The sequence below is a fragment of the Candidatus Aquiluna sp. UB-MaderosW2red genome (assembly GCF_900100865.1).
Classification (GTDB): domain Bacteria; phylum Actinomycetota; class Actinomycetes; order Actinomycetales; family Microbacteriaceae; genus Aquiluna.
This window is the reverse complement of sequence record NZ_LT627734.1, coordinates 282,479-397,821: the sequence shown is the minus strand read 5'-3', so window position 1 is coordinate 397,821 and position 115,343 is coordinate 282,479. Positions and strand designations below refer to the sequence as shown.

The 115,343-nt window shown below is 52.5% G+C and carries 96 protein-coding genes, 4 tRNA genes, 1 pseudogene and 1 riboswitch (2 of these 102 running past the window's edge); of the genes and pseudogenes, 50 read left to right on the top strand and 51 right to left on the bottom strand.

What is annotated here, in order from left to right; genetic code table 11:
* Positions 1 to 3,547: the 5' portion of a carboxypeptidase-like regulatory domain-containing protein gene (locus BLP47_RS02055; protein WP_157671384.1), read on the bottom strand. The gene continues 2,519 nt to the left of window position 1, outside the view; 3,547 of the gene's 6,066 nt are visible here — the first part of the coding sequence; the start codon lies at positions 3,545 to 3,547; its stop codon lies beyond the left edge, outside the window.
* Positions 3,548 to 4,917: 1,370 nt separating this feature from the next.
* A complete protein-coding gene (locus BLP47_RS02045) occupies positions 4,918 to 7,893 on the bottom strand; it encodes an Ig-like domain-containing protein (protein ID WP_091849885.1) in 2,976 nt (991 codons plus the stop codon).
* Positions 7,894 to 8,000: 107 nt separating this feature from the next.
* Here BLP47_RS02045 and BLP47_RS02040 point away from each other — a divergent pair, with 107 nt between their 5' ends.
* The gene (locus tag BLP47_RS02040; protein WP_157671382.1) at positions 8,001 to 8,765 is read left to right on the top strand and encodes a LuxR C-terminal-related transcriptional regulator; all 765 of its coding nucleotides are present in this window, start codon (positions 8,001 to 8,003) and stop codon (positions 8,763 to 8,765) included.
* Between the two features lie 79 nt (positions 8,766 to 8,844).
* Here BLP47_RS02040 and BLP47_RS02035 read toward each other — a convergent pair whose 3' ends face one another.
* The gene (locus BLP47_RS02035) at positions 8,845 to 9,945 is read right to left on the bottom strand and encodes an NAD(P)-dependent alcohol dehydrogenase (RefSeq protein ID WP_091849881.1); all 1,101 of its coding nucleotides are present in this window, start codon (positions 9,943 to 9,945) and stop codon (positions 8,845 to 8,847) included.
* A gap of 468 nt (positions 9,946 to 10,413) precedes the next feature.
* On the opposite strand from BLP47_RS02035, the gene BLP47_RS02030 reads away from it, so the two are divergent.
* From BLP47_RS02030 to BLP47_RS02015, 4 genes are all read left to right on the top strand, one after another.
* Complete coding sequence (locus BLP47_RS02030) at positions 10,414 to 10,893, top strand: hypothetical protein (RefSeq protein ID WP_157671380.1); 480 nt, start codon at positions 10,414 to 10,416, stop codon at positions 10,891 to 10,893.
* Positions 10,894 to 11,225: 332 nt separating this feature from the next.
* Entirely contained in the window at positions 11,226 to 13,082 is a 1,857-nt protein-coding gene (locus tag BLP47_RS02025) for a BCCT family transporter (protein WP_249883380.1), read from the top strand.
* A gap of 267 nt (positions 13,083 to 13,349) precedes the next feature.
* A complete protein-coding gene (locus BLP47_RS02020) occupies positions 13,350 to 13,751 on the top strand; it encodes a type IV toxin-antitoxin system AbiEi family antitoxin domain-containing protein (protein WP_091849876.1) in 402 nt (133 codons plus the stop codon).
* Positions 13,735 to 14,667: a nucleotidyl transferase AbiEii/AbiGii toxin family protein gene (locus BLP47_RS02015; protein WP_091849874.1), complete on the top strand. Its 933-nt coding sequence runs from the start codon at positions 13,735 to 13,737 to the stop codon at positions 14,665 to 14,667. The genes BLP47_RS02020 and BLP47_RS02015 overlap by 17 nt, the downstream gene beginning before the upstream one ends.
* 80 nt (positions 14,668 to 14,747) lie before the next feature.
* Here BLP47_RS02015 and BLP47_RS02010 read toward each other — a convergent pair whose 3' ends face one another.
* The 3 genes from BLP47_RS02010 to BLP47_RS02005 all read right to left on the bottom strand — a co-directional run bounded on the left by BLP47_RS02010 (position 14,748) and on the right by BLP47_RS02005 (position 23,814).
* Positions 14,748 to 16,307, bottom strand: a complete 1,560-nt coding sequence (locus tag BLP47_RS02010) for a hypothetical protein (RefSeq protein ID WP_091849872.1) — start codon at positions 16,305 to 16,307, stop codon at positions 14,748 to 14,750.
* 274 nt (positions 16,308 to 16,581) lie between these two features.
* Positions 16,582 to 16,728, bottom strand: coding sequence for a hypothetical protein (locus BLP47_RS08420; RefSeq protein ID WP_157671378.1), 147 nt, complete (start codon positions 16,726 to 16,728; stop codon positions 16,582 to 16,584).
* Between the two features lie 276 nt (positions 16,729 to 17,004).
* Positions 17,005 to 23,814 carry an InlB B-repeat-containing protein gene (locus BLP47_RS02005; protein ID WP_091849870.1) on the bottom strand — a complete coding sequence of 2,270 codons (6,810 nt, stop codon included), beginning with the start codon at positions 23,812 to 23,814 and terminating at the stop codon, positions 17,005 to 17,007.
* A gap of 328 nt (positions 23,815 to 24,142) precedes the next feature.
* On the opposite strand from BLP47_RS02005, the gene BLP47_RS02000 reads away from it, so the two are divergent.
* Complete coding sequence (locus tag BLP47_RS02000; protein WP_091849868.1) at positions 24,143 to 25,981, top strand: ABC transporter ATP-binding protein; 1,839 nt, start codon at positions 24,143 to 24,145, stop codon at positions 25,979 to 25,981.
* A 15-nt stretch (positions 25,982 to 25,996) separates the two neighbouring features.
* Here the strand turns inward: BLP47_RS02000 and pdxH are convergent, their stop codons facing one another.
* Positions 25,997 to 26,767, bottom strand: coding sequence for a pyridoxamine 5'-phosphate oxidase (gene pdxH, locus BLP47_RS01995; RefSeq protein WP_249883378.1), 771 nt, complete (start codon positions 26,765 to 26,767; stop codon positions 25,997 to 25,999).
* A gap of 179 nt (positions 26,768 to 26,946) precedes the next feature.
* On the opposite strand from pdxH, the gene BLP47_RS01990 reads away from it, so the two are divergent.
* Together BLP47_RS01990 and BLP47_RS01985 are read left to right on the top strand one after the other, a co-directional pair.
* The gene (locus BLP47_RS01990) at positions 26,947 to 27,360 is read left to right on the top strand and encodes a hypothetical protein (RefSeq protein WP_157671376.1); all 414 of its coding nucleotides are present in this window, start codon (positions 26,947 to 26,949) and stop codon (positions 27,358 to 27,360) included.
* Positions 27,361 to 27,596: 236 nt separating this feature from the next.
* A complete protein-coding gene (locus BLP47_RS01985) occupies positions 27,597 to 28,208 on the top strand; it encodes a hypothetical protein (protein ID WP_091849864.1) in 612 nt (203 codons plus the stop codon).
* A gap of 43 nt (positions 28,209 to 28,251) precedes the next feature.
* Here BLP47_RS01985 and mazF read toward each other — a convergent pair whose 3' ends face one another.
* A complete protein-coding gene (gene mazF, locus BLP47_RS01980; protein ID WP_091849862.1) occupies positions 28,252 to 28,596 on the bottom strand; it encodes an endoribonuclease MazF in 345 nt (114 codons plus the stop codon).
* The gene (locus tag BLP47_RS01975; protein ID WP_091849860.1) at positions 28,596 to 28,841 is read right to left on the bottom strand and encodes an AbrB/MazE/SpoVT family DNA-binding domain-containing protein; all 246 of its coding nucleotides are present in this window, start codon (positions 28,839 to 28,841) and stop codon (positions 28,596 to 28,598) included. The genes mazF and BLP47_RS01975 overlap by 1 nt, the downstream gene beginning before the upstream one ends.
* A gap of 152 nt (positions 28,842 to 28,993) precedes the next feature.
* On the opposite strand from BLP47_RS01975, the gene BLP47_RS01970 reads away from it, so the two are divergent.
* The gene (locus BLP47_RS01970) at positions 28,994 to 30,178 is read left to right on the top strand and encodes an FAD-binding domain-containing protein (protein WP_091849858.1); all 1,185 of its coding nucleotides are present in this window, start codon (positions 28,994 to 28,996) and stop codon (positions 30,176 to 30,178) included.
* A gap of 126 nt (positions 30,179 to 30,304) precedes the next feature.
* On the opposite strand, the gene BLP47_RS01965 is transcribed toward BLP47_RS01970, so the two are convergent.
* A complete protein-coding gene (locus BLP47_RS01965; protein WP_091849856.1) occupies positions 30,305 to 30,733 on the bottom strand; it encodes a hypothetical protein in 429 nt (142 codons plus the stop codon).
* Between the two features lie 516 nt (positions 30,734 to 31,249).
* Between BLP47_RS01965 and BLP47_RS01960 the strand changes: the two genes are divergently transcribed.
* Together BLP47_RS01960 and BLP47_RS01955 are read left to right on the top strand one after the other, a co-directional pair.
* Positions 31,250 to 31,594 carry a helix-turn-helix domain-containing protein gene (locus BLP47_RS01960; RefSeq protein ID WP_157671373.1) on the top strand — a complete coding sequence of 115 codons (345 nt, stop codon included), beginning with the start codon at positions 31,250 to 31,252 and terminating at the stop codon, positions 31,592 to 31,594.
* Complete coding sequence (locus BLP47_RS01955; protein ID WP_091849852.1) at positions 31,584 to 32,864, top strand: type II toxin-antitoxin system HipA family toxin; 1,281 nt, start codon at positions 31,584 to 31,586, stop codon at positions 32,862 to 32,864. The genes BLP47_RS01960 and BLP47_RS01955 overlap by 11 nt, the downstream gene beginning before the upstream one ends.
* A 130-nt stretch (positions 32,865 to 32,994) precedes the next feature.
* Here BLP47_RS01955 and BLP47_RS08415 read toward each other — a convergent pair whose 3' ends face one another.
* A complete protein-coding gene (locus tag BLP47_RS08415; protein WP_157671370.1) occupies positions 32,995 to 33,132 on the bottom strand; it encodes a hypothetical protein in 138 nt (45 codons plus the stop codon).
* A 942-nt stretch (positions 33,133 to 34,074) separates the two neighbouring features.
* On the opposite strand from BLP47_RS08415, the gene BLP47_RS01945 reads away from it, so the two are divergent.
* A complete protein-coding gene (locus BLP47_RS01945; RefSeq protein WP_091849848.1) occupies positions 34,075 to 34,629 on the top strand; it encodes a type IV toxin-antitoxin system AbiEi family antitoxin domain-containing protein in 555 nt (184 codons plus the stop codon).
* Positions 34,622 to 35,569, top strand: coding sequence for a nucleotidyl transferase AbiEii/AbiGii toxin family protein (locus BLP47_RS01940; RefSeq protein WP_157671367.1), 948 nt, complete (start codon positions 34,622 to 34,624; stop codon positions 35,567 to 35,569). Before BLP47_RS01945 ends, BLP47_RS01940 begins: the two co-directional genes overlap by 8 nt.
* 912 nt (positions 35,570 to 36,481) lie before the next feature.
* On the opposite strand, the gene BLP47_RS01935 is transcribed toward BLP47_RS01940, so the two are convergent.
* A tRNA-Arg gene (locus BLP47_RS01935) sits at positions 36,482 to 36,554 on the bottom strand.
* Positions 36,555 to 36,678: 124 nt separating this feature from the next.
* On the opposite strand from BLP47_RS01935, the gene BLP47_RS01930 reads away from it, so the two are divergent.
* Positions 36,679 to 37,269: a cytochrome b5-like heme/steroid binding domain-containing protein gene (locus BLP47_RS01930; protein WP_091849846.1), complete on the top strand. Its 591-nt coding sequence runs from the start codon at positions 36,679 to 36,681 to the stop codon at positions 37,267 to 37,269.
* Between the two features lie 95 nt (positions 37,270 to 37,364).
* Here the strand turns inward: BLP47_RS01930 and prpB are convergent, their stop codons facing one another.
* Genes prpB through BLP47_RS01900 form a run of 6 tightly spaced genes read right to left on the bottom strand, consistent with a single transcriptional unit; the run spans position 37,365 to position 44,191 of the window.
* Positions 37,365 to 38,270 (bottom strand): methylisocitrate lyase, encoded by a 906-nt coding sequence (prpB, locus tag BLP47_RS01925; RefSeq protein WP_091849844.1) that lies wholly within the window; start codon positions 38,268 to 38,270, stop codon positions 37,365 to 37,367.
* Entirely contained in the window at positions 38,270 to 39,796 is a 1,527-nt protein-coding gene (locus tag BLP47_RS01920; RefSeq protein ID WP_157671616.1) for an MmgE/PrpD family protein, read from the bottom strand. Before BLP47_RS01920 ends, prpB begins: the two co-directional genes overlap by 1 nt.
* A complete protein-coding gene (locus tag BLP47_RS01915) occupies positions 39,793 to 40,968 on the bottom strand; it encodes an MFS transporter (RefSeq protein ID WP_371325798.1) in 1,176 nt (391 codons plus the stop codon). The genes BLP47_RS01920 and BLP47_RS01915 overlap by 4 nt, the downstream gene beginning before the upstream one ends.
* A 45-nt stretch (positions 40,969 to 41,013) precedes the next feature.
* Positions 41,014 to 42,516 (bottom strand): tripartite tricarboxylate transporter permease, encoded by a 1,503-nt coding sequence (locus BLP47_RS01910; RefSeq protein ID WP_091849838.1) that lies wholly within the window; start codon positions 42,514 to 42,516, stop codon positions 41,014 to 41,016.
* Positions 42,517 to 42,518: 2 nt separating this feature from the next.
* Entirely contained in the window at positions 42,519 to 43,079 is a 561-nt protein-coding gene (locus BLP47_RS01905) for a tripartite tricarboxylate transporter TctB family protein (RefSeq protein ID WP_091849836.1), read from the bottom strand.
* Complete coding sequence (locus BLP47_RS01900) at positions 43,076 to 44,191, bottom strand: tripartite tricarboxylate transporter substrate binding protein (protein ID WP_091849834.1); 1,116 nt, start codon at positions 44,189 to 44,191, stop codon at positions 43,076 to 43,078. Before BLP47_RS01900 ends, BLP47_RS01905 begins: the two co-directional genes overlap by 4 nt.
* 394 nt (positions 44,192 to 44,585) lie before the next feature.
* On the opposite strand from BLP47_RS01900, the gene BLP47_RS01895 reads away from it, so the two are divergent.
* The gene (locus tag BLP47_RS01895) at positions 44,586 to 44,873 is read left to right on the top strand and encodes a LysR substrate-binding domain-containing protein (protein ID WP_157671361.1); all 288 of its coding nucleotides are present in this window, start codon (positions 44,586 to 44,588) and stop codon (positions 44,871 to 44,873) included.
* 175 nt (positions 44,874 to 45,048) lie between these two features.
* Here the strand turns inward: BLP47_RS01895 and BLP47_RS01890 are convergent, their stop codons facing one another.
* Together BLP47_RS01890 and BLP47_RS01885 are read right to left on the bottom strand one after the other, a co-directional pair.
* Entirely contained in the window at positions 45,049 to 46,461 is a 1,413-nt protein-coding gene (locus tag BLP47_RS01890) for an ice-binding family protein (protein ID WP_091849830.1), read from the bottom strand.
* 405 nt (positions 46,462 to 46,866) lie between these two features.
* Positions 46,867 to 46,960 (bottom strand) — tRNA-Ser (locus BLP47_RS01885).
* Between the two features lie 83 nt (positions 46,961 to 47,043).
* Between BLP47_RS01885 and BLP47_RS01880 the strand changes: the two genes are divergently transcribed.
* Positions 47,044 to 48,114 carry a Gfo/Idh/MocA family protein gene (locus BLP47_RS01880; RefSeq protein WP_091849828.1) on the top strand — a complete coding sequence of 357 codons (1,071 nt, stop codon included), beginning with the start codon at positions 47,044 to 47,046 and terminating at the stop codon, positions 48,112 to 48,114.
* A 35-nt stretch (positions 48,115 to 48,149) separates the two neighbouring features.
* On the top strand, positions 48,150 to 49,529 hold the full coding sequence (locus BLP47_RS01875; protein ID WP_091849826.1) for a GH1 family beta-glucosidase: 1,380 nt from the start codon (positions 48,150 to 48,152) through the stop codon (positions 49,527 to 49,529).
* Positions 49,530 to 49,546: 17 nt separating this feature from the next.
* Here the strand turns inward: BLP47_RS01875 and BLP47_RS01870 are convergent, their stop codons facing one another.
* From BLP47_RS01870 to BLP47_RS01830, 9 genes are all read right to left on the bottom strand, one after another.
* Entirely contained in the window at positions 49,547 to 50,512 is a 966-nt protein-coding gene (locus BLP47_RS01870) for a carbohydrate ABC transporter permease (RefSeq protein WP_091849824.1), read from the bottom strand.
* Complete coding sequence (locus BLP47_RS01865) at positions 50,512 to 51,522, bottom strand: carbohydrate ABC transporter permease (protein WP_091849822.1); 1,011 nt, start codon at positions 51,520 to 51,522, stop codon at positions 50,512 to 50,514. The genes BLP47_RS01870 and BLP47_RS01865 overlap by 1 nt, the downstream gene beginning before the upstream one ends.
* Positions 51,523 to 51,591: 69 nt before the next feature.
* A complete protein-coding gene (locus BLP47_RS01860; protein ID WP_091852816.1) occupies positions 51,592 to 52,953 on the bottom strand; it encodes an ABC transporter substrate-binding protein in 1,362 nt (453 codons plus the stop codon).
* Between the two features lie 238 nt (positions 52,954 to 53,191).
* Positions 53,192 to 54,454: an LCP family protein gene (locus tag BLP47_RS01855; RefSeq protein ID WP_091849820.1), complete on the bottom strand. Its 1,263-nt coding sequence runs from the start codon at positions 54,452 to 54,454 to the stop codon at positions 53,192 to 53,194.
* 158 nt (positions 54,455 to 54,612) lie between these two features.
* Positions 54,613 to 57,600, bottom strand: coding sequence for a glycoside hydrolase family 2 TIM barrel-domain containing protein (locus BLP47_RS01850; RefSeq protein WP_091849817.1), 2,988 nt, complete (start codon positions 57,598 to 57,600; stop codon positions 54,613 to 54,615).
* 871 nt (positions 57,601 to 58,471) lie between these two features.
* The gene (locus BLP47_RS01845) at positions 58,472 to 59,341 is read right to left on the bottom strand and encodes a cyclase family protein (protein WP_091849815.1); all 870 of its coding nucleotides are present in this window, start codon (positions 59,339 to 59,341) and stop codon (positions 58,472 to 58,474) included.
* Between the two features lie 601 nt (positions 59,342 to 59,942).
* Complete coding sequence (locus tag BLP47_RS01840; RefSeq protein WP_091849813.1) at positions 59,943 to 60,857, bottom strand: hydroxymethylglutaryl-CoA lyase; 915 nt, start codon at positions 60,855 to 60,857, stop codon at positions 59,943 to 59,945.
* Positions 60,854 to 61,309 carry a hypothetical protein gene (locus tag BLP47_RS01835; RefSeq protein ID WP_091849811.1) on the bottom strand — a complete coding sequence of 152 codons (456 nt, stop codon included), beginning with the start codon at positions 61,307 to 61,309 and terminating at the stop codon, positions 60,854 to 60,856. Before BLP47_RS01835 ends, BLP47_RS01840 begins: the two co-directional genes overlap by 4 nt.
* Complete coding sequence (locus tag BLP47_RS01830) at positions 61,299 to 62,888, bottom strand: GMC family oxidoreductase (RefSeq protein ID WP_157671358.1); 1,590 nt, start codon at positions 62,886 to 62,888, stop codon at positions 61,299 to 61,301. The genes BLP47_RS01835 and BLP47_RS01830 overlap by 11 nt, the downstream gene beginning before the upstream one ends.
* A 212-nt stretch (positions 62,889 to 63,100) precedes the next feature.
* Between BLP47_RS01830 and BLP47_RS01825 the strand changes: the two genes are divergently transcribed.
* Entirely contained in the window at positions 63,101 to 64,303 is a 1,203-nt protein-coding gene (locus tag BLP47_RS01825) for a CaiB/BaiF CoA-transferase family protein (protein ID WP_091852813.1), read from the top strand.
* A gap of 35 nt (positions 64,304 to 64,338) precedes the next feature.
* Here the strand turns inward: BLP47_RS01825 and BLP47_RS01820 are convergent, their stop codons facing one another.
* The 5 genes from BLP47_RS01820 to BLP47_RS01800 form a co-directional block, all read right to left on the bottom strand.
* Positions 64,339 to 64,995: a GntR family transcriptional regulator gene (locus BLP47_RS01820; RefSeq protein ID WP_091849807.1), complete on the bottom strand. Its 657-nt coding sequence runs from the start codon at positions 64,993 to 64,995 to the stop codon at positions 64,339 to 64,341.
* 121 nt (positions 64,996 to 65,116) lie between these two features.
* Positions 65,117 to 65,974 (bottom strand): SMP-30/gluconolactonase/LRE family protein, encoded by an 858-nt coding sequence (locus tag BLP47_RS01815; RefSeq protein ID WP_091849805.1) that lies wholly within the window; start codon positions 65,972 to 65,974, stop codon positions 65,117 to 65,119.
* 52 nt (positions 65,975 to 66,026) lie between these two features.
* Positions 66,027 to 67,520, bottom strand: coding sequence for a sugar ABC transporter ATP-binding protein (locus tag BLP47_RS01810; protein WP_172807166.1), 1,494 nt, complete (start codon positions 67,518 to 67,520; stop codon positions 66,027 to 66,029).
* Position 67,521: 1 nt separating this feature from the next.
* Positions 67,522 to 68,370: an ABC transporter permease gene (locus BLP47_RS01805; RefSeq protein WP_157671352.1), complete on the bottom strand. Its 849-nt coding sequence runs from the start codon at positions 68,368 to 68,370 to the stop codon at positions 67,522 to 67,524.
* Positions 68,371 to 68,562: 192 nt separating this feature from the next.
* On the bottom strand, positions 68,563 to 69,726 hold the full coding sequence (locus BLP47_RS01800; RefSeq protein ID WP_091849799.1) for a sugar ABC transporter substrate-binding protein: 1,164 nt from the start codon (positions 69,724 to 69,726) through the stop codon (positions 68,563 to 68,565).
* A 303-nt stretch (positions 69,727 to 70,029) separates the two neighbouring features.
* On the opposite strand from BLP47_RS01800, the pseudogene BLP47_RS08630 reads away from it, so the two are divergent.
* The 5 genes and pseudogenes from BLP47_RS08630 to BLP47_RS01780 form a co-directional block, all read left to right on the top strand.
* Positions 70,030 to 70,380 (top strand): annotated as a pseudogene (locus BLP47_RS08630) (alcohol dehydrogenase catalytic domain-containing protein); the annotation flags it as partial.
* 60 nt (positions 70,381 to 70,440) lie between these two features.
* Positions 70,441 to 71,040 carry a zinc-binding dehydrogenase gene (locus tag BLP47_RS08540; RefSeq protein WP_249883374.1) on the top strand — a complete coding sequence of 200 codons (600 nt, stop codon included), beginning with the start codon at positions 70,441 to 70,443 and terminating at the stop codon, positions 71,038 to 71,040.
* Between the two features lie 24 nt (positions 71,041 to 71,064).
* Positions 71,065 to 72,492 (top strand): aldehyde dehydrogenase family protein, encoded by a 1,428-nt coding sequence (locus BLP47_RS01790; RefSeq protein ID WP_091849795.1) that lies wholly within the window; start codon positions 71,065 to 71,067, stop codon positions 72,490 to 72,492.
* 2 nt (positions 72,493 to 72,494) lie between these two features.
* Positions 72,495 to 73,325, top strand: a complete 831-nt coding sequence (locus tag BLP47_RS01785) for a CoA ester lyase (RefSeq protein ID WP_157671349.1) — start codon at positions 72,495 to 72,497, stop codon at positions 73,323 to 73,325.
* Complete coding sequence (locus BLP47_RS01780; protein ID WP_091849791.1) at positions 73,325 to 74,464, top strand: CaiB/BaiF CoA-transferase family protein; 1,140 nt, start codon at positions 73,325 to 73,327, stop codon at positions 74,462 to 74,464. Before BLP47_RS01785 ends, BLP47_RS01780 begins: the two co-directional genes overlap by 1 nt.
* Positions 74,465 to 75,328: 864 nt before the next feature.
* On the opposite strand, the gene BLP47_RS01775 is transcribed toward BLP47_RS01780, so the two are convergent.
* Positions 75,329 to 75,556 (bottom strand): hypothetical protein, encoded by a 228-nt coding sequence (locus BLP47_RS01775; protein ID WP_091849789.1) that lies wholly within the window; start codon positions 75,554 to 75,556, stop codon positions 75,329 to 75,331.
* A gap of 304 nt (positions 75,557 to 75,860) precedes the next feature.
* Here BLP47_RS01775 and BLP47_RS08600 point away from each other — a divergent pair, with 304 nt between their 5' ends.
* Positions 75,861 to 75,989, top strand: coding sequence for a hypothetical protein (locus tag BLP47_RS08600; RefSeq protein ID WP_256381062.1), 129 nt, complete (start codon positions 75,861 to 75,863; stop codon positions 75,987 to 75,989).
* Between the two features lie 74 nt (positions 75,990 to 76,063).
* Here the strand turns inward: BLP47_RS08600 and BLP47_RS08410 are convergent, their stop codons facing one another.
* On the bottom strand, positions 76,064 to 76,387 hold the full coding sequence (locus tag BLP47_RS08410) for a hypothetical protein (protein WP_157671346.1): 324 nt from the start codon (positions 76,385 to 76,387) through the stop codon (positions 76,064 to 76,066).
* 29 nt (positions 76,388 to 76,416) lie between these two features.
* Here BLP47_RS08410 and BLP47_RS08625 point away from each other — a divergent pair, with 29 nt between their 5' ends.
* From BLP47_RS08625 to BLP47_RS01725, 8 genes are all read left to right on the top strand, one after another.
* Positions 76,417 to 76,761: a helix-turn-helix domain-containing protein gene (locus BLP47_RS08625; RefSeq protein WP_091849785.1), complete on the top strand. Its 345-nt coding sequence runs from the start codon at positions 76,417 to 76,419 to the stop codon at positions 76,759 to 76,761.
* Complete coding sequence (locus BLP47_RS01760; protein ID WP_197672384.1) at positions 76,652 to 78,031, top strand: type II toxin-antitoxin system HipA family toxin; 1,380 nt, start codon at positions 76,652 to 76,654, stop codon at positions 78,029 to 78,031. The genes BLP47_RS08625 and BLP47_RS01760 overlap by 110 nt, the downstream gene beginning before the upstream one ends.
* A gap of 329 nt (positions 78,032 to 78,360) precedes the next feature.
* Positions 78,361 to 78,972 carry a helix-turn-helix domain-containing protein gene (locus BLP47_RS01755; RefSeq protein ID WP_091849781.1) on the top strand — a complete coding sequence of 204 codons (612 nt, stop codon included), beginning with the start codon at positions 78,361 to 78,363 and terminating at the stop codon, positions 78,970 to 78,972.
* Complete coding sequence (locus BLP47_RS01750) at positions 78,965 to 79,654, top strand: hypothetical protein (protein WP_091849780.1); 690 nt, start codon at positions 78,965 to 78,967, stop codon at positions 79,652 to 79,654. The genes BLP47_RS01755 and BLP47_RS01750 overlap by 8 nt, the downstream gene beginning before the upstream one ends.
* Before the next feature lie 577 nt (positions 79,655 to 80,231).
* A complete protein-coding gene (locus tag BLP47_RS01745) occupies positions 80,232 to 80,504 on the top strand; it encodes a GNAT family N-acetyltransferase (RefSeq protein WP_091849779.1) in 273 nt (90 codons plus the stop codon).
* A gap of 51 nt (positions 80,505 to 80,555) precedes the next feature.
* Entirely contained in the window at positions 80,556 to 80,825 is a 270-nt protein-coding gene (locus tag BLP47_RS01740; RefSeq protein ID WP_091849777.1) for a DUF1778 domain-containing protein, read from the top strand.
* A 790-nt stretch (positions 80,826 to 81,615) separates the two neighbouring features.
* Positions 81,616 to 82,779: an IS481 family transposase gene (locus tag BLP47_RS01730; RefSeq protein ID WP_091849773.1), complete on the top strand. Its 1,164-nt coding sequence runs from the start codon at positions 81,616 to 81,618 to the stop codon at positions 82,777 to 82,779.
* Between the two features lie 202 nt (positions 82,780 to 82,981).
* Complete coding sequence (locus BLP47_RS01725; protein WP_091849771.1) at positions 82,982 to 83,965, top strand: IS481 family transposase; 984 nt, start codon at positions 82,982 to 82,984, stop codon at positions 83,963 to 83,965.
* A 238-nt stretch (positions 83,966 to 84,203) separates the two neighbouring features.
* On the opposite strand, the gene BLP47_RS01720 is transcribed toward BLP47_RS01725, so the two are convergent.
* The 3 genes from BLP47_RS01720 to serS all read right to left on the bottom strand — a co-directional run bounded on the left by BLP47_RS01720 (position 84,204) and on the right by serS (position 86,407).
* Positions 84,204 to 84,291: transfer RNA gene (locus tag BLP47_RS01720), tRNA-Ser, on the bottom strand.
* A 17-nt stretch (positions 84,292 to 84,308) separates the two neighbouring features.
* Entirely contained in the window at positions 84,309 to 85,139 is an 831-nt protein-coding gene (locus BLP47_RS01715; RefSeq protein WP_157671343.1) for an HAD family hydrolase, read from the bottom strand.
* Positions 85,139 to 86,407: a serine--tRNA ligase gene (serS, locus tag BLP47_RS01710; RefSeq protein ID WP_091852810.1), complete on the bottom strand. Its 1,269-nt coding sequence runs from the start codon at positions 86,405 to 86,407 to the stop codon at positions 85,139 to 85,141. Before serS ends, BLP47_RS01715 begins: the two co-directional genes overlap by 1 nt.
* Before the next feature lie 41 nt (positions 86,408 to 86,448).
* Between serS and BLP47_RS01705 the strand changes: the two genes are divergently transcribed.
* Entirely contained in the window at positions 86,449 to 87,390 is a 942-nt protein-coding gene (locus tag BLP47_RS01705) for a diacylglycerol kinase family protein (RefSeq protein WP_091849767.1), read from the top strand.
* Here BLP47_RS01705 and pheA read toward each other — a convergent pair.
* A complete protein-coding gene (pheA, locus tag BLP47_RS01700) occupies positions 87,387 to 88,310 on the bottom strand; it encodes a prephenate dehydratase (protein ID WP_091849765.1) in 924 nt (307 codons plus the stop codon). The two genes, BLP47_RS01705 and pheA, sit on opposite strands and share 4 nt — an antisense overlap.
* Positions 88,311 to 88,360: 50 nt before the next feature.
* Between pheA and BLP47_RS01695 the strand changes: the two genes are divergently transcribed.
* Positions 88,361 to 88,756: a hypothetical protein gene (locus BLP47_RS01695; protein ID WP_091849763.1), complete on the top strand. Its 396-nt coding sequence runs from the start codon at positions 88,361 to 88,363 to the stop codon at positions 88,754 to 88,756.
* Positions 88,753 to 90,381, top strand: a complete 1,629-nt coding sequence (pgm, locus tag BLP47_RS01690; protein ID WP_091849761.1) for a phosphoglucomutase (alpha-D-glucose-1,6-bisphosphate-dependent) — start codon at positions 88,753 to 88,755, stop codon at positions 90,379 to 90,381. The genes BLP47_RS01695 and pgm overlap by 4 nt, the downstream gene beginning before the upstream one ends.
* Here pgm and BLP47_RS01685 read toward each other — a convergent pair.
* On the bottom strand, positions 90,345 to 91,163 hold the full coding sequence (locus tag BLP47_RS01685; protein ID WP_091849759.1) for a D-alanyl-D-alanine carboxypeptidase family protein: 819 nt from the start codon (positions 91,161 to 91,163) through the stop codon (positions 90,345 to 90,347). The two genes, pgm and BLP47_RS01685, sit on opposite strands and share 37 nt — an antisense overlap.
* Positions 91,164 to 91,262: 99 nt before the next feature.
* On the opposite strand from BLP47_RS01685, the gene BLP47_RS01680 reads away from it, so the two are divergent.
* The 3 genes from BLP47_RS01680 to BLP47_RS01670 all read left to right on the top strand — a co-directional run bounded on the left by BLP47_RS01680 (position 91,263) and on the right by BLP47_RS01670 (position 95,396).
* Positions 91,263 to 92,894, top strand: coding sequence for an MDR family MFS transporter (locus BLP47_RS01680; protein ID WP_213083578.1), 1,632 nt, complete (start codon positions 91,263 to 91,265; stop codon positions 92,892 to 92,894).
* Between the two features lie 16 nt (positions 92,895 to 92,910).
* Positions 92,911 to 93,022: riboswitch (TPP riboswitch) on the top strand.
* A 33-nt stretch (positions 93,023 to 93,055) separates the two neighbouring features.
* Entirely contained in the window at positions 93,056 to 94,012 is a 957-nt protein-coding gene (locus BLP47_RS01675; protein WP_091849755.1) for a thiamine ABC transporter substrate binding subunit, read from the top strand.
* On the top strand, positions 94,002 to 95,396 hold the full coding sequence (locus tag BLP47_RS01670; protein ID WP_157671340.1) for an iron ABC transporter permease: 1,395 nt from the start codon (positions 94,002 to 94,004) through the stop codon (positions 95,394 to 95,396). The genes BLP47_RS01675 and BLP47_RS01670 overlap by 11 nt, the downstream gene beginning before the upstream one ends.
* Here the strand turns inward: BLP47_RS01670 and BLP47_RS01665 are convergent.
* Positions 95,374 to 96,210: a site-specific DNA-methyltransferase gene (locus BLP47_RS01665; protein WP_091849750.1), complete on the bottom strand. Its 837-nt coding sequence runs from the start codon at positions 96,208 to 96,210 to the stop codon at positions 95,374 to 95,376. The two genes, BLP47_RS01670 and BLP47_RS01665, sit on opposite strands and share 23 nt — an antisense overlap.
* Positions 96,211 to 96,227: 17 nt before the next feature.
* Here BLP47_RS01665 and BLP47_RS01660 point away from each other — a divergent pair, with 17 nt between their 5' ends.
* The gene (locus tag BLP47_RS01660) at positions 96,228 to 96,554 is read left to right on the top strand and encodes a GNAT family N-acetyltransferase (RefSeq protein ID WP_091849748.1); all 327 of its coding nucleotides are present in this window, start codon (positions 96,228 to 96,230) and stop codon (positions 96,552 to 96,554) included.
* Positions 96,555 to 96,571: 17 nt separating this feature from the next.
* On the opposite strand, the gene BLP47_RS01655 is transcribed toward BLP47_RS01660, so the two are convergent.
* Positions 96,572 to 97,123 carry a thioesterase family protein gene (locus BLP47_RS01655; protein WP_249883372.1) on the bottom strand — a complete coding sequence of 184 codons (552 nt, stop codon included), beginning with the start codon at positions 97,121 to 97,123 and terminating at the stop codon, positions 96,572 to 96,574.
* Positions 97,120 to 99,084, bottom strand: coding sequence for a M13 family metallopeptidase (locus BLP47_RS01650; RefSeq protein ID WP_249883370.1), 1,965 nt, complete (start codon positions 99,082 to 99,084; stop codon positions 97,120 to 97,122). The genes BLP47_RS01655 and BLP47_RS01650 overlap by 4 nt, the downstream gene beginning before the upstream one ends.
* Positions 99,085 to 99,126: 42 nt before the next feature.
* Here BLP47_RS01650 and BLP47_RS01645 point away from each other — a divergent pair, with 42 nt between their 5' ends.
* Positions 99,127 to 100,035: a rhodanese-related sulfurtransferase gene (locus tag BLP47_RS01645; protein WP_091849746.1), complete on the top strand. Its 909-nt coding sequence runs from the start codon at positions 99,127 to 99,129 to the stop codon at positions 100,033 to 100,035.
* A 205-nt stretch (positions 100,036 to 100,240) separates the two neighbouring features.
* On the opposite strand, the gene BLP47_RS01640 is transcribed toward BLP47_RS01645, so the two are convergent.
* Both BLP47_RS01640 and BLP47_RS01635 read right to left on the bottom strand, forming a co-directional pair.
* A complete protein-coding gene (locus BLP47_RS01640) occupies positions 100,241 to 100,867 on the bottom strand; it encodes a trimeric intracellular cation channel family protein (RefSeq protein WP_091849744.1) in 627 nt (208 codons plus the stop codon).
* 150 nt (positions 100,868 to 101,017) lie between these two features.
* A tRNA-Leu gene (locus BLP47_RS01635) sits at positions 101,018 to 101,100 on the bottom strand.
* Between the two features lie 119 nt (positions 101,101 to 101,219).
* Here BLP47_RS01635 and BLP47_RS01630 point away from each other — a divergent pair.
* The 7 genes from BLP47_RS01630 to pknB all read left to right on the top strand — a co-directional run bounded on the left by BLP47_RS01630 (position 101,220) and on the right by pknB (position 109,752).
* A complete protein-coding gene (locus BLP47_RS01630) occupies positions 101,220 to 101,882 on the top strand; it encodes an FhaA domain-containing protein (protein ID WP_091849742.1) in 663 nt (220 codons plus the stop codon).
* On the top strand, positions 101,882 to 102,367 hold the full coding sequence (locus tag BLP47_RS01625; RefSeq protein ID WP_091849740.1) for an FHA domain-containing protein: 486 nt from the start codon (positions 101,882 to 101,884) through the stop codon (positions 102,365 to 102,367). The genes BLP47_RS01630 and BLP47_RS01625 overlap by 1 nt, the downstream gene beginning before the upstream one ends.
* Before the next feature lie 3 nt (positions 102,368 to 102,370).
* Positions 102,371 to 103,624 carry a PP2C family serine/threonine-protein phosphatase gene (locus BLP47_RS01620; RefSeq protein WP_091849738.1) on the top strand — a complete coding sequence of 418 codons (1,254 nt, stop codon included), beginning with the start codon at positions 102,371 to 102,373 and terminating at the stop codon, positions 103,622 to 103,624.
* Positions 103,617 to 104,981, top strand: a complete 1,365-nt coding sequence (locus BLP47_RS01615; RefSeq protein ID WP_091849736.1) for an FtsW/RodA/SpoVE family cell cycle protein — start codon at positions 103,617 to 103,619, stop codon at positions 104,979 to 104,981. The genes BLP47_RS01620 and BLP47_RS01615 overlap by 8 nt, the downstream gene beginning before the upstream one ends.
* Positions 104,978 to 106,429: a penicillin-binding protein 2 gene (locus BLP47_RS01610; RefSeq protein ID WP_091849734.1), complete on the top strand. Its 1,452-nt coding sequence runs from the start codon at positions 104,978 to 104,980 to the stop codon at positions 106,427 to 106,429. The genes BLP47_RS01615 and BLP47_RS01610 overlap by 4 nt, the downstream gene beginning before the upstream one ends.
* A complete protein-coding gene (locus BLP47_RS01605) occupies positions 106,426 to 107,856 on the top strand; it encodes a serine/threonine-protein kinase (RefSeq protein ID WP_091849732.1) in 1,431 nt (476 codons plus the stop codon). The genes BLP47_RS01610 and BLP47_RS01605 overlap by 4 nt, the downstream gene beginning before the upstream one ends.
* 72 nt (positions 107,857 to 107,928) lie before the next feature.
* Complete coding sequence (gene pknB, locus BLP47_RS01600; RefSeq protein ID WP_091849730.1) at positions 107,929 to 109,752, top strand: Stk1 family PASTA domain-containing Ser/Thr kinase; 1,824 nt, start codon at positions 107,929 to 107,931, stop codon at positions 109,750 to 109,752.
* Between the two features lie 16 nt (positions 109,753 to 109,768).
* On the opposite strand, the gene BLP47_RS01595 is transcribed toward pknB, so the two are convergent.
* Complete coding sequence (locus BLP47_RS01595; protein ID WP_091849728.1) at positions 109,769 to 110,407, bottom strand: aminodeoxychorismate/anthranilate synthase component II; 639 nt, start codon at positions 110,405 to 110,407, stop codon at positions 109,769 to 109,771.
* 56 nt (positions 110,408 to 110,463) lie between these two features.
* Here BLP47_RS01595 and BLP47_RS01590 point away from each other — a divergent pair, with 56 nt between their 5' ends.
* The gene (locus BLP47_RS01590) at positions 110,464 to 110,736 is read left to right on the top strand and encodes a cell division protein CrgA (protein WP_091849726.1); all 273 of its coding nucleotides are present in this window, start codon (positions 110,464 to 110,466) and stop codon (positions 110,734 to 110,736) included.
* On the opposite strand, the gene BLP47_RS01585 is transcribed toward BLP47_RS01590, so the two are convergent.
* Positions 110,737 to 111,387 carry a rhomboid family intramembrane serine protease gene (locus BLP47_RS01585; protein WP_091849724.1) on the bottom strand — a complete coding sequence of 217 codons (651 nt, stop codon included), beginning with the start codon at positions 111,385 to 111,387 and terminating at the stop codon, positions 110,737 to 110,739. It abuts the gene before it with no gap.
* Positions 111,388 to 111,918 carry a peptidylprolyl isomerase gene (locus tag BLP47_RS01580; protein ID WP_091852801.1) on the bottom strand — a complete coding sequence of 177 codons (531 nt, stop codon included), beginning with the start codon at positions 111,916 to 111,918 and terminating at the stop codon, positions 111,388 to 111,390.
* A 139-nt stretch (positions 111,919 to 112,057) separates the two neighbouring features.
* On the opposite strand from BLP47_RS01580, the gene BLP47_RS01575 reads away from it, so the two are divergent.
* Both BLP47_RS01575 and BLP47_RS01570 read left to right on the top strand, forming a co-directional pair.
* Positions 112,058 to 112,768 (top strand): ABC transporter ATP-binding protein, encoded by a 711-nt coding sequence (locus tag BLP47_RS01575; protein WP_249883369.1) that lies wholly within the window; start codon positions 112,058 to 112,060, stop codon positions 112,766 to 112,768.
* Positions 112,768 to 113,544 (top strand): ABC transporter permease, encoded by a 777-nt coding sequence (locus BLP47_RS01570; RefSeq protein ID WP_091849720.1) that lies wholly within the window; start codon positions 112,768 to 112,770, stop codon positions 113,542 to 113,544. The genes BLP47_RS01575 and BLP47_RS01570 overlap by 1 nt, the downstream gene beginning before the upstream one ends.
* 58 nt (positions 113,545 to 113,602) lie before the next feature.
* Here the strand turns inward: BLP47_RS01570 and BLP47_RS01565 are convergent, their stop codons facing one another.
* Together BLP47_RS01565 and BLP47_RS01560 are read right to left on the bottom strand one after the other, a co-directional pair.
* A complete protein-coding gene (locus tag BLP47_RS01565) occupies positions 113,603 to 114,364 on the bottom strand; it encodes an ABC transporter permease (RefSeq protein WP_249883367.1) in 762 nt (253 codons plus the stop codon).
* Between the two features lie 3 nt (positions 114,365 to 114,367).
* On the bottom strand, positions 114,368 to 115,343 hold the 3' portion of the coding sequence (locus tag BLP47_RS01560; protein ID WP_249883365.1) for an ABC transporter ATP-binding protein. 149 nt of this gene lie beyond the right edge of the window; 976 of the gene's 1,125 nt are visible here — the last part of the coding sequence; its start codon lies beyond the right edge, outside the window; the stop codon is at positions 114,368 to 114,370.

Genomic DNA, 115,343 nt, shown 5'->3' with positions numbered 1-115,343 from the left:
GACTAACTACTTCACCAGTCCACGTTGGTTCACTGAGCCTCAACTGCAAGGCCGCGGGCACAGTAGCCCCGTTTACGGTGGCTTGACCCGAAGAGTTCACACTAATTCCGGTTAGCAACGGTCCGTCGCCATGAATCAGAGACTGATAGGGCGCGCGCGCCATAAGGTTATAGCGCCCGGCTGGTAGGGATAATGACCATCGACCGAGTCGGTCAGTAGACCGCGAGTACTCCCAAAGTTCTTCCCCGGTGGCTAAATCGACCGGGACAACTTGGGCATTTGCAATGCCAACTGTTCCAGTTGGGCCCACGATTACCCCCGACAGTGCGGGAGACCTCAGCTCCAAAGCACCAAATTTTCTTGAGAAGCTGGGCTCCGAGCCCGCGGCAATCGTGAATTCGGGGCTGAATGTAGTGGAGTACTTAATGCTTCCCCATGGATCAAAGCGGAGCCTATATGTTCCCGCAGTATTAAACTTCAGGCCGAAGCTACCGTCCGCTTTCACATCGGTATTTGTGTTGGTCCAGTCCCAACGCGCTTCACTTGAAACAAAGCGTTGGAGTTGAACGCTCACCGGCAAGTTGTCACCTGCAGCAATTCGCACGCCATTTGCATCCACAAGAAATCCGCTTATATTCGGCGCTTGCAACTCAAGAGCAAAAACTCCTGCGCTTGGGGTGACCCCTTCAATGCTGAGGGTTTTCACTCCGGCAACGGTAGTTACCGTGCCGGAGAAAGTCTGTCGAGTGAAATTACTGTTGTAGGGGGGGTGAACTATAAATTCGTAATTTCCGTCCAACTCCGCTGCGAAACTAGCCCTACCTTGCTGGTTGGTGGTGATCCAGTCGACCCAGTTCCCATCTTGGCGGACTTCGATACTTGCACTTCTCAAGTTGGCACTGGAGCCCGGCTCTCGGACTGAAAATACTGCCGTAGGAGTAGCCAGTTGGAGGGAGGGGAAGTCGACGATGAGACGATTGGAAATGTTGCTCGAATTCACTACGAATTCTGTCGACGAGGTCACGGCTGCGCCTGGAATATTATGCGGCTCCAGCCTCAGGCGATAGGTACCCGACTCCTCTAACCGAAGACCAAAGGATCCATCGCGTGCGACCTCCGCCCACTGGTTGGTCCAGTCCCAACTCGATGAGACAGTGCTATATTTTTGTAAATTCAAACTCACCCAGTCGCCATTATTTGTGTTGATGGCGGTGCCGTCGGGGCGCTTTACTAGCCCGGTCACATTCGGCACGGCGAGAGCTAAAGAAAACACACCATCCGTCGAAGCGATACCATCAATAGTGACCGTATAGCTCCCGGGACTGCCAGTGACCGTTACCAGGTAGTAGCGGCCCGCTACTCTCGAAGACGACAAATTGCCGGGGGCCCTAAGTTCGATTCGGTAAGTCCCAGCGCTAGTAAAGCCGATACCGGAAAGACCAGAAAACCCGGTATCAAAAGATGATAGGTATTCGAAGTTGCTCTCATTCGAGGAGCTCTGCCTGAGGAGATTACCGCCTGCATATCTCAGCCCCAACGAGGAACCCGGCGCTGTCACTCTGAAGACAAAGTCAGACTTATTCATTTTAAAATCTGGAAAATCAAGTGTGAATCCGGAACCAGTTACAACAAAGGTTGAGCTCAACGTTTCCGCTAAGTCGGACCTACCATTGGGCTTAGCTTTTAGCCTATAGGTCCCAGCTTCGACCCCTCTGAGCCCAAAGGATCCATCCATGCCCACGTTGGTCGAGGATACGTGCTCCCAAAAAGAGCCCTCAACCTCGCGCTCAAGTGCGACATCAATGTTCACATTATTACCAGTCCGTATTATTACTCCCGAACTGTCCTTCACCACACCGGTGATGTTTGGGCTGTTAGGAGTTAGAACATAGACTCCAGCTACTGGAAGAATTATAGAGTTGGACTCCAGGTTTCTAAGCGTCACAACGCCATTTAGAACCCGTAGTCCATACCTGCGCTCGGCAAAGGAACCAGTCCAAGCATTAACGCTTAGGACAAAGTCGCCATCTGGGGCACTAAGCCCAATCAACCCATTACCTGTGCCATTTCCTGTGATGTACCTGTTTCCGCCTCCCTCAAATTCCTCAAAGATGTCAGCTGAGAAGCTTCTTATCGTCACGGCAGGAGTGCTTGGGGTCACCAAGCGGATCGATAAGTTCGTTCTGCTGAGAACCAAATTAAAAGAGCCGTCAGATTGAGGCTGGATAAGTTCGCCAACATCGGTTCTCACAGTCGGCACACCCGAAACAATCATCACTTCAAAACGCGTGGCGGCCACCTCAGCCGAATCGGCGTTGACCCACACCTGGTACGCGCCATCCGACAATCCGAAACCAGCCGCCCCATTCGGAACTGCTCCTGGACCAAAATACGCACCGCTACTGGATGTTTCCATTTCTGAAACTTGGATATCGGAACTTAGGGGAGCACTGGAGCCCGCCTGCCTGGCTTGCAATTTTAAGTTCGCAGCGGGTGATAATCCTCGATATCTGTACTCCGCAGGTGAAAGAAAAACTCCGCTGACAGAATTCGCATAGGAGCCCGACGAGTTCATCCAGAAAGGTTCGCCCAAGAAACTCGGGGTTGAAAAAGAGCCTCCGATTGCGAAAACTGGCCAATACTTACCAGCCACTTCAGTATTGACCCTGGCATCAAATGATCCGTTGCCCTGAATCTGATTCGCACCGCCAACATATTTTCCGTAATCAGGTGAGCCATCCGAATTCGATGCATAGATTGAAATGGATGTCGTTGCACTTTCAGCCACGGCAATAGTTCCGCCGGTTGGGCTAAGGACCTGACCCGATAAATTGCCTGGCTGGAAAGCGAAATTGATTACGCTTATCCCACCTTCCTGGGAGGCAGTCAGCGAAGTTCTGTAATCAAGGCCTGTGAAAAAGCTATAGGCATCGTTTGGTCCGCCTTCAGTTAAGAGTCTCAAGCCATAATCAGTGAAAAACGCTCCAGGGTTGTTATTGGGCTCAGCGCTGATTAGATAATCTTCCCCGAGACTCAAATCCGAGGACAAGTCAATCGCAAAGGGCCCACTTCGCAAAACCGGAATAGCTGATCTCATTTCCGCATAGTCGCCGGTGGCAGGAAAATGAATCCAAGATCCCGGGTTTGCAAAACTGCCATCGAGATTTCTAAGGGCAACGACTAAGTTACCGAGCTTGAGCTTTGCAGAGATGTTCTGGTTGCTTTTGTCAAGCGAGTTGTACTCGTTCAATGCGGCGTGAGTAAAGTCGCCAATCGGGGGAACTACCGCGAAGCCGAAGTAGTCAATATTCGAATCAGCAGTGATAGTTGCCACACCACTAGAGTTCGTCGTACTGAGCGCCGACACTGTTGTACCGTTCTGGCTACCTACCGTAAAAGACAAAAGTGCCACTTGAGCCCCCGCGTAGATGCTGCCATCACTCTTGGTGATGGTAAAGGTCTTGGTTATCGCAGCCGAAGTGGCCGGCAAGACAGGCACTAATAAGCCAATAATTAGTGCGAAGATTGCGGCTATTGATCGCTTCATTTTTCCCCCAGGATTATTCTTCATAACACTACGCATCCACCCAAAGTCGCGCCAATAGTCCGAAGAACCTTTTTGGGGGACATGCGGAGGGAAACATGCATGCGTGCCTGAAGTGCTGCAAGGTTATTGGGGTCCCTATTCGCCACTTGCTTCCGCCCTGCAATTAAGAATTGCGAATCCCAGCAAAGTTGAACAATGGTGCGGACTGTTATTTTGCCCGCCACAGCGAATCGAAACTCCTCCAACAAATTTAATACCTTGGTTCTAGCAACAACATGGGTGTCAAATCAGGCGAGCTGAGTCGAGGTAACTGGGCGCCCTGTCGAATAATTAGGCCGCTGATGATGCGAGATAAATCATTAGCAACTAGAAACTCTAAAAACCCAACGCCCATTAATCGGCGCCGAACTTGTGTCATAAACATTTCCGGAAATATCTGTTAGGAAACCAACCGATTCAAAAAAACGCAGGTCTCGCTTGAGTCTTTGGTTGAAGAAACAAGTAGGTCACTGACTTAGTCTTGCAAAGTATTGTTGCCCGTCAACATTGAGACCAATCCTGATTGCGCTGAATGGATCATTTGACGAAGACTGAGGCCTAAGGTCGGCCCAGAAGCCCTGTTCACTGGCAAGACTCAAAAGTGTTGAGCTATTGGGGGTTGCAGCAATAGCTCCAGAAAAAAGGCTTGCTTCAATACTTGACTGCTCAAATTATGGACCTAATGTCCAATGGTCGAAGAGACTCCAATCAACTGAGTTCCCCAGTGAAGCCAGTTGGCTGAGCTGAGTTAGTAGTGGCGCTGGTTGAGTGGGGTATTTGGGGTTGGCACTATTACCCGACTGATCCCGAGTAGTTGATTTCTGACTAAGAGCTGATTCTTAGCGAATCAACTATCAAACAAGAGTCAGTCAGGATCTGTCGTGCCCTAGGGGTTGGCACAAGACAGCAGGCTGTCTTGAAGGCAAGAACCCTGGGGTTATTGCCTGATGGCATTGAGATTAGGGTCTAGTTCTAAAGCACAAACCTTCGCCGGCTTGCGAGCGCCGAGGTGGAACATTCGACTAAAGAGCTTGTGCCAAATGAAGCAACCAGAACCAGCCCAGCCGGTTTTCCCGCATGCGCTGCCCAACTAAAGCTTTCTCACCAAGAGTCTCAGTCTTCATTACCCTGAGCGTCACAGTTTTCGGCATGGTCACTGGCAGTAATCCAACCCAGTTCGGTCGCGGACAGCGGCCGCTTCTGGTCGAAACTAAATGTCCGCTTCGGCAAGACTCACAGAGTGACTAGGTATCTTCAAGCATTCCGTTGCGAGACACCAGGACGCCAGAAGTTGAGTTCCGAGGTTGTGTTCCAACTTGAATAAACGGAACTCAATTGGTGACAAGATCAATAGTGCGGACTAGCTTTCGATCGATGTAAATGCGGATATTTAGGGGCTTACCGATCCTATTAACAGGGTCCGTTATTCGAATAAAACCGCCCTTGATGGAGCTCTCAACAACCCAGTCGTTTCCGACCTTGGCACTGAGCCGTTGGCCCTCATAGCCCCTCGCATAAATTGCTACAACTTGGTTGAAGGAGCCAGCGTTCACCTTGGAGAGGTTGGCCTGAGCTACTTGCAGTTTCTGGGACAACTTGCCGCCGCTGAAATTCAACACCAGGGTTGCCTCCCCTGCTGCAAGCATGGGGAGAAGAATCGTTATTTGAGTGCCAGATTCACTAGATCTAAACTTCAGTTCCTGGCCATTAATCGTGGCGGACGTTATTAGCTCAAGACGCGCTCCAACCAGGACCACCTCTGACATTGACAGCACTTCAATGGGTTCGCCTTTATTTAATAAAGCTGGAGTCTGGACTGGGTCTGGAGTCTGGGCGGCAGGAGGACTTTCGGGCGACGGGTTCGACGGTGGGGTTGTGTCACCCCCAGCTGAGCCAGAACCCGGTGGAGTGGGAGGTGTGGCAAGTGGATTGGCGATTGCGATCAGCGGGTCTGTCGTGAACTGAATCGTTACTGTGCCATTTTGAGTGGCTGTTGCCAATAACGTGCTCTGGTCCCCAATAATTGAAAAAACCTTGGCGCCAGCTTTGATGTTGGGGTCATTTATTACGAGTGAAAGTGGGCTATTTGCTACCGGCACTGTTGTGTCGGGGGCAAGCCAGGCCACCACAATTGAATTCACAAAGTCTGTCTCATTAGGCAGAACGGTCTGAGCTCGATTGTTATTGGCAATCGAGTAAATCTTGACCTCCACCCCCTGAGCAAAGGCGCCGCTAGGAATAGTGAGGGAAACCGATGAGGAACCGATCGTAAAGATGTTTATCGATTCAACCCCATTCACAATCACGGCAGTGTTCACAAGTGTTCTGTCTGCCTGTGGGATGCCGGCCAGTGAAGCTTGGCTCCAACGGCCGAATAAGGTCAGATCTAAGGAAGGCGAGTAGCTGGCCGCAGCATCACCGATTTTGCCGCCCCCCGAGTCCGCGGAATACCAACCCTCAAAGACATAATCAGCCCTGATCGGTGTGGGAAGTGTTATTGCTCCAGTGCTCTGAAGATAAGCCACTGAGGTTGGGCTCACCGTTGCATTCGTGCCAGGGGAAAAGGTGACGGTGTAGGCGAGATCCCATTGAGCAAAGATCGTGGTGTTTGCTTCCGGGCTAAATGAATCACCCGCATCGCCGATTTTGCTTCCTGCTGTCAGTGCTGTGTACCAGCCCAAGAATGTTGCGTTTGCCTTTGTGGGGCTTGGCAGCTGCACAAAACCATCGCTTAGGTTCGTGATTAAAGTTGCGGGCACCCCTGCCCCTCCAGAGGCATCAAGAGTCACCGTGAAGCGCGTCTTGGCAGTGGAGAAATTCAAAGTAGTCAAGTCGCTGATTCCGCTGACTGGCATCGAGTTTGCGTCCCGGAAGGACCCGGCCTCAATCAAAAGAGCGTAATTGCTCTCACCCTTTAGGTCTAAGGAGGGGTTGATCGTAACCACGGCACCTGAAATCGTGACCTGAGGATCCGTGGCTTCAATGACCCGCTGGTCCAAAGAGTCCGAGGTGTTCACAATGGTTAGGTTCTTTGAAGCAACGGCCGTGACCGACCGGCTGAAGGTCAAAACGATGTTTGTGTTGCCCTCAACTGAAGTTGCATTATCTGAGGGGCTGGAAGAGCTAAGCACCGGGTTTTGAATAGTGGTGAAGTTAAGAGTTGTTGCGTTACTGATACCCGTGAATGCATTCCCTGTGGTGTCCTTGACTGCGCTTGACCCAACTAAGAGGTGATAGGCAGTGTTTGGCAACAGATCATCGGGTGGATTAATCGTCAGCGTGGAACCCGAAACCCCAACTGACCCACTTGCCACCTCAAGCACGGTTGCACTTCCAGGAGTTCCCGTTGGCACAATGCTTATACTCCCGGTGCCCTTGACTATGGGTTCACTAAAGTTCAGGGTGATATTCGCCGCAGTTAGAACTGAAGTGGCGCCGTCAGCAGGGTTCGAGCTAGTTAGCGTTGGGGCCACCGAATCCACTATCGAAGATGGGCCTTTAAAAATCTTGAAATATTCAACGTCTGCCATGGCATTCCAAGTGTTAGAGGTTGGGTTGTTACCCCTCAGTGCATCCATGAAAACAAAGTTTCCCTGTGGTTCAAAGTCTCTTGTTGTTCTGTGCGCCGCGGTCAAGAGGGGTTTGAAGCTCAGTGTCTGTTCGACTCCATCCACGTAAATTTTCTGGGTCGAAGGAACATCGCTTTTGGTCATCAGGAACTCAAACTTATGGAAAGACCCCTGCAAGGTGCTGGCATCGAATCCATATAATTCCGAGTTGACGGTGTTAAACCCGACCCAGCCACCAAAATGGTAAACGTTGTAGGGCGTACCGGTCTCCCACGCAAATAGCATTGACCCGCTGCCGTTTTGCTCGTTGCCCGAATCGTTGCCCGAATCCTTGAGGCGAATTTTCATCTCAACAGTGACTTCTGAAACCCCCGCCATGCTTCCGATTGACCCAGCTAACACATCGCTATTGGCGCTCTCTTTGCCGGTGAAAATAACATGTTCTGGCCCAGTACCCTTTAGCATGCCGCCTAACGCTGTCGTTCCATTCGAGCCTACGGTGGCCGTCCATGAGGTGCCCTCAGCAGTGTAACTAGATGCTTCGTAATGGGCCGCTAGTGTTGCGGTGGCCTGAGCGGCAGTTGGAGATAACACCAGGGTTGTTGAGACCAAAAGGGAGGTCAGCACAAAACCTAATTGCTTCCCGGGCTCATCACGCAAGCGAGCCGAGTTGAGCAGTCTAGGAGTGCCTGGCTTTCGCGCGAGCCAAACTTGGGGCCAGAGAACTCTTTTAGTCATCTGAAAAGCCTAGGAAAATAGTGCAGAACAGAGGGGGCTCGATGGCCAAAATATGGCCAGTTTATGGCCATTATTTAGCCATAGACTGTGGCTAATGAGGTTCGGGTGTGTCCCGCCTTATAACTAGAGCCCAAGGATCAAAAGCCATGCAGCAGTTGGAGCAATTTACCCAAAGAATTTCTGCTTGCAGAAACTTCTCCGAGATCTGCCAGTTGCTCACCATGTTTGAGATCACCAACCATCGTTTTGCTGCCACGATCCTGGCAACTATTGACGCGGATGCAAGAATCAGAGAGATCGGTCGTTACGGTCTTTTGGGAAGTGGCCCGTCTAAGGAATCGGTGGCACTTTCAAGTGCGGGTCGCATTGCCCAGGCCCTGCAAAACTCTCAACCAACCGTGATATCGGACCTTCTAGAAGCTGCCCAAAAAGGTCAGCTCACCCCGGAGTCGGACATCGATGCTGTGATTGTCGGCAATAACCTCAAAAGCGCCTTGGTAGTGCCGCTTTACGACCAGGGTTACCTTTACGGAGTAGTGGGTCTAGCCTCCATGCCCAGGTTCACAGAACTGCCAGAGTTCAAGATCGACTACCAAGTATTTCAATCACTACTGTCAATGGCTATTAGAGCTGTCACCTACCGAAACATCGCAAAAACTGAACAGGGCCTAGAGCCACTTACCGATCTCACAATCCGGGAGCAGACAGTGCTGGCACTTTTGGCTCAGGATAAATCGAACTCAGAGATTGCAGCAGAGCTAAATTTCTCTTTATCGAGCGTCAAGAGTTCAGTGGCCGAGATTCTTAAAAAGCTCTCGGTGTCAACCAGAAAACAAGCCGGCATCAAGGCCCGCTACTCACAGCTTCGCTAAGCCAAAAGGCCTAGCGAAGCTGGTAGTAGGGCCAAACGGTTGACTTGATTCGACTTCCGGCTTGAATTGAGCTGCGAGACTAGAAAATCACCACTGGCTTGAGCGTCTCGCCAGATTCGCTGTCAGCAAAGGCAGTGTTGATCTCGGCAAACTCATACTTTTTCACGAGCTTGTCGAAGGGGAATAGTCCTTTTTGGTAGAGCGAGATTAGCTTGGGAATGAAGGTCTGTGGCACAGCGTCACCTTCGATAACCATGCTGATCTTGATACCGCTTAGCAGTAGGCCACCGATGTCAACAGGAGACTCGGTGCCGGGGGCTGCGGCGCCCACCAGGGCACCGTGCCCAAGGGTTCCAAGCGCCTTGGTCATTTGAGCAAAGACCATTGCGTTCCCGGTGGTGTCGAGGGCGTAGTTTGCGCCTTGCCCAGTGATCTCTCGAATTTTGGCCACGGCATCTTCGTTTTTGCTGTTGATGGTGTGGGTGGCTCCGAGCTCTTTGGCCCTGGCCAGCCTGCTATCAACAATGTCAACCGCGATGATGGTGGTGCAGTTTGCTATCACGGCGGCCAATAGACCCGACATCCCAACAGCACCGGTTCCAAAGATGACGATGCTGCTGCCGGCTTCGGGCTTGAGCACATTTAGCACTGCGCCCGCGCCGGTTTGAATACCGCAACCTAGGGGTCCCATGATCTCGAGTGGGACATCCTTTGAGATCTTCACAACGCTGCGCTCATAGACGTTGGTTACGGTGGCGAAAGATGACTGGCCAAAAAAGTGGGAGGAGACATTAGAGCCGTCCTCGGCCTTAAAAGCGGTTGTTCCATCGGAGCGAGCGCCGCCCATTGCCAGAGCACCAAAGTCAACACAATATGCTGGGTGACCAGATACACAGGAGCCGCATACTCCACAGCTTGGGAAGCTAAGCACCACGTGATCGCCAACTGCGACGCTGGTAACCGCATCTCCTACCGCTTCAACAATCCCAGCTCCCTCATGGCCTAAAACCAGTGGGAGTGGGAGTGGGTAGATCTGATCGCGCACGATGGCGTCGGTGTGGCAAACCCCGGTAGCAACGAGTTTTACTCGCACTTCATCGGGTCGGGTTTCATCAAGAGTTAGTTCGCGCATCTCTAGTGGCTCGCCCTTTGCCAGGGCTACGGCGGCAAGTGTCTTCATTGAAATCTCCTTGAGACCCGTAGCCAGCTGCCACGAAGGCCCACCTCCCACACTAACCCCGAGGTTCCGACTATCTACTGACTAGCCATGGACTATGCGGGTCTTCACAGTAAGGGGCCCAAGTCCTAATCTGATGCAGGTTTCTGAGCAATTAGATCTCCAGGCAGTGGCCCGTTAAAACATAAATCCCAGAACACGACCGTCCGGAAGGATCCTGGGATTACTAACTCGGGCTATTGCCTCTGCTACTTGAAAGTGTAGGTAGCTGAATTAGATATTCGCAATAGCTAGCGCCTACTTATTGAGTTATCCACAGATTCCGTTTTCAGCAAAGCCAGCTTGAGTCTCAAGGCCTAAAGTTCTTGTTTCTGCTGCGCATAGAGGCCCTGCGGAAAACAGGCGGGTTTAGTTATTTTGAGATTGATATTGGTTGATGAAAGTAAGCGCAAAGATTACATACTTTGTGCCGTGGAAATAGACCTGGCCTTGGCTCCGGCTGCGCGGATGACCCTGAACCAACTGAGACTGAAGGGGCAAAGGAGCATTCACTTCGCCAAGGAGAGCGATTCTCGACGCATGAATATTTTGAAAAGCCTTTTAACGATTCCTTCAATAACCACTTGCTATGTAGTGAAGGGGCTAAATAGGGGCAGTGAAGGTGCAGCCAGGCAGCTTTGCGTGATGGCCACGGTCTCAGAATTGAGCCCATCCGAGCAGTACAAAGTGATCTTTGATCTAGATGAAAACTTCTTGGCGGCAGACCGTCTGACTCTTGGTAGGCAGTTGCGTAGTCGACAAAATAAGACTCAAGTGATCTTCCACCACCTGGAGCCTTATCAAGAGCAATTGCTCGCTTTGCCCGACGCCTTTGCCTGGGCTTTTGCACGAGGTGGTAGGTGGAGGCTTGCACTCCGATCGCTTGACCTAAGAATCAAGCATTTGCCTTAAAGCATAAATCCCAGCAGTTCACCGTCCGGAGAGCCACTGGGATTACTAACTCGGGCTATTGCCTTCGCTGTTCAAAAGTATAGGTAGATCAAATCGATCTTCGCAATAGCTAGGAGCTAAACATTGAGTTATCCACACATTCTGTTTCGGCCAATATCAGCTTGAGGCTCGACGCCTAAAGTTCCTGTTCCCACTGCTCATCAAATGCGACGTCGAAACGAGCATGAGCATCGCCTCAGCTGCTCGAATGGCACTGAGCTGACTGGGAAAACTATGCTTGAAGCTAGAACAGCTTAGATACGACTCTCAGACCCAAGCGACTGGAGATCAAAGTGAGCACAGGATCTACCCCCGAATCTGCGCCAAAGGCGCAACCAAAGGCAACTGCTGTGCTGGCACCCTGGGTGTTTTGGCCGGCTGCCGGTCTGGTAATTGCAATCACAGCTTTCTCGATAATCGCTCCGAAAATTGCTAATACCGTGTTCACCACTTTGCAATCGAACGTCATAAGCTCCTTCAGCTGGTATTACGTGCTCATCACTGCATTCTTTGTAGCGTTTGCGCTGTGGTTGGGGTTTAGCCGCTTTGGTGACATCAAGCTCGGGAAGGACGATGACAAACCCGAGTTCTCAATGATCTCTTGGATCTCCTTCCTCTTCGCCGCAGGCATGGGCATCGGGCTGGTGTTCTACGGTGTCGCCGAACCGCTCAGCCACTTTGCAAACCCTCGCCCGGGTGTCACCGGCACTGAGATTGAGCTAGCCCAAAAAGCGATGAGCCAAACCTTTTTGCACTGGGGCGTGCACGCTTGGGCCATCTATGTGGTTGTTGGTCTCGCGCTGGCTTACGCAATCCATCGTCGTGGTAGACCTATCTCTATCCGCTGGACGCTTGAGCCGCTTCTTGGCAAGCGCATTCGTGGCGGCTGGGGCAACCTAATTGATGTCATCGCACTTGTGGGCACCGTTTTTGGGGTTGCCACCTCGCTTGGTTTGGGTGTGCTCCAAATTTCGGCCGGACTTGAACAAGCCGGTGTTGCCGAAGCAAACCTAACCACTCAAATTGTGGTCATATTCGTAGTAGTTGGGTTCACCATCCTGTCTCTGGTTTCAGGCATTGGCCGCGGTATGAAATGGCTCTCGACAACCAACCTGCTTCTCGCCGCGGTGCTGTTGGTGTTTCTGTTGATTGTTGGCCCGACAGCGTTTTTGTTCCGCGAGTTTGTGCAATCGATGGGCAACTACCTACAGAACTTTCTTGGGCTCAGTTTCACCGTGAGCGCCTATGCGGGAGTAGCAGGCGAGCAGTGGCAAGCGAGCTGGACCACTTTTTACTGGGGCTGGTGGATGTCTTGGGCACCGTTTGTTGGTGTCTTTATTGCTCGAGTTTCCAAGGGCCGCACCGTGCGTGAGTTTGTCGGCGGAGTGATGCTTGTTCCCACCGTGCTCACCTTTTTGTGGTTCAGTGTGCTCGGCGGAAACGCCATCTACCGCGAGCTTTACGGCCAGGGCGGTTTGATCGGTGCCGACGGATCGGTAGATGCCGACTCGGCCCTATTTGATCTAATTGGTGGGCTCCCGGCGGGGACCGCTCTCACGTTCGGTGTGATCCTGCTGATTGGTATCTTCTTTGTCACCTCCGCGGATTCGGGAGCGCTGGTTATGTCAATGATTGCAACCGGTGGCTCGACAGAACCGCCCAAGGCCCTGCGTATCTTCTTTGCTCTGCTGGCATCGTTCTTGGCGATTGCGCTACTAATCACCGGTGGGCTGCAAACGCTGCAGACCGCGGCGATTCTTTCCGCCCTGCCATTCAGCATCGTCATGCTGATGATTTGTGCGGCCACGGTAACGGCCTTCAGTCGGGAACGTCGCGCCTATGACAGGGCGCAACGTGCCCAATTTGTCGACCACATCGGTGATTTTTATGGTCTCGAGGTGGAAGAGCCATCGCTTCGCGAGCCCTCAAAACCACTTCGTGCAGCGCTTGAGCGCCTGCGCAAAAAGGCAGTGAAAACCGGGGACGGTATTTCGCAGCGCACATTAGACGCGATCATTGACGATGATAAGTTGGCGCCGCCCGACAACTTAGCTCAGGCTGACGCAATCGTCGAAGACGAGGTGGAGACGGTGCAGGCAGCCGAGGCCGAAAAGAAGACCAAGGGCAAACCAGAAAACTCCAAAGACTAGATCTCGCTGGGCGCCTAAGAAGCTAGGCCCGGACCCCACCGGTTTGCGAGGATGTCGAGTTCTTCCCGCGCAGGCTTTAGCAAGCGCTCCTTGGCCGCTAGAAACGCCAAGGCAAATAAGGGTCGCATTCCCAAATTCGCCGAGCAGAGCAATGTCTGACGCGGACTCTTCTAGCCACAAAACAATGGCAAATTGCAACCAAAACTTGCTAAACATAGAGTTATTTAGGTCTTGTTTAGTTTTTCATTTAAATGGAAGATTGTAACTATGAACACGATTCAGCAACAAATTAAACGCTCTGTAGCCAGACAGCATTCCGATGTTGTATTGCGCCAAGATCTGTTGAGATTTGGCTCAAGCGCGAGGGTAGATGTCGCCCTTGCTCTCATGGTTCAAGCAGGATCGCTTTATCGAATTGGTAGAGGGGTTTATGCAAAAACCCGAAAAACTTCCTCGGGGAGCTTTGTACCCAGGGCTACCCTCTGGTCACTATCCCGAGAAGCCCTGAGAAAACTTGGTGTCGGCTTCGAACTGCACCCATTAATCAAGGCCTGGGAGGCGGGTGAAACAGATCAAATTCCAATGCATCTAATCGTGAAAACCGACAAGCGAGTGTCTCGCAAAATGTCAGTGGGTCAGATCAAAATAGAATATGTTTCTAATTTCTGATGCTCAAGCTGCCTTAGTTTCAGATGTCGTAAGCGACAACCGCTCCCCTTTTCGAGAAGATATTCTGGAAAAGGACCTAGTGATCTCAAAGGTGCTTGAGTTGGTGGCAACCTTGAATGCCTCTCCATTCCAGCTCGCCTTTGGCGGCGGAACCAGCTTGGTCAAAGCGCGTGGCCTGATGGACCGGTTATCAGAGGATGTTGACCTAAAAGTTATCACTCCAACTGGATTGTCCCATAGCAAAAGAAGGTCAGTCATGAGGCAAATTCGCGCTGAGTTTCAAGAGCTTTTGAAAGCAAACTATTTTTTTGGTGTTACGGCCCAGGCCAAATATGATGGGGGATACAGTCAGCTCACCATCCCCTATCAATCTCGATTTAAATCAGACTTCCAAATTGAGAGCTCCATCAAATTAGAGTTCTTCGCCCAAGTCGCTTTGGCTCCCACCACGCCCCTGCAGGTTCAATCTTTGGCCTACACCTTTGCTGGGGTGGTGAGCGAAACACAAGTTATAGAGGTCGTTGCACTTGAAGAGACCCTGGCGCAAAAGGTGGTAGCTTTTTTATCTCGATTAGATCAAATCGAACGCAACCCCAAAATAATTCGGCACGTGTACGACATTTGGAGAGTTAGGGAACTCTCCAAAGACCGAGACTTAATGCAGGAAATATTCGACTTTTCCATTGACGAACTTTCCAGTCGACACAGGGTGTTTACCGAACCGGCCATCGGATTCCGAGCTCTAAATTCTCTGGCCAAAGATTTCGCAGATTCACCTAATGTCCAAGCTGCCTATAACTTGCAACTCCCGGCAATAGCGTCGGCCCCGCCGAGTTTTAAGGAGGCTGCGGAGCAATTTTCGAATCTCGCAGCTGCTTTGTTTTTGGGCAGTAGTTATTCGCGTGCCATCTTGTGACTCGATTGTCTCAAGACGACTGGAAGGCGGTATTGAATGGACAATCGGATTGCGAAATCAATCAGAAGTTGTAGTGCGCCCTAATCCAAGCTCAACTTCATTTGCTTATCGCTGATGCGAGTGATTCTGACACCTTGGTATTCAACAGAGTCATCAATCTTCGGTTTTTTATTGTCACCGAGGAAACTCCAGAAGTTCTTTTGATATGAGCTGGGGTCTCTATCGTCTCGATAATGCGGGCCATTCACGTTCACCCGATATGCGGTGAAGCCGGTCTCTAGCGATGCATTGCAGTTGCTACAAATCTTGGTGAATGGGCCCGGCTCTCTGCGCTCAATAACTATCAGCTCTTCAGCGTTTAGCCGAACCATCACTGACTCTTTGCCGTCACCAAATGTGTCTATCGAATCCATAGTGATAAATAGCTCTTGCTCTAAAGATTTTTTATCAAGACAAAGAATTTCTTCCTCATCAAACCAACCATTCAAAAAAGCCTCCCAGGAGGTGACGGCCTTAGAAGGGCCCCACTGATTTGAGGTTATGTAATGGCCGCTCCCGTTTGATGGGCCGTGACCAACAAAGCCTTGAAAATGAAGTATCTCGTGGATGGCATGATCCCAAACGGTCGCGTTAGCCGGCCGGTTCCCAGCTCGCCATCCCAAGTCCCCATAAATAGATGCTGTTATTGGACCATCTTGAGAAGAGAAGTTTTGGTTGAAGCCGTAAGCGGTTGTTCCAAACTTCCTGTCGGCGTCGGCGGGGAATATGAAGTAGATGATTTCAACTCCTTCAAAGTCATAGGCCATATCGGCGGCGGCAATCATTTGCTGCACGCCGGTGTTTTTAGGTTGCAATTCTTTGGGGGCGCCGCCGCACTGAGCGCAGGTATACCACTGGGCCTCCTTCGGGGCTCTAATCCAAGACTTGGCATTGAACTCGATCTCGTAGGTGAGCTTGCCGCGGCTAAAGTGCTTGGCCCACTCGCCAATCAGCCGAATGTCCTCTTTGAATAATTCGGCTGGGCTACCCTCACCCAGTGCATTGGAAAAATCGACCGGGATGATGGCTATTTTCACATTGCCAACCGCCCGGTTCGAGCGCTCTACAGGAAACCCCTTTGACTGACCGCCAAGAAAGTTCTTGGTTTCTCTTAGCTGACAGGCTTCAAGCGGAAGAGCCAGGCTTCCCCAGTTTTGGGGCTGGTCTTGGTCAATAGACCCGGTCTCAGCATTATGCGAAGGTACCAAATTGGCTAGTTCATCATCGGTTCTGATAGTTAGTAACACCCTGCCGGAATAACTCCGGGCAGCTGTCGACTTCGTTTGGTACCAAGTCGACAGTTCCGGGTTTAGTTCTTTGGCGTAGTCACAAGCTGCCTTAGCACGCTTCCGAACGGTAATGTTCACGCTCATAGCCTGCTCGTAGTAACGAACACCGGTGCAGATAAACTTCTCGGCATAGGCATTGGCCTCCACCGCTTGCTCCACCTGGGATCTCTGAAGCGGCGTTAGACCGGTAGCACTGGCACTAAAGCTTGAGAGCGTCTTCTGCTTGGCAACGTATTTGGTAGCGCCTTGGGCGGGCACAAGACCAAATGTCAAAACAGCAACTGACACGAGCCCAGCAATTAGCTTCTTCATGATTCCCCTTAGTTATCCCCGAACAACCTTATAAACGTTACTAAGGATCCAATATCACCAAAAACATAGCCCGCCATTTACATCTAACCAATCAGCGCTGACACCCATGACTCTAGCCAATGTAGTGCGCTAAAGCTTGTTACTGAAGAGCACTCGAAGATCATGAATCACTTGGAGGTTGTTGCTCTCAGTATAAATACTCCATCCCCAGGACACATAGGGCAGATGCAATGATTGGGCCCTTCTGCAAACGCTGTCGTTCGTTGTCTTTTCTTCAGGCTCGGGTGCCGCTGTAGTGGGATTTTTTTATACAAGCCGAATCATCAGCCCCATTACCGATACTTACCGACACAATCGCCTTGGTTCCCAAGAGAGCGGCAATAACTGAGGCACCGACCGTGAGTTTAGTTTTGTTGTTCATTTAGCTCCCCGGGCTATTGAGACGGCACTGACATTGGTAAATGTTCATAATTTTTTTCTACCTTCTGGCGACGCCCCAAGTTACAACTTGTCAAAAATTGTTGACGCGCCCACCCAAAATCTCCATTGGGCGTCGCTCAAGATAAAGAATCTGAATTGAACCTGAACTTAATTTCACGTTGCCGCTTTTAGTGGGATTTGAGCTATCTCAACATGGCAATTTTCAGCAGGGTATTGGGGCGAGACTGAACCAATTGGCGCCAAAATCTAAGGCAACCTACCTAGTTGTAATAACATCTCTTCTCAAAAAGTTTGAGTTTAGATAAAGGTCAACAAAGATCTTGTAGCCGGCTCCTGTGAACCTGACCTTTCTTGAGTAATCAAAGCTCTTGTACTTAGTAATTGGGTCCTGCACCAACCACTTGCCATCAACTCTCGCAGAGAGTTTCTGGCCCATGAGGTCTTGGGTATAAAGAGCCACGTAACCCTTGAATGTGCCAACCGTTACCTTGCCGGTCACGGTGATTGGAATATTCAGCGTGATTTGCTTGCCGTTGGCATCGGTAGTTATCAGCTGCATGGTGTGCTTGCCGGGTAAGAGGCTGGCTGGCAAAAGCATCTGGGTGGCGAAGGCGCCATCGGCCAAAGTCTCAACCTCGCCAACAAAAATTGGCTCAGAGAAAACCCAGACCGAAACCTTGGCTTTTGGCCTCAGGCCAGTGCCTGATAGGTCAGCCATGGAGCCGAGTTGAAAATCGAGACTTAGGTTGGTTGCAATCGGTTTCGATTGACCGCTTGAAATGTCCGCTTTGATTTCTAGCTTCCAGCTCCCTGCAGAGGCAACCAGTTTTTCTCTTGGTGCGTCGGCGACAATTCTAACCTTGTCGGTAGAGCCTGAAATAGACCCAGCAGGGCTATCAACCGGGCTCACAGGTAATACCGGATTCACGGTTGGGGTCATTGAAGGAACCTGTTTGGGTGGCTGGGTTGTTCCCGGTGTTGGTGTTGGTGTTGGGGTCGGTGTTGGGGTCGGGGTCGGTGTTGGCGAGGTGTTGGCGGATCCTGAACCTGGTTGACCACCTGAGCTCACTGCAAACCAAAGTGCATAAAGGGTTATTGGTGCCGTGACAGAGGGCGTGTGCGGGAAAGTGACCTTAGTCGCTGAGCTGTTTAGAATCGAGCTCCAGCCATCAAATGTGAAGCCAGAGCGAGTTGGGTTACTAGGGGCACTAAAGCTTCCAGCCGCTATGAAGCTGCCCGCTGCAACCGCGCTTCCGCCAGTTGAGTTAAAGGTCACCGCATACCTTGTTGGAGTTGGAGTCACCGATGAAGATGAGCCTGAAGAACTTGATGTTCCAACCGAATTGGTTGCGGTGACGGTGAATGTGTAGGCGTTGTTGTTATTTAGCCCGGTTATGGTGCAGCTGGTTGTGGCGGTGGTGCAGCTAGCGCCACCAGGTGAGGCAGTAACCGTGTAGCTGGTGACCTCGGCACCACCGTTTGAACCTTGGGTCCAGCTGACTGTGGCGGTGGTGTCACCGGTCACAGCAGTAACCGTGGTTGGGGAACTTGGGTTGGTTGATGCCACAACAATCTCTGGGTCTTCGGTGAGATTCACAACCACGCTGCCATCGACTTGGGCAACACCTAGGTTTGTAACGTTTGTACCAATAATCTGATAAATAGTTGCGCCGGCTTTAATGCTTGGGTTTGTGAGAGTCACTGCGATTGATTTGCCGGCCGCGGTGTTAGGCACTGTCGCTGAGTCACCAGAACCATAGATCCAGGAAACCAAGATTGAGAAGAAGTAGTTGTTGTTGCCGGGGATCAAGTTTGATTGGCGATCGGTGTCTTTGAAGTAGCGGACGGTTATGACCGTGCCGGGGGGAAGAGCACCGGTTGGAATCTGCACTCTTGCAGAAGTGCCAGAAGGCGTGTGATTCAGCGTGCTGTCAGTGCTGGTGGAATTGCTAGCGGTAAAAGTGCTAGCAGCTTCTAGGGTCGCTTCATCAACACCGAATAGGGAATTCTGCACCCAGCGCGCATGCAGGGTTCTTGAAGCAGTTGGTGTGAAGTTGTCTCCCGCATCCCCCAGTTTTACCCCACCGATTGCTTGGTCATACCAACCATTGAATGTGAAGTTTGAGCGAGTGGCGGTTGGCAGCAGGATTGGCATTGAGTTATTTGGTGCCTGTAATTGGGTCACTCCATTGACCGTGGCAATCGCTCCACCTTTTGCATCGAAATTTAGAGTGAAGTTGGTCGGTGTCCAAACCGCAAACAAAACGGTGTTTTGGGCGGGCCTAAAGTCAGTTACTGCCGTACCGCCAGAAGAGGTTGCCCAGCCCGCAAAAGTAAAGCCGTCTTTTGTGAAGCGATGGTCAGAGGCGCTAGGCAGGGTCATTGCAATCGGATCGTAGGTATAGCTGTCCGAAATCTTTGGTGTGGAAGATGCTCCGCCTTGCCACTCATAGCTAACCAAGGAGGTATTTGGCGTCCACTGAGCTACAAAAGCCTCTGACACAGAGCCCACCACGAAGCCCGAGCTGATTGCATAGATCGTGGCCCCTGAGTCATTGGACCAACCCGCAAAACCGTAGCCGGTTTTTCCATCCGGGTTTGGCAGGGCCAGAACCTGGCCAATGTTCTTAGTTTGGTTGGCAAAGTTATTACTACCACCGGCTGAGTTAAAGCTCATGGAGTATGAGATCGGCGTCCATTGTGCATAGAACAAGTAGCCAGTTTCGATGACCGTGTGCTGGGCCATACCTGCCTTGAGGTCACTCGTAGCCTGAATCTTCCAGCCGTCAAATGTGTAGCCGACTCTGGTGGGAGTATCACGCAAGTTGATTAATTGCCCATAGATACACAAAGACGCAGGGCTAGCGATGCAAGCCCTGTCTCTATCATCACCATCGGTCTCGGTGTCATTGGAAGATTTAGTACCGCCCGCAAAGCCGTATCTCACATCGAATAGCCGCACCCACTGGGCGGTGAAGGTGACATCTGTTGCACCAAGGGTATAGGCATCTGCGGAATTAAATGTTGTTGTGGTGTCTTTTTTCCAGCCAAAGAACAAGTAGCTCTGGCTAGAAATGGTGACCGTTGTGCCAGCCAAATTGGGCAGGGTTATTGTTGATCCAAAGGTGTTGTTGCCGTTAGTAGGCCAGCCGGTTATTGTTAGCCCCGCAGCGGTCCCCTGATCAAAGCTGTAGCTAATTACCTTTAGGGTCCAAACCGCATAAAGGGTGGCGTTGGCAAAGTTTGGGCGATAGTCATTGTTTACCGCAGAGCCATTTTGAGTCTCAGACCAGCCGGCAAAATTAAAGCCCGTCTTTGTGAAACCCGAGGTTGGCAGTGTCACGTTCGCTGCGGGAGTCTGCCAGCTTGTCGGGGCCCCAACCAAAGAGCCAGAACCACCATTTAGGTTGTAGCTGATCGTGTAGCTAAGCGCGCTCCACTGGGGGTAAAGATTAATGCTGGCTGTGCCCACCAGGATCGATTCTCCAGAATTCAGAGCCGTGCCAGTGCCATCCGCATTTACTACCCAGCCCACGAATACATAGCCCAAGCGAATCAGTGACCCACTATTTGCTTTCACTATTGCAGTGCCGCCGATGTTGTAGTTCAGCAAGTCAATAGGCACGCTGCCACCAGAAGCATTGGCGGTTATGCCGCCCGAGGTGTTTGTCGAGTTATAGATAATCGAATAATTAATTGCAGTCCACTTGGCAAATACAGTGAGGTTCAAACTTGGCGTGTAGCTCGCGCCCCCCGCACCTGCTGAGCTGGTTAGAGCAGAGTTGGTAAACCAACCCGCAAAGGTGTATCCGATCCTGGTCGGGGTCGGAAGGGTGATCGGTGTAAGAAGGGTTGTGTAGTTCTCGGTGATAGTTGTATTGCCAGCTTCAGCGCCTGAGTAGTTATAAATAACCGTGAAGGTGGCTCCTGACCATTTGGCATAAAGGGTTACGGCGTCGATGGTCCCTGGAGCATAGGGAAAAGCCAGTGCTGCTCCGCCAACGGCAGCCGCCCAGCCCGTGAATGCGTAGCCGGTTTTGGTGGGCGCAGTCGGGGCCGAGATGCTGCCGCCGGTTACGAAGCTAGACGGAGATACAGCACTGCCTCCCTTTGAATCAAAAGTCACCACGTGGCTATTTGCGGTCCATTTCGCGAAGAGCGTTATTGAAGCTGCGGGAGAATAGCCGGCTCCGCCGGCTCCAACCGAGTTGCTAAGCTCAACTTCTGAGTACCAACCACCAAAAGTAAAACCGGTGCGGGTGGGAGTGGGTAATGTAATGACCGGCCCGCCGAAAGTGAAGGAGCTGGTCGCAGTGCCAGCGCCGCCATCGGCACTGTTGTAGTTATAGGCGACCGTGAAGATGTTGGCGGTCCAAACCGGAAAGAGGGTCAAGGCGGCATTGGTTGTGTAGCTAGCCCCTAGAGCAAATCCCGTGCCCGAAGTTCCATCAGCATTCGTGTTCCAGCCTGTGACGGCATAACCAGTCCTTGAGAAATAACCATTTGCGGTAGCCGAGTTCGGAAGAAGCAAATTGACGTTACTGGTCTTGGTAGCCGTCTGATTTACCCCGGTACCAAAATTACCAGCGCCAAAAGTCACCACAACTCCTGAGAGCACTGTGGTCGGAACATTTATGAAAATCTGTAGATCGAAGTTGCTCCTAGGAGAAGCAGAGGTATCGCTAAAAGTCCAATCCGAGTGTTCTCCAGGGTTGTTTCCAAATCCAATTTCAGGATTTTTAGAGTGCCGGTTCCAAGCAAACACGGTTTGCCTCGTAGCCGCTTCACTGTGCAGCTGGAACGAGCCGTAATCTCCGTTAGAGGCGGCAGTGTCGTTGTTGTCATATTTGTTAGCTTGCCTCGGACTGGGATAGGTCGTGGCAGGCGACGGCACATAATCCATAGGAAAAAGCTCGAGCCGACCATCTAGGGCATGGCCATTGACGACGCCAGAGGCATTCGAAACAATCGTGAGGTCTGATATGTCCCCCTGAATGACGAACCGGCTATTAGTTGTGGGAACCTGCAGATTAGCGACAGTGAAAGACTCAGCGGAAGCGGGGGCGGTTCGAGTGGGGTTTCCTAAAATACGGCTGAAATCAGTGTCGGCGTAGTTTGTTACTCCGCCAATACCCGCTTCCATCCGATACCTCACGCGAGTGAAGTTCGAACTCGAATTGGCGCTTGCCGCTCCGCCAGTTAAGCCAAAACCCGATTTGTAAACAATGTTCCCGCTCGAACGAGTTGGGCTGTCGACATCATAAATTTTGGTCCAAGGGTAACCATAGGCGCCTGTTCCGCCGGAGTGGCCAGCGGCCACTCGAACAAAGTAAGCCTGACCCCCGGTAAGGCCTGTGATTTGGAAACTTGTGTCGGATGAAGCAACACTGTCGCTCGCCACACTCCAGGTTCCCGCGCCGGTTGTCGAATACTCAACGCGATAAGAGGTCACTGTTTTTCCCTCGAGAACCTCAGGGGCATCCCAGGTAACGGTCAGGGACCCATTACTGGCGGCAATAGCTATGTTTTTTGGTGGAGATATTGAACTCACAACACCTTGGGTCCACCTCGCATAGAGCGTCACGTCAGCTGACACACCGGGGCTGTAAGGGAAACTAACTGCAACTCCGACATTGGATGCCGACCAACCATCGAATGTGAAACCGATTCTGCTCGGCGGGGTTGGTGCCGATGAAACCGAACCGCCAGTTGTGAAAGTCAAGTTCGAAACTGCAGTGCCGCCATTTGAATCAAATATGACGTTGTAAGTGTTTGCATTCCAAGTGGCCGTCAGCACCACATTGCCCGTTACGTTTCCAGTCGAGGGATAAGCGACTCCGGTTCCAATGGTTGCTGATTCAATTTTCCAGCCGGCGAAGCTATAGCCGCTGCGAGTGAAGGTATTCGCCGGGGTAGTGAAAGTTGAACCGATTGCAGCGGTCGTTGGTGCTGTGGGTGCTGAACCCGATCCGCCGGTTCCTGCCGCGTAGGTAATAGAAGCCCGGGCTAAGTATCTGACAATTACTACTCCATCGGATCCTTTACCACCGAAGAAACTGCTGTTATCAGCCCACGCGCCTCCCCCGCCCGAACCGTAGGTTGTTGCATTTTCTCCACTTTTGCCCTTTCCCCCAGACTCCAAAGCACCTGAACCACCCCCCTCTTGACCACCGTTACCGTTATCAGATTCAGCCAGTCCACCACCACCACCAGCTGCGTACCAAACTGCCGATCCGGTAATACTGTTCTGGGTCCCTGGCCCACCCTTTCCAGCATCGGAAGAGGCTGCCCCTGACGTTCCCACTCCTGCAGATCCACCTCCTCCACCAGCGCGATTCTGACCGTTCGAATTTCCGAAGGGGCCTCCGTTAAACCCCTGACTGCCGGTTCCAACTGCAACTGTGTTATAAACGCCTCCACCACCTGAAGCCCCGTCCCTTACACTTTCAGACCCAACCCCATTGCCGCCAAATGCCCCCGAGCCTCCGCCAAAAGCCTTCTCGCCAAAAGCGATAGATGGTGTGGCGGCGACTAGAGAGGCCGCAGAAACACCTCCCTTTCCAACAGTTATTGTTTGAGGGCTTGAAATTGAAAAATTAGTCTTGTATATGAAACCACCGGCTCCTCCTCCGCCTGCTTCATAGGCTCCCGAGTCTCCTCGGCCGCCCGCTCCTCCTCCGCCAACCAGCAGAACATCAGCCATAGTCACTCCTGCAGGAACAGTCCATGTCGTGCTTGCGGTGAATGTGACTACGCAATCGTCTCCAACTCGAACCGCAGAGGCGGCCCCAGCCGTGCCAATTACTTGATTGCAAACACTCGGATTGGTTCCAGTGGCTATTACTGTTGCCGCCTCCGCCCTGGGTGCAAGCCCCAGGATTGGGGTTACTAAAGTGAAGATCAGAGTGGCTGCGATGGTGAGTGAGATGTTCGCGTTTAGGGGAGGCAGGCGCTTCACTAGATCTTTGATTACCGTGAGGCCCTTTTGGGTGCGATTTAATCTAGGCGTGCTGGGGTGGAACGTCCTAATGGCGTTCACGTGGATCATGGCCCCGGCCCCAATCAAACCCTAAAAAATGGTGCGAATTTGTAATCAAAAATAATAATAAGCACCCCGTTTTAGCGGACTTCTAACATGTTCGGATACCCGAAGGTTTAGGTGAAATTTCGGCGTTATTCGCCTCTTAATCTAAGAATATTGAGCCAAACTCTCTCTTTGATCTGGCTAGAAAATCATTAAAGCCGCGAGCGTTTACTTTGCTCCAAAAGGTAATGTGGGTCTTTAGAGCTACCCGCTAGTCGGCCGAGTCGGTCCCGATTAGCAGCGTTTTGAGGAGATTGATCAAGCGGCTTGCAGGCAATACCTCTTGCAAGCACTCAAGTATCCTTAACGGATGAGAACGCGTGGTGGATCGGGTAGCTACATGGTTGATTCCGATAAGAGAAAAGCAGAAAACGCTGCGGCACCAAAAGTTGAGAATCTGCTAAAGCGCATTGCCGCTTTATTTGAAAACCACCGGGGTGCCCTAATTGGCACGGTCATTTTGGTGCTGATTGGTGCCGCCCTCACCGTAATTCCGCCGCTACTGATTGAGCGCACCTTTAATGAAGGTTTATTTCCACCAATTGGACCGCCAAACATGCCGCTCTTGATTGAGCTAGTGAGTTTGATGGTGGCAATATTTATCGGTGCAGCCGCTATTGGGGTTTGGCAAACCTACCTAACAGCCAAGGTTGGCAACGAGGTCATGGGGCAGCTCAGGGAGCGGCTTTTTGCCCACCTGCAAGCAATGGAGTTGGCGTTTTTCACCAAGACCAAGACCGGCACCATTCAGTCGCGTTTGCAAAATGATGTCGGTGGTGTTGCCAATGTGTTGAGCAATACCGTTTCTAGCGTGCTGGGCAACACCGTAACGGTGATTGCCGCCTTCATCGCGATGCTGCTATTGAGCTGGCAACTGACCGTGGTTGCCGTGGTGGTAATGCCACTGATGATCTTGGCGCAGCGCCGAGTCGGTCAGGTCAGGGCCAAGATTGCCGGGAAGACTCAAGAGTCTTTGAGTGAGATGACCGCCATTACTCAAGAAGCACTCGGGGTTAGCGGCATCCTTTTGGCAAAGAGCTTTGGTCGCCAGCAGATCGAAGTCGATCGATATGCCGCCGAAAACAAGGTTCAGATTCGGCTGCAGGTTAGCCAAACAATGAGTGGCCAGTGGTTTTTCGCTATGGTGCAGATTTTCTTTTCTGCGATTCCCGCAATCATCTATTTATTTGCCGGCTGGTTGATCACCGATGGCAGCGTGGTTTCAATTGGCACCGTGGTGGCGTTCACCACGGTGCAGGCCAGGTTGCTTTTTCCCTTGATGGGCCTGATGCGAGTGGTTTTAGATCTGCAAACCAGCGAGGCTTTATTCGCTCGTATTTTTGAGTACATGGATTTGAATCCGGCAATCATTGATGCGGAAAACCCCGAGAAACTAAAAGCCGAGGATTTGGGGTCAGTAGAGCTTCGCAATGTCACCTTCAGCTACCCGGGCTCTGAGAGCGAGGTGGCGACCCTAAGGAACTTGAACATAAAGGTAGAAAAAGGTCAATACGCGGCCCTTGTGGGGCCATCGGGTTCGGGCAAAACAACCATTAGCTATTTGATTCCAAGGCTCTATGAGGCCAGCGAGGGTCAGGTGCTTTTTGCAGGGGTTGATGTGCGCAATATTGCCCAAGGCGACCTGATTGATCAGGTGGGGATTGTGAACCAGGAGACTTACCTTTTTCACGCCACCATCAAAGAGAACTTGGCCTATGCCAAACCCGAGGCAACGGATCAAGAAATTATTACCGCGGCTAAAGCCGCGAACATTCACGAGACTATTGCGAGCTTCCCCGAAGGTTACGACACCATGGTTGGTGAGCGTGGTTATCGGCTATCTGGTGGAGAGAAGCAAAGAATCGCGATTGCAAGGGTTCTACTAAAAGACCCACCGATTTTGATACTCGATGAAGCCACTAGCTCGATGGACACCCAGAGTGAGCGCATCGTGCAAGAGGCCCTAGATACTTTGTCGCGGAACCGAACCACCATCGCGATTGCGCACCGGCTTTCGACAGTGATCAACGCCGATGTGATTTTTGTCATTAGTGGTGGTGAGGTGGTGGAGCAAGGCACCCACACCGAATTACTAAAGGCCAAAGGCCTTTACTCAAAACTGGTGAACCAGCAGTTCCAGACCGATTAGCCAAAAATGAATTTACTAGGGCTGCAAGCGTTCGATCTTCCAAGGCCCAATTAGGCCGGCTTCATCGATTATGCGGGTAAAGGCGATGCGATCGTGCATGCGGTTGGAGCGGCCTTTCCAGAACTCGATTCTGGTTGGCACAATTCGATAACCGCCCCAGTAATCGGGTCTTGGCACCTGGGCGTCTTTAAATCTTTCGAGAGCCGTTTCAAACTGAGCATCCAAAGCGTCACGGTTTGCAATGGGTTGAGACTGCTGGCTTGACCAAGCGGCAACTTGCGACTCTTGCGGCCGAGAATGAAAATACTCATCGGAATCAATGCCTGGCACAGTTTTAGCAACGCCCTCGATTAGAACCTGTCGATACATCGAGTACCAACCAAACACCGCGCTCACCGCAGGGTTAGTAGCGATTGCCCTGCCTTTACGTGAACCAAAATTTGTGAAAAAGAAGAAACCGTGTTCATCAACACCCTTGAGTAAAACGGTTCTGGCGCTTGGTGTGTTCTCCTTTGTGACCGTGCCCAGCACAAATGCGTTTGGTTCATAAATCTTTTGGGCCTCGGCATCCTTTAGCCAGAGCTTGAACTGGGCAATTGGGTCGGCGAGTAGTTGGGTCTCATCTAGTGCTTCTTGACCGTAGTCTTCGTGTCGATTTAGTGAATCCATGACTCCAACAATAAGTGCTTGACCGATTGCTCGAGTCCAAAAAACAAGGGCAGGTTTGCCTGCACTTATGACACCGATGCCCAATCTCTCCGGGCCGATGTGTTTGTGGAGCTGCACGCTTCAGGTGGCAGAAGCCCTGTCCCCGGCGATCAAACTGCCGCACTCGAGTTGAGCCAAATCATTCATTGCTTCGTTTAGGAAGTCAGGCTAACTGTTATTGAGTAAGGGCCTTAGTAACACTTACTGAGAAAGTGTTACTAAGAACCGATCTCAACAACACTTTCAAGGTGGGTCTTTTGCGCAATACCAAATCTTATTTTGAAGCACTCGGCGCCTATCGGGACGGTGATGCCGCCAAGATTATCCGTGAGTTCGCTGCGGCATCACACTATGCCGCGGTCACTGGTAAAAAGCTGGTGGACGATCTTTCGGCAGAGCAAGCTTCGGCACGAGAAAGACTTGGCAACTTGCGCAGCCAAGCTGGAGGCTGGGAACTACTGCCGCATCTGATATCTCAACCGGTGGTGAACGCCACTTATGTGCAGGAGAGGTTGGGCATGAATGCGATGAGCGCTGCTCGAGCTTTAGCCCAACTCACCGATGCCGGGATACTCACCGAGGCAACTGGCCTTAGGCGTAACAGGGTGTGGCAACAAAGCGAGATCCTGAACATCCTCGACGAATATGCAAGGAGCATTAGAAGGTCTTAGTCGATGCAATTTCGTTGACCAGATGCTGATTCAGAGGGAACGACTTCCGGCTGCCCGGAACCCGAGATCTAAGCCTCATTAGGCATTGGCGTTGAGAGCTCTCTGGCCATTGGCCAGAAACGTTCTCGCCAGAGAAGCCCAGATTGCCTGTTTTATATTTAAGAGAAATAGGAATACTTCCATATAAATGCGGAAATGTGCTTCCATGTTTACATAAAAACTGCGATAATGAAACGGTGAAAAACCTAGACGTAGTCTGGCGCACGCTAGCTGATGCAGCGTTGGGTGGCAAGCGAGACTGGAGCAGCATAGGCGAGATTGCCTATGCTGCATCGGTTGCACCATCAACTACCCACCAGGCACTTGGTCGGCTAGTTGAGATCGGAGCCTTGCGCGCAAATCCGCTTCGTGGTTACACCGTCGTTTCTCCACAGAAACTACTAGAGGCTCTCGCCGCACATCGCAATCTCAGTGCAGACACATTGGTTTCAACAACGCTAGCGGCAGCGCAAAACTTCCTCGATGGAGTTTCGGTGAACTATGCACTAAGCGGCACAAGTGCTGCTGTGCATCACCTTGGTGGCCAAAACACCGTTGCAGATCTTGGCCAAAGGGTCCTCTACACAACTCACAATGTCCTTCAGAAGGACTTTCCCGAATCAGACGAGGTCGTCATTCTCAAACAAGACCCGCTAGCTGCACGCACTTGGAAGTCTGGTTATGCAAGTCTCGCCCAGACCTACGCGGATTTATGGGCGAGTCCCGGCTGGCAGTCCGCCGAGTTCCTGCGGGCACTGAGGACAAAACTGTTCGCTCAAGCGGATTGGGAACGGGGAGTAGTTGCCTAGTTTCTATGAAGACGGTAGTGGAGTCATCCGAGCCTAGGTTGAACTAGAGCCCTGATACCAAGGACAGTATTTTGCGTCGGACCTGGGCTAGAACCTCACGCGACACCTCGCCCTTCTTTTTGGCGTTTCGGGCCTTGAAATCAAGAGACTTGACTTGGTCAGCGATTATGACGCTTGAAGTTCCAGCCAACTCTGTTCTCACCTCGAATGGATAACCCTTTATCTTTGTGGTCACCGGGCAACAAAGCATTAGTCCCGATTTAGCGTTGTAGGCGGCAGGGCTAATTACCAAGGCTGGTCGGTGGCCAGCCTGCTCATGGCCGGCTTGCGGATCAAACTCCAACCAGACCAAATCTCCGGCCTCTGGAATGTAGCTACTCGGTGCCATTAGAGGGTCTCTTTGCCCACTGGCGCCCCGAAGCTGACCTCGGAATGCGAGTTCTCAGGGGTGATGCCAGCAATCAGGTCTTCCAGGTCAAAATTCACGTCTGGTGCCGGCTCAATTATGATGCTCCCTTTTGACACGCTTATGTTTACCTGCTGGTTCGCGCTGAAGCGGGCGTCCTTCATGACGCCGGCCGGAATGCGCAGTGCTGCACTATTGCCCCACTTGCCAATTGCTGCCTTCGCCATTGAATCCCTCCGCTCGTTGTTTCTACATTGTAGAAACAGAACAGCCCGTAGTCAACAATTGAGCGCAAAGTAATCTCTGCTTGTCCGAGTCCACAGGACGAAGGTGGGTTTACATAAACTTATGACACTGAAACCGAAGGGGTCTTACCCAATTGAAGCAATTTGATATCAACACCGATGCCGAGTCGCTCCTCGGCGATGCGTTTGAAGGGCTGCATTCGGGTGGCGGTAGAAGTTCAATCCCCGGTGGTCAAACTGCAGCGAACTTGGCGCTCGAGAGCCTGAGCCTAAAGGGCTATGCCAAAAATCGCTCTGAGGTGTTACCTATTCAAAATAGGGGAGCAACGGTTTTATCGCCTTATATTCGGCACAACATTATTCAGCTTCCAAAGCTCTGGGAGCTGGCCGCCAAAGCCCCGCAATACGATAAAGAAAAGTTTCGAGACGAGCTGTTATGGCAGGAATACGCCAGACACTTATATGCACGCATTGGGACGAGGTTATTTGAGAACCTGAGGTTCGAGCAGAACTGGGATACTCCCGGCGATGGTTGGCCAAGGGGCATGGCCTGCATTGACTTTGTTTTGGACGAACTAAACCAAGACGGTTGGCTCGTGAACCAAACCAGAATGTGGCTAGCTTCACACTGGAGCGTGCGCAATAACAAGGGTTGGCTCCACGGCCAAGAGCGCATGCATCAAGAGCTGATTGACGGCTCGCGTGCCGCCAATCTTTTGGGTTGGCAATGGACTGTGGGCACTGGCACCGGAAAGCCCTACGGCTTTGCCCGCTGGCAGGTGCAAAAGCGAGCGCCGAGTCTTTGCCGAACCTGCCCCTTGAATAAGGCCTGCCCAATTGAGAATTTTCCAGCCGAAACACAACTTGAGTCTTTGCCGGTAGATCCACTACTTAGTTTTGACCCAACACCCGAGTTGACAACCGGGCCGCTAAGCCCAATTCGAAACCAAAAGCCCGATGTGGTGCTACTCACCATTGAATCTTTAGGGGACATGGATCCTGCGATGGTGGCAAACCCGGAGCTAACCGTGGCATTTGTTTTCAATCAGCCGGCGCTTGAGAAGTTACAGCTTTCTTCTAAGCGCATCTATTTCTACCTAGAGACACTTCAAGACCTGGCTAATCGGCGAGAGCTCTCTGTTTACCTTGGCGACCCGGTGGAATTTGCCAAGACGAACCGGGTTGCGGTTACCCATGCGCCCGTGCCAAGTTTCGCTAAGTTCCAGAATCTGGCCGAGGTTCACCCCTACCCCTGGCTAAAGCTGCCGCACTCTGGTTCAGTGAAGTCCTTCAGTGCTTGGCGAGGAAAGCTGCGCTAAATCAGAAGCCTGCTCGTAATCATTGGCCACGAACCTCGGCTTAAAGTTAGACACCTGCGGTGCCCTAGGGCACCGCAGGTGTCGCTAAATATCAGACTGAGTCAAGACTTGGTCGGTGACTCCAGACTATGAAATGGCTTCAAAAGCCTTCAACTTCCTAATCTGCATAATTGTTCGCAGAGCAAACAGAGAGTGCCAAAGAGTAAAGATCTCGACTGCCAGTGATAATAGGCCTAAAGGTTCAAACCAATTGCCGATGTCGTCCATTGCGCCAGGCATCCCTGTAGTTCGATTCACCACATAACCCAAAAGGACCGCGGCCGAGGCCCCAGCAGCGCCAAGATAATCAATAGCGGAGCCCTTCACTGTCAATCGCTCGATGATTACGGCGGAAAAAACTATCACCGCTATGTAGGCGATGGCTATGTAAAAGGTTTCCTCCCACTTGGCCGGCAAGTCCATTACGTGGACACCAGCCAATCCAAAAAGACCAAGAATTACGTTGCTTCGACGGTTGTGCAGATGGGCCTCAAGAGAGGACAGTGTGTTTTTCATTTGCTAAGAGTAAGTGGGCAAACCTGCACATTTTTGATTCACAAGAAACTCACAGGCTAGACTCAGGATTTCAGCATTCGACTAAAACTATCCAAGTCTGTTTCAGTGAAAAACTGCACGATAGGTTGGCTGCACTTGGAGATCTGGTTATGCAAGTCTGGCCCAGACCTGCGCGGACCTGTGGGCGAGTCTCGGCTTGCAGTCCGCCGAGTTCCTGCTAGTACTAAAGACAAAGCTGTTCGCTCAAGCCGATTGGGAGCAGGCAACACCATGATGTCATTTTTTCTAATTCAATAATCGACTGACTTACCCCTTCCTGCTCTGGAGTAACGTCCGTCGTTGACTTAGCGTGTGTCTTTCACCTGGCTGCGTAGGGTGTCGGTGGTGAAAACTTTCTGCACGGGGTATCACTGATAACTTCGGCAGGTGTCCTTGGAGATTCGAGGCCTTCACAACTAGCCTTCATAATGTCTAGAATTACTTACATTATCTTATTTATAGAGTATAATGTCTAGTATGTCTAACATTACACGCACAACTGCAGAGTGGCAGGAGCTTGTTGGTGAATCGATTCGAAGTGCACGCCTCGCCCTCGAAATTGACCAACAAAGCCTGGCAGATCGAGCTTCGATAAGCCGTGCCACCCTAAGCAAGCTAGAGAATGGTGGGGCTTCTAATTTGGCAGTGTTGATTAGGGTTCTCGTAGCCCTTGGACGGACCGACTGGTTAGAGCTGCTTGATGAATCAGGAGGAGATGTAAGCCCCTTGGCCATGGCAAGAGAGCTGTCCCGCCAACCGGGCAAGCGCCAACGCTCTCCAAGGAAACGAACACAATCAAGAGTGGGCATTGATGGAGTTTGAATCCACAAAACTAATTAGAGTCTTCCTTTGGGGGAACTACGTGGGGGCGCTTGCGCAAAGCTTGCGTTCACGATCCTTTGTTTTTGAATACACCCCCGAATGGCTTCGCACAGGAATCGAGTTCGCACCACTCACCATGCCAACAGGCTCACGCACCTATTCTTTTCCCGGGCTGGCACCTGAGACGTTTTTCGGCCTGCCTTCGGCCATCGCTGACGCACTTCCCGATCGCTTCGGAAACAGCATCGTTACAGCCGAGTTGGCACGAAGAGGGGTCAGCGCCAGCGGTGTAAGTGCTCTTGACCGCTTGGCTTATGCCGGGCCTAGGAGCATGGGCGCTCTTGAATTCTTGCCAGACGCCGGACCCGATAAACCAGATGCTTCAATGCTCAACATAGGTGAGCTAGTAAGCATTGCTCGTGACGTGATTGGGGGAAGTCTTGGCACAGAAGTGGAATCAGAGGCCGCGCTCGATCAGATTCTTGCCGTGGGGACCAGCGCCGGAGGCGCTAGGGCCAAGGCTGTTGTGAACATCGACCCAGGAAATGGGTATCTCTACTCTGGCCACAAAACAACACCGGGCTTAGAGTCATGGCTTCTGAAGTTTGACGGCGTTGGTGTAGACAAACAACTTGGTGAAACTGGGCAGTATGGCCGCATTGAATACGCGTACTCATTGATGGCAAAGGCTGCGGGGTTGCAGATGTCAGAAACTCGCCTTTTGGAAGAGAACGGCCGGGCACATTTCATGACTCGGCGCTTTGATCGCACGGATGCGTTTACCAAGCTGCACTTGCAGTCCTTATGTGGACTAGCGGCTCTGGATTACAACGCCATTGGAGTTCACGACTATGCCCAATATCAAAGCGCGATCTCTGCACTCGGGCTCGGTGAAGAGTCTGCGGCTGAAGGATTTCGAAGAATGGCATTTAATGTAGCGGCAGCAAATTGTGATGACCACACCAAAAACTTCGGATTTTTGATGGATTCGAATGGGCAATGGTCGCTAGCTCCAGCCTACGATGTGACCCACGCCTACAACCCCCAAGGGCCCTGGACGTTCCAGCATCTAATGGGCATTGACGGAAAGTATCAAGCACTAACCAGGAAAGACCTATTGGTTTTCGCTGAGCGTCATAGTGTTCCAGGAGCGCTAGTGATACTCAATGAGATAAATGACGCCATTGACTCTTGGTCGACGTTTGCCTCGCAGGCTCAGCTTCCAACAACCGACAGGGACACCATTGCTAAGGACTTCCAGCGGGTTTGAATTCTAGGCAAGCTGTATTTTCAAGGCACTTATTGGCGCCTTCATGACTGAATTCTTGACTTCAAGAGATGTTGTAGCTGAATAGAGTCCGGGTGATTAACCTCTACAAGTTTTTCGATTAACTCCGCTCTCAGCTCCACCAGTTGATGGTGATGAACCTAATCTTGCTCGCTTCAAGGCGGCCAGCGAGTTCCAAATACTGGGCATTAGAGAATTGCTCCGCTTTAGCGCTAAGGAAACCCTCGTCCTCGTTGTAGTTTTGAAGCATAAATTCACACTAGGCCTCTAGGTCTGACACAAGTGCCGGGTGAAGCTGCTCCCGCAACGATAGAGAATGTTCGTCACCAACCTCAACGAATGGCCAAGATGTCCAATTGAATGAGAGAACGATTGGCTCATCTTTGGGTTCCGATGATTTTTCTTGAGGGATCATCTAGTTGTCCTAATTAGAGTCGCGGTGCCAGTTCTGAGTTAGGCAACTTCATGAAGACCGTTGGCTGAATTACGATTTTTCGCCGTTGGACCTGACCGAGACCCTTGAAATAAAGAAACCCAAGAAGTCGTGAAGTCTTCTTGGGTCTCAGTGCGCTTGAAGGGACTCGAACCCCCAACCTTCTGATCCGTAGTTATGTTGCAGTACCTCTATATGTAGGGGCCGTGGCAATGTACCCCGGTATTTTATTAGTCAAGCCACCCTTTGCAGACGCGCCCAACTCCGTCCGTTTCCGTCCATTGAACGGAATATAAACGGATTCAAACACCTTGCTTCACGAGTTGCCTCGTGGCGTAATACTGAAAATAAATCCCTGTATAGAGTGACGACTAGCGCCGCATAGAAATAAATAAAAAACTCAGCTCCAAGGTCATGGGTTTGCGTGCCGAGGGGGATCCTCAGCCCCTCATGAAACGCCCCAACAAAGGGCTCTAACAAGCGGGTGACTGCCAGGGCATCAAATCGACCATCGCCGTGAGCATGTACGTGTCTCATCTGCAGTCCAAGATTTGTTCGCGACTTCAAAAATTCGTCACGTGAACCGATATGCTCCTCCAGGATTTCCAACTTGTCCAGAAATGGGCCTATTTCCCCTGCCCATCTGCTTTGCAAGCCTTTCGCTTTTGCCTAAAGAATAACGTTATCGTTATCGTTTTGACATCACCTTACCATGTCAAAAAGACCACGAAAGTGTTATTCTTTTGACATGGTACTAAAATGCTAGCTCGCGACAAGCTCTGGGAATTCGCGGCCAACCAGCATGGATATGTCACGATTCAACAGGCCGCCAAGCTCGGAATCAACAAGGGCGCTCTAACCATGTTGGCTCAACGCGGAACAATCAATCGCGCCACTTTCGGTGTTTACCGATTACCGAACTTTCCTTACAGCGCTGCGGATCGGCTCATGCTCGCGGTCCTGTGGACGCGCGCGCCCGAAGCGGCGCTCAGCCATGAAACGGCTTTGGACCTATATGAGATCAGTGACATCAACCCAAGCAAATACCACATCACCATCGCAAAGGGTCGTCGACTCCGTCGCGCCGACAGCAGCCCGTACGCTATTCACTACGAAAACCTCGATACGAAGCAGATTGGTTGGTGGGAGGGGGTTCCTTCCGTGAAGCCTGCCACGGCTATCGCTCAGTGCATCGACTACGGAACCCCGACTCATTTGATTCGACAGGCGCTCGAGCGTGGATTCCAGCAGGGCCGCATCACACAAGAACAGCGTGAAGAACTTGCGACAAGATTAGCGCAGCGAGATGGCTGAGCCATTTCCTTCTCGCCTTGCGGCAATGCTGCGGGAACTAAAAGCGAAGGAATCGCAACCTGCCTCGGCAAGTATCCTGACTAACTGGATCACCCAAGCTGAATCGCGACTTGGGAACGAAGCCGGTGGCGGGCGCCTGGGATGGTTGATTGCCTCGTCGGTTGCGGTGGCGGCCGTACAACGAGCCTTGGGCAAGGATGGTCGCCAACTTTTTCTATTAAAGGGTGGCAATCTGCTTCAGCATCGCCTCGATGTCCCAGCTCGCACCACGAAAGACATTGATGGACTCGTTCGTGGTGACATCGATGATTTCATAGGCGTCTTAGATGAAGTATTTCGTGAACCTTGGGGGCCGTTCACTCTCCGCCGAGGGGCGATTCAAGTGATTAATGTTCCGACCCGGTTGCTGAAGCCAAAACGCTTCGAAGTCTACATCGAGTTGCGTGGGACAACTTGGAGACGAGTACAGTTTGAGATTTCCCATGACGAGGCAGGTATCGGCGAAGAATCGGAATCGATAGAGTCGATGCCGCTCAGTGGGTTCGGCCTACCGGACTTGGATGGGCTTGTCGGCCTCACTCTGCGTCACCAAATAGCGCAGAAGTTTCATGCAGTCAGCGACCCTCACAATCCACCTGAAGCCGTCAACGACCGCCCCCGAGACGTAGTAGACCTAATCCTCCTTAGAGACTTGGTCGCTGCCACTGGGCACCCAGCACGCATCGCATTAGTGCTTGCCGCGAAGGCTGTTTTCGACGCGCGCGCGGAAGATTCCCTAGCCCTTGGTCTCACACCAAGGTACTGGCCGCCCCAAGTAGTGGCGCATCAGCACTGGGCGTATTCATACCATCGAGCCGCGGATGAAGTTGGCCTAACACTTTCCCTAGGTGAAGCAGTAGCACAGGTGAATCATTGGATTACAGACTTAAGCCGTCAGTAGGTAATACAAAAGCCTCTCAATTTCGCAAGAGGTCTCTTCATCGTCTCATTTATGTGTAGCCTTTCTGAATTCGCTGCGAAGACAGGTTTCAGGATGGGAAATTTTTGCCTGCCAGATCTCTTGACTGATAAAAATTCGCCTCTGAAACGATCTCCTATGGAGCGCTAACAGGCAGCACGATAAGCGCACAGGTGGACGAAAGTGAGATACCCGTTCATGTTTAGTCTTGACCATTTACTCTGCGCACCGTGTAAGCCTTTTTCGGCAATGTCCGTGGCGTGTTTGGTGCGAATCAACTGACAGGACAAGGGGTCAACTAGCTAATCGTCGGTGTAAAAATGGCCCCGCATTTACAAGCAGCAAGCTGCAGGGTCGTTTTCTCACAGAAGCAGAGCTATCAGGATTGATCTAATCTAGATTTGCTAGGCGAGTGTGAAGGTTCGTTTTTCCCCTCACGAGATATCAACCCTAGGCATCCGGAAGGATTCTGAACCTTTCGGCCTATTCCTAGCTTTCAGGATCCAAGTAGCAATCTGCAAATGCATCCGCGGCTTGTCGGGCAGTAGCCCTTGAAGACATTGAATGAGGTTTTTTTGGGATACTTCATAATCCCCACTGGCATAGAGAGAGAGATGTTGGCGTCGCATCTTCTGGGTAATAATTTCTGTAGAGCAGCCATAAGTTACCGTCTCTGGATTCGGTAAACGTTGCCTACTCAACGCCTGAGAGCTCAACAAGCATTTCGTCATTCATTATTTGCCTCGTTCAACTCTTAACTTGATTCGCGTTGCATGCTCTCTGCTTAATTGGCGAAAAATACTCATTTTTAGGTCTCTTTGCTTTGGCTTTTTCTTGTCTACAACTCATTAAATTAAGAAACCCAAGAAGTCGTGAAGTCTTCTTGGGTCTCAGTGCGCTTGAAGGGACTCGAACCCCCAACCTTCTGATCCGTAGTCAGATGCTCTATCCGTTGAGCTACAAACGCGAGTGGGACTGCCAAAGTCTAACTTATTTTGGGGAAGAAAGAAATTGTCGATTTAGTTCACTACCTTCAAGTAAAAGTTAGTTCAGGTATTTAGCCTTTATAAGCCCAAGGAGACAAAGTAACGATGAGAATTCTGGTTTTGATAGCTTTTGCATCACTGCTAACCGGCTGTACCTCACCTTCGCCAGCGACCTTGGAAACCCAGCAACCCACTCAGTCACAAACTGATGCGCCGCCGGAGGCCACCGAGTCACCCGCGGCCCCGGAAACTGACATGCCCACCGAAACTGTGCAAGAAGCGGTGGAGCAAGAAGTTAGAACCGAAACCTCAGCTACTGAAGCTCAGCCCCAGGAAACCACAGCCGCAGCCCCAAGAGCCACGACTACTGCAACCCCTTCTCAAACCCCTAGCCCGACTAAAACGCAGGCGACTGCTACCCCTACTGCAACCCCCACTCAAACTCAGACTCCCATCGAGTCAAGACTCTCGATGGCAAATATCGCTAAGAACAATTCGACAGCTAGTTGCTGGGTTGCGATATCTGGCAATGCCTATGACCTAACCAAGTGGATTGCAGGCCACCCGGGAGGAGCAGGGGCAATTACGGGTATCTGTGGCACTGATGCAACTTCTAGGTTTCAGGGTCAACACGGCGGCCAATCTCAACCGCTATCAACCCTTGATGGTTACCTCTTGGGTGCTGTTGGAAGCTAGCCTCTAACGGCTCGGTGTATTCGCTCTCTACCTGCCCGATGGGTCAAATTCTTCTAGATTGTGGGACTTTCGGTGGGAAGCGCAGAGTCGCAAATCTAAAGCTGGGAATCAAGATCAAAATTATATATTTCATCATCGAATGCACCGTAGCCTTCGTAGTTGACTAAATCGTATAGGTCAGCCCTGGTCTGCATTCCAGCCACCTCGGACCTAAAGCTACCCTCAGAACGGAGCGCCAGTAGCGCTCGCTCCGAGGCTCCCATGGCCACCCGAAGAAGGGAAACTGGGTAAATAACTAAGTTCACTCCCACATTTCTAAGCTCATCAAGCGAGAACAGCTCGCTTTTACCGAACTCGGTCATGTTTGCAAGGATTGGAAGATTTGTTGCACCTCTGACCGCTTCGAACTCTGCCAGCGAGGCTAGCGCCTCAGGGAAAATGGCGTCGGCTCCCGCATCCCCAAGCATCTTGATGCGGTCGATTGTCGTTTTGATATCCGAAGTCCCACGAATATCTGTTCTGGCCATGATCACCAAGTTTGGGTCTCTCCTTGCTGCCACTGCGGAGGCTATTCTCTTGCTAGCAATCGAATCATCCACCACGGTTTTCCCATCCAGGTGACCGCAGCGCTTTGGGTTTACTTGATCTTCTATGTGCAGGGCTGACACTCCAGCATCTTCGAAGAGCTGAATTGTGCGGGCCAGATTTAATACTTCACCGAAGCCGGTATCGGCATCAACCAGGGTCGGCAGATCGGTCATTCTTCCAATTTGGGCTGCCCGCTGCGATACCTCGCTCGAGGTGGTCAGACCAATATCGGGCAGCCCCAAATCCGCCGCCACCACAGCTCCGGAAACATACACACCTTCAAAATTATGCTTTTGAATCAGCCTTGCCGAAAGAGCGTTAAAGGCGCCGGGAAGTTGCAGGATCGTATTGCTTGCCAGCCCCGCCCGAAGCGCGACGCGCTTCTGTTCCGGTGAATTGGTCGTGTGCAGCATCAGAAGATACCTTTCGGATAAGAAGCGGACTCAATTAGTCCTGGCCTTGCGGTTACGTTTAAGTCTTTGAGCTCTGCAGGTTGCATTTCTGAAACTCTATAAGCCGAAGCGATAAACCTCTCAGCCTCCTGGTGTGTGATAATCCCTTCGGAGAGCGTCATGAACTTCTGAATATACTGCTGCTTCCCAAAAGGCCTAGCGCCCCTGGGGTGAGCATCGGCAACCTCAATTTCCTCGACTATGCGCTCTCCACTTAGCAATGTGATCTCTACTCGACCGCCAAAAGCTAGTTGGTCTGGGTCTGTTGAGTGGTAGCGCTTGGTCCAGTAGGGATCTTCCTCGGTGGTAACTTTCTGCCAGAGTGAAACCGTATCGCCTCTTCTAGCTCGCTCGGGAAGATAGCTGCGTTCATGGTGCCAAACGCCGTCCTGAAGAGCAACGGTGAAGATATAAGGCACAGAGTGATCGAGGGTCTCCCTCGAGGTTTCCGGGTCGTACTTCTGCGGATCATTGGAACCTGAGCCAATAACGAAGTGAGTGTGGTCGGAGGTAAATATCACAACCTTTTGCACCTGATCAGAAATTTTTGCGATTGGGTATTTTTCTCCTATTCGACGAGCCAAATCAATAAGCGCTTGGGCCTGGTACTCAGCGGAATGCTCTTTGGTGTAGCTATCGAGAATCGCCCTTTTGGGTTCTAGCGTTCTTGGCAGTGGCACCGTGTAGCGTGCCTCGGTTCCACCAAGCAGCCAGGCAATGACGCCGTCCTCTCCTTCATAAATTGGAGTCGGGCTGGTCTGACCACGTATAGCTCGATCCACAGCCTCGATTGCCATTTTTCCCGCAAATGCTGGGGCGTGTGACTTCCAGGTTGAAATAACGCCTTTCCGGGATTGGCGTGTTGCCGTGGTCGTGTGTAGTGCCTGACCGATGGCGTGAAATATCTGTTGAGGGGGGAGTCCGAGCAGGGTCCCAAGGCCCGCGGCTATCGAAGGGCCAAGGTGGGCAACATGGTCAATCTTGTGCTTGTGCAAAGATATCGCCCGAACTAGATTAATCTGAATTTCGTAGCCGGTAGCGATCCCCCTGACTAGGTCCATGCCACTTTTGCCCAGGTGTTGGGCCACGGCCAGGATCGATGGGATGTTATCCCCAGGGTGTGAATAATCCTCGGCCAAAAACGTATCGTGAAAGTCCAGCTCCCTGACAGCCACCGAATTCGCCCAGGCCGCCCATTGCGGTGCAAAGAGGTCCGTGCTTGGAAGACCAAAAATTGTGGACCCGTTTCCGCTTGTCGAATGTGGGTGAGCCAACGCTTGGGACCGAGCCGAAATAATCGGCCCGCGCATCAAGGATGCTACCGCCACAGAGGCGTTGTCCACGATTCGGTTCGAGATCATCTCAATAACCTGTGGCTCCACCGCTACCAAATCAGTGGCAACCTCGGCTATTTTCCATGCCAACTGGTCTTTGATCTCAAGATTCTCGGAGCTTTTATATGTTCTGACGCTGTGCCTAATCATTATTCTGCCTCTGTATCCGTCTCGGTGTTTCCATTTTTTCCTTTACCTAACGACTTTTCTGTCACCACGAGGCTCAGGCCCTGCATCCCGGCTAAAAGCCAGAAGATTGTTCCCGCACCTGAGGCTGCCAAAACTCCGGCGAGAGCCGGCAAGACCACCTGACCCAAACGGTTCGAAGTTAGCCTTATCGAAATGGCCAAGCCTCGAATTTCAGGTCTAGATATTCGAGAAACCCAAGCCATTGTTAAGGGCTGCCCAATGCCTGATGCAAAACCGACGATGAACATCAAAACCGCCATGACTAAATAGTTTCCGGTAATCGCTATTGCCACAGTAGCCACAATTGTGAAAACCGTCCCGAAGTTCAGGGTAACTCGCATGCCGAAACGAGTAGAAATGGGTTCCAGAACAAGTCGGACCATCATGGAGGCAACGGCTCTAACGGCCAGCAAGATGCCCACCTGGGTCACACTGAATCCCAACTCCCTTCCAAGCAGTGGCAAAAAGACAAGCATCACGTCAATCACAGCCGTGACAGAGCCCGACACAAAGATTGCTGATCCAAAGCTCCTAATGGCGAAGACTTCCGAGACTTTGCCCTTCGGGATTTTCTCTTTGGTGCCCGAGACGGGGCGTTTTGTTTCAAAAAGCGGCCAAATCACAATCGCCGCCACTAAAAACGAAAGGCTCGCAAGCAAGAAAGCCGAATCGACGTCAACCGCTAGGTCCCCGCGGTCTGCGACCAGGCCGCCTAGGAACGGTCCAGCCGCGTGACCCAACGAAGCGTAAAAGGTTAATAAGCCGAAGTTCTTTTCGTAATTTCTGTCTATGGATAAGTTGCCGGTCATGGTTTGCCCGCCCGACATCACTAGCAAGTGCCCGATCCCCAATACCGGCATGGCCAATAGCAGCAAGGTTATATTCTCTACAAAAATTAGCCCCACGCTCGCCGCTAATGCAATCAGGGTTCCATAAAAGAGCGCTCGGCCTGCATTGCCCCTGTCAATCCAGCGACCGATCTGAATTGCAAATATAAATGGTGCGAGGGCGAAGGTGGCCCCAACTATGCCTACCAGCCAAGGGTCGGCTCCCATGTCCACCGCTTTATAGGTGACCATTGGTCTCACCACATACACCGCGCCCTGGAGAAATCCTGCATTAAGAAGAACGGGCAATAGCCATGGGCTATCGCCCGTTTTTGTTCGGGCCAATTGAGCTACCTACTTACTCTGGGTACCCAGTTTTTTTCTGATCAATGGAGACAGAATCGGAATCGAAACAATGATCACCAATGCCGCGTAAGCGACCCATGTGAAAGGAGTGCTCACCAAAATGGAATAGTCCCCGTAGGAGATCTGAAGTGCTCTCCGGAATTGAACTTCAGCCATCGGGCCCAGTATCACCCCGAGAATAAGAGGTGTAATTGGGTAGCCAAACCTTCTGAATAAGAGACCCAATACTCCAATTGCAAGGAGCATCCAAAGATCAAAGACGAAATTATTCAAGGCGTATGCGCCAACCATCGCAAAGACCAAAATCCCTGAATAGAGAAACGGTGCTGGTATTTGTAAAAGTTTCGCCCAGAGACCAATAAGCGGAAGGTTTATGACCAAGAGAAGGATGTTGCCAATAAATAAAGAGGCGATCAAAGTCCAGACCAAAAGTGGCTGTTCGGTGAATAGCAGGGGTCCTGGATTTATGTTGTACATCTGGAACGACGCCAGGATTACCGCGGCGGTCCCCGAAGTCGGAAGTCCCAATGCCAGCAACGGCACGAGCGCGCCGCCAGCATTTGCATTATTGGCAGCCTCAGGGCCGGCGACGCCTTCGATGGCTCCGTTGCCAAACTCGTCTTGCCTACCCTTAGCCAGTTTCTTCTCGAGTGTATAACTCAAAAAAGTCGGTATTTCCGACCCACCAGCCGGTAAAACTCCGGTCGGGAAGCCGATTGCAGTGCCCCGAAGCCATGGCTTCCACGAGCGCCTCCAGTCCTCCTTGGTCATGAATGCGAGTCCAGAAAAATTATTCATCTCGCCCTTACCAAGCCGTCCACGGAATGCGATGTAGAGAGTCTCGCCGACAGCAAACAGGCCGACAATAATCACTATTGTCTCAATGCCATCGGAGGCGTAAATGTTCTCGAATGTGAGCCTTGACACCCCCGATTGCGAATCTATCCCTACCAGCGCAATTGCGAGACCAAGGCTTAGCGCAATGAGTCCTCGAAGTGGACTGGACCCCATCACGGCACCCACAGTTCCAAATGCAACGATGATCAGAGCAAGATAGTCCGGCGGGGTCAAAAGCAGACCGAGCTTTGCTAGAAAGGGGGCACCCAGTGCTAGAAGTCCTGTAGCGATAGCTCCCGCCACGAAAGAGCCGATTGCCGCCGTAGCAAGTGCCGCACCCGCTCGCCCCCGCCGCGCCATCTTATTGCCTTCGATGGCCGTCATGACAGATCCAGACTCGCCGGGTGTGTTAAGCAAGATGGAGGTTGTCGATCCACCGTACATAGCGCCGTAATAAATGGCACCAAACATGATTAGGGATGCCGTTGGGTCCGCCACCAAAGTGACCGGTAGAAGCAGGGAGATTGCAAGAGCCGGGCCAATTCCCGGCAACACTCCTACCAGGGTACCCAAAACCGTTCCAAGCAATCCAAATAGTAAGTTCGTGACAGTAAGGGCATTACTGAACCCCAAGAGGAAGTTAGTGATATCCACTTCTACCAGCTTTCCTGATCTTCTTCAATGACAATCTCTCCGTTATCGTCCAAAACGATTGGAGTTTCCTGTTCGAGAAATTCGAATCCCACGGGAAGATCCAGCTGAAGACCTTGTGTGAAAGTTAGAAACGTGCCGCCCGCAACTATGGCGGCAATTATTAGAGTCCTAAACCAACGCCTCTCGCCCAGGGCTAAAGAGACTGCAAAAAATAGCGGAATCGTGGCAAGAATAAAGCCCACCAATTCGATGGCAAGAATGTGAAAAACAATTCCGCCAATCACAATGAATAGGCTCTTCCAATTAGGCCTTGTGACCAGTTCGCCGCCTTCGATGGCATCTGGTTGCCCCTTGTTACCCCGCAGCACAGAGATCAGTTGCAGCGAAGTCAGGCCGAATAATAAAAAGCCGATTACCAAGGCGAATGCCCTTGGCCCAACGATTACGTTTAGGCCCTGTTCATCCAAAGTGAAAGTGTCGTAGAGAACAATTAGGGAAATCACCAAAAGGAAGCTGGTAAAAACCAGCTCCCCCTTGGCAACTTTTACGGTGCTTGAACTCACAAGCCAAGCTGAGCGTAAAGTGAAACTACCTTCTTTTCCTCAATTTTGAGGAAGCGTGTAAAGGTATCACCGACAATCAAGTTGTCACCCCAGTTGCGTTCCGTAAGAATTGATTTCCATGTCTTACCCTTGTGCATCACATCGATTGCCCGAATAACCAGGTTCCGGTTAGCGAGCGAGGTCCCCGAGGGCAACATGATTCCACGCCAGTTTTGGGAGACCACGTTGACTCCTTGACCCTTGAGGGTATCTGCCGGAATTGCACTCTGCTTTGTCGGGGCGGTGATACCAATGACTCTTAGATCACCCGACGTAACGTACTGTTCAAATTCGCCCCAACCAGATACACCGACCGAAGTTGCGCCGCTTAGTAGGGATGTAATTACCTCACCACCGCCGGAGTGGGCTACGTAGTTGAGCTTTGAAGAGTCAACACCGATCGCCTTGTAGATCTGAATAATCGTGGCGTGGTCAAGAGTTCCAACGCTTCCGCCAGCGATGGCGATGGTGTTGTCTTTCTTGATTGCGGCAGTGAGATCCTTCATGTTCTTGATTGGCGACTTAGCCGACACGACAATGGCTTCGTATTCCGCCATTAGGCGTGCTACTGGAACCGCGTCTGAGACCCTTGCTGGGTTCTTGTTGTTCTGAATACCGAGCAACATTGCGTAACCGGTAATCAATGCCTGGCCTGATTTGCCACGCTCTTTGAGCATGAAGTCGTTAAGCGCAGCGGCTCCGCTTCCGCCGAGAACAGATTCGTTGGTTATGTTTCCAGTCACTAATTTCTCAGCCTTGAGGGCCCGAGTCACGTCATTGGCAAACCCGGCATATCCTGAGGTGGGGCCTGCTCCCAATTTGAAGTTGATTGTCTTGAGGGATGGGTACTTCGCATAAGCCCATATCTGCTTGCCCTTGAAGGTTCCCTCGGTTTCCTTTTTGCAAATTAAATTGCTTCCATCGGCGCCTCGCTTAGCAGCTACCTGCTTGAGAGTTGAGCAGGAAGCCCCGTATTTAGACTGTGCGGGGCTTACATTCGCCGAGGCAGGCGCAGCCGAAAGTCCCGTCGCGATAAGCGCAAGGGCCGAGGCTGCTACTAGTAGTTTTTTCAAAGTGTGTCCTCCTTGTAGACGTCAGGGATTCCAGTGAGGGTCCCAACATCGGAGCACAATCAGGGTTAAAAAGCCTTTGCCAACCCCATTGTTGACCGAAGACTGAGTCTCTTCCACCACAATTACTTGTGGCCAAATGCTCCGGGTTGTCAGCCGTGATGACGAAACATTTGCTTCGGGAATACTCCCCCAGTAATTTATGAGATTACTCCTAAGTAACGAACCGGTAACCAGATATACCAATTTGTTATTTTTGGATTCCCAAGTCGCGACGAGGCTACAAAGGGTTGGGATTCAGAACTGTAATACTCAAGGCCCCTAATCAGCCCACGCGGTCATCAGGAGCTGGGGCGTTGAATACTGAGCCCTGAACCGGGTGGTTTTTTGTAACGGCGTGCACATTTATCAACTTTGCAGCTCGGCCGGTTTCACCCCCGACATTGTCGAGCAGGCAGTTCAGTTTGCAACAATCCTCGGGCTGGTCTCAAGCAATGCCGGCATTGCGATTGTTCCAAAGAGCCTGACGGCAATTCAGCTACCAAATGTGAAATTTCTAGAAATTGATCATAAAGAGGCTTTTTCGCGGGTGTATTTGGCAAGAAGAAATCAGGAGAAATCCTCCCCAGCCGCCCAAAAGCTCGTGGAGATCACCACCAACTTCGCCGGCACCATGCAGGCCTAAAGAAGGCCCCCTTTAGATTTTTTTACCCATGGCCCGGTTGATCTGCATTCAGGTTGTGGCACGGGAATTCCACGAATTGTGGATGCCAATCGACGACCCCTGATCTTAAATAAAAACGGAGAGGCTATAGCCTCCCCGTTTCTAAATCAGAGCTATTCTGAAAGTTGGTTCTGGATTAGTTCTTCACCGTCACATTTGCACCCAGGGTTATGTATCCAGACTGCGAAAAGATGCGGCCTGTTAGTCCAGCGTCTGCGCCTAGGGTCACATAACTCGTTGCCAGAATGTTTCCCGACAAAACGGCACCCGCACCTGCGGAGAAGTAACTACCCGAAACCCAGAAGACATTGCTGGCTTGCGCCCCATTTGCAAGCACTATAGAAGCACCTGCCGCAGTGGAAATGTACCCCGGGCTTCTGATGATAAAGACAGCAGTAGGGTCATTTTTCGCATCCAGCGTCAGTGCTCCAGTCAGAGTGAAGAATGCGGGTGCGGAATAAACCCCAGCCCCCAGCGTGGTTTCACCGAGTTCTGCAGCTAGAAGCGTCGAAGGTCGACTCAAAGAATCTGCCATAGCAACATCAAAAGCTGCCATCGCTACAGAGTATCCAGAGATGGGCGTCACCACACCGAAGTTTTGCGATCCTGAAATGGTGTTGGAGGCGCCGATGGTAATTGCAGCACCGGCGTTAAGGTCTACCCCGATGACGTTGTCGGCACCGGTAGTAATTGCCGCTCCAGCATTGAGGCTCCCCGGAATGACGTTACCGGCACCGGTAGTGATTGCCGCTCCTGCTCCGAGACTGTTAGTAAAAGAATTCGAAGCGCCAGTCGTGATTGCCGCTCCTGCAAGCAGGGAATAGTCGAATGAGCTTCCAAGGTCAAGTGCGAGAACTGGTCCGAAATCGTAAATGTCATCATTTATCACCAATTTGTCCACGTTAATCTCCATGGGGCCTCCCCCACTTCCGACTTTAAGAACAACTCCACCGAAAACATTACGTATTCCGATATTGGGGAATTTGGCAAGGACTTCATTCCACGTGCAAGGGTTAGATTGTGGGCACTTGCCGGTTGCATTCAAGGGAGCCCTAGTCCCCCACCAGCTACCTGTCCCCACGCCACTCAACGTGTTCCATGTTTGCCATTGTCCGGTGGTCACTGTCTGAGAATGATATGGTTCAAAAACTAAGCGTCCCTGGAAACTAACGTCCGCATCCGTGAGATCAGAATCTATGTTCAACTGAAGGGAAATTGCGGCTGCAGCCGGACCACTCGTGCGATAAGTGTTGTATTCGAGACTATTGAGAGAGTCCAATCTCACGCCCCCGTACCCAGCTTTGGCGAGAGTCATTCCACCTGTAGCACCAACTTTTAGATTTGCACTGCCCACCCCTGCGCCCGGGCCTGCCACCATTGCGCCCACAGATGTGGACAAAAGTGGTGCTTCTTGAACAAATGCCCAGCCTTGCATAATTCCAGGAACGACCAAGGTCGTCGTCGTGGCTGCAGACACTGGAAGAGCTCCACTTGCGAGAATCCCCAGGGTTGCAGAAACCCCAATCAGTAATTTATTTATATTTTTCATTCTTTCCCCATTTCAATCGATAGTTTTCGCAGAAAAGCAACAAGTTTGATTGCAAATCCCCTCGCTGCCTGAACAACGGTGAGCGCACTTGGCTTCTGGAAAACCACCCGTCAGGGGTCCTCGCACTTTCAGAAAATTAACACTCAACAGTTTTGCCGACCCCAGCTTTTACCAAAGGTTGTAATCCCCGGTTTTTTAGCCGCGATGTCTATCCCCGCATTTTTTGAGTAAACCCCCAAGTAATTTTTGACACTACACCCATAAGTAAGAAAACATATGGTTTTCACTTGATTGTGACTTTTGGCAAAATGCATTGAATTAAGCCGGGCCTTGCCAGAGGCATTGCCGAGGATCGAATCAAAGTTAAGTGCGGACTATTGACTTCATTTTTTCAATGAGTCCAATTGGCGGAGACGAGAGGATTTGAACCTCCGAGGGGCTTTAACACCCCTACCTCATTAGCAGTGAGGCGCACTCGACCGGGCTATGCGACGTCTCCAAGTACCCCGTGAGTTTATCGCCATAAAGCTCAGATGCGAAACCCCCACTGATTTCATCATTCCCGAGGTTTAGGCTGACGCCATGAATCAAACCAAAATTGCCATAATCGGCGCTGGCTGGCGCGCCGATTTCTACCTTCGCCTGGCTCTCTTGATGCCGGATAGATTTGAAGTTGTCGGCTGGGTGGTTCGAGATCAGGCAAAGGCCAAAGCATTGCCGGTCAAGACTTACTCCAGCGCTAGTGAACTTTTAGCTCAAGAGAAACCTGACTATGTCATTAGCGCGGTGACCTGGCTATCCAGCCCAGATGTTTTGACTCAGTTGGTTGAGGCTGGGATTCCGGTTCTGTCTGAAACTCCACCTGCCAGCGATGCTGATGCCCTAAGAAAACTTTGGTCGGCAGTTGGTGCGAAAAATTTAGTTCAGGTCGCAGAGCAATATATGCGACTGCCGATGCATGCCGCTCGGCTAGCTGTGACTCGGCAGGGCGTGATTGGGCAAGTGAGCTCGGTGCAGGTCTCCTCGACCCACGGCTATCATGCCGTTGCGATAATGAGAAGTTTTCTGGAAGCTGGCTTTGGTGAAACCAAAGTCAGTGCCTCGAGTTTCAAAGCACCACTGGTTGACCCTCTGACTCGAGGTGGTTGGAATCAAGATCTTGAGCCGAAAATTGCAAGCACTGTCTTGGCAACCATTGATTTTGGAGAAGGCAAATCTGGCCTCTACGACTTCACCGATAATCAGTGGCACAACCAGCTGCGGCATCGCAGGCTCGTGGTGCGGGGGAGCCTAGGCGAGATTGTGGATAACGACTGCATCAGGCTTATTGAACCAACGGCAATAACCAAATCTCAATTTGCCCGATACCAACTTGGGCACGACCTAAACCTCGATGGCCATGACACCGAAAATATTTCTTTTGATGGCAAAGTCTTTCATCAAAATCCATTTGTTGGTCTTCGGTTAATGGATGAGGAGATTGCTATCGCGAGCCTGATGCTTGAGATGTCTGATTGGGTCAAAGGCTCAGGTCCTGCACCCTATCCACTTGCACAGGCTTCCCAAGACCACCTGATTTCACTGGCAATTGATGACTCTTTAGCGAAGGGGATCGCCGTCACAACAAACACTGAAGCATGGGCTAAAAACTAACCAAAGTTGCTAGCGGCTCGGGATAACCTATTGCCATGACTGATTCAAAAATAGCCGCGTTAGCCGCCAGGATTCCAGAGGATTTTGACTTAGGGGTGGCAACTGCCTCTTGGCAGATCGAGGGCGATAGTAAGGGCCGAGGCTCTAGTATTTGGGATGATTTTGCCAAGGTCCCGGGGAACATAAAAGATGGGTCTGTGGCCGACCCAGCTTGTGACCACGTCAATCGAGTCGAGGGCGATCTAGACATCCTGAAGGACTTGGGGGTTGACTCATATCGCTTCTCGGTTTCTTGGCCGAGGGTTATGCCTGGCAATAATCAACCAAATCCCGAAGGTATTGGTTTTTATAACCGACTGATTGACGGATTGCTGGAGCGGGGCATCAAGCCCGTTTTGACCATGTACCACTGGGATATGCCAAGTGAGCTTCAGGCCATAGGTGGCTGGCTCAATAAAGACATCCACAAGCACTTTCAAAACTACGCCAACTTGCTAGCTGAGAACTTTGCCGATCGGGTTGGCATGTGGGCGACATTGAACGAGCCCTGGGTGAGCGCGTATTTGGGTTATGCCACCAAACTCCACGCACCTGGTTTGGGAAACCCTGCAGCCGGTTTCGAAGCCGGCTACCGTCTCATGAGTGCTCATGGCGCAGCCATGAGCGTGCTTAGAGAACACAAAGCAAACATGCCGGGCATCGCTCTGAATCTAACCGAGGTCATAACTGAGGATGAGAGAGTCAGGGCTCAAGCCGACCACGTTGACAGCCTGCAGAATCGCTTTTGGCTAGACCTACTGGCTGGTAGAGGTGTTTCAGAAGCTCTGATTGAGCGCACGAGCCAGTTCACCGATTGGTCATTTATTGATCAAGCCCAGCTCAAGGACATTGCTCAACCGATTGACTGGCTGGGCATCAACTACTACACACCAATCAGAATTGCACCGGCTAGCGAAGGCGACCAAAAAGCAGCCCTTGGCCAAGACTTCAGCCTTTACCCGGGTGTTCCTGAGGGCGCTCAAATGGCATCGCGTGAACCAAGAACCGAGATGGGTTGGGAGATTTTTCCAGCCTCACTCACCGAAACTTTGAAGCAAACGGCTGAACGCTTGCCAAATATTCCGCTGTACCTTTCTGAAAACGGAGCGGCGTTTGACGACCAGCTAGTTGATGGCGAAATCCACGATCAGGACCGAGTCGATTTCTACCTGGGCCACCTCAATGCCGTCATGGACGCAAAAGATCAAGGCGTTGATGTAAGGGGCTATTTCGCCTGGTCACTGATGGACAACATCGAGTGGGCCGAAGGCTTAGAAAAGCGTTTTGGTATCTACTACGTAGATCCCAAAAACCAAGCGCGAATTCCAAAAGACAGCGCCAAGATGTTCAAGGAAATTTGCAAGAGAAACAAATAAAATCTGGTACTCGCTACCTAGCCCTTAACGGATCCTGCCAATAGGCCTCTAACAAAATAGCGCTGCAATGCGAAGAACACCAGTAGCGGCACGATCATTGAGACGAATGCACCGGCGGTTAGAACTTCCCAACCGGAGCCTCGGGTTCCAACCATCTCGGCAATTCTCACCGTCATCGGAGCAACCTCTTTAGAGCCTGCCCCAAAGGTCAACCCGACCAATAGGTCGTTCCAAACCCACAAGAACTGGAAGATCAAGAACGAGGCGATTGCTGGGACCGATAGCGGCAGAACAATCTTTGAGAACAAAGTGAAGGGGCCACAGCCATCAACCCTGGCTGCTTCAATTAGCTCTTTAGGAATCTGGCTAATGAAGTTGTGTAGCAAGAAAACCGCCAAAGGCAAAGCGAAAATAGTGTGAGCGATCCAGATCGGAATGTAAGTACCAGTAATCCCAAGATCCGGAATCAGAGTCACCCCGCCGATTACTAAGCCCTGTGAGAAAAGCTGAAGAAGTGGAATCAGCGTTAGCTGCAGTGGCACAACTTGCAAAGCAAAGATTGAAAAGAACAAGACATCGCGACCCTTGAAATCGAACCAGGCCAATGCGTAGGCTGCAAACACGGCGAGCGTGATGGGAAAAATTACCGCCGGGATTGTGACCGCGAAAGAATTAAAGAAGAACTGGAAAAGCGGTGGGTTAGTGGTGGTTCCTTCGAATAGCACCTTTTGGTAGTTCTCAAAGGAGACATTTGGGTTCGTGAAAAAGGTCCACCAACCCGAAGAGTTGATGTCCTTTTCCGGCCTGATTGATGAGACCAATAGGCCAAAGGTTGGCACGGTCCAGATAACCGCGATGATCCACGCGGCCGCTGATGCAATCGGTGAACTAAAGATGTCTTTCGCGCGCTTTTTGGCGCGAATGGTTGAGGCTAGCTCTGGCTTGCCGTTTGGCTTAGCCGGCTTTGGTGCTGTGGTGGTCATTAGCGCTCCGTCCTCTCAAGACGCAATTGCTTCACGTTGTAGAGGATCACGGGGATGATTGCCACGAACAAGATGATGGCTAGTGCGGACCCGGTTCCGTAGTTCATCTGCCTGAAGGCCTGTGAATACATTTCGTTGGCGATTACGTTGGTCTGGAAGTTTCCCCCGGTCATGGTGCGGACGATATCAAAGACCTTCAGAGTTGCAATGATGATTGTGGTCAAAACCACAATCAGGGTTGCCCTGATTAGTGGCACCGTCACCCTAAAGAACCTGTTCATTGGGCTTGCGCCATCAAGCATGGCGGCCTCAATGATTTCTTCCGGCACGTTTTTCATGGCTGCCGATAACACAACCATGGCGAAACCGGTTTGAATCCAAACCATCACTGCGATTAATAAGAAGGTGTTTCCCGGGGCTTCCAGCAGCCAGTTGGGCGGAGTGCCGCCGAAGGCTTTCACGATCGTGCTAAAAAGACCCAAATCTGGGCGATTCTCATTTGGTTCAAAGTAGTAGACGAAGCGCCAGATAACACTGGCTCCAACAAAGGAGATGGCCATCGGCATAAAAATCAAAGATTTGATTATTGCCGGTCGCTTCATGCGATCGGTCATATAGGCAATTGCGAGCCCCGTGGTGGTGGCAAGAAATGGCACGAGGAATACCCAAATCGCCGTATTGCGCAAAACAATCAGGATCTCGGGGATTGTGAAGGCCCACACATAGTTGTCGAAACCGACAAAGTTCTCGCTCTTGGCGTCCATGAAGGACAAAATTATGGTCCGAATGGTTGGGTAAATCAGACCAATGAGTAATAAGAGAAGGGCTGGAACTAAAAACACCAGGTACTTCAGCCACTCTTGGGCTTTCACGCTTGCTCTTCCAGCGAGCAAGAATAATAAAACTAAGACCGCACCAAAGGCCAACAGCGAGATTGCCAGCAGGGTAAAGTTCTCCCCAATGATGTCCCAAGGAGTTTTTCTAGCTGCGATAAAACTGAAGTTCAGCATTTTCCAAATCCTAAATGAAGAATGCCGTGGGGCCTAAAAATAGGCCCCACGGCTTTCAACTAATTAGCGTTAGTAAGGCCAGGTTGCATAGATTGCATCTAGAACAGCCTGGTCTGACTTGTCTTCAGCAACCCAAGCGGTCATCTCTGACCAGAATGAACCTGCGCCCACGGCTGCTGGCATTACGTCAGATGCGTCGAAGCGGAACAGAGTTGCGTTCTGAAGAATCTCAACGGCAACTGCGTTTACTGGGTCAGCCACGTTTGCAGTGTCTAGGCCCAAGTTGGCGGAGAACCAGCCACCCAAGGCTGCCTTCTCGTTGTTCCACTCAGGGGAGGTTAGGTACAGCTGAACGGCAGCGGCTGCTGGGTTCTCAGTGAAGCGACCTACGAACTCGCCACCACCCAAAGCTGGCTTATTGTCAGCTGAAACACCTGGGAAGTAGAAGGTTGAAATTCCACCCTCGACGGTGGTGTCCTCTGGAGTAACAACGGTTGCACCGTAGTCGCCAACAAGGATTCCGCCTAGGAATGATGCCTGGCGGTGCATGGCACAGGTGCCATCCACGATTCCGGCACCAGCCGCAGAGAATGCAGTGGTAGCAATCGACTTAACATCCCCTACATAAGCAGGGTTCTTGATGATCTTGCCGGCTTCGCCGATAACCTCAAGGACCTTAGGGTCGTTGAATGGCATTGAGCCGTCAACCCATGCGTCATAGGTTGCGCCGTCCTGGAAGCGAAGCATTAGGTCTTCCATCCAGTCGGTGGCAGTCCAACCGGTAGCTTCACCAGATTCGATACCAACACACCATGGCTGAACATTGCCCTCAGCGGCGACCTGGTCGGAAAGAGCCAAGAGCTCGTCCCAAGTGGTTGGGATGGCCCAGCCATTATCAGCGAAGGTCTTAGGTGAGTACCAAACAAAAGACTTTACGTTTGCGCCCAGTGGAGCAGCGTAGAAGGTCCCACCGACGGTTCCGTAGTTCTTCCAGTCAGGTGTGTAGTTCTGATCAACCGAAGCGGTTAGAGCCGCATCAGCTGGCTGCAGGCTGTCAGCAAATGCTGCCAGTAGCCCAGGCTGAGGGAAGATGGCTAGATCTGGTGCAGTTCCACCCTCAACGCGAACAGCAATCTGAGCTTCGAACTCCTGAGTACCGTTCCAGTTGATGGTGATGCCGGTGCACTCCTCAAACTTTGCGAAGGACTCAATGAATAGGGTTGCTTCTGGGTCAATGATGGTGGTGTAGATCTCAACCTCAGAGCCTTCATTACCTAGGTAGTCTGCGAATGCAGCGCAGTCCTCAGATAAGGCTGAATCGGTTGGTGATGCTATTGGAGTCTCATCGGTTGCTGCACATCCAGCAAGTGCCAAGGAGGCAGCAATCGCAGTCGCGCCTAGCGCAACAAAACGACGACGCAATGTTGACATATTTGTCCTTTCGAAAATGATTTGGGTTTCCACCCAAAACCCGGGATCAGGGTTTATCTATAACACTAGGGAGAGTTGGCATGGCACTGAATTGAAAGCGGTTACATTTGAATAACAATGGGCAAGACCCTATGAGTGATACTCACTTACAGTTTTTACAACGCATCCGCCCTCGGCACTGGTGGCGCAAGATTGCATGCAAATATCACTCTGGCGTGGCCAGATCAGTGAGTGGGGGTTATTTAGAGCAGCTCTTCACGGAGGCGTTTGTGCCCTGCACCCACTCGGGCAGCGCAGGTTCACTTGCGGTTGCAGAGGTGCTTGCAGCAGGCTCCTCGGTGGCTGTTTCGGTGGGGCTTTGAGTGGCAGCAGGCTCCTCGGTGGCTGTTTCGGTGGGGCTTTGAGTGGCAGCAGGCTCCTCGGAAACTACGGCTCCAGTTCCAACGTTGGCCTTGGCGAGCACGAGTGGCTCATCGTTGGCAATCTTGTCGAATAGCAATTGCGCTCGGTCATCGATAAGAGCCACCCGGCCAGCAAACTCACCGGTCATGTCTCTCACCGGAAGTTTTAGAAAAGTAATTTTGTCGAGGTCCACATCGTTGACTTCTCTAGCCATTCCCAAAATAACGTTCAATTTGGTAAGCGAGTTCGAAAGGGTCATGTTGTCAAGGACTGCGGTGCCGATTCTCAGAGTCTTAAACGGGTTGGTTAGCGCGCCTTCATCCTTGAGCTTTCTAACCAAGGAGGTTAGAAATACCTGCTGGTTAGAGATTCGAGACAGATCAGAGCCGTCTCCAACCCCGTGGCGAGTCCTTAGAAATGCCAGCGCCTCGGCTCCAATAAGAGTGTGCTCGCCGGCCTCGAGTTGCAAGTTGGTGTACTTATCGTTGATTGGCTCTGCCACACAAACATCAACTCCGCCGACCGCTTCGCTCATCGCGATAACGCCCTTGAAGTCGATCATCGCAAGATAGGGGATGGTGACTCCGGTTAGCGCTTGAACGGTTAGCAATGTGCAGGCTGGTCCGCCACGATTCATCGTGGCATTGATTTGATAGAGGTCTTTTGGCCCGTAGGCCTCGCCACCATCGGGGTTCGGGCAACCTGGCACTGGGACCATAAGGTCTCTTGGGAAACTTAGTGCGACAGCATTTTTTCTATCTTCGGAAACGTGGAGCAAAATAATCACATCGGCCAGCGCATTGCCCACTGGCCCGAATTCGGTAGTGCCCTGGCCAGCTCTTGTGTCAGAGCCAATTAAAAGAACGTTTATTGGGCCATTAATCTCGGCGGGGGTGGGCAATTCGAAGGTGCTGCCGTCGGTTGCGTAGACATCAATCCCACTGGCGGAAAGGGTAGAGGTGAGATACCAGTAACCGCCAGCTCCGACTGCGACGACCAAACCAACGACACTCAGCATGGAGATTAGGGTTATTTTGAGCCAACCCCTGCGCTTCGGGCGCTTAGTCGGGGCGGCAAATTGATACTGCAAATCACTCACCTATGAATTCTAGAGACTTATAGCTGAGGAAGCGCTATGAGTGTGTTCAAGTTTTTTTGCAATTCCACTCGCGGGAAACTCAGTCTTGGAGCACGTGGGCCAAGCGGGCCGATTTAGAGCTGCTTCTGATTTAGCGAGTCGCGCCCCGAGTTGATGTTTCAAATCTCTTTCAACCCAAAGAAAGCAAATTGACCCGTGACGACCTGAGCGGGTAGGCGATATTCCTTCAATACCCCCGGGCCACAAGCGGCAGTTCCGACTCCCGAGCAAGCTATTTCAAGAGCGACGTGCAGATTTTGGTCTGATTGGAGCAGGTGATCGTGACTCGTGGCAGCTACGACTTTAGGGCTCCAGGGCCTAATTGTGACCCCCATTCCCAACGGGCTCGCGACTCCAAAAGCGTGATTTTTCTGGAACCAACTGACCTCAGCTCGCCTGCCAGATTCCTGAGGACGCACTGTGCGCTCCTGAAGGTCTGCGACTTGCTTACCAAACCAACCCCAGTTAGCTGCTTGCCCATTATCCGGGTAGGCCGGCGAGGGGCCACGGCCAAACCAACTGATTTCATCCTGCTCAGAACCGGAAATCTCGAAGGATATGGCCACCCGGGCCCAGTGCGAACTCCACTCAATGGGCCAACTGCCACTGGGTGTGACGGTTAGATTCAGCAATAGGTCTGAGCCTTGGCCCGACCATTTCCAAATACATTCGACCGAGCTATCAACACTCGCGAAGCCCACTCGAGTCACCACCTCAAGTTCTGAATCGTTGTGCGACCAATTTAGTGAGATTAGCCTAGAAAAAGGGTTGGCTAGGCCCAGTAATTCCCACCTTTTTGCGACCGCTGGCTCTTTAGGCTCGTTGGTAGAAACCCGAAGATCGTTATCCGTTGGGGCTCGCCACAGGTCTAAGCCCCAATTTAAGATTGGGTTTGAACCAAGTCTCAAAACGCGCCCCGTGGATTCATCCACCGAGAGCAAATCTCGAAGCGACCAAGCGGTCTCCGAAGTGGCATTTTCTGAGAGCCCCGAAGCCGGCCGGCCCCAACTTGGCTTGGTGCTTCCGGAAAGCTTTTTGGTCTCAGTGGCCAAAACCCAATCCGCTTCGGCCCAGGCCGATTCATGCTTCTGGGCTATTTCAATTTTCAAAATGCTATCGGCATTTTCAATAGGCTCTCGGGCAGCCTGCGGCAAATCCAAGAGCGCAAAGCCTTGAGCCAGGATGGGCTCATGCGCTAGCACCCCGGAGGCCATCACCCCGGTTCCGGTCTCAATGCTCCATCTCGTTTCAAGGTCTGCAGAGTCTTCAAAATCACGCCGGTTTTTTAACCGCACCTGAGTGCCATTAGCCTCGAACTGAATTATTACGGGTGTGAAGACTGCCGCTAGGTCTTTGAGTTGAGCCCGTGGCTCCCGGGCGCTAGAGACTAGTCCGTCAATTACGAAGTTGGCATCGTGAACCAATTCTCCAAAGTCCCCACCGTAGGCGGTGGTGACTTGGCCGTCTTGAATCAAGTCAATGCCGTGCTCTAGCCATTCCCAAATAAAGCCACCCATAATCCGAGGATATTTATCAAAGAGCTCCTGGTATTCGGTTAGGCCCCCGGGACCGGTGCCCATGGCGTGGGCATACTCACATAAGACATAGGGCATTTGCCTTCTTCTGGCATCTAACTCTTGGTCGGCGAGCGCCGGTTCTATACGCTGTCCAATTGCCTCTACGGACTCGTGGGCCGGATACATCTGGCTCCAAACATCAACGTCCTTGCACTCTTGGTCACCCTCGTAGTGCAACGGCCTAGTGTTATCGAGAGACCGGGCTGCCTTTGCCATTGCGGCTAAATTCTGGCCAACCCCAGCTTCGTTACCAAGCGACCACATGATTACGCTCGGGTGATTGCGGTCCCGAATCACCATTCGCTTCATGCGATCAACAATTGCTTCTTCCCAATCCGGGTCATCGGTTGGGTTTGCTCTCCAGGAGGCATATTCAAAGCCGTGGGTTTCAAAGTCACACTCGTCGATCACCCAAAATCCCCATTCATCTGCAAGATCCAGCATGTCTGGGTGGGGCGGGTAGTGAGCTGTTCTAATGGCGTTTACGTTGTGCTGTTTCATTAGCGCAAGGTCTTTTTGCATCACGGCTTTAGGAACGTGGCGGCCCCACTTTGGGTGGTGTTCGTGGAGGTTTACCCCCCGAAGCGAAATTGGCTTGCCATTAACGGTGAAGACACCGTCGATAATCTCAATGGTTCGGAACCCAACGCGAACCTCGACGGTTTCACCGCCCTGCTCAGCCGTGCCGGTTGAGACCCTAATCGTGTAGAGGTTTGGTGCCTCTTGGTTCCACGGCTCGACACCAGTGACTTCCATTTGCGCATCCTGGTGAACCGGTAGGTCTTTTTCGACCAGAGTAATTTCCAAAGTCGGTTCCGTGTCAGCCAGAGAGTCCAGCTCCACACTAACTCTTAGTTGCCCCTTTTCGCCCTTGAAGCCGGCAACAACCTGCACGTCTCGAATCGCGAAATCGGGTCTTTCGATAAGCAATACATCCCGAATAATCCCCGGTGCCCACCACTCATCTTGATCTTCCAAATAGGAGGCCGCGCTGAATTGGTAAACCCTGACTTCAAGTTGGTTTGATTCTTCGATTAGCCCATTTAGTTCGAACTCAGAGGGCAGCCGGCTGCCTCTGGTCGAACCCAAGAATTTGCCATTCCACCAAATATCAGCAGCGCCCTCGATGCCTTCGAATCGAAGCAAAGCACGCTTGGGCGGGTTCTCCCATGAAACCGTTCGCAAATACTCCCCGGCTGGATTCAGTTCCGGGGGAAATGGCGGGTCGATGGGAAACGGAAACTTTACGTTTGTATAGGAGGGGTTGCCGTGGGCCGCCCCTTGAAGTGATTCATCGTGTGCTGGCATCACATAGCTGGCTGGAACCGCAATCACTCCCCAACGCTCAGCCGATCTTGCACTCGGTGAAAGATTAGGGTCCAAGACTTTTTCAACCCATCTGAATTGCCATGAACCATTGAGCTGAAGCTGCCTTGCAGAAGTGCTCAAGCGCGCTCTAGGTTCCAGCACGCCAGTCGAAGGCCCCGGATTGCTCAATTCAAGTGGCTGGCCGGCTTTTTCAACTGTCATGATTTCAACCCTTAGAAACTAATAATTTGAACCTTGAACTAAATGAACTAGCTAGAAAGCTCCTCAGTTATAAGAGGCTTCGAAACTGGTTAGCGTTGCTCCTTCAATTATGGCCTCCGGCCAGCTCCCGCTCAGCCAAAAGCTTGAGTTGATATCGCCTTCAAATAATAAAAAAACCCAGGCCGAAGTCTGGGTTTTTCAAGTGTTGAAATTCAACTTTTTTGGCGGAGGCCGTGGTGTCATACGCCAGCACATAGTTCCCTTATGTATCGGCGTCACAATGTGACCGGTGTAGTGAAATTAGACGCCTGACCGGCATGGATGTTCTGGTCCAGAGCGTCCAACAAGCCCACATCGGTAATCTGGCGAATCGTTTACTGCAGACTCTGGCCAAAAGAAAACACCGCCGCCCCGCAGTCGAGACGGCTGCAATATTCTTCTTTTCATTCAAAGGCAAAACATTAATTCATTCCTCCAGTCTGACAAGCCACCTCTTACACAAACCATTTGACGCCCGTTCAAACTGGACGCTGCCCTTGCTGCAGGCAACAAGCAGCTGCCGCCTATCTATCTAAGTACTGCTGGTAGGCGCTCGCCGCCTGCGGATTACACAAGTCCAGAAGTCACGCATGGGCCCGCCGTTAGCGGTAGTGCGGGTCTCACCTATCTGACGCGCCAAGCACCCAATGTTGGACGCGACTGCGATGGCGGAGGGCTTATTCGTAAACAAAACATCGGCATGAACACTTTTCGACCGTTGGCAATGAGATTCATTGCGACCTCGACTGGCTCGAAACTGTCCGATGGTATTCTCGATCACTTGATAGGCCCGCTTCGGGCCTACCTGCGTAGGCCCCAATTCACGCCTTATCTACGTGATGGCGATAGGTCGCATCATGGATCCCGTCGCTCCGCGGATCTTCAGGGGTAACCCAATGAAGAGGAACTCGTGCACGTGCTCACTGGCGAGCTCCTCGAGATAGATATTCTCCATAATGTGGATCGCATTCTTTACTAGAAGCGTTTCGTGCACGGGGTGCGGGTTTCCCTCTATGATCGAGGGCATCACCTCGCAGCCTTCCGTGTCTGCGCCGACCGCCCGCACTTTTTTCGAAGCGCAGTACTCAGCGATTGGTCGAGTGATACCCGCGCCTGCCGTCAGAGCGAGACGCTCGGGGTCTGGCCAACCCGCCATCATCCCAGTTCGCACAAACACAACATCGTTCTCGCGCACTTCGACATTCTGCGCTTTGGCCGCGCCAAGGAATTCTTCGAGCGAGATCGGGTAATGGGCCTCGAGCTGTGGGACACCGAGATAAGCGGGTATGTCGACCATCACGCCCCGCGTGATAAACGGAACGATTGACGCCGCATCGCCTTTGAGCACTCCGAAGTCTCCGAGGTCCTCTGAAGCCCGCCCGCCGGACCACTCATCGTCGGCGCCGCTGCAGATGTGACCCAGCGCGTCGACATGCGAACCCGAGTGATTTGTGGCGATCATCATCTCCGATATCAGACCTATGTTCGCCGAATTGATCTCGGGCGCAAGCCAATCCTGATCCCCATCGACCCTAATACCGCGAGGGCTTCGGTAGGTGAGAACCTGAAATGGAGGATGACCAGCCCAAATCGGCATTCCAGGCCAGCGTCCCGGATCCAAATCGAAAACCTCACCTTGCTTGGGAAGCTTCAATAAGTCCATCAGCCCAGCTACTTCGATGCGACCGCCCACAATACTCATATTTGAATCATCTTCCGTAATTCTCGAGGCTCCACGTTTTCTTAGAGATGCACACACACATGTCTAGTCGACGCAGGAGACTTCGTCAAGGAGCAAGCCATGAAACAGACCTCCGTGGCACTCAAAAACTGCACCTTGGCGGTACTTTAAAAAGCAGCCTTGGCGATTCGGCAGTGAGCAATTGGGAGGTTGGATCGAAAGCTCTCTGCAAAAGTACGAGCCGAAATGAACAGCCAAAATTCTCCTAGGCATCCGTACCGAGGACGTTCCATAAGAACTCAGCGCGCTCCAAGCGGGGCCGGTCTCGAAGCCATAAACCTACCCCGGGTGCGTTGGTTGCCAGCTACCGCGTCTTTATGGGTGCCAAATGCCAGTCGCCTGGCTCAGCGATGCCCTGAGTAAAAACCGAACCAGCGACCCTCCGGCACCAAACCGTATTCTCCCGTCAAGTTCAGACTCTCATCCAACATATTGAAAGTAAGGAGTTCTAGGGGTCTATTCGCCACAAAGTGACTCGTTGGGAATGCAGCCATTGGCCCAGAAACCATCCTGCAATTCGGTCTCACATCAACACCACCCTATGTCGGCCAATTTGGGCGAGTCAGGCGGGGAACCACCCAGCTTTCGGGATGAGGGACTGAACCTGCTTGTCTAATTGCAAGCTCAACCACCTGGCATGTTCGACGAGCGCGACAGCATCGAGATTGCCTTTCATAGAAACCCCATCAACGGAGAATCCGTAGAGAACGTCCTCGGTCGCTATGTTACCAGTAGCCGCCGGCGCAAAGGGGCAACCACCAAACCCTCCAACCGAGGCATCGATCACCAAGGGCATATTAAGAGCGGCTGCCTCACTCACAGCCGTCACGGCATTGCTATAACCCGTGTTACGAGTGTTGTGGAAGTGAAAGCGCAAGAGCTCCGGACCGAATAGGCTCTTCGCCATTTGAGCGAACTCGCGCACGCGTCTCGACCCGCCGACGCCGATGGTGTCGGCAAAGGCAATCTCGTCGCAACCCATGTCGAGGATAGCCCGCACGACTTCTTCCACCCGCTCCAGCGATACCACTCCCTCGAACGGGCACCCAAACGATACCGCCAGCGTGACACTTGCGAATCGTCCGGCTTCCTTCGCTATCTGCACCGTTTCTGCAGCCTCTACTAGGAGCTGCTCGACAGTCCTACCCTGGTTACGCATAGCAAAGGTATCCGTGACGGGCACAACCATGTTGAGCTCCTGCACCTGCGTCTCGACGGCCCGCTCAGCACCGCGGCGATTCAGCACCAGACCAACGTAGGAGACATCAGCCGAGTGCGGCACCTGTGCCATTACCTCTTCCGCGCCAGCCATCTGCGGCACGAGATCAGGGCGCACGAAACTCACGGCTTCCATTCGCCGAACACCGGCGCTCACCAAACGATTGATGAGCTCGACACGTGTGTCGACATCGAGAACCCTGTCCTCATTTTGCAGTCCGTCTCGTGGACCCACTTCCAAGATTTCGACGTGCTTCATGACAGCTCCTCGGGCAAGGGGTGCCTACGCAGCGAAGTTGGGCGGTAAAATGCCCCGCGCGCAAGCACCGGTTGCAGCAGTTCCATCGTTTCCTTCGTTGGCTCCGGCTCGGCGCTCTCATACTCGTCAAGGATCCTAGCGAACCCCAGCCATTCTTTGGCCACCGGCGATTTGAAGTATGACCCCGCGATGGCATAGGTAATTTTCGCAAAGTCTCCCTTTGCCTCACGCTCCAGCCGCTCGAGATACAGACGAGGCTCGGAACCGTCATAGGCGTCAAGAATCCGCAGCACTCCGGGTACTAAGTCCGGCCGCTCGGCCAAGGTCACGTCTATCCAGGTTGGTGCAACCTCGGCCTCATCGGCGGAGGGGCCATCGGGGCTAGACGGGATCAGAGTTAGGGCGAATAATCGCAACGTATCGCGTTGCACAGAGGTGAGCTCACTTTTCATGGATTTTACCCTCCGCTATAAAAGCCCTCGTCGACCACAGCGCAAGCGCAGCCTGCGTAGCGACTGGGTTGAGTCCGCCTGAGGTGACCCAGGTGCTTGAGTCGAAGATGTACAGGTTGGAAATATCGTGGCACCGGCCATGTTTGTCAGTGACCGAGGTACGGGGGTCATCGCCCATGACGGCTGTTCCCATGAGGTGCCAGCCGCTCTGTCTCACCATCGGGGCTGCAACCACGTCGATTGCGCCCGCCGCCAAGAAGACCTCTTTTGCCTCACGCGTGTGCCACTCGAGCAGGGCCCGCGAATTGTCATCCGCTCGGTACCGTATCTTAACGCCGGGGAGCCCGCTGTCGTCGCTCGACTCTTCGTCGAGCTCGACACGATTCGATTCGAGCGGGAGGTCTTCGCCGACGAAACTAAACATGGCGGACCTGTTGTACCGTCGCTTCACCGTACTGTGAAAGTTCTCGTACCAAAGGGACTCGTTCGCTGCCTCCCAAGGATAGGAACGCGTAAGGCTGAGAGGACCCCCAGTCGGTTGGAGCCCCCACTTGACCCCGCGGACGAATCCACGCGATGGGTCGCTTTCATAGAAGTGCATGCTCTGGAGTTGCTGACCAAGCGGACTTACCGCGGACTCAATATCGTGGTCGAAGACTCCTGCGACTGCGCCAAACGGGTGCATCATGAGACGCTTGCCGACGAGCCCTGATGAATTTGCGAGTCCGTCTGGGTGTTGCTCGCACTTTGACATCAAAAGAATCCTGGGCGTACCGATGCCGTTCGCACAAAGAATCACGGAATCCGCGTAGACGCTGTGACGCTTACCGCCCCTATCGACATATTCACACCCAACTGCTCGATCCCCTTCAGTCAGTACCCGGCTGACACGAGAATGAGTGCGGAGCTCCACACCAAGGCTCAACGCCTCTGGCCAGAGACGTACATCGGTCGACATCTTGACCGCGCCATCCATTTCGCTCGACTTGAGGCGGCGCTTTCCCGGGAAAACAGAGCTTGCACCAGGCCACCAAGCCATGCCACGGTCATTGAAGGCCTTCGCTATGAGACGACCGAAATCACGGAGAGGAATCGGCGGGAGAAGAGGTCCTTCGCCTTTGGGATAGGCGGGATCTCCACTCAAACCACCGATTTTGAGTTGACTCTCTACCTCCACATAAAAAGGCTCAAGGTCCTCGTAGCTAATTGGCCAATCCTCCGCGACACCGTCCTGCGATTTCACACGGAAGTCTCCGGGTGTCATGCGATTCCACTTAGAGAGATAGAGGACGGTACTCCCTCCGACACCATTCCACATGAGCGCTGCGACATCCGACTCTGAATCATCAATTGGATAGTCAGAAGAGTTGTCTCGATCGTTCGGATCGCGCTTCCAGCAGCGCTCAGCTGCCGTCTCTGACTCAAGGTCGTGCACCACTCCGTCACGTCCGTAGTGGGGCCAGTCGCCCTGCTCAAGGCACAGCACCGAGTATCCCGCTCGAGCCAGTTCCGTTGCCGTGATTGATCCGGCCAACCCTGCACCGACGACTATTACATCCGTGTGCGTGGATTCGGTCATGGGTTGCCGGCCTCCGTCTTCGGTCTCGCCTCGTGTCGTAATGGGTTCTCGGAGGTGCTGATAAGGGCCCACATCGCTCACCTCTGCTAGATATAATACCCAATTGTTTCAGCATAAATACATTATGTAATAAGACTTCCTAAGCGGTGCGTCTTCTCCCATGAGGCCCGTTCGGCGGTGTAGTGTTGCAGTCAATCAAGGGAGACCTAAGAATGACTATGGCCGTCCGACCTTTAGAAGGTATACGCGTAATTGAGATGGGGTCACTCATCGCTGGCCCTTATTGTGGGCAAATCCTTGGTGACCTCGGCGCCGAGGTAATAAAAATTGAACCTCCTGATCAGGGCGATGCTCTCCGCTCCTGGGGACGGCAAAGCGAGGACGGGAAAGGGGTTTGGTGGTCCACTCTTGCGCGGAACAAGCAGTCGGTCACGTGCAACCTGCGCATGAAAAGCGGGCAGCGAATCGCGGGCGAGCTCATATCGCAAGCCGATGTGCTCGTCGAAAACTTTCGCCCCGGCACTCTTGCGAAGTGGAACCTGGCACCCGAAGATCTCATGAAGAAGGATCCTCGCCTAATCATCGCTCACGTTAGCGGCTACGGTCAGGATGGACCTTATGCCCAGCGCGCCGGCTACGCAGCGATCGGCGAGGCGATGGCTGGTCTCCGACACCTGGTCGGATATCCAGACCGACAACCAGTGAGGGTCGGTCTATCACTCGGGGACTCTCTCGCGGGACTTTACTCGGCCCTCGGTATAATCACTGCATTGTACGAGCGCGAGCATTCGGGAAAGGGACAAGAGGTCGACACAGCGATATACGAATCTGTGCTCGCCTTGACTGAGTCTCTGCTAGCCGATTATGCGATCTTCGATGTGATTCGCGAGCGCACCGGGCCGACGCTACCAGGAATCGCCCCATCGAATGCGTATCTCGCAGCCGACGATCGCTACGTTGTGATTGCTGCGAACCAAGACACCGTGTTCTCGCGCCTCGCATCTGCCATGGGGCAGCCCGAACTCGCAGAGGATGTTCGTTTCAAAACCCACATCGCGCGGGGAGAGCGACAGACCGAGATCGATGAAATCGTGGCTCAATGGGCACTTCAGCATCCCTCGGAGGACGTCATCGCTCTTCTAAACGACGTAGGAGTGCCCTCGGGCGGTATCAATACCGCCGCCGACATCCTGACAGACCCCCACGTCCAAGAGCGTGCAGCCGTTGCCTGGGTGCCCGCGCAAGGCATCGGAGTGGTGCCGATGCCAGCTCCAATGCCGCGCCTCTCGCGGACACCGGGAGCAATCGTTCACGCTGGGCCGGATCTCGGTGCCGATACAGATAGCGTCCTCAGCCGAATTCTTCATCTCGACCCGCACGAGATTGCAGCTCTCCGGAAAGAAGGAGCGGTTTAAGGCTGCCCGCTGCAGTTCATAGCTGCGCCCGAGTGCTACCCAGCCTCGAGCTGCGTCATGGCGGCCTGAGCGCCCGCCGAGATGTGCTCATAAAGTGCCGCCGCGACTTTGTCGGCATCATTTGCTCTCAACGCAGACAGAACAGCTTCGTGCCCCCCTATCGACTCGTGCACCCGGTCGCTCAAGCTAATGGCCTGGTATGGCACTCCATTCCAGAGCTTCTGAATAAACTCAAGAAGAACCGACATGCCCGAGAGTGTGTATAGGAGCATATGAAACTGCTTGTTCAGTGACGGAATTAGATCAAGGCGATCGTCCTGCGCTGCCTGAAGCATGTCTTCGTTGATCGCAATCAGGCTCGATATATCGTCATAAGTCGCGCGGCCACAGGCTGCTCGAGCCGCATACGGCTCAAGCACCAACCGGAGCTCATAAATTTCACGAGCTCTTTCGAGGTCAAATCCGAGCACCACCGCGCTTGAGTGTGCCCGAGTCTCGACAAACCCCTCAGCGCTGAGGATCTGCAGCGCCTCGCGAAGAGGGGTGTAGCTCATGTTGAGCTCTTTCGCCAACACCGTCAGTTTTAGTTGCATGCCAGGTGGAAATGTTCCATCCCGAATCGCTTCACGAAGCACTCTCGCGGCCATAGAGCTCTTCGTTACAGCGTCATCGAATCTGCCAAGCAATGACATTGATCACCTAATTCACTATCCGCATCGACTATAAAATATATAAGGTACAGGAACTACCGCTGAGGTTCCTATGTGCAACGCTCGGAACAATCGGATAAAAATCTGCATGCTGGCCCAATAGCTACACCGGCCCCGCCACCGACACCCGGACTGCCTGGATCTTCCCATCTCGTGTGCGCTCCGTAACCGCCGGCATGTAACTGTCAGCAGTCGAAATAAAGAGTGTACGGCCGTCGTCTCCCCCAAGAACGCAGTCGATGGCGCAGCGGCCAGGGACTTCAATACGGTCAGTGATTTCGCCACCCTCGAGCACGCGGAGAAACTCTCCTGTCTCGAGCGATGAAATCCAAATTCCACCCTCGAGGTCTACGCAGCTTCCATCTGGAGTCGTCCCTTCGGGTAGCTGAGCCCAAATCCTGCGGTTGTCTAGGTTGCCGTTCTGCAAGATGTCAAAAGCTGTCATGACATGGCCCCACGTCTCTCCAAGCACGAGGGTCCGAGTCCCAGGCACTATGTTCGCGCTGTTGGGAAAAACAAAGCCGTCGGCGGCGAGGCGGGCAGATCCATCCGGCTCAACTACGTAAAGCGGTCCTGTCTTTGCTTCCTCCCCGCCGTAAACGTCGTATCCGAAGGCGCCCACATATGTCCGCCCTGTTTCCGCGTCAACCATGAGGTCGTTAATCAGTGATTCGCTTACCTTTGTGAGGTCCGCAAAAATGGAGGTCGTTCCGTCCTCGTTTATCGTCCGAAGTACTCGTTCATTCATCGCACTAACGATGAAACGCCCGTCAAGAAGCCAGCCAAGCCCAGAGGACTGGCAGTCGAGTGTCGTAAGGAGCCGGGGAGTATCCTCATGCACAGGGTCTAAGACGAAGACTTCTCCCGTGTGCATGTCGGAAAACCAGAGCTTACCGTCCCTCCACCGGTTTCCCTCGGGGAAACGCATCCCAGTTACCACGTCTTGCAGTCTGTCGTTCATAATTTGATACTCCTTTGTAGTTTTTCAATCTGAAGTCGCCTAAGTCCCGAAGTCACAGGCACGCTCGGCTGACGTAGGCCACATTTTGATGCTCCCTGGGGATCTCCTCGACGAGTTCTCCACCACGCATGATGAGAATCCGATCAGTAAATTCCACGACCTCTTCGACATCAGACGAGGATATAATCACCGCGGATCCCTTGCCTGCTAGGTCCCTGATCACGGAGTAAATTTCTCGCCGCGCAGCGATGTCAACGCCCTCAGTTGGCTCGTCGAACATGAATACTTGCGCGTCGCTGAGTAGCCAGCGTGCAATGACCACCTTCTGCTGGTTACCACCGCTGAGTTCGCTCATTTGCATGCGTGCTGCCCCTTCCGGCTTAGTGTCAAGTGCGTTCAGCATTTTCGATACGATCTTGATCTCTGCGAACTTATTGAGCAGGGGATTCTTGAACTTGCGTCCGACGCGAAGCGTCGCAAGCGTTACGTTCTCAGTCACGTTGAGGTCTGGGATTACCGAGGTGCGCATGCGCCCCTCGGGCACGAAGGCGAGCCCTTGTCTCACTGAAGCCATGGCGGAGCTAGGCACGAACGGGACACCAGCCAACTCCAACACCTCGGCTTCAGGCTGTCCATACATACCCCACAACGTGTTTAACAGTGAGCTTCGACCAGCGCCGATCAGCCCAGTTATGCCAAGAACCTCGCCCCGATGAACCTCGAAATTCACGTCGCGAAGCTTCTCTGGGGTGCACATTCCGCGCACCCGCATTAGGACCTCTTGGTTTCCCGATGAGCTCTCAGACTCAGCCTGAGTCACAGCTCGCCTCTCTAGCAATGAACCGTGGTTTCCTGAGATGATATCGGCGAGAGCGTCCTTTGTGAGTTCGCTCGATGGTTGATCGCAGATTATCGCTCCCGCAGACATTCCGAGAACGCGGTCAGAGATATCGAGTACCTCCTGTAGGCGATGCGAGATATAGATAGCGGCGATCCCGCGATCCCGCAGCCGTTCGATTATCGCGAACAAACGCTCCGTCTCCGCGCTTGAGAAGGCCGCCGTCGGCTCATCCAAAATTATGACGCGCGGGTCGCGCACCAAAGCACGGCCGATCATCGTCAATCGGTGAGTTGCCGGGGATACTTCGCTCGCGTGCCGAGACATCACCTGCTCTAGACCTAGCTCCACCGCCACTGAATTCAACACCTCACGGTCCACTCGACCGCCAAGCGAGATATTTTCCGCGACAGTGATTTCCGGAACGATAGAAAATTGCTGCGGCACGAGCGCCACGCCATGCTTGCGGGCCTGCCAAGGACTCCATCGTTCGACGGTCTCCCCCGCAATCTCGAGCGACCCCTCATCCGGCCGAACAAAGCCAGCCATAATCTTGCTCGCAGTTGACTTCCCAGCGCCGTTGTGGCCGACCAAGGCGACGACTTCCCCGGGGGCCAACTCCAGCCGGAAGTCCAAGAGCGCGAGCGCCCCGCCATACCGCTTCGTCAGACCTTGAGCTCTCAGAACCGGACTAGTCGGGTTTGTCATCTCACATGCCCCCCTTGCCGGTAACGATCCGAGCGAACCACACGGCGCCGAGCAAGATCGCGCCCTGAAAGAAGTAGCTCGTGTAACCGCCGACATTCGCGAGGAGAAGACCATTTGCAACAATAGAGGCAAGCAATGCTCCTACTAAGGTGCCCGGGATGTTGAATTTACCCATCTTGAACATCGCGGCCCCGATAAAGCACGCAGCGAATGATGGGAGGAGAACTTCGAGCCCTGTTAGCGGATACGCCTGCGCCTGCCGTCCCGTGTAGAGTACCCCCGCTATCACACAGAGCGCTGCGGAGACGACAAAACCGAGCATGACAACGCGGCGTACGTTGACCCCGGCAAACCTTGCGGCCTCCGAGTTCGAGCCGACGGCCTTGAGCTCCCGACCGAAGCGGGTCTGGTCCAGCATCAGCCACACAAGACCCGCGATTGCCAGCGTAATCCAGACCAAGATCGGCACACCCAAAGCGTCGGAGCGCACGAACCCGACAAACGACTTGTCGATCCCCACCGAGATCGACTTGCTATCTGAGACAAAGAACTCACCACCATTAAGCAGCGATGCCGTGGCGATGGTGACCACCAGCGCGTTGAGCCCTCGATACGCCACGAACCAACCATTCACCAGACCCAAGATTACTGCCACGACGGCCATGATGAGAAGGGCCGATATGACCGTCAAGTTAAAGTTAGCCATCAGAACGGCAAAGAACACCGTCGCAAACCCGGCCATCGCTTGAATCGAAAGATCAAATTGCCCCATGATCAGGACCACCGTTAACGCACAGGCCACGATGGCTGGAAGCATGGCCCCCTCGAGTATGGTGGCGATGTTCTCCATCGATAGGAACCGCTCGTTAATTAGCTGGAATGTGACAACTACGGCAACCAGGATTAATGGGACACCCCACGGCCCTAGCCGACGCCGAAGAACGCTGGCCCGCGTCGACCCTGACCTCCGTTGGGTCAGGGTCGACTCCTCAGTGTTACTCATTCGATCATTCTCCTTTGAATCTCAGTTGACTTTATAACTCTACGAGCAAGGGAACGATGCACCCCAACTTTTCACCATTGGGTCCTTCCAGGCCCCTTGGTTTTGAGTCCAGCCGATGCCGGAAGCAACGCCCTCTCCATTGAGTTGGTAAGCGGTCTCCTTGGTGAACAGCTTCATCGGGGCTGGATCCTCGAAGGCCTCCAGGCGATTAGCCTCAAGGCCGGCGAATTTGCCGAGGATGCTTTCAACAGTCTTGAAGGACTCGTAGTCGAAGTCCATCCACGGCATGGCCTTGAATGGGTTCTCCGGATCGGCGAGCGCGGCAATTCCAACCGACTGAGCAACTGGACCGTAAACTGCGATATCTTTAGCTTTGCCCGCCGCAATTACAGCCTGAGCTGCTGCTGTCACCGACACTGGGTAGATGTTCCAGATGGCTTTCAGGTCTGGATGCTTGGACATGAAGGCTTCCGCGATCCTGGTGGTGCTGCCATTGAGATCGGTGAAGTCGATGTCTGCGCTATCGACAATTTTGATGCGCGGATATAGTTCCGCGAGGCTGCGCACAATTTGGACGCGGGGGCCGAAAATGTCAGCGCTCGAGTTCACTAGCGCGACCTCGATATCACCTTCGGGATGTTGGAGGTAAAGGTCCGAGTACATGTACGTGGCCAGATCCGCAGCTTCCATTCCCATTGGGACGGTGTAATCACTGTTGATCAGAGGATCGAGCGCAGAGAAGGACCACTGACCGAATACCGGAATTCCAGCAGCTGCGGCGTCTTGAAGCTGAGACTGCACGTCGCGCGCGCTAACCACCATCAGGATGATTGCGTCGACGCCCTGGTTCACGTATGCCGAAATCGCCTGCTGGGATTTTGCCGCTGAGCCCTGAGAGTCCGACTCTATGAATGTCCAATTAAGGCCGGCCTTTTCCGAAGCCTGCCTAAGTGCTGCAACTAGAGTTCCCTCATTCTCATCCGCAGAGGTGAGGTGGACTACGCCGATTGTCTTGCCGCTGTAGTCGGCGCAGATGTCACCCGAGATTACAGGGGCGGTTTCTGCGCTGCTGCTGGTGGCTGTTTCGCTAACAGCGTTCGTGCAACCGGCCAACGCCATCGATGCAGCCATAATGGTTGCGATCCACTTTGCCCGGCGTAAGAAACTCGATCGCCTCGTGTGAGGTGTGTTCCGAATTGTCATATGATCCTCCTTGATCAGCTAACTCCTGTTAGGCAGGAGCGCACTTGAAATCTATGGGGGCGACACTATGAACGCAAGTATAATTACGTAAATGTTATAAAGCCAATGATTAATTGAATTGTTGCAATTCAGGCTTGACGGAATGCATCGCTTCGAACTAACGTTTACGCAAGTTGTAAATAGTTCAATGAGGAACTTAAGAATGGAGTCAAAGTGACTATTACTGGAATCACCACCGTAATCACCGAGCCCGGAAAAGTGGAGCAGCGCGAGTATGCGGTTCCGGCTCCCGTACCCGGCGGAATGATCCTAAAGATGGTACGAGCAAACGTTTGTGGGTCAGACGTTGCAATTCTGAACGGACGGCACCCCACTATCAACGTCGGGTGCTGCATGGGACATGAGGGCATTGGCACTGTCCATGCTCTGGGTTCAGGAGTTAACACCGACTTCGCAGGCCACCGTCTCCAAGAGGGCGATCGGGTCGTCGCGACATACTTCCAAGCGTGTCGTCGATGCCCAGAGTGCAACTCCGGCAACCTGAACCTATGCCGCAACGGATACGAGGGTTGGAGCAAGACGGCCAATGAGGCACCCCATTTCCATGGAACATACGGAACGCACTGGGCCATCGGGCCGAATCAATACGTATATAAGGTGCCCGACCATGTGACGAGCCGTGCCATTTCGTCCGCAAACTGCGCACTATCTCAGGTGACATTTGGCGTGGAACTGGCCGAGGTAACTCGAGGGCAGAAGGTCCTCATTCTCGGCGCAGGCGGTCTCGGGGTCTGCGCGAGCGCCGTCGCCTCAAAACGTGGCGCGGAGGTACATGTCGCGGAGGTGGTGACCAGCCGACTGCCAAAGGCACTTGATTTCGGAGCCCATAACGCGATTGACTTATCCATTCCGGACTCCTCCGAGGGTCGAGTTGCTCAGCTTAGAGAAGCCACAGGTGGAGAGGGTGCCGACGTCGTCATCGATCTCACCGGCGCCGCCACGGCCTTCTGGGAGGGCGTCCAATCGGTTCGCAAGGGTGGTATTTTCATCTCGATCGGAAGCATCAGCCCAGGTCGGTACACCGACTTCGACCCTGGCTATTTCACGCGCAGCGGCATCCAGATGCGCGCAGCGCTCCGTTACCCAGCACCCGTCCTGGGACGTGCTATCGAGTTCGTCTCGTCTACAACTGATCTTCCCTGGGAGACCCTGGTCGATCAGGAATACACATTCGACCAAGCAATGGACGGTATCAACGCTGTGGCGGAACGATCCATCACCCGCGGTGGAATCGTCTTTGATTCCTCAATTTGACGATCTGAGTACAGGAGAAACCTTATGACCACTCACTGCTTTATAAATGGCGTAGATGTTCCTGCTTCCACCACTTATGTCAACATCGATCCGTCGACGGGAAAGGTCCTTGGCGACGTTGCCCGCGGAAGTGTGGTGGAAACCTCTTTTGCTGTCGCTTCGGCACGGGAAGCACAAATTGGCTGGGCCGCGACCTCCACGGTGCGTCGCGCAGACGCGCTCGACAATTTTTCGCGTCTCATCCGCACGCACATAGACGAGCTCAGCTTGCTCGAGAGTGAAGATACCGGAAAGCCGATTTCACAGGCTCGTAACGACGTCAATGTTTGCGCTCGCTACTTCCAGTTTTACTCCAGGGCGATTGAATCGTTCTATGGATACCAAATTCCCCTTGACCCGCAGTATCAAGCGGTAACCACGCGGGAACCTTTTGGCGTGATTGCGCACATCCTCGCGTGGAACTACCCACTCCAACTATTTGCTCGGGCAGTCGCGCCTGCAATCGCCACGGGCAATGCCGTTGTCGTAAAGCCCGCCGACGAAACACCGCGCACGGCGGTGCGTCTCGCACAACTCGCAGTGGAGGCTGGTATCCCCGCGGGTGTCATCAATGTCGTCACCGGAATCGGAACCGAAGCGGGCGCGGCGCTCTCAGCGCAAGAGGGAATCGATCACATCGGCTTCGTCGGCTCCACCGAGGTGGGGAAGGCAATCGCCGCCGCCGCCGCACAGCAACTGATACCTGTAATCCTCGAACTCGGCGGGAAGTCGCCACACATTGTCTTTGCAGACGCCGATCTGGACGAGGTCGTTCCCACGGCGGTCAGGACCATCATTCAGAATGCAGGCCAGACTTGTTCCGCTGGGTCACGGCTAATCGTGGACCGTCGCGTGCACGAAGAAGTAGTCTCGAGGATCGCAGCCGAAATGGAGAAGGTGCGAATCGGCCCAGGTCGCGAAGACCCTGATCTTGGTCCGCTAATCTCACAGAAGCAACTCGCGAGGGTGGAGAACTACGTTGCAGGTGCATCGGGGAAGGTACTGACCGGCGGCCACGCAGTAGTCGGGGAGGCCGGAGGATTCTATTACTCGCCGACGCTTATCGACAATGTGGACCCTTTCTCTCCCATAGCGCAGGAAGAGATCTTCGGTCCGGTTCTTGTCGCTATGCCCTTCGACACGACGCTTGAAGCTATTGAACTCGCCAATTCGACAGAGTACGGACTCATCGCGGCCGTATGGACTCAAAACATCGACATCGCCTATCGGGTGTCCCAGGGGGTCCACGTGGGACAGGTCTTCGTAAATAACTTCGGCGCTGGCGGGGGGGTTGAGTTGCCGTTTGGGGGGTTCAAGCATTCCGGTTACGGTCGAGAGAAGGGCCTCGAGGCTCTGTTTGCGACGACACAAACCAAGACCACTATCTTCAAAGTCGGTGCTCTGGGCGGATGAGGATGGAGCCTGTTCTCACAGCACTGTTCGTACCTGGTACGCACGGCGAACGCTTTGACACGGCGCTCGCCTCCGGAGCAGATGCAATCATTATTGACCTAGAAGATGCGGTTGCTCCAGGGCACAAGCAGCAGGCTCGGGATACAGCTGCGCGATGGTTGCTGTCCTCACCTGAGGCAGCGGTTTCCCGCACGTGGGTTCGGCTCAACTCTCTTGGCAGCCCCTTCTTTGACGAAGACGCTGCCTTTCTCGGGCACCTCCGACACAACGACCGGTTTCCCGCCGCGGTGATCCTTCCTAAAGCCGAACACCGCGAATCTATTGATGCATTGGGAGACCTACTACCTGATGCATGCGCGCTCATCGCGTTGATTGAATCTGGCGCGGGTGTCGAAGCAGCATCGTCTCTCGCGCAGCACGACCGAGTGAGCAGGCTCGCGTTTGGTGCAGCGGACTTTGCTGCAGATACTGGATGTCGGATGACCGAGATGAGTTTGCTCTATGCGAGGAGCGTACTGGTTGTCGCCTCGGCCGCGGCGGGCCTTGAGGCACCCCTCGACTCACCTTGCTTTAACATCGGGGATTTAGCAACAATCGAGCAGCACGGGAGGCACGGGTGCGAACTCGGGTTCGGAGGATCTCTCTGCATCCACCCATTCCAAATCGCTCCGATTCGAACCGGCTACATGCCGTCGGAGGCAGAGAGGCAGTGGGCGGAAAGAATCCATGCCGCCGAGAGTTCTGCAGGAGTGACCCGTGTCGGAGACGAGATGGTCGATGCGCCCTTATTCAAAAGAGCTCGCAGAATCATGGGCGAGCGGTCAGAGCAATAATGCAACCCTTGGATAACATCACAGTCGTATCGATTGAACAGGCCGTCGCCGCGCCCTTCGCCACAAGACATCTCGCCGATCTCGGAGCTAGGGTGCTAAAGGTGGAGCGCCCCACTGGCGACTTCGCCCGCGACTACGACACCTCGGTGAACGGCCAATCAAGCTACTTCGTCTGGCTTAATCGCAACAAGGAGAGCATCGTACTCGACATAAAAAAAGCAGAGGATCAGCTTCTGCTTCGTGCCATGTTGAAGCGAGCTGACGTTTTCGTCCAGAACCTCGCGCCAGGTGCGATCGATCGGCTGGGGTTCGGGTATGAAGAAGTGAAGTCAATTAACCCGACAATCATTTACACCTCAATCAGCGGCTACGGTGAGACCGGCCCATACCGCGATAAGAAGGCTTACGATCTCCTCGTGGCTTGTGAGGGTGGCCTCCTGAGCATTACAGGCACCGCGGCTGAACCTGCCCGCGTCGGAATCTCGGTGGTGGATATAGCGGCAGGTACCTACGCATTCAGCGGCATCCTCACCGCACTTCTCGCGCGTGCAAGATCTGGGCAAGGAGATCACCTGCGCATCTCGCTTCTCGATGCCATCGGCGAGTGGATGGGACAGCCCTACCTCTTCTCAACCTATTCGGGTGAGCCGATTGTGCGCTCGGGCGCGAACCATGTCACGCTGGCTCCCTATGGCTCCGTGGAAACGAGCGACGGAGCGGTCTTCTTGAGCGTCCAAAATCAGGGCGAGTGGTTGCGCCTTTGCAGCACAGTACTGGAGGACACCACTCTTTGCGACCATAGTCATTTCCGCACCAACGGCTTGCGAGTGCAGCACCGGAAAGAACTGCAAGAAATCCTCAGCAAGCGCTTCGAACGCACCACGACTTCGGAGGCGATTGAGTTGCTGGAAAGCGCTGGAATCGCAAACGCGGTGTTGCGCACAATCGAAGGGCTCGCTGAACACCCACAGCTAGAGTACAGGAATCGATGGCACCAGATCGAAACAGAGGGAGGCCCGATCAGGGTCATCAAACCGCCTGTCGAAGTCACCAGCTACGACTACCGCTGGGATCCGGTGCCGCGCCTTGGTGAGCACACTGAAGCAATTCGGGCCGAGTTCACGGACTTTGAAGACTGAATCCATCAATGGCTCGCCTTGTGTCTTCGTCTACTCCTGTATTGTGAGCGACTTGGTCAATTTGACGGATCTCAATCGAACTGCTTGGCAACGAATATGTGAGATACCAACTATCCATCGTTACAGCCCCAAGCCGATGCTGAGACGACGCTTATCTTGAGAACTAAAGTAAATAACGCCAAGGATCTGGGAGATCGGTTAGGTGCGATGAGGACGGATGCGACATCGCCAGCCATTGAACTGCCGGCCTTCGCTTTGGGGCCTTTTTTCCGATTGGTTGACGAGCGTTAATAGGCGCTCATCGAAAACAGCTCGTAGAATCGGGGCAGAAAGCTGGCCCTTCCTGGCTTCCGCCCCATTTGCGGGCATGGCCCGATCTGGAATTCAGCGTAAAATTGAGGCGAAAGTTGAACGAAGCCTTTTCGCTTCTCCAGAATCGCGCAGTTGTGCAAGGCTTCACCTTCCGATATGAACCAACTTTCGCAATAAACGTCGACTCCAAAGCCCTTGAACGAGCCGAAATACGCGCTATCACTCGCCGACTATAGGCCCACGTTTGACCTTGCCTAAGCATCAATCCGACTATTGCGCACACGCAGAAAATCGTTCGCGTTGCCACGGTAGGCGCGATACTGGTCGGCGTTGCTAGCGAATCGTTCGGGGCTTCTTGCACGCCGCTAGGGTCGCGCGGCTCCTTTTGCAGCTCTAATTTCAGTGGTGCCGAAGTAGGCAAGGACGGGTGTGTTTAGGCCAATGCCGACGCATTAGACGTATGCGCGGTGCCAGAACCCGACGGCTGTTACCTTCTTATCATCGGTCAGGATGAGCTTGTCAAATTCTTTGTGTAAGCGAGCGGATCTTTGGTTAGCTGATTTGGGGGTTTATTTGTTCAGGGAAGGCGAGGGCCGGTTTCCAGCTCGCTGTGATGACACCCTCGGCGTGGCCCCCAAAGGCTTTGCTTGGTGGCTCGGATTCCCCCTCGTTATTGGGCGCGAAGGTGTGGAACGGAATGAGTCTCTCCCACGCGGCTTCCCACGTTCCGACCGGGTTCGTTTTTTCAAACCCCCACTGTGAGGCTGCGAACTCTTCCATTGAAACCCTTACGGCCTCGGCGTTCAGGCCTCATGGTCCGGGCGAAGCACCGCTGAGACGCCCCTTAAAACTTTGAATTTCATTTTCAACCTCATAGTTGAAACTTTGTGCCAAAAAAAATGCGTTGATTGGATTTTGGAGCACAGAATACCTGTTTCACAGGTTGCCAAAGAGTATGGAGTTTCTAGGACTTGGGTTTATTAGTCACTGAAACGACATCGACTAATTGGGGAAGAAGCCCTCATAGCTCCCTGTCTGAACCGAGGCTGGTTGAACCAAGCCGCTAACCTGAACGTTGTATTGAGTGGTAGCCGGGTATTTGACCGCCAAGACGGTTGTTGCCGCTCAGGCATGGCGCAGGCCAGCTATTTCGGGTAAAACTTGGCCGAAAGAGTCAGTTCCGATGTTGATCATTTCTAGGACTGAGATGTAACAAATCTCCATATATTCGGCACGGTCGGTGGGATATTCGTAATTTTCTGACCTACCGCTGTAGCCACTGTCAAGTTATTCCTCGACGTTGTTGATGTCGACTAGAACGTCGATGTGTGTGAAATTGACTCCGTCGGCAATAGCGAGAGCGAGGGCAATAAATTGTCCGCTGGTGAAATTTTCGCGGGTTTTATTTTCCAGGATGCCTGGAGTGAGCTTCACGTAGCATTTCTCGAAGAGCATGACATCGAGAGTTTCTAGCACTGCAACAAATTCCTGCAGGGCTCGGACTGCACATCGTTCGGGGTGTCGCTGGTGCGGTGAAGGCTTTTCTCGCGAAGTGTGTCCAGAGCCTGAGTGCGGCGGGCCATGCAATATAACGTCTGAATTATTATACATTGTTTATGGTTTAGGCTATAGTGACCAGTATGAACGGCATTACTCGAACAACCGCGGAGTGGCAGGTCTTTATTGGTGCATCGCTGCGTGGCGCGCGGCTTGCTCGTGAGATTGACCAGCAAAGCTTGGCAGATCGAGCATCCATCAGTCGAGCCACACTAAGCAAACTGGAGAATGGCGGTCCGGGCACTCTGGCGGTCCTCATCAAAGTGGTTCGCGCGCTGGGACGAACCGATTGGTTTGAGCTACTTGACGAAACCGGCGGTGAGATCAGCCCTTTGGCCTTGGCGCGGGAGCTTTCCCTCCAACCTGGCAATAGACAACGCGCACCGAGGAAACGAGTTGGGAAGAAGACGAGCACCCATGGCGTTTGAATCGGCGCAGCTCATCAAGGTCTACCTTTGGGGGCAGTATGTCGGTGCTCTTGCACGCGGCACCCGATCCCGTGCCTATGTTTTTGAGTACACACCGGAGTGGGTTCGTACCGGTATCGAATTCGCGCCATTAACGATGCCGGGCCGGACTCGGAGCTACACGTTCCCAGGACTGCCGGTCGAGACGTTCTATGGGCTGCCTTCGGCAATCGCTGATGCCCTTCCGGACCGTTTCGGTCACAGCATTGTTACTGCTGAACTGGAGCGCCAAGGTGCCAGTCTTGGCAACCTCAGTGCGCTGGACCGGCTGGCTTATGCCGGTGCGCGCAGCATGGGGGCTCTTGAATTTGTTCCTGATGTCGGCCCAGGCGCGCCGGAAGCATCCATGCTCAACATCGGCGAGCTTGTAAAGGCGGCCCGGAAGGTGGTAGCTGGCAAGCTCGGCACGGACAGCGAATCTGAAGCCGCGTTGCAGCAGATCCTTGCTGTGGGCACTAGCGCTGGAGGGGCCCGCGCCAAAGCGGTTGTGAATATCGATCCGGACACAGGGGCGCTCTATCCGGGCCAGCAAGCAGTGCCCGGCTTGGAGCCTTGGCTGCTGAAGTTCGACGGCATCGGTGTGGATAGGCAGCTTGGTGCCACTCAGCTGTATGGACGCATTGAGTATGCGTATTCCCTTATGGCGCAGGCTGCGGGTGTCACGATGGCACAGACGCGTCTATTGGAAGAAAACGGGCGGGCACATTTTATGACCCGCCGCTTCGATCGTCCGGACGGTCTGACAAAGCTGCATATGCAGTCGCTGTGTGCCATGAGCGAGTTGGATTACAACGCGGTTGGTGTTCACGACTATGCCCAATATCAAAACGCGATTGTCGCTCTCGATCTCGGTGAAGCTGCTGCGGTTCAGGGATTTCGCCGGATGGCGTTCAACTTGGCGGCTGCAAATTGTGACGACCACACCAAAAACTTTGGGTTCCTGATGAACTCGAGTGGGCAGTGGTCACTCGCCCCCGCATACGATGTCACACATGCGTTCAACCCCCAAGGCCCTTGGACATTCCAGCATCTGATGAGTATCGGAGGCAAATTTCAAGGCATAACCCATGCAGAGCTCATGGTGTTCGCTGAGCGTCATAATGTTCCAGGGGCCGCGAATATTCTCAACGAAGTGAATGATGCCGTCGACTCCTGGGCAATGTTTGCCGCTACCGCAAAAATCCCCACCAGCGTGTTCGGCGCCATTGCCAAAGACTTCCAACGTGTTTGATTTGCAGTCACGCCGGCGGCGTTCAATGCTAAACATTTCGAGGCTCCAGCCCGCGACGGAAATTCTATTTTCATGAAAGCCCTCCCAACCACCCGCAAACCCAAGCCAACCGAGGGCACTTTCATAAAACTCTCAAAAAATGGTTAGCGGCTCGACCAAGGCAATAAAGACCTAAAAGAACTGCATGAGCTGCTGGATGAATTTCGAGAGGTCTGTAACACCAAGCGTCTGCATCGCTTGCCCACAGTTGTGGTGAACTTCATCGTCGTCATCCATATAAATACAGACGCAGGCTTCCATGTTTATATAAATACTGCAATACTGGTCCCATGAAGAACGTGGAAATCACTTGGCGCACTCTGGCCGATGCCGCTCTGGGTGGTCAGCGAGATTGGAGCAGCATCGGCGAGATTGCGGATGCCGCCTCGGTCGCCCCTTCTACTACCCACCAGGCACTGGGACGACTTATCGACATCGGGGCTGTGCGCGCGAACCCGCTTCGTGGTTACACCGTCGTTTCGCCGCAGAAGCTAATAGAGGCCCTCGCCGCGCACCGCAATCTACGCGCGGACACTGTGGCCTCAACCACGTTGACCGCAGCGCAAGAGTTTCTCGACGGCACTGAAGTCGAATACGCACTGAGCGGCAGCAGTGCCGCCGTGCATTACCTCGGTGGCCGCAATACTGTTGCCGATCTCGGACGACGGATCCTCTACACAACCCACCCCGTCTCTCAAAAGGACTTCCCAAAGTCAGACGAAGTCATCCTCCTCGGCCAGGACTCAGTCGCGGCACGTACTTGGCGATCCGGATACGCCAGCCTCGCGCAGACCTACGTGGACCTGTGGGCGAGTCCCGGGTGGCAGTCCGCCGAGTTCCTGCGCGCGCTAAAGACAAAGCTGTTCGCCGAAGCCGATTGGGAGCAGCGCACCAGTGCCTAGTCTCTACGAAGATAACAACGGAGTCATCCGTGCTCTTCTCGACCGGCTTGGTCACGACCTTGAGCCTTCCATCCTCATCGGCGGGTGGGCAACATTTATTCGCGTCGGCGGCGAGATCAGTCTCGACATTGACCTCATCACTTCCCAACAGAGCCGCCACAAACTCGAGCAACTGATGACCGACCTCTCGTCGAGCCATAACCACCAAGGCAGAAAGCTTCGAGCCACAATCGACAACGTTCACCTAGACATCTACCTTCCCTACGAATCCCAACTCGGCGACAAGCTTCGCCTCAAAGTCGAAGTGCTCGCCGAGTACTCTGACGATCTCAAGTTTGAGAAGTGGACGCTGCTTTGTATCGAAGCACATATATCCACCAAGATGGCAGCCCTGCTCGACCGACACTTCTCAGAGAAGGGCAAAAAAGATGCACGTGAGATTCTCGCTCTGTTGAAACTCGAGAATGTCGACCCCACAGTCGCAGCAGAGATCCTTGGGCGAGCGTCGAGCGTAAGCATCGAGGATCTGCCAGTCATGATTGGTAATGCATTCGACTTGATACGTACCATCATCCCGCTGTCGAAAATTGAGCAGAAGCTAATCGCCTCGACAAGGAAATCATGGATCGCCGAACTGCAACAGCATGGCTTACGCTCACAAGAAAAGCGCCCGCGGCTCTGAATGAAATTTGATGATCGTGCGGAATCACCCGTAAAATTAGGCAAAGCTGCAGAGACCCGGCTCGATGCTGCTCAGTTGTGGGCAAACGCGATTCGAAATTCGCGATTTGTCGTATGTACGGCGACCCTGACAAGCACTTTGACAAACTGCCCCTTGAGGGATTCGAGCCCCAACCTTCTGATCCGCTATAACTGGCCTGGCTGATAACCAAGGCTGGGCGATGGCCCGGTTGCTCTTGGCAAATATGTCCGTTTCCTCCTTTCGAAGGGAATCTGTGCGTAACAGATAAGTGCCAGCGTTGCGATTTATTTGCTCCTAGCGTTATTTTGCGGTTGAGTAATCTTGGAACGTGGACTTTCATTCAAGCGAAGTAATACCTTTTGATCGAGATGTGCCTAGGGAAAATTTCTCCTGCGGAAATAGGGTCATGGATGAGTGGCTGAGGTCATAGGCTGGCCAAAACGAAGACAAGTTTCGCACTCGAACGTTTTTTGCTGTTGACCGAGACTCTCTTCAGCTCCAGGGAAACTTCACAACTGTTTTTGGGGAGGTAAAGCCCGGGGCTGACTTAGACGGGATAGCAGTTTCGAACTACGCGAAGCCAGCATTTCTGATAGCGAGATTAGCTGTTGACCATGCCGCTCAAGGCCGAGGAATCGGCAAATTGATGCTTGGAGAGGCTTTGCATAAGGCTCTTGGCGCCTCTGAATCTGCTGGATTGGAAATGGTCATAGTTGACGCTATAGATAACAACGCAATCGCTTTCTATGGCCGATTTGGATTTATCAGGCTTGACTCGGAGTCAAACAGAATGTTCATGACCATGAAGCAGCTGAAAGTCTCTCTGTAGATTTGACGCGTACGTACAATCTATGTACGCTGTCATTGGAAGGGGAAACAGATGACTGATTCACGAATCAACATGAGGATTTCTACTAAAAATCATGAAGAAATCAAGGCTGCGGCTCAACTAGCGGAGCAAGATTTAACCACATTTATGGTCTCGGCTGCCCTGGAAAAAGCCGAGCGCCTTGTTGCTGAGAGCAATATCTTTAAACTCACTGCAGTGGAGTACCTTGCACTTGAACGGGCTTTGAGTGAGCCTGTTGTCCCGAATCCAAGATTGCGCGAACTTTTGAAACTCACTAAGGCCAACGCCAGTTTGAGCTGAGCCAGATCGGAACGGCTGGGCTCCTCGATTGTTGGCTTTCGACTGCGGGTGGCAACCCCGGCAATCAGATTTTCTTGACGCTTTAGATCAAGCGCTTGTCGCAAAGTGCGCCAATCTTGCCCAGTTATCATCCGGCAGAGCTTGATAGGCAAAACATCACTGGGGCACACCCGATAAAGCCGGTGCGTAATTGCTGCAAGATCGAGTTGAATTTATTTAGTTTTATAACCCCGCATGTTTACCAGGCCTAGCAAATACTGGCCACTCCTAGCTGTGAATGCTTGGAATTCGCTACTCATTGATTTAGGAGTGCTGGCTTCCGCCTCCAGGCAGGCTGCCTTTCGTGGTGGATAGGGTCTCTGGCCCGGTATTTAAGTAGATGAAGAAACCCACGAAGTCTTGAAAAGCATCGTGGCTCTCAGTGCGCTTGGAGGTGTCATACGCCAGGACATAGTTCCCATATGTGTCGAGACATGGTTCCCGACTCATGACAATCTTAAGTGAAAACGCAATCGAACCCACAAAGAGTTACTGGCCAAAACTAAAAGCTCCAGAGAATTCTCTGGAGCTTTAGATCATGATGCCGGGGGTCCGTTTGTCAAGTACGTCTCGACACATCACAATGGCGGAGGCCGTGGTGTCATACGCCAGGACATAGTTCCCATTCTATCCAAGACATCGTTCCCGCATGATGCGGGAGATGATTCCCACCTCAACACGTTTTTTGCTCCCAATCGTGGGTTCGGTAAATCTCTGATGTTCAGGACATAGTTCTCAATGAAAATGGAACATGTCGAAATCAAATGTGATTGTTTTGTCCGTTGTTCAACAAGGCCTTAGCGCAACCCAAGCTGCGGAGAAGTTTGGGGTCTCAAAACGCTGGGTGAACATACTGCTAGGTCGCTATCGCTCAGGAGGCCTAAAGGCTCTCGAGCCACTGAGCAAAAGACCTCGCAGGAATCCCAATAAGACCTCCACCGCTTTGGAGAATCGAATCGTCAAGTTGCGGCTGGAGCTTACTGAAGCTGGTTTTGACTCGGGCCCCGCCTCGATTGCAGCAAGACTTTCACTGCTTGGCAAAAAGCCACCGGCAATCTCCACGATCCACAGGATCCTTCACAAGCATCAGTTGATAGTTCCGCAACCGAAAAAGCGACCTCGCTCCAGCTACATCAGATTCGAGTCCTCCCAACCAAATGAGACCTGGCAAGCCGATTTCACCCACTGGCCACTGGCCGATGGAACCGATGTTGAAATCCTGAACTTCTTAGACGATCACTCCAGATTCCTGCTGGGCTGCCGGGCCTACATCCCAGTCACCGGGCGAAGTGTCGTTGATTTGTTTCTAGAGCTGGTTGTCGAGTTTGAGCCTCCGAAATCAACCCTGACCGATAACGGCAGGGTCTTCACGGCACGGTTTGGCAAAGGCAGAAACGAGTTTGAATACAAACTCAGTGACTTAGGGATCATTCAGAAAAACTCCTCCCCGAATCATCCCCAGACCCAAGGCAAGGTCGAACGGTTTCACCAGACTCTGAAAAAGCACCTACTTCAAAAGCCCAAAGCCGAATCGCTTTGGCAATTGCAACAGCAACTGAATTACTTCCGCGATCGCTACAACCACGACCGCCCACACAGAGCCCTAGAAGGAAAAACCCCAGCCCATGCTTACAGCTCAACGCCAAAGGCAGCACCTGGTGATGAAAGCGACTTTGAACACGCTAGATCCCGTCATGACAAGATCGACCAAACTGGAAAAGTTTCACTTCGACGGGCCGGAAAACTTCACCACTTGGGGATTGGCAGAGCTCACGCCGGAACCAAAGTTCTGATACTCACAAACAAAACACATGCGTCGGTTATCAACCCAAAAACTGGAGAACACCTAAGCGAACACTTAATCCAGCCGGATCGAAACTATTGGAGAAATGAAATGAACCCACGAAAAAACTAATTTCGTGGGTTCATTCGGGAACGATGTCCCGACTCATGACATTGGCGGAGGCCGTGGTGTCTAGTGTCAAAACATAGTTGACACATGTGCCGAGACATAGTTTACAGTCCCAGGCTGTTTCTCTGATTAAGCCAACACCCGAGCGCGGGTTCGGTGTTGGTGGGGTTTTTGATGTGTCGAGACATAGTTGACACTTTGTTTCATGTCGAAAAATGCACTCATAGTTATGTCGGTTTTGGAGCAGAAGAAGTCCGTCACGGCGGTCGCCTTGGAGTTTGGTGTTACAAGGCAATGGGTTCACGAATTGATCCGACGCTATCGGATTTTGGGAGCAGACTCATTTCAACCAAGCTCCAAAAGACCTCAATCCAATTCAAAAGCTCTGACTGAACAAATGCACGCCGAGATTTTCCAACTGCGTCAAGAACTTCTGGCAAAAGGGTTGGACGCCGGAGCACAATCAATCCAGTTTTACCTAATTGCAAAACACACCCGTGCTCCGGCGTTATCAACAATCTGGCGGTCACTGCGGGACCAAGGGCTGGTTCAGCATCAGCCCAAAAAACGCCCAATTGCCTACCGGCAGCGCTTTGAGGCCGACCAGCCGAATGAAACCTGGCAATCGGATTTCACCCACGTCAAACTGGCCAACGGACAGGACATCGAGGTCTTGAATTTCCTAGATGACCACTCTCGCTTATTACTCGGCTGCCAGGCTCACTACCGCGTCACAGCAAGGATTGTGGTTGCTGACTTCATGAAGCTTGTTACTGAATTCGGCGCGCCCTATTCAACGCTTACCGATAATGGCCTGGTCTTCACAGCAAGATTCAGAAATGGTAAAAATGCCTTTGAATACCTTTTGGAAAGCCTTGGAATTGAACAGAAGAACTCAAGGCCGAATCACCCGCAAACTCAGGGCAAGATCGAACGTTTTCATCAGACCCTGAAACGCTGGTTAGCGGCTCAGGCCAAACCAAGAAGCATTCAAGAGCTCCAGGTTCTACTTGATCAATTCCAATACCTCTACAACACCGAGCGTCCCCATCGAGCCGTTAATGGCCAAACCCCGAGGCAGGCATACGACGCCAGGCCCAAGGCAAAACCGAATAAAGACCCAATCTTTGGGGCCGCAAGAACTCGAACTGACCGGGTTGACAGCGCTGGCAAAGTCTCACTTCTTTGAGCTGGAAAACAGCACCACATCGGAGTTGGAAGAGCTCATGCTGGAAAGCAGGTCTTCTTGATCATTGACTCTAGAAGAGTCATGGTCACCGACCTCAGAAGCGGGGAAATACTCAGTGAAAATCAAATCGAACCCACAGCGAGTTACTGGCCAAAACTAAAAGCTCCAGAGAAATCTCTGGAGCTTTAGATCATGATGCCGGGGGTCCGTTTGTCAAGTATGTCTCGACACATCACATTGGCGGAGGCCGTGGGATTCGAACCCACGAAACATTTCTGTTCACTGGTTTTCAAGACCAGCTCCATCGGCCGCTCGGACAGGCCTCCGAGACAAAGTTTAGCGATTAATCTAAAAACTGTAAGCCCTCTAGGGCAGATAGCACCTCGGCCACCCCATCCTGTTCAACCGCCGCAGTGACGGCGGTCGCAGCCATTTGCACTTCCTCGGGAGCCTGACCCATGGCATAGGCATAGCCACCCAAGCCCTTGGCCCATAAGAACATCTCGATGTCATTTCTGCCATCGCCCATCACCAAGATGCGGTCCCCTGGGATATCAAACTTCTGGCGCAATTGCTCTAGGCCGTGGCCCTTATCGATACCCTTTGGAGCGATATCCAGCCACGCGGTGTAACCAATGGCGTAGGAAACAGACTGCAAACCGATCTTGTCCATCAGCCCGACAAAGTCATCGACATCGTGGTCCGGAGAAAGTACAACCACTCGGGAGACCGGGTGGTGCAGAAGCTCCTCTAGCGGGGTCTCGTAGTTTTGATCACCTAGCGCGTAGGTGGGGAAGGCTTTGTGGAAGCGGTAGCTGCCGTCAATATCTTCAACGGCAAAGTGGGCATTTGGCAGCTTGTCAATCAACTCGGTCAAAACCTTTGCCGGGTCAAAGGTTTTGACGTCATAAACCTCGTAGCCCTTTGGGTTAGAGCTATCAAGTTTTATTGTGACCGCTCCGTTGGAGCAGATCGCAAAACCGGTATCAATACCGAGCTCTCGGATAACCGGATAGGCGTTGGCAGCAGCCCTGCCGGTTGAAACCACCACGTGGTGCCCGAGTGCGCGCATCCTTTTAACCTCAGACAAAACTCTTGGAGAGAGGTAGCCGTCGTCGTGCACCAAGGTGCCATCGATGTCTAGGCCAATCAGCCAACGCTTTGGTTCAGTCACTATTTCGCCTTCGGGGTGATGCGCTCGACGCCGCCGAGATATGGGCGCAGGGCTTTGGGGATTATTACCGAGCCATCTTGTTGCTGGTGGTTTTCCAAGATCGCAACCAGCCACCTGGTTGTTGCCAAAGTGCCATTCAAAGTTGCGGCAATTTGGGTCTTGCCGTTTTCATCTCGGTAGCGGGTGTTTAGCCTGCGGGCCTGGAAGGTGGTGCAGTTTGAGGTTGAGGTGAGTTCCCTGAAGTCCCCTTGGGTTGGAACCCAGGCTTCGATATCGTATTTTCTGGCCGCTGAGGACCCAAGATCCCCCGCGGCAACATCAATCACTCGATAGGGCAGCTCGCATTTTTGCAGCATCTGTTCTTGCCAGGCCATGAGTTTTTGATGCTCTTTTTCGGCATCTTCTGGCTTGCAGTAACTAAACATTTCAAGCTTATTGAACTGGTGCACGCGCAAAATACCCTTGGTGTCCTTGCCGTGGCTGCCGGCTTCTCTGCGATAGCAAGTTGACCAGCCGGCATATCTTGCAGGGGTCTCTAGGTCATCCAAAATCTCGTCGCTGTGATAACCAGCCAGGGCCACCTCACTGGTGCCGGTTAGATAAAGGTCATCGGCTGGAAGATAGTAAACCTCCGCTGAGTGCTCGCCCAAAAAGCCGGTCCCCTGCATCACTTCGGGCTTAACCAAAGTCGGAGTGATCAATGCGGTGAAGCCCGCCTCTGAAGCTTGGTCCAAAGCCATCTGCATCATCGCTAGTTCCAGGCGAGCGCCGAGCCCTTTTAGAAAATAGAAACGCGAGCCCGATATCTTGGCGCCGCGAGCAATGTCAATAATATCCAGCGCCTCACCGAGCTGGGTGTGGTCTTTTGGTTCAAACGAAAACTCTGGCTTTTTGCCAACTTCTTTGAGAACCACAAAGTTATCTGCTCCGCCTTCTGGAACACCCTCCATGACCACGTTCTCAATTTGAAACACGACTTTAATAAGCTCTTCATCGGCGAGTTTGGCCTTGGCATCGGCTTCCTTCACGTCGCTTGCGAGCTTTTGAGCCTGAGCGACAAGATTCGCCTTTTCTTCTTTCGAAGCTTGGGCTACTAACTTCCCGTGGGCGTTTTGAGCTGCTCTTAGGGTTTCGAATTCTGCCAGCGCTGTGCGCTTGATCTGATCTAGCTCGACGACCTTAGAAACCAAGGAAGCCTCTTTGCCGCGGGCGCGCTGAGAAGCGATAATTTGCTCTGGGTTTTCTCTAAAGAGGTTTAGGTCAATCACGTTACCAAGCCTACCCGCCGAAGAAGGCATAGGCTTTAGCGGTGCAAGAGCTAGCCGTTATCTTCAACCCAGAGAAAATCACCGAAGTGAAGCTCAAACGTAGCCTGATAAAGGCCGGTCTGAAAAAACCCGTGTTCTTTCCAACCGATGCTGCAACTCACGGAAAAGGTACAACTGCCAGAGCGATTGCGGCCGGCCATAGAAAATTTGCGGTGGCCGGCGGCGATGGCACACTTCGCGAAGTCGCCGAGGCCATCCTCGAATCTGGCCAGCCTTGTGAGCTGGGAATTTTACCGATCGGCACGGGCAATGTTTTGGCCAGAAACCTAAAGCTTCCAATCAATAGCCTTGATGCTGCCTCCAGAAGAGTTGCCAAATCCAGCCGGTATCCGGTGGATATAGGGTTTGCCAGGGTTCTGAAGCACGATGGCACCATCACTGAGTATTACTTCACCGGTATTGCCGGCCTTGGCCTAGACGCCAAGATCATGCAGCAAACCACTCCGGAAAGAAAGCGCAGAGTTGGTTGGTTTGCCTATGTGGAAGGCGGGTTTTTATCGCTGCCGTTGAAGTTTGAGAAATTTGATGTGACGGTCGATGACCAGGAGCCCCGAACCCTCAAGAGTTACTCGTTTTTAGTGGGCAATGCTGGCTGGCTGCCGGGTCAGATTTCGATGATGCCCGACGCGAGTTTGGATGATGGGCGATTGGACATCGCGGCAATTGGGCCCCGAGGGCTATGGAACTGGGTCGATTTACTGTCCCGCATCACTTGGCAGAACAAGATAGTTAGGCCATTGGTTCTGGGGAGAAAGCTGCTTGACCTAACCCAGAATTTGAAAACCATTGAAAACCTGCACGGGGCTCGGATTAGGGTCCGACCTCACAACCCAGTTTCAATGCAGCTTGATGGCGACCCAATTGGTGAAGTTCTTGAAGTTGATTTCTACGTTCTACCAAAGGCGCTGATTCTTAGGGTTTAGCTCCTTAGCGAATTGAGCCAGGCTTGGGCCGAGGTGTAGTCACTATCGGCGTTATTTCCTAAATGAACAGACTCGGTCTGATCGGCTTTTTTATAAGAACCCAAATAAATGACCTTCGGGCTGAAGCGATGCAGCCCCATGAGAGCCTCGGCTATTGCCTCATCTTCAATGTGGCCCTGAGCGTCAAGATTAAAGCGATACCTACCAAAGTGGTCACCAACCGGTCTTGATTCGATGCGAGAAAGATTTACCCCCCTGGCCGCGAACTGCTCCAAAAGCCCCAATAGACCTCCGGGTCGATCATCCGGCAACTCAACAATCACGCTGGTTTTATCGGAGCCGGTTTTTGGGTTGGGCTTTGCCGACTTGCCGATTTCTATAAATCTGGTTTGGGCATTTTTATTATCGCCGATATCGCTGGCTAGGGTTTCCAGCCCGTAAAGTTCGGCCGCAATGGCCGGGGCAATTGCGGCATCGGCATTACTACCATCAGTTAGCGCCCTAGCTGCCGAAGCGGTTGAGCTAGCTGGAATGTGGCTGTGGTCTGAAATGTTTTTAGCCAGCCAACTGCGACACTGGGCATAGGCCACCGGGTGGGTTAGCACGACCTTTATGTCTGAAAGCCTTTTGCCTTTTAGTGCTAGCAGGTTAAAGCTGACCGGTACCAGGTATTCACCGAATATTTGCACACCGGGGGTTGTTGCTAGGGCATCCAAGGTTGCGCTCACGCCACCCTCAATCGAATTCTCAATCGGAACCACAGCCCGGTCTGCCACACCCGATAAAACAGCATCCAGCGCCTCAACCACTGAAGCTACAGGCATGAGTGTTGCGCTGGCCGCCTCAGGCATTTGTCGAACTGCCATTTCAGTGAAGGTTCCGGCTGGACCCAGGTAGGCAATTATTTGCGGAGTAGACATGTCTCAAGATTAGGACAGCCGGGGAGGCTTATAGGCAATACCATGCTGTTATGGATGAATCCAAGCAAATCAGAGCCCTCAGGTTAGTTCTCAAGTTCGGCGCAACCGTCTTTGGCCTCAGCGCCCTTGCGCTTTTGGCAGTGCCGAGGGTATTTACCGATTTGCTCGGTCTAGTTGGCACCGAGGACCTCGACTGGGCAATGCGAATGATAGGCATAACGCTTGTGGCACTTTGCGGGCAGATGTTTTCTGTTTCGATGTTCGGTAACGAACGTGGGGTCTTAGTTTCAGCTTCGGTGATGCAGATTGCAGCCTTTGGATTAGGCATAATCACTCTTTTGATACCGGTAAACCCAAACCTATTTGTTTTGGGATATGCCGCGATTGGCTTCGGCTTTAGCTTCGTGTATACCTATCTAATTATTCAGCTCAGGGTCACCAAATGAGTCACGATAGAGCTGGGCAATTGGCTCGAGAATCGGATCTGGTCGATTTAGCGCTCCTTAGTTCGAGCTATTTCGAGAATAAGCCTGATGCAACTCTTCTCGAGCAAAGGGTGAACTTTGGCACATCTGGCCACCGCGGCACAGCGCTGAATGGTTCATTCAATGAGAACCACATTCTGGCGATTACTCAGGCAGTGGTGGAGTACCGGGCAGCCGAAGGCATCGAAGGCCCGATCTACATCGGCCGCGATACCCACGCGCTCAGTGAGCCGGCTCAGCTTTCGGTGCTCGAGGTACTGGCCGGCAACGATGTCGTGGCACTGATTGACTCTCATGATCGCTTCACCCCAACCCCCGCGGTCTCGGTGGCCATCATCGATCACAATAATCAAATTCCAAGAGGCTCAGCCGCTCTAGCCGATGGGCTTGTCATCACTCCGAGTCACAATCCGCCCCAAGATGGTGGAATCAAGTACAACTCGCCGCACGGCGGCCCAGCAGACTCTGTCGCTACCAACTGGATTGCTAATCGAGCCAACGAGCTACTAATCACAAACCTTAGAGAAGTGAAAAGAGCCAAGCCGAATCCAAAACATTTTGATTTTAAAAACAACTACATTTCGCAATTAGACCAGGTGCTCAAACTGCACGCGATCAAAAGCGCCGACGTCAGAATCGGAGCCGACCCAATGGGAGGTGCATCGGTTGATTATTGGGGTGAGATAGCTGACCGATACGATCTGAACCTCAAGGTGATTAGTAACACCGTTGACCCTCAGTTTGGTTTTATGAGCCTTGATTGGGATGGCAAAATTCGCATGGACTGCTCCTCTAAGTTTGCGATGGCAGCGCTGATTGAAAACCGCAGCAGTTTCGATATTTCAATCGGAAATGATGCGGATGCCGACCGACATGGAATAGTAACGGCAGACTCCGGGCTCATGAATCCCAACCATTTCCTCGCAGTTTCGATTGACTATCTTTTCGGTGAGCGTGATGGCTGGGATTCTGAAGCCGGCGTTGGTAAAACTATGGTTTCTTCTTCCATGATCAACAAGGTTGTTTCGTCTCTTGGGCGAAAGCTTGTTGAGGTGCCAGTGGGATTCAAGTGGTTTGTGCCAGGGCTGACAAATGGCAGCCTTGGTTTTGGTGGAGAGGAGTCGGCCGGCGCGTCATTTCTCAGACTTAATGGGCAAGCCTGGTCGACCGATAAAGACGGCATCATCATGGCCTTATTGGCGGCTGAGATTGAGGCTGTGACGAATGACAGCCCCTCTGAGCGCTACGCCTCCCTAACCCAGCTCCACGGTTACCCAAGCTATAAAAGGGTTGATGCTCCGGCAAGCCTTGAGCAGAAAGCAAAGCTTGGCAAGCTCTCGGAGTCCGATGTTTTGGTAAGTGGGCTGGCCGGCGAAACCATTACCCGAATCGAGACCTCGGCTCCTAGCGGCGGTGCTCTCGGTGGCGTTAAGGTCTCCACCCAAAATGCCTGGTTTGCAGCCAGGCCCTCGGGGACCGAGAACGTCTACAAGATTTATGGCGAATCATTTCTAAGCGAAGAGCACCTAGAGCGGGTCTTGGATGAGGCTCAATCGATTGTTGATTCGGTTATTTCTTCTTCGTAAAACTCGGCCGCAGGATATCCCCAAAATTCCTCGAGGGTGCTGAAGTCACCCTCGTGGTAGAGCTTGGCGATGTTTTTTCCAACAAATCTCAGGTGCCAAGGCTCATAGGTATATCCGGTGACGGCCTGGGTGCCATCTTCGTAACGAACAATAAAGCCAAACTGCCAAGCGTTATCGGCCAACCACTTTCCCCCTTTGGTTTCGCCAAAGCACTGCATGATTGCGCAGCCCTGGGCCTGAACCGAAACATCCATGGTGAGGCCCGTCTGGTGTTCAGAGTGCCCGGCTTTGGCGCTTCTAATAAGAGCCCCAGCCAGGCCGTACTGCTCGGTTTTGGATTCAAATAACTCGAGCTGATAATCGTAAGAGCGGTAACCAGAGTTCATGAACAGCTGGCCGGCTTTGGCTAAAAACATCTCATTGGCCAGGGCCTCCAATGCGGTTGCTGCCGTGGCGACCATCTTTAGTGAGCGAGGGTTCTCCAGCGATTCGGAACTTTTTAGCTCACGCATTTCTAAGGGTGCAAAGTCAAGCGGGTTTAGTGGTCGTAGCTTATTTACCACCACGGCTTCACTGCCTGCGATATCGGTCAAGAATCTTTGATAGAGGAAGCTGTCGAAGGATTGGGCCTGAACGATTGAGGTCTTAGCTTCGGTTCGAAGAATCTGCTCTTTGATTATTTCGTGTTGCTTGCCAAAGGCCTGTGGCTGAGAAATCAGGGATAGACCGAAAATAAGCATCACCATAGCCGGTGCAAAAATGAATATGGGATTGCGTCTCATAGATGTATACTTTCCCACCTAACAACCCTAAGTCTTGGAGCTTATTTGTCCGCGAAAACTCGGCGGGAAGCCGCAAAATTGGCTGCTAATTCAGGCCAAATGTCACATAAACAGATTCTTTTGGTACTTGCGGGACTCATGTCCGGCATGTTCCTGGCCGCATTGGACCAATCGGTGGTCGGTTCGGCGATGCGTACCATCGCCGATGACTTAGATGGTCTTGCCCTTCAAGCTTGGGCAACAACCGCCTATTTGATCACTTCCACCATCTCCACCCCTATTTACGGCAAGCTCGGGGACATCTTTGGTCGACGGCCGCTATTTATGGTTGCCATCACCATATTTGTGATTGGCTCACTGACCTCTGGCTTCGCAACCAGCATGATTGAGCTGGCCGGTTTCCGAGCGCTTCAGGGCCTAGGTGCCGGAGGGTTATTCTCGTTGGCCCTAACAATCGTGGCGGACATCGTGCCGCCTCGAGAAAGGGCTCGCTACCAGGGCATGTTCCTAGCGGTCTTTGGAACCTCCTCGGTTATCGGCCCGATTGTTGGTGGGCTCTTTGCCGGGGTGGATCAGATTCTTTGGATTGATGGCTGGCGTTGGGTATTTTTAATCAACCTTCCAATCGGTGCTATCTCAATGTTTATGGTGCTTACCTTTTTGCACGTGCCACACACCCCTAGACCTCAAAAAATCGACTGGTGGGGAGCCGTCACGATCATTATGGGTGTTGTGCCAATCTTGTTGGTTGCCGAGCAGGGTCGCAGCTGGGGCTGGGACTCACCGCTTGCAATCGGTATGTATGTGCTTGGAATTTCTGGAATCATTGCGTTTATTTTGGTCGAGAAAAAAATGGGCGAGGCGGCCCTTATTCCACTGTCATTATTCAAGAACAAGGTGTTTGCAAGGACCCAGATTCTCGGAGTGATCGTGGGTCTTGGCATGTTTGGCGGAATGATCACGTTGCCGTTGATTATTCAAGTTGCCTATGGCGCCAACCCAACCCAGGCGGGCTTTTTGATGTTGCCAATGGTTGGCGGGATGATGACCGCAACAATTCTCTCCGGTCGCTACACATCAAAGACCGGCAAGTACCGCATCTTTATGAATGTGGGAACCGCGACTCTATTCGCTGGCTATCTCTACATGCTTGTTCTTCTCACGGCCGATAGCCCAATTTGGGTTATGTCAATTGGCATGGTGTTGATTGGTTTGGGCCTCGGCCAGCTGATGCAGACCATCATGGTCTCAAGCCAAAACGCCGTTGAATCAAAAGACATCGGCGTTGCAACCAGCTCAGCGACCTTCTTTCGCCAGATGGGTGGAACCCTTGGGGTCGCAGTCTTCATGTCGATTCTGTTTGGCCAGGTCGCGGACAAGATTGCTGGAAGCTTTGGCCGTGCCGATGTTCAAGCCGGGGTCAGTGCCGCTTTACAAGACCCCCTAGTGCAAGCCAATCCTGCAAATAACGCCATCATCGAGTTGCTGACCGGAGATCCCGGTGCGGCGGCGGCAGGCATCACCTCGGACAGTTCATTCCTGATTGGTGTTGATGAGAGGCTTTCGCTGCCTTTTAGAATCGGATTTGTGGAATCGGCCTACGGAGTGTTTTTGGGAGCGGCGATTGCAACGGCAATCGCGTTTGTGATTACTTTCTTTATTAAAGAGGTCCCGCTTCGCTCCAAGAGTGCCTCCCAGGAGAACGCCGAGGCGGCCGCGCAAGGAGCCTAAACCCTGCGCCTATAATTGGAAGCAACACGGGAGTTTGGGTAAACCAGACTGAGAGGAAGACTAATTTGTCTTCGACCGTCAAACTTGATCTGGATAATGCCAGCGCAAGGAGACAACTCTTAATAAAACCCGTGCCTAACTAATAATTAGAAAGGCACGAAATGAAAAAACTAATCACAGTGGCAGCACTTGCGGCCCTGGCCCTAACCGGCTGCACCGCTACCGAAAATACGCTGGTGAGAATCGCCACACACGACTCATTTGCAATCAGCGATGAGTTAATTGCAGAATTCGAATCAGAGACCGGCTACCAATTAGAGATACTTCGCCTCGGTGACACTGGCTCCCTAACCAACCAGCTGGTGCTGACTAAAAATGCTCCAGTAGCCGATGCTTTTTACGGCATCGACAACACCTTTGCCTCAATAGCTACCGAGAACGAGATAGTCGATGGCAATCTAACCGAAATCAACTACTCCGATGTTTGTTTCAATTACGACATCGCTTGGTTTGAAGAAAACCAAATTCAAGCACCCTCGTCTTGGCGTGACTTAGCGCTAGAGCAATACCGCTCGCTTACCGTGGTCAGCAACCCAAACCTATCCTCACCAGGGCTGGCGTTTCTCGCCACAACAATCGCGGGCTTTGACTCTGAGATCGAAACATTCAACTACTGGGCAAACCTTAAGAGCAATGACCTAAAAGTTGCTGGCAGCTGGGAGGACGCCTACTTTGTTGATTTCACGCGCTACGGCGGCACCAGGCCGATTGTTCTAAGCTACGCCTCTAGTCCCGCGGCAGAGGTGGGCGAAAATGGTAAAGCCGGCACCAAAGCACTAACTCAAGAGTGCTTTAGACAAATTGAATATGCTGGCGTGCTAACCAATTCCGCCAACCAGCCGGGTGCCAAAGCGCTGATTGAATTCCTTCAAAGCGACTCATTTCAGCGCTCAGTTCCAGAGGCAATGTATGTCTACCCGAGTGTGACAGGGACAGTACTACCTGAATCATGGGCCGCATTCGCCCTCCCTGCCGAATCAACCATTGGCGAAGATTTGGATTTCGCAAAGGATCGCGCCAAGTGGCTAACCAGCTGGTCAGCGCTGTTTGACAACTAACTTAGAGCTCCTCGCAACCACCGCATTCATCGCACTGATGAGTGCGGTGGTTGCGATGGCCCTAGGCTTTCCGATCGCAAACTGGCTTGGTTCGCTAGCAAGAACACCCCGAAGGATTCTTGCCGCAATTCTGACACTGCCATTTGTGCTGCCTGCATTTCTGATTGGCCTGACGTTCCTACCAATTCAAAATCAGCTTGACTTAGATTCCAGATTTGGAATCTACTGGATCTTGGCCGCCCACGTTCTGATGAATGCTGGCTTTGCTGCCAGGGTGATTCTTAGCAATAGGCTGCCCCTGGATCAGGCTCAAGCCGCAGAGCTGGATGGTGCAACGGCCTCGCAAATTGGAAGATACATTGCATTACCCCAGCTAATTCCAGCACTGTCAGCCGGTTCGCTATTAATCGCCCTCTACAGTGCCACAAGCTTCGGGTTGATTCGAATGCTCGGCCAAGGCAAAATAAAAACCCTCGAAACCGAAATTTACGTCTCTGCCCTGCAAAAGCTAGATCTTCAGCAAGCCGGAATCATTGCGCTACTTCAAACACTCTTAACCATGGGATTGGTTCTTATCTCACGTCCAAAGAACCAGGAGGCGCTGCCGTTATTTGGCGCTCTTGAATATCAAAAACGATCAGCCGGAGCCACGTCATTGGTAATTGGTTGGCTATTCACTCTGGCCGTTGTCGCCCTATTACTCGGGGTGTTTCATCGAGCATTTTTCACTGGTGCTGGAATAGAAAATTTCATGAATCTGGCAGGGCGAGGCAGCAGGGAGATACTCAACCTCAGCGTTCTAGAAGCGGCTGGCAACAGCTTGCGAAATTTGCTAGTGACTCTGGCGATTACCCTACCGTTGACCTGGTGGTTAGCAAGGTTTTCTAGATTGCGCGCGCTGGTGCTGTTACCACTCGGGGTATCGCCCGTGGTTTTTGGTCTCTTTTTCTTAGTGCTATCGGGTTATCTACCAATAACCATTTCAAGCTCTTGGTTACTTGTGCCGATAATTCAGGTGCTGTTTGTTGTGCCGCTTTGCTATCAGGTGATTCAACCAGCACGAGCGAGCATGGATCAGGAAATCCTGGATGCCGCTGAGGTCGATGGAGCAGGGAAATCTCAAAGGTTTTGGGCAATCGAACTACCAACTTTGCGTAGGCCTATTTCTATCACCGTAGCCTTTGGATCTTTAATATCTTTGGGTGAATTCGGCGCCGCATCATTTTTAGCCTACGGCTCAAATGAGACTCTGCCGTTGGTGATGTTTCGGCTGGCCTCGAGACCCGGTGCTGAGAACCTCGGTATGGCCATGGCGGCAGCGACTTTATTCATTCTTCTAGCGGCATACGTTGTGTGGTTGGTTAGCGCAGAACCTGATAGCTAGCACCGATGGCATCGAGCCTTTTGGTTATGACCTCTATCGCCTCTTGGTTTTGATCAACCAAAGTAAAGTGGCGATGGAGTTTATGAGCAACAGCCCCTGTGGTTCCTGAGCCGGCAAAGAAGTCCAACACCGTGTCTCCTGGTTTTGAAGATGCCTGAATGATTCTTCTGAGAACGCCCTCGGGCTTTTGGGTCGGATAGCCCGTCTTTTCTTTTCCGGTTGGCGAGACAATTGTGTGCCACCAAACATCGGTAGGCAATTTGCCACGTTCGACTTTTTCTTTAGTGACTAGACCCGGAGCCATGTAGGGCTCTCTGTCCACTTCCTCGTTATTGAAGTAATAGCTTTTTGGGTCCTTCACATAAACCAAGATGGTGTCATGCTTTGCAGGCCAGCGGCTCTTTGATTTTCCACCGTAGTCATAAGCCCAAATAATTTCATTTAGAAAGCACTCCCTGCCAAAAAGTGCATCGAGCAGAACTTTGGCGTAGTGAACCTCACGGTAGTCAAGATGCAAATAGAGAGTTCCGGTGTGATTCAATAACCGCCAAGCCTCTTCGAGCCTTGGTTCCAAAAAGGCCCAGTAGTCCGCAAAGGCATCGTCGTAGGAGAGCACGGATTGGACAATCTGCTCATACAGCTTGCCTTGGAAACCCAGCCTTCCAGTCTCGCTTTGCCTGGATGAACGATTGGTTCGTTCTTGCATTCGGCCGGTGTTAAAGGGTGGGTCAATGTAGATCAGCTGAAAGCCACTAGTGGGAAGCGCCTTGAGTATGGCAAGGTTGTCACCAACGAATAACTGATTCTTCGACACGTTAGAAGATTAACACCATGGATACTCAAGTCAGACACGACTCTCAAAATAATCGTTATGAGCTCTATCTAGAAGGCACCCGAGTTGGACTGATGGACTATGCAATCGAGGCTGGCGAAATCAGCTTGGTCCACACCGAAGTAAACCCTGCCCAGCAGGGTAAAAACTTGGCTGCAATTTTGCTTAGAGAATCCCTGGCGAGCATCAGGGAGATCGGTAACCTTCGGGTGATACCGATTTGCTCCTACACCGTGAAATATATGGAGAAGCACCCCGAAACCCATGACCTACTTAAAGGCTCAATAGAAGATGCGGTTGCGGCCTGTCGTTGGCCAGGGGTCTAGTCGAAGGTAACCGGTTTTTAGTCCCAAGTGCTCGGGGCTGGCTCTTTGCCCTTTGGTAGCTGAGTGTCTTTGGCCCACCTGAGCACCCACTCTGGGACCACTGGGACCTTTGTTTTCCAGCCTCCCGAACCCTCCATCACCTCTTGGGGGGTCAAAATGCCCCAGCTCTTTTTTAGAAACCTGCCCCGCATGACTGCCTTGGCATAAATCTCGCCGTTTCTAACAAAGCGCTGCTCAATGTAGACGGCCACCTCATCCCAGCCCAGCACCTTGGTTTCGAGATCGAATTTCTGCCAAGGCTCTAAGGACTTGCGGTAGCTGATTGTTGAATTCACCACGATTGGGTACCAGCCTTTTTTCTTCCAAAGCTGCCAGAACCCCGTTCTAAGTCCTTGGTCGTAACGACCAATGTCCATCAGTGTTAAAAACACCCCGTTGTTCATGTGGTTATAAACATCGAGATCCGAGGGCATCACTCGAAGGGTGACCTTAGATACTTCGTGAATCTCGAGCTTCGAGCGCCTGCGCCAACTTAGAGTGATGTAGAGAATGCGGAACCAGAGTTTCACCAGATCACCACTCGCTTTTTGGGCTCAAGCCACATTTGGTCGGACTCGGTTACCCCAAAAGCTTCGTAGTAGATGTCTAGGTTTTTCACCACCTGATTGCACCTAAATTCCGGCGGAGAGTGGGGATCGGTTGCAAGTCTTTGGATCGCAATCTCATCGCGGCTAATGCCGCGCCAGCACTGCGCCCAGGACATCAAGAAGCGTTGAGCTGCCGAATAGCCATCGATCACCTCGGGCTCTTTAGCTCCGAGTGAAAGCTGATAGGCCTTCCATGCAATTCCCAAACCGCCAAGGTCTCCGATGTTCTCACCAATAGTGAGCTCGCCGTTGACCTTGTGAGTTTCATCGAGCTGCTCGGGCGTTAGCGCAGAGTATTGATCGATAAGGGATTTGGTTAGCTTTTCAAAGGCGGTGCGGTCTTTTTCGCTCCACCAAGAGACCAGCTTTCCATCGCCATCGTATTTCGAGCCCTGGTCATCAAAGCCATGGCCAATTTCGTGGCCGATCACCGCTCCGATGCCGCCAAAGTTAACGGCATCATCGGCCCGGTCGGAGAAAAACGGTGGCTGCAAGATTGCGGCTGGGAAAACAATTTCGTTTAGGCCCGGATTGTAATAAGCGTTCACGGTTTGTGGCGTCATGTGCCACTCTTCTTTGTCGATCGGCGAACCAATCTTTTTCACCTCGTAGTCAAATTCGAAAGAGTTGATGTTCTTGATCGACTGGATCAAGTCATCCTTATCGATTGTTATTGCGCTGTAGTCCTTGAATTTGGTCGGATAGCCAATCTTGGGCGTGAACTTCTCTAGTTTTTCTAAGGCCCGCAATTTGGTCTCCTGGGTCATCCAGTCGAGTTCGCTGATGCTCTGTCTATAAGCCTCAATAAGGTGGCCGACCAATTTGTCCATGTGATCTTTGGAGGTGGGTGGGAAGTGCTTTTGAACATAGATCTCTCCGATTGCTTCGCCCAGCCCCCCTTCAACCAGCGTCACCGCGCGCTTCCAGCGTGGCCGGTTCATTGGCTGACCGGTTAGCTTTTTGCCGTAAAAAGAGAAGCGCTCATCGACAAATTCGCTGGCTAGGTATGGCGAATAAGCGCGAATCAAGCCAAGCCTCAGCCAAGACTTCAAGGCCTCAAGGTTTTCTATTATCAAGATTGAGTCGAGGCCCCAAAAAAACGATGGTGTTGCAACTACATTCCATTCAAGGAATGAAGGTTCAAGTTTGGATGCTTTTAGGTATTCATCCCAGGGTACATTTCGCGAAAGGCTTTTCAAATCCTCGAAGCTCTTGAGGTTGTAGGTCTTCTCGGCATCTCGAACCTCAACTCGGTTCCAATGGAACTTGGCGATCTTGGTTTCTAATTCGAGGATGGCCTTGGCTTGCGAAATCGCACCGCTGGCATCCACTCCCGAGAGCATCAGCATCCTCGACAAGTGGGGAACATACTCATCTCGGATATCCTGGTATTTTTCATTGAAATAGTAATCTTCATCCGGCAAACCGAGACCCCCTTGGTAAAGGTGAGCCAAGTAGCGCTCGGGGTTGCCGGCATCGTTATCGATGTAGCTACCCCAAAGACCAGAGATTCCCTGGCGCTCTAGTTGGGCCAATAAAACAAAGTATTCAGTCAGAGTGCTGACCTGGTTGATTCTCTCGAGGTCCGCTCGAATCGGATCGGAGCCCTGGTCGTCGATTTTTTCTTGATCTAAAAAGGCTGCGTAGAGGTCACCAATTTGCTGGCTCACCCCGGGCCCGGGGTTCTTTGATGCCTCTTCTAGAATCTCCCTGACCGCTAGCTCAGAGTCATCGGCGAGCATGTGAAAGGAACCGTATACGGCCTTGTCCTCTGGGATTTCGGTCTCATCAAACCAGGCGCCGTTCACGTGGCGAAAAAGGTCGTCTTGAGCTCTGATTGATGGTTTGATTCCGGCTTTATCAAGCCCTGGTTGCATTGACATGCTTCTAGTCTATGCAACCCATGGATTAGTAAGCTCGGGAACATGTCACTCAACAAGATCATTCTTTATTACGGCTTTGCTCCAGTTCGTGACCCGAAAGCCGTGATGCTCTGGCAGAGAACCCTGTGCACCTCTTTGAACCTCAAGGGTCGAATCCTGATCTCTGAGCACGGTATCAACGGCACCCTGGGTGGGAAAATGAGCGCTCTAAAGACTTACGCCCACGCCACCAAGGAGTATGCGGGATTTTCCAAGGTCGACTTCAAGTGGGCCAGTGGTAAAGGCGATGAGTTCCAAAAACTCTCAGTCAAGGTGAAAAAGGAGCTTGTCGCGTTCACAACCCCCGATGAGATTGAGGTGGACGTAGCTGGTATTCAAAACGGCGGCAAGCACCTAAAGCCTCACGAAGTGAACGAGTTGGTGGCTAGTCGAGGCGATGAGGTGGTCTTTTTTGATGGCAGGAACGCCTTTGAGGCAAAGATTGGCAAATTCAAAAATGCGGTTGTACCGGATGTACAAACCACTCACGACTTTATCGCTGAGCTTGAATCGGGTAAGTACGACCACTTAAAGGAAAAGCCAATCGTCACATATTGCACGGGTGGCATCCGCTGCGAAATTTTGAGTGCCGTAATGCTGAATCGCGGCTTTCAAGAGGTCTATCAAATGGAAGGCGGCATAGTTCGCTACGGCGAAAAGTACAAAGACAAAGGCCTCTGGGAAGGCTCGCTATACGTCTTTGATAGGCGGATGAATATCAACTTTTCAAAAGATGCCAAGACTATCGGCGAGTGTGAGAGATGCGAAGCCCCGACCTCCAGTTATTTGGATTGTGCGGGGCTTGGATGCAAGGACCTGGTGCTGCTTTGCGATGACTGTGCGCAGGATTCACAAAACCTAGCTTGTAATAAATCCCACACCCGCGGCAAAAAGCTCTCGAGAATAAGTTAAGAAAAAACCTCGGACCAAAGGACCGAGGTTTTCCTCTACTACAAAGGAGGTGTCCCTAGAGATTGGGGGAAAATCTAGAGACTTCACACTCGAAATTATTTCTGATTCCATCCTGTGACAATGAAAAAGTTACCTCTCGCAAGACCTGGACGAGCCTAAAAACAGCAAGTGCATACCCAACTCTCAGCTTCTTGCCAGATTTGTATTAGAGAAACCTGAAGCGCTTGAGCTCCCAGCCAAACTTAATTGCAAGTAAGCGAAGCACGATTATGAAGCCTGCGCCCGCCAGCACATCAATCGACTTCGGGGTTTCTAGGTAGCTCAAAAGAACAACCACCCAGGAACCAGCAAAGGCCAGGACTGCATAGGGCTGGTGATCATGGAACGCTCGCGGAACTTCATTCACCAAAACATCTCTTAGGACTCCACCCACAACCGCGGTTATAACACCCATCAAAACCGCGATCATCGGGGTTGAGCCAGAGATAAGTGCGATGTGGGTTCCACCGGCCGCGAAAATTCCAAGCCCGAAAGCATCTGGAACCAGGATTGCCCTTTCAGTTAGAGCGATGTGGTTGGCCTTAATAAAAAATGGGAGTGCCACCCCAACACCGAGGAGCACCCAAACCCAAACCTCTTGTTCCACCCAGAAAAAGGGCCTGCGATCGAGTAAGACATCTCTCAGGGTTCCTCCGCCAAAGGCGGCAATTGCCCCGACCATCACAACACCCACAACATCAAAGTGCTTTCTAGCTGCTTCGATGATGCCCGAAAGAGCGAACGCTAAAACTCCAATTGCCTCGAGGGCTATCAGAAAATTATTAATTAGCAATTGGGCCTTTGGGGTTGAGAAGTATTAATCTTGCCAGAGTGGCCAACGCTTTGGCCACCCCAACAAATTCCGGCATAGCGCCAGCTGCTGAGAAGCTTCAGCCACTTCTCCCCCCAGAATCCCGAAAAAGAATTCCGAGATATCGATTTGTGCGCGAGGCGGGACTTGAACCCGCACGTCCCAAAGGACACTGACACCTGAAGCCAGCGCGTCTACCATTTCGCCACTCGCGCTAAAAAACCAAATCTTTAGCGTTATTACTAGGTTCAGATTAGCAGGGAGAAAACCCTTGGTTCCTTTAGGTGCTGGGTAGACTTAGGTTCACCTTCAAAACCAACCAGAAGTGAGCTACATGGGCTTTCTCGAAAAGGCAGAAGAGCGGATAGAAGCATCAGTCAGCGGACTGTTCTCCAGGCTCAGCAAAGCCGAACTGCAGCCGGTTGAGATTACTCAAGCGGTTCGGGTTGCTATGGATCAGGCCGCTACAGCGACTGATTCAGACCGAGTCTTGGCGCCTCATCGCTATCTTTTATTGGTTTGTGCCAACGACGCTGAGCGGGTGACTCCAGCAATTATTGCCGCCATCCGATCCGAGGTAGCAAGACATGCCACCAAGCAGGGGTATCGACTCACTGGTGAACTTGAGCTGTCTTTGAGAGTCGACTCCAAGATTGCCAGGGGTCAGATCAAGGTGGGCGCGGCAAAAGTCGAGACCCAAGTGGCTTGGTCTCCATCGGTTGTATTCAATGGCCAAAGAATTGAGCTCGGAGTCGGGAAGCTCACCTTCGGCAGAGACGCGAGCGCCGATGTCATGGTCGAAGATCGCGGGCTGTCTCGCGTTCACTTTGAAATTGCCTGGACCGGTGATCTGGCCGCAATTCGGGATCTTGGATCCACCAACGGAAGTTTTGTGGATGGCGTCAGGATTTCGGAGATTGTTTTGCACTCTGGAAGCATGATTACCGCGGGGCGCACCGAGTTCCTATTCGAGCTTTCGGCTAAGGCGGTTGGTTAGTGAGTGAGCTGGCACTATTTCTAATACGCATCGGGTTCGTTGCGGTGCTCTGGATCTTTATCCTGAGCTTGCTGTCAGTAATCCGGGCAGACCTCTACGGGCGCCGCGTGATGAGCAAGATTGCCAGGCAGAATGCTCCACAGTTAGCAGGTTCGGTGGCATCGCTCGGGATCGAAGATGGCGAAGAGTTTGAACCAACCCACATCGCCATGATTACCGGAAGAAATGCCGGCAGCTCCCTTTTCATTGATGGCAAAAAAGAAGTCTTGGTTGGTCGCAGCTCGGGCTCTGATCTAGTAATCAACGATGAATTCGCGTCGAACATGCACGCCAAGTTTGTGCACGTTGGTCAAGACTGGGTTTTACAAGATTTGAACTCCACCAACGGAACGTTTTTGGATGGCAAAAAAATCGGCACGCCGGCAACCATCGGCCCCGGTATGACCATCCGGATTGGCACCACAACCTTCGAGCTGAGGGCGTAGCGCTTGAGTGTTAAAACAATTAGCTATGCAGCCAGCGATATCGGCAAACACCGAAGCTCCAATCAGGACTCTGGCTATTCGGGTTATCAGCTGTTTTTTGTGGCGGACGGCATGGGTGGTCACGCCGGTGGGGATATCGCTTCCGCGATTGCCTCCCAAAGAATTGCGCTGACCGATAGCAAGTACGACTCCATCGAAGAGGCGATTGATTCGCTGCGAAACGGCGTTCTTGAGGCAAACTCCATGCTCTCGGCAACCGTTGCAGAACATCCGGAGCTTGAAGGCATGGGAACCACTTTTTCCGGAGTGCTGTTTTATGGCAACCAAGTGATCATCGCTCACATCGGAGACTCACGGGTTTACCGAGCCTCAGGTGGCGAGGTTACCCAAATCACCAAAGACCACACTTTTGTGCAGAAGCTTGTTGACCTAGGGCGCATTACCCCCGCTGAAGCCCTGACCCACCCCAGAAGAAGTGTTTTGATGCGAGTGCTGGGAGATGTCTCAGGTGAGCCCGAGATTGATATAGCTATCTACGACACACTGCCCGGGGATCGCTGGATGGTATGTAGTGACGGGTTGTGCGGAGTGGTGCCAGATGAGGTGATGGGCAGGATTCTGGCCTCAAAGATTCCCACCGAAGAGGCCGCAGCCTTATTGGTTGGGGAGGCTCTTGAATTTGGAGCACCCGACAATGTGACCGTGGTGATTGCAGATGTCATAAGACCCTCGGTGAAAGTTGAATTTGAACCGAGTGCTCAGTTTGTTGGCTCCGCCGCCAGCGAGGTTGTTATCGAAGAGCGTCGTGGTGGCAAAATTCTTAGGTTGTTCTCACCAAGAAACCTTTTGGACCTTTTGCAGCCTGCAGAAGACGAGGCAAGGTACGCCCCGGAGTCGGAGGAACTTCTAAATAAGATCCTTTCGGAGACCAGGCGCAAGATTCGCTGGCGTGGGGTTCGCATAATCGCAAGCTGGATGCTTCTGGCCGGAATTATTGCCGGTATCGGTTTTGTGGCATATCAATACACTCAGACACGTTATTACGTGGATACCTACCAGGGCCAAGTGACGATTTTTCAGGGCATCCGCGAGTCTCTGGGGCCATTGAGCTTCTCGACCCCTTTTGTTATCAGCGATGTTTCGGTGAGCGAGCTCTCGACCTTTCAGCAGACCTTGATTGAGCGTTCAATTTCGGCAGAGTCCTTAGCGGATGCTGAGCGCATCTTGGCGCAGCTGAAAGAGAGTTTGAATGAGTAACCTCTCGCTCACAAGCGCAATCCCAAAACTTCTCAAGGCAGTCCCGCGTTCTCGCAACTTCGAAGCCGTACTGCTTTTTTGGGTGGCAGGTATCTCGGCCTTTGCTCTTGCCCAGGTGCAATTAGCGGTCACTCAGAAACTCACCATTGACATGCTCTACTACTGGGCTCCGCCGGCTCTTGCAGCTGGGCTGTTCCACTACATACTGCGCAAGCACGCGGTTAGTGCCGATGGCCTGATTCTGCCTTTGGCATACCTTCTCAATAGCCTCGGAATAGCCATGATCTACCGCTTAGATTTGGCGGAGATTGCAACCGGCGGCTCAAATTTGTTTGGGGTTCGCCAAATCTGGCTCACCTGCTTTGCGATGCTGATCGGCGCCGTTATTGTCCGGGTGATTCCAAACCACATGATTTTGCGCAAGTTCCCCTACATAGCTGGTGCTGCCGCAGTCTTACTGCTTTTGTTGCCACTGGCTCCAGTAATTGGCAAAACTATTAATGGGGCGACGCTCTGGGTTGGAGTCGGGGGAATTAGTTTTCAGCCAGGCGAATTAGCGAAAATCTTTTTAGCCATCTTTTTCGCCGGTTATTTGGTTTCCCGCAAGGACTCGCTTTCAGAGATTGGCTCTCGAGTGGCAGGCTTTAGAGTTCCTCGCGCTAAGGATCTGGGCCCAATTTTGCTATTTTGGTTGGCTTCGGTTGGCGTGCTGGTTGCGCAACGAGACCTGGGTAGTTCGATTTTGTACTTCGGGCTGTTCCTGGTGATGATCTATACGGCTACCGGCCGGGGTTTTTATGTTGGTGCCGGGTTGGTGATGATGGTCACCGGTGCTCTTGTGGCATCAAGATTATTCGATTATGTCGGCAGAAGATTCGATGCTTGGCTGGACCCGCTTTCGAGCCTCAACTACAGCGCAGCCGGCGGCAGCTACCAAATCGTGCAGGGGTTATTTGGCATGGCCAATGGTGACGTGATTGGTGCCGGGCTAGGGGGCGGCTTTCCTCAGCTCATCCCGCTAGCCGAGTCCGATTTTATATTTGCAGCGCTCGGCGAAGAGCTCGGTCTGGCTGGTATTTTTGCTATTTTGTCCCTGTTTTTGCTGCTGGTTTATCGTGGTCTTAGAGTCTCCAACTCGCACCCCGACGACTTTTCAAAGCTTTTGGCAATTGGGCTCTCTTTCATTATCGCGCTGCAGGTTTTTGTTGTTGCCGGTGGCGTGATGGGGATGCTGCCGCTAACCGGTCTGACGACTCCATTTTTGGCAGCCGGTGGTTCATCACTTTTGGCCAACTGGGCGATAGTCGCACTTCTTCTTGTTATCTCTGATTCATCTTCTAAGAAGGTGGTGTCTTGAACCGACAGGTTAGAAGAGTCGGGCTGGCACTAACAATCATGTTCTTAGCGCTATTTGCCATGGCGAGCTCGATCCAGGTCCTAAGGGCAAGCTCGCTTTACGACGATGAGCGCAACGTGAGGGCTTCTTATGAAACCTATAAGACTCAGCGTGGCCCAATTTTGGTTGGTGGAGTGCCAGTGGTTGAGAGCATCCCGGTAAATGATGCCTACCGTTTCGAACGCGCATATTCTTCAGTGCTTTACACCCCGGTAATCGGGTATTTCAGCTTATTCTCGGGTTCCGAAGGCATTGAACGCTCGATGAATAGCTACCTGTCGGGCCAATCCTCAGCCCAGTTTTTTGAACAAATCAACGCTCTACTGGATGGCAAGCCGGTGACCGGGGCGGCGGTGGAGCTGACATTGGACCCCGATGTCCAGCGAGCTGCCTGGGATGCATTGGGAAATCGCAAGGGTTCTGTTGTCGCAATTGAGCCTGCCACCGGCAGGATTCTTGCGATGGTCTCGAAGCCAACCTACGACGCGAATAACCTGGCCACCCACCTCTATGGGCCGGTGACCAAGGCCTACCGAGGCTATATGGAAGATTCCGATAAACCGCTAATAAATCGGGCAATCGCGGGGGACCTGTATGCCCCGGGCTCGGTATTCAAACTCGTGGTCGCCGCTGCGGCTTTAGAATCTGGCAGATATACGGCCACCTCATCCTTGCCCAACCTCGCAGAATACGTGTTGCCAGGCACGTTTACCAAGATATTTAATTCCACGAGAAAGACCTGTGGCGAGGGTGACTTGGTCACCCTGGAATACGCCTTGATTCACTCTTGCAATATTCCGTTCGCAGAGCTAGCAGTTCAATTAGGCCAAGACCGAATCCGCGCCCAGGCGCAGCTAATGGGTTTTGGTAAGGAGCTCAGCATCCCAATGAGCGTGACTCCTTCGATTTATCCGGATGACATGGACCAGGCGCAAACTGCACTCAGTGGCTTTGGTCAATTCGATGTTCGAGTCACACCGCTTCAGATGGCAATGATTTCTGCGGCAATAGCCAACCAGGGCGTCATGATGCAACCGCAGCTGATTGACTTGGTCGTGGCAAGCAACCTAAACGTCCTGAGCCAACCAGCCCCGAAAGTGCTTTCCGCACCCATTTCTCGAAGCACAGCGGGCTTTTTAACCAGAATGATGGTTGATTCGGTAGAAACGGGCGTGGCGGGACGAGCGGGAATATCCCAGGTCGCGGTGGCCGGAAAAACCGGCACCGCTCAAAATGGGCCGGATGACCCTTACACCCTTTGGTTCACGGGTTTTGCTCCTGCCGAAGCTCCCCGAGTCGCAGTTGCAGTTGTCTTAGAAGATGGCGGTGGTATTGGCCAATCTGGCACCGGCAACCAGCTTGCAGCTCCCATTGCCAAAGCTGTTCTTGAGGCGGTGCTTTCCAAGTGAAGCCGGCGGTAGGGCAGCTTTATGGCGATCGCTATCGCCTGCAATTGCGCATTGCAATTGGCGGCATGGGCGAGGTTTGGCAAGCGGAGGATGAGCTCATTCTGCGCGTCGTGGCGATCAAGATTCTCAAGCAGGAGTATTTGGCTGACCCGGCCTTTTTAGAGCGCTTTCGATCCGAGGCTAGGGCGGCCGCGCTGGTCGAACACGAGGGCATTGCCAACGTATTTGATTATGGCGAAGACACCGGTGCCGCGTATCTGGTGATGGAACTGGTGCCGGGTGAATCACTTTCTAGACTGATAGAAAGAGAGAAAAAGCTCAGCGAAATCAGGGTCTTAGACATAGTTGCGCAGACTTCGCGGGCGCTCGCTGCGGCCCACGCCAGGGGCCTTGTGCACAGAGATATCAAACCGGGAAATCTTTTGATCACACCCGATGGCAAAGTTAAGATCACTGATTTTGGCATTGCCCGAGTGGGGGATCAGGTGCCGCTCACTAAAACCGGCCAGGTGATGGGCACCGTGCAGTACTTAGCTCCCGAGCAAGCCACCGGCAAGGCCTCGACACCTGCTACTGATCTCTATTCGCTCGGGGTGGTAGCTTACGAGGCACTAAGTGGCAGAAGACCATTCACGGGTGAGAATCAGATGGCCATCGCTATGGCGCACATCAACGAGATGCCGCCCGCACTGCCCGAGTCCATAGACCCGAGAGTGCAAAACCTGGTGCTGAGCTGTTTAGCCAAAAAACCCACCCAACGACCCGAATCGGCCAGTTCTTTGGCGATTAGGGCGGAGGGTCTTTTGAAAGAAAAGCGCCGCGGCGTTCCCGCAATGACCACCGCTAAGGGTTTCGGCGGGGAAGATTCTGCACTGACCGAAATAATCAGCACCGACACCGCCGAGCTCCCTAGGGCTCCTATTGTTTGGCCTTGGATTGCAACTCTTGGGCTATTGGGTATAACCGCAATCGTGGTGATTGTCGCGATTCTTTCTGAGCCAAACATCTCCGAGATGGAGACCCCAGCCCCGACTGCACCGGTTTCACCAAGCCCGAGCGCTTCACAAACAGTTGAGCCGGTTCCAACTGAAACCGAAGAGGTTCGGCCAGTGCTGCTATTGCGCTCGGACATTATTGGGGAGAATCTATCGGTTGTTACAGCAAGGCTCACCGAGCTGGGAATGACGGTAAACGCCATTCCGGGTGAGTCGGTGCCGGGCAATGACCCGAGGGCCAGAACTGTATATGCGGTTTCCCCAACCGGCAACATTGAGGTAGGCACCGTGATCGATGTTACCTACTTCGTCGAAAAGGTTGAGGAAGTTCCCGTTGTGATTCCAGAACCAGAACCAGCACCAACCGATACGCCTACTGAAGGGGAACCGGCTAACCCCGACGGGTCCCTAGATTCGGGTACAACGGGTTAGTAACACTAAATCGAGCCTTGCAGGAAAAACCACTTTTGAAAACTAGACTTTGAGACGGCAGAAAGAGCAATTTTGAACGAGAATGAAAGACTAATCGCCGGGCGCTATCGACTGGGTAAACTTGTTGGTCGCGGCGGCATGGCCGAGGTTTTTGAAGGATATGACACCCGCCTCGGGCGCACTGTCGCAATTAAATTGCTGAAATCCGACTTGGCCAATGATGCGAGCTTCGAAGCGAAGTTCCGCCAAGAGGCTCAAGCCTCCGCCCGCATGGCTCACCCGACCATTGTTCGCGTCTACGACGCTGGCGAAGAAGAGACGATAGACGAAAACGGCTCAACCAAAAAAACTCCATTCATAGTCATGGAATTTGTCAAAGGTCGTCTGCTGCGCGAACTGATTCACGATGACGAAATCGAGGTGAGCCGGAGCATCAAGTTTGTGAACGGAATTCTCACAGCCTTAGAGGTTTCCCACCGCGCCGGAGTTGTGCACCGTGACATCAAACCTGCCAACGTAATGATTGGCGATGGCGACAGCATCAAAGTGATGGACTTTGGTATCGCTCGGGCTGTCTCAGACAACTCAGCCACCCAAGCCGCCACCGGCGGCATCATCGGCACCGCGCAATATTTCTCACCCGAGCAAGCTCGTGGTGATGCGGTCGACGGTAGAACCGATTTGTATTCAACAGGTGTGATTCTTTATGAGCTGCTGGCTGGAAGGCCGCCATTCCAGGGGGAAAGCGCCGTATCGGTCGCCTACCAGCACGTATCTGAAGTGGCGGAACTGCCTTCAAAATACAATCCGCAAATTTCTTCAGAACTAGACGCCGTTGTGATGCGAGCCATGGCCAAAGATCGAGATCAACGCTTCCAAAACGCTGAGGAGTTCCGCGAACATCTAAACGCTGCGGTAGCGGGCACTAAAGCGGCGGCGGCACTGGTGCCAACCACCGGGTCAAATGTCGGTTCCGGCGATGCAACAGAGCTAATTAGCCGACCAAGGCCAATTGATACCTCACCCACCTCACTCTTGGAGGGCTTCGAGACGTTACCCAATGAGAAAGTAACTACCGCCACCAACTCGACCAGCAAGATTGGTTCGGGAGTTATTTGGGGCTTGGGCACCGGAGTTGCAGTTATCTTGATTGGGCTTTTGTTTTGGGTCATGAACCTTGGAGGCGGAGGTTCGCCGATCAACCCCGATACCGGTATCCAGGTGCAAAGCGTAGAGGGCTCTCTCTATGAGGACGCCTTCAACACCCTGACTGCTCAAGACCTTCTGGTCCTGAGGGTCTATGAGAAAAGTGAAAGCGTGCCCGAGGGCGTTGTAATTCGTCAAGAACCTGCTGCTGGGACCTCGGTCTTGAGTAAGACTCCGGTTACGGTTTATGTTTCCAGTGGCGCCACCGAGGTCACCGTGCCAAACGTGATTGGTCGCACAGAAGCCGATGCCGTGCTTCAAATAGAAGCCCAGGGTTTGGTGGTGGGAACAATTTCAGTGGTCGGCAGTGCGACCGTGCCCGAGGGCACTGTTGTAGCTTCCGATCCGGTTACCAATCAGCAGCTCCCAGTTGGTTCGGTAGTGAACCTAGTGCTTTCCGATGGAACGGTTTCCGTGCCGGATGTCAGAAATCTCGATGTCTTAGAGGCAAGATCAATTCTGACCGCGCCCGCGATTGGCTTCACGGTTTCGGTTGAGATTTTAGATGAAGCAAGCTGTACCGGGAGACCGGGAACGGTTGTGCTTCAGCAGTCAATTGCGCCTGGAGACGCCAGGCAGTTGCAGAACATAATCCTCTATGTCGAGTGTGTTGGGGCGGTTACGCCATCTCCGACCCCAACCCCGACCGTCACTGGATCCCCAACGCCAACCCCGACCGCTACACCCTAGAGGCCACTAGAGCAAACTAAGAGTTTTCCAGCCTGGGGCTCAGGCTGAGTGCTTTTTCTCTGGCACCCTTGAGTCCCAGGGTTTCTAGCCAATTGGCAAGCATGGTGTAGCCACCTTGAGTCATCACGGATTCGGGGTGAAACTGAACGCCGTAAATAGGCTTGGTCTTGTGCTGCAAACTCATGATCACACCAGATTCGGTTTGGCCGGTTATCACAAGGTCCTCGGGGACAGACTCTGGCACCACTGCGAGCGAATGATACCTCGTGGCACTAAAGCCCTGCGGTAACCCCTCAAAAATTAGGCTGCCCTTGTGATTTACCGATGAAACCTTGCCGTGCATTAGCTCGGGGGCGCTTTGCACAACCGCCCCCATGGCCTCGGCGATTGCTTGATGACCCAGACACACGCCAAATACCGGGTAGTTGGTTTCCAGGGCGAAACGAACGGTTGGGATAGATAGCCCGGCTGAGGCCGGAGTGCCCGGACCCGGAGAAATCAGCACCGCATCGAATCTTGAAAGCATTTCAGGCAGTTCGGCTTCGGAAAAAGCGTCGTTCCTGAACACCTCGGTCTGGGCCCCCAGCTGCCTAAGATAGCCATTTAGGGTGTAGACGAAGCTGTCGTAATTATCTAAAACAAGAATGCGCACCATGATGCTAATAGCCTAATCGGACTAGCTTTATCTGAATCGCGTAATAAACTGCATTCATGCCTGAATCAAGATCAAGACGCAAAGCCAACTCTGTCGAACCACTAAAACCAGTTATAGCTGGGGATGCCGAGGCAGAAAATCCGACTTGGTATAAAGCCGTGATGTTCGGCTTTATGGTTTTCGGTTTGATCTGGATCCTAACCTTCTACATCTCGAGTGCCCGCTGGCCGCTGGGAAGCGCATCCCCAATCGACCTAGCAAACTGGAACATTCTGATTGGGTTCGGGTTCGCGATGGTTGGCTTTGTTATGACCACTAAGTGGAAATAACTAAACCCACTGATTAATTCTCAGCACTGTCAAGAGTGCGAGTGCCCCCCAAACAGCAGTCAAGCTAATAAGCTGCATTGACTTTTGACTGGGCTTTCTGGTTTTTGAGTAAATTAGAGCGATCGCTAACCCGGTGATTAGACCACCCAGGTGGCCCTCCCACGAGATTCCCGAAACAAAGAACCCCATCGCCAAGTTGATTGCGATTAGGCCAAAAATTGTTGAGCTGTTGCCACCCATCGTCCGGATGATGATGAAATATGCACCCATCAAGCCAAATAGTGCGCCGGAGGCCCCAACCACTGGGGTTTGCGGATCAGACAACCATAAGACAGCCACCGAACCGCCGATAATCGAGGTTAGGTAGAGCACCAAAAAGCGAACCTTGCCGACCATGGGCTCTAGCTGTCTACCAAATATCCAGATCGCGTAGGAATTTAGAAGAATGTGCCAGGGCGATGACCAGTCGTGCACAAAGCCCGCTGTGAGCATCCTCCAGGGTTCCCAAGGGGCGAATAGTGGAGCAAAAAACATCTGGTTTGTGAACAGATATCCAACCGGGGATATCTGTCCCAACCAGATCAAAACATTTATCGCCAGCAATGTGCTGGTGACTGGGGATGCTTGAGGAAGCCTCAGGCGAATTGCCATTTAGAGAGTTTCGATGCTAATCGACTCGATTACAACTTCCTCCAGGGGCTTGTCACGACCATCGGTTGCGACGGCACCAATCTTGTCTACCACCTTGCGGCTCACGTCGTCTGCTACCTCACCAAAAACAGTGTGCTTGCCTTGCAACCAGGAGGTTGGAGCAACGGTGATGAAGAACTGTGAACCGTTGGTGCTGGGGCCGGCATTTGCCATGGCAAGCATGTATGGGTCATTGAAATTGAGTTCCGGGTGGATTTCGTCGCCAAACTGATAACCGGGGCCTCCCATGCCGGTGCCGGCTGGGTCTCCAGATTGAAGCATGAAGCCCGCGATAATGCGGTGAAATATTACGCCCTCGTAAAGGGACTTTCCGTTATGGGTTGCTCCAGTGCGCGGATCTTTCCACTCTATGGTGCCGGTTGCCAAGCCCACAAAGTTTTCAACGGTCTTTGGAGCGTGAAGCCCAAAGAGGTTGAGCTTGATGGCGCCGTGGTTGGTGTGCAGGGTTGCGATAGCTGTAGGAGATGTCATCCCTATATTGTGCCACAGCATCTCCAAGGTTGCATGGGCTTGCCGCGCAAAAACCCCTCCAGATGCAATCATGAAGACCGGAGATTTATTTAGGGTGCCATACTCTTTAGGAGCAGTTTGCTCAAAAGAAAGTGGGGGCATGATGACCCAAGCAATCACCTTTACCAATCTGGTGAAGACCTACGGCAAACAAATCGCCGTAAACGATTTGAGTATTGAAATCAAACAGGGCCGAATCACAGGCTTTTTAGGCCCGAATGGTGCTGGCAAATCCACGGCCCTTCGGTGCCTGGTTGGTTTAGCAAAACCAACCAGCGGCTCGGTTGCTATTCTCGGCGCTAGCTACCGAGAACTCAGGAACCCCATTTCTGAAGTCGGCTGTGTTTTAGATTCCCGGGGCTTTCACGCATCACTAACGGGCCGTCAAAACCTAAGGGTTATGGCGGCTGCGGGCAACATCCCAGATGCTCGAGTCGATGAGGTGCTCGAACTGGTTGAGCTAGGAGATGCGAAAAACAAGCGCACTAAAAACTACTCGCTCGGCATGAAGCAGCGCTTGGCATTGGCTGGGGCAATTCTGGGTGACCCGGATGTTCTAATCCTGGATGAGCCGGCCAATGGCCTAGATCCCCTGGGCATAGCTTGGCTTCGCAAGTTCTTGCGTTCACTCGCGATATCCGGCAGGACAATCTTGGTTTCTTCCCACCAGCTGGCCGAAATGCAGAACACGGTTGACGATGTCATCATCATGCATAAGGGCAGGCTGATTGCCGCCGGCGAGATGAAGCAAATTATTGGAACTGGGACCTTAGAAGAAGCGTTCCTCGAGCTAACAGCGGGAACCGACTAATGGCGCTAATCAAGTCTGAACTTCGGAAAGTTATCTATGCCAGAGCCAACTGGGGAATCCTGATTGCGGGAATCGCGATTTCGGTAGTTTCCGTAGTGACCACACCTTTTATCTATGAGGCCGCCCAATTGGGTCCAGCTTTTGGCGTCAACACGGTCGATGGTGTTGACGGCGTTTTCGCCAACGCGATATCCGGTTATATCTTTGTGATCATCCTGGGCATCATGCTTATGGCGGGCGAATACCGTCATGGCACAGCAGCTGCGACATTTCTAACCAGCCCTAAACGTGAGTTTGTACTGTTTGCAAAACTCGGAGTGGCGGCACTGGTGGGTGCACTATTCATGTTGATCACCGCCTGGCTTTCGATTCTTGCTGGCGTTATAACGCTTGCAAGCTTCGAAGAGGCGGTTAGCCCTTCATCTGATTTATTTCTGAATCTCAGCTTGGCGGCCTTGGTCTCAGGGGTGGTGTTCGGGGTCATCGGGGTCTCGGTGGGTGCACTTCTGAAAAACCAGATGCTCGCAATTGTCTTTGCGTTGATATATCTTTTTGTGATTGACCCACTGTTGTTGGTGCTGTTCTCTGATGTTGGCAAGTTCTTACCGGGTGGCCTAATTACTGGGATGCTGGCAATCGATGTTCAAGCACCAGAGTTTGGCTTTGATACGTCCTCATACCTTCAGCCGATTCCAGCAATGCTGTTGCTACTCGGTTACGGGTTGGTATTTTCGGCCATCTCACTATTCACCAGCATGAAAAGAGATGTTGAGTAGTCCAAGGTTATAAAAAAGCACCGGCGCCCAGATGGGAGCCGGTGCTTATTACTAACTGTTAGAGGCCCTTTGGCTTTAAGTATTTCTGAGCCAGTGCACTCAAGAAATCAAACAGCAGCGCCAGAATTGCCACCATTACAGCGCCAATCAAGATAGCCGGTCCACGGTCTAGCTTTAGGCCGGAGTTTATTGTTTCCCCGAGTCCACCACCACCAACTAGGAATGCCAGTGCTGACATGCCGACGTTAATAACAATTGCTGTCCTGATGCCAGAGACAATCACTTCAACCGATAGCGGTAGTTCGATCTTGAACAAAATCTGTGCTGAAGTGAATCCCATGCCACGTCCCGCGTCGATTACCGACTTGTCTACCTGCTCCAAGCCAACGATGGTGTTTCTAAGAACCGGAAGTAAAGAGAAGGTCGCCAACGCAAGAATCACGGTGAGGATTCCAGAACCCATAAAGGAGAAGAAAATTACAATCAGTCCATATGCGGGCAGTGATTGGGCCAATCCAAGGGTGTTGACCAAAAAGGTCTTCAGTCGAGGAAAACCCTTACGGGTAACCAGAATGCCGATGGGTACCGCAATCAAAATAACCAGCAGCGAGGAGGTGAGGCCCAGAACTAGAGTTTCTCCGATTTGCCGTTGAATTTTCACCGGTTCCAAAATGTTCAGTGTCGTTTGATCCAAATCCGAGTAGAGCCAGACCGCAAGACCCAGAAGCGCGAGTAGAACCGCAAATATCGGCGAGATAATGAGATCTAGCCGCGCGCTCATCGGAGATTGGCTCTTAGCTTGTTGGGCTACCGTACTCAAGGGTTACTCCTTCCCGTCGCTCATAATCAACTTGGCAAGGCTCTCAATTGTTGTGCAGCCGAGGTACTTACCCTTTCGGTCAGTAACGCATGCCATTCCTACAGAGGATTGCAACATCACAGTGAGGGCGTCCTGCAAGGTGTCTTCAGGCTGAAGATCAACCGTTACTGGTCGGCCAGATTTTTCAATCGGCTGGCTGGTGCGGTTCAAAGCTCGCTCATCAATCCATCTCAATGGCCGATTGTTCCCATCGAGCAAGAGCGCGACCTTGTCAGGCGAATCCTGAAGAGTCTTCAGAGCCTCCTCGCGCAAAACTGGCGAAGTGAGAGTTGGGACCTGGTGCAGTTCGATGTCGCTTACCTTCCGCAAGGTAAGCCCCTTCAAAATCGCCCCAGACCCCAAGAAGCTCTCGACAAACTCATCAGCTGGATGAGCCAAGATTGCCTCCGGCGTATCCAGCTGAGCGATCTCGGAACCTTCACGCAAAATCGCGATCCGGTTTCCCATCTTGATTGCCTCGTCGATATCGTGGGTGACAAAAACGATTGTCTTCTTGACCTCTTTTTGGAGTCTCAAAAACTCATTCTGCAACCGGTCGCGAGTAATAGGGTCTATTGCCCCAAAAGGTTCGTCCATTAAAAGAATGTCTGGATCGGCAGCCAGGGCCCTGGCAACACCGATTCTTTGGGCTTGCCCTCCAGAAAGTTCCTTCGGGTACCGATCTCGATAAGTCTCTGGGTCCATGGAAACAAGTTCCAACAACTCGTCAATGCGGGCATTAACTTTTTCTTTGCTCCAGCCCAGAAGCTGAGGCACTGTCGCAATGTTTTCAGCAATGGTTCTGTGTGGAAATAGGCCCACCTGCTGAATAACGTAGCCAATTTTTCTTCTAAGTTCGGATGGGTTTACCTTGGTTACGTCTTCACCATCAATGAACATGCTTCCAGAGGTCGGCTCAATCAATCGATTGATCAGCCTA

What these genes read in the sequence shown, in the direction of transcription:
- BLP47_RS02045 (WP_091849885.1), bottom strand. Translation starts at nt 7,893, where the DNA reads ATGACTAAAAGAGTTCTCTGGCCCCAAGTTTGGCTCGCGCGAAAGCCA.
- BLP47_RS02035 (WP_091849881.1), bottom strand. Translation starts at nt 9,945, where the DNA reads ATGAAGACACTTGCCGCCGTAGCCCTGGCAAAGGGCGAGCCACTAGAG.
- BLP47_RS02020 (WP_091849876.1), top strand. Translation starts at nt 13,350, where the DNA reads ATGAACACGATTCAGCAACAAATTAAACGCTCTGTAGCCAGACAGCAT.
- BLP47_RS02015 (WP_091849874.1), top strand. Translation starts at nt 13,735, where the DNA reads ATGTTTCTAATTTCTGATGCTCAAGCTGCCTTAGTTTCAGATGTCGTA.
- BLP47_RS02010 (WP_091849872.1), bottom strand. Translation starts at nt 16,307, where the DNA reads ATGAAGAAGCTAATTGCTGGGCTCGTGTCAGTTGCTGTTTTGACATTT.
- BLP47_RS08420 (WP_157671378.1), bottom strand. Translation starts at nt 16,728, where the DNA reads ATGAACAACAAAACTAAACTCACGGTCGGTGCCTCAGTTATTGCCGCT.
- BLP47_RS02000 (WP_091849868.1), top strand. Translation starts at nt 24,143, where the DNA reads ATGAGAACGCGTGGTGGATCGGGTAGCTACATGGTTGATTCCGATAAG.
- mazF (WP_091849862.1), bottom strand. Translation starts at nt 28,596, where the DNA reads ATGGCACCGAGTAGCTACATTCCAGAGGCCGGAGATTTGGTCTGGTTG.
- BLP47_RS01975 (WP_091849860.1), bottom strand. Translation starts at nt 28,841, where the DNA reads ATGGCGAAGGCAGCAATTGGCAAGTGGGGCAATAGTGCAGCACTGCGC.
- BLP47_RS01965 (WP_091849856.1), bottom strand. Translation starts at nt 30,733, where the DNA reads ATGAAAAACACACTGTCCTCTCTTGAGGCCCATCTGCACAACCGTCGA.
- BLP47_RS01960 (WP_157671373.1), top strand. Translation starts at nt 31,250, where the DNA reads ATGTCTAACATTACACGCACAACTGCAGAGTGGCAGGAGCTTGTTGGT.
- BLP47_RS01955 (WP_091849852.1), top strand. Translation starts at nt 31,584, where the DNA reads ATGGAGTTTGAATCCACAAAACTAATTAGAGTCTTCCTTTGGGGGAAC.
- BLP47_RS08415 (WP_157671370.1), bottom strand. Translation starts at nt 33,132, where the DNA reads ATGCTTCAAAACTACAACGAGGACGAGGGTTTCCTTAGCGCTAAAGCG.
- BLP47_RS01945 (WP_091849848.1), top strand. Translation starts at nt 34,075, where the DNA reads ATGCTAGCTCGCGACAAGCTCTGGGAATTCGCGGCCAACCAGCATGGA.
- BLP47_RS01940 (WP_157671367.1), top strand. Translation starts at nt 34,622, where the DNA reads ATGGCTGAGCCATTTCCTTCTCGCCTTGCGGCAATGCTGCGGGAACTA.
- BLP47_RS01930 (WP_091849846.1), top strand. Translation starts at nt 36,679, where the DNA reads ATGAGAATTCTGGTTTTGATAGCTTTTGCATCACTGCTAACCGGCTGT.
- prpB (WP_091849844.1), bottom strand. Translation starts at nt 38,270, where the DNA reads ATGCTGCACACGACCAATTCACCGGAACAGAAGCGCGTCGCGCTTCGG.
- BLP47_RS01890 (WP_091849830.1), bottom strand. Translation starts at nt 46,461, where the DNA reads ATGAAAAATATAAATAAATTACTGATTGGGGTTTCTGCAACCCTGGGG.
- BLP47_RS01880 (WP_091849828.1), top strand. Translation starts at nt 47,044, where the DNA reads ATGAATCAAACCAAAATTGCCATAATCGGCGCTGGCTGGCGCGCCGAT.
- BLP47_RS01875 (WP_091849826.1), top strand. Translation starts at nt 48,150, where the DNA reads ATGACTGATTCAAAAATAGCCGCGTTAGCCGCCAGGATTCCAGAGGAT.
- BLP47_RS01870 (WP_091849824.1), bottom strand. Translation starts at nt 50,512, where the DNA reads ATGACCACCACAGCACCAAAGCCGGCTAAGCCAAACGGCAAGCCAGAG.
- BLP47_RS01865 (WP_091849822.1), bottom strand. Translation starts at nt 51,522, where the DNA reads ATGCTGAACTTCAGTTTTATCGCAGCTAGAAAAACTCCTTGGGACATC.
- BLP47_RS01860 (WP_091852816.1), bottom strand. Translation starts at nt 52,953, where the DNA reads ATGTCAACATTGCGTCGTCGTTTTGTTGCGCTAGGCGCGACTGCGATT.
- BLP47_RS01850 (WP_091849817.1), bottom strand. Translation starts at nt 57,600, where the DNA reads ATGACAGTTGAAAAAGCCGGCCAGCCACTTGAATTGAGCAATCCGGGG.
- BLP47_RS01845 (WP_091849815.1), bottom strand. Translation starts at nt 59,341, where the DNA reads ATGAGTATTGTGGGCGGTCGCATCGAAGTAGCTGGGCTGATGGACTTA.
- BLP47_RS01840 (WP_091849813.1), bottom strand. Translation starts at nt 60,857, where the DNA reads ATGAAGCACGTCGAAATCTTGGAAGTGGGTCCACGAGACGGACTGCAA.
- BLP47_RS01835 (WP_091849811.1), bottom strand. Translation starts at nt 61,309, where the DNA reads ATGAAAAGTGAGCTCACCTCTGTGCAACGCGATACGTTGCGATTATTC.
- BLP47_RS01830 (WP_157671358.1), bottom strand. Translation starts at nt 62,888, where the DNA reads ATGACCGAATCCACGCACACGGATGTAATAGTCGTCGGTGCAGGGTTG.
- BLP47_RS01825 (WP_091852813.1), top strand. Translation starts at nt 63,101, where the DNA reads ATGACTATGGCCGTCCGACCTTTAGAAGGTATACGCGTAATTGAGATG.
- BLP47_RS01820 (WP_091849807.1), bottom strand. Translation starts at nt 64,995, where the DNA reads ATGTCATTGCTTGGCAGATTCGATGACGCTGTAACGAAGAGCTCTATG.
- BLP47_RS01815 (WP_091849805.1), bottom strand. Translation starts at nt 65,974, where the DNA reads ATGAACGACAGACTGCAAGACGTGGTAACTGGGATGCGTTTCCCCGAG.
- BLP47_RS01810 (WP_172807166.1), bottom strand. Translation starts at nt 67,520, where the DNA reads ATGACAAACCCGACTAGTCCGGTTCTGAGAGCTCAAGGTCTGACGAAG.
- BLP47_RS01805 (WP_157671352.1), bottom strand. Translation starts at nt 68,370, where the DNA reads ATGGAGAACATCGCCACCATACTCGAGGGGGCCATGCTTCCAGCCATC.
- BLP47_RS01800 (WP_091849799.1), bottom strand. Translation starts at nt 69,726, where the DNA reads ATGACAATTCGGAACACACCTCACACGAGGCGATCGAGTTTCTTACGC.
- BLP47_RS01790 (WP_091849795.1), top strand. Translation starts at nt 71,065, where the DNA reads ATGACCACTCACTGCTTTATAAATGGCGTAGATGTTCCTGCTTCCACC.
- BLP47_RS01785 (WP_157671349.1), top strand. Translation starts at nt 72,495, where the DNA reads ATGGAGCCTGTTCTCACAGCACTGTTCGTACCTGGTACGCACGGCGAA.
- BLP47_RS01780 (WP_091849791.1), top strand. Translation starts at nt 73,325, where the DNA reads ATGCAACCCTTGGATAACATCACAGTCGTATCGATTGAACAGGCCGTC.
- BLP47_RS01775 (WP_091849789.1), bottom strand. Translation starts at nt 75,556, where the DNA reads ATGGAAGAGTTCGCAGCCTCACAGTGGGGGTTTGAAAAAACGAACCCG.
- BLP47_RS08410 (WP_157671346.1), bottom strand. Translation starts at nt 76,387, where the DNA reads ATGTATAATAATTCAGACGTTATATTGCATGGCCCGCCGCACTCAGGC.
- BLP47_RS08625 (WP_091849785.1), top strand. Translation starts at nt 76,417, where the DNA reads ATGAACGGCATTACTCGAACAACCGCGGAGTGGCAGGTCTTTATTGGT.
- BLP47_RS01755 (WP_091849781.1), top strand. Translation starts at nt 78,361, where the DNA reads ATGAAGAACGTGGAAATCACTTGGCGCACTCTGGCCGATGCCGCTCTG.
- BLP47_RS01740 (WP_091849777.1), top strand. Translation starts at nt 80,556, where the DNA reads ATGACTGATTCACGAATCAACATGAGGATTTCTACTAAAAATCATGAA.
- BLP47_RS01730 (WP_091849773.1), top strand. Translation starts at nt 81,616, where the DNA reads ATGTCGAAATCAAATGTGATTGTTTTGTCCGTTGTTCAACAAGGCCTT.
- BLP47_RS01725 (WP_091849771.1), top strand. Translation starts at nt 82,982, where the DNA reads ATGTCGAAAAATGCACTCATAGTTATGTCGGTTTTGGAGCAGAAGAAG.
- pheA (WP_091849765.1), bottom strand. Translation starts at nt 88,310, where the DNA reads ATGTCTACTCCGCAAATAATTGCCTACCTGGGTCCAGCCGGAACCTTC.
- BLP47_RS01695 (WP_091849763.1), top strand. Translation starts at nt 88,361, where the DNA reads ATGGATGAATCCAAGCAAATCAGAGCCCTCAGGTTAGTTCTCAAGTTC.
- pgm (WP_091849761.1), top strand. Translation starts at nt 88,753, where the DNA reads ATGAGTCACGATAGAGCTGGGCAATTGGCTCGAGAATCGGATCTGGTC.
- BLP47_RS01685 (WP_091849759.1), bottom strand. Translation starts at nt 91,163, where the DNA reads ATGAGACGCAATCCCATATTCATTTTTGCACCGGCTATGGTGATGCTT.
- BLP47_RS01680 (WP_213083578.1), top strand. Translation starts at nt 91,263, where the DNA reads ATGTCACATAAACAGATTCTTTTGGTACTTGCGGGACTCATGTCCGGC.
- BLP47_RS01675 (WP_091849755.1), top strand. Translation starts at nt 93,056, where the DNA reads ATGAAAAAACTAATCACAGTGGCAGCACTTGCGGCCCTGGCCCTAACC.
- BLP47_RS01660 (WP_091849748.1), top strand. Translation starts at nt 96,228, where the DNA reads ATGGATACTCAAGTCAGACACGACTCTCAAAATAATCGTTATGAGCTC.
- BLP47_RS01650 (WP_249883370.1), bottom strand. Translation starts at nt 99,084, where the DNA reads ATGTCAATGCAACCAGGGCTTGATAAAGCCGGAATCAAACCATCAATC.
- BLP47_RS01645 (WP_091849746.1), top strand. Translation starts at nt 99,127, where the DNA reads ATGTCACTCAACAAGATCATTCTTTATTACGGCTTTGCTCCAGTTCGT.
- BLP47_RS01630 (WP_091849742.1), top strand. Translation starts at nt 101,220, where the DNA reads ATGGGCTTTCTCGAAAAGGCAGAAGAGCGGATAGAAGCATCAGTCAGC.
- BLP47_RS01615 (WP_091849736.1), top strand. Translation starts at nt 103,617, where the DNA reads ATGAGTAACCTCTCGCTCACAAGCGCAATCCCAAAACTTCTCAAGGCA.
- BLP47_RS01595 (WP_091849728.1), bottom strand. Translation starts at nt 110,407, where the DNA reads ATGGTGCGCATTCTTGTTTTAGATAATTACGACAGCTTCGTCTACACC.
- BLP47_RS01590 (WP_091849726.1), top strand. Translation starts at nt 110,464, where the DNA reads ATGCCTGAATCAAGATCAAGACGCAAAGCCAACTCTGTCGAACCACTA.
- BLP47_RS01585 (WP_091849724.1), bottom strand. Translation starts at nt 111,387, where the DNA reads ATGGCAATTCGCCTGAGGCTTCCTCAAGCATCCCCAGTCACCAGCACA.
- BLP47_RS01580 (WP_091852801.1), bottom strand. Translation starts at nt 111,918, where the DNA reads ATGACATCTCCTACAGCTATCGCAACCCTGCACACCAACCACGGCGCC.
- BLP47_RS01575 (WP_249883369.1), top strand. Translation starts at nt 112,058, where the DNA reads ATGATGACCCAAGCAATCACCTTTACCAATCTGGTGAAGACCTACGGC.
- BLP47_RS01570 (WP_091849720.1), top strand. Translation starts at nt 112,768, where the DNA reads ATGGCGCTAATCAAGTCTGAACTTCGGAAAGTTATCTATGCCAGAGCC.